The 111,117-nt window shown below is 69.8% G+C and carries 108 protein-coding genes and 3 pseudogenes (1 of these 111 only partly in view); 56 read left to right on the top strand and 55 right to left on the bottom strand.

The window, feature by feature from the left end; all coding sequences use genetic code 11:
• Nucleotides 1-137: 137 nt before the first annotated feature.
• The 19 genes and pseudogenes from PV796_RS05670 to PV796_RS42260 all read right to left on the bottom strand — a co-directional run bounded on the left by PV796_RS05670 (nt 138) and on the right by PV796_RS42260 (nt 16,884).
• Nucleotides 138-1,412, bottom strand: a complete 1,275-nt coding sequence (locus PV796_RS05670; protein ID WP_274911806.1) for a Gp37-like protein — start codon at nt 1,410-1,412, stop codon at nt 138-140.
• 301 nt (nt 1,413-1,713) lie between these two features.
• A pseudogene (locus tag PV796_RS42270) lies at nt 1,714-1,980 on the bottom strand (aggregation-promoting factor C-terminal-like domain-containing protein); the annotation flags it as partial.
• Between the two features lie 3,993 nt (nt 1,981-5,973).
• Nucleotides 5,974-6,645, bottom strand: a pseudogene (locus tag PV796_RS42265) (tape measure protein); the annotation flags it as partial.
• Between the two features lie 604 nt (nt 6,646-7,249).
• The gene (locus PV796_RS05655) at nt 7,250-7,549 is read right to left on the bottom strand and encodes a hypothetical protein (protein WP_274911805.1); all 300 of its coding nucleotides are present in this window, start codon (nt 7,547-7,549) and stop codon (nt 7,250-7,252) included.
• A 104-nt stretch (nt 7,550-7,653) separates the two neighbouring features.
• The gene (locus PV796_RS05650) at nt 7,654-7,932 is read right to left on the bottom strand and encodes a hypothetical protein (protein WP_274911804.1); all 279 of its coding nucleotides are present in this window, start codon (nt 7,930-7,932) and stop codon (nt 7,654-7,656) included.
• Nucleotides 7,933-8,029: 97 nt separating this feature from the next.
• Nucleotides 8,030-8,314 carry a hypothetical protein gene (locus tag PV796_RS05645; protein ID WP_274911803.1) on the bottom strand — a complete coding sequence of 95 codons (285 nt, stop codon included), beginning with the start codon at nt 8,312-8,314 and terminating at the stop codon, nt 8,030-8,032.
• A 24-nt stretch (nt 8,315-8,338) separates the two neighbouring features.
• The gene (locus tag PV796_RS05640) at nt 8,339-8,659 is read right to left on the bottom strand and encodes a hypothetical protein (protein WP_274911802.1); all 321 of its coding nucleotides are present in this window, start codon (nt 8,657-8,659) and stop codon (nt 8,339-8,341) included.
• An 11-nt stretch (nt 8,660-8,670) separates the two neighbouring features.
• Nucleotides 8,671-9,366: a phage tail tube protein gene (locus PV796_RS05635; RefSeq protein ID WP_274911801.1), complete on the bottom strand. Its 696-nt coding sequence runs from the start codon at nt 9,364-9,366 to the stop codon at nt 8,671-8,673.
• Nucleotides 9,359-9,754, bottom strand: coding sequence for a hypothetical protein (locus PV796_RS05630; RefSeq protein ID WP_274911800.1), 396 nt, complete (start codon nt 9,752-9,754; stop codon nt 9,359-9,361). The genes PV796_RS05635 and PV796_RS05630 overlap by 8 nt, the downstream gene beginning before the upstream one ends.
• Nucleotides 9,754-10,092, bottom strand: coding sequence for a hypothetical protein (locus PV796_RS05625; RefSeq protein WP_274911799.1), 339 nt, complete (start codon nt 10,090-10,092; stop codon nt 9,754-9,756). The genes PV796_RS05630 and PV796_RS05625 overlap by 1 nt, the downstream gene beginning before the upstream one ends.
• Entirely contained in the window at nt 10,092-10,424 is a 333-nt protein-coding gene (locus tag PV796_RS05620) for a hypothetical protein (RefSeq protein WP_274911798.1), read from the bottom strand. Before PV796_RS05620 ends, PV796_RS05625 begins: the two co-directional genes overlap by 1 nt.
• 7 nt (nt 10,425-10,431) lie before the next feature.
• Entirely contained in the window at nt 10,432-11,001 is a 570-nt protein-coding gene (locus PV796_RS05615) for a phage gp6-like head-tail connector protein (RefSeq protein WP_274911797.1), read from the bottom strand.
• A gap of 136 nt (nt 11,002-11,137) precedes the next feature.
• On the bottom strand, nt 11,138-12,181 hold the full coding sequence (locus PV796_RS05610; RefSeq protein WP_274911796.1) for a phage major capsid protein: 1,044 nt from the start codon (nt 12,179-12,181) through the stop codon (nt 11,138-11,140).
• Nucleotides 12,182-12,248: 67 nt separating this feature from the next.
• Nucleotides 12,249-12,809 (bottom strand): hypothetical protein, encoded by a 561-nt coding sequence (locus PV796_RS05605; RefSeq protein WP_274911795.1) that lies wholly within the window; start codon nt 12,807-12,809, stop codon nt 12,249-12,251.
• A 71-nt stretch (nt 12,810-12,880) separates the two neighbouring features.
• Nucleotides 12,881-14,311 carry a phage portal protein gene (locus tag PV796_RS05600; protein ID WP_274911794.1) on the bottom strand — a complete coding sequence of 477 codons (1,431 nt, stop codon included), beginning with the start codon at nt 14,309-14,311 and terminating at the stop codon, nt 12,881-12,883.
• 9 nt (nt 14,312-14,320) lie between these two features.
• Complete coding sequence (locus PV796_RS05595) at nt 14,321-15,574, bottom strand: terminase large subunit (RefSeq protein WP_274911793.1); 1,254 nt, start codon at nt 15,572-15,574, stop codon at nt 14,321-14,323.
• 316 nt (nt 15,575-15,890) lie between these two features.
• On the bottom strand, nt 15,891-16,331 hold the full coding sequence (locus PV796_RS05590) for a phage terminase small subunit (protein WP_274911792.1): 441 nt from the start codon (nt 16,329-16,331) through the stop codon (nt 15,891-15,893).
• Nucleotides 16,332-16,403: 72 nt separating this feature from the next.
• Nucleotides 16,404-16,589 (bottom strand): hypothetical protein, encoded by a 186-nt coding sequence (locus tag PV796_RS05585; RefSeq protein ID WP_274911791.1) that lies wholly within the window; start codon nt 16,587-16,589, stop codon nt 16,404-16,406.
• Nucleotides 16,579-16,884 (bottom strand): HNH endonuclease, encoded by a 306-nt coding sequence (locus tag PV796_RS42260; RefSeq protein WP_446750675.1) that lies wholly within the window; start codon nt 16,882-16,884, stop codon nt 16,579-16,581. Before PV796_RS42260 ends, PV796_RS05585 begins: the two co-directional genes overlap by 11 nt.
• A 433-nt stretch (nt 16,885-17,317) precedes the next feature.
• On the opposite strand from PV796_RS42260, the gene PV796_RS05580 reads away from it, so the two are divergent.
• The 22 genes from PV796_RS05580 to PV796_RS05485 all read left to right on the top strand — a co-directional run bounded on the left by PV796_RS05580 (nt 17,318) and on the right by PV796_RS05485 (nt 31,731).
• Nucleotides 17,318-17,917, top strand: coding sequence for a hypothetical protein (locus tag PV796_RS05580; protein ID WP_274911790.1), 600 nt, complete (start codon nt 17,318-17,320; stop codon nt 17,915-17,917).
• 105 nt (nt 17,918-18,022) lie between these two features.
• Nucleotides 18,023-18,430 (top strand): hypothetical protein, encoded by a 408-nt coding sequence (locus PV796_RS05575; protein ID WP_274911789.1) that lies wholly within the window; start codon nt 18,023-18,025, stop codon nt 18,428-18,430.
• Nucleotides 18,431-19,201 (top strand): RecB family exonuclease, encoded by a 771-nt coding sequence (locus tag PV796_RS05570; protein WP_274911788.1) that lies wholly within the window; start codon nt 18,431-18,433, stop codon nt 19,199-19,201.
• Nucleotides 19,202-19,264: 63 nt separating this feature from the next.
• Complete coding sequence (locus PV796_RS05565; protein ID WP_274911787.1) at nt 19,265-20,110, top strand: phage antirepressor KilAC domain-containing protein; 846 nt, start codon at nt 19,265-19,267, stop codon at nt 20,108-20,110.
• 66 nt (nt 20,111-20,176) lie between these two features.
• On the top strand, nt 20,177-20,980 hold the full coding sequence (locus tag PV796_RS05560) for an AAA family ATPase (RefSeq protein WP_274911786.1): 804 nt from the start codon (nt 20,177-20,179) through the stop codon (nt 20,978-20,980).
• 35 nt (nt 20,981-21,015) lie between these two features.
• Complete coding sequence (locus tag PV796_RS05555) at nt 21,016-21,456, top strand: endonuclease domain-containing protein (RefSeq protein ID WP_274911785.1); 441 nt, start codon at nt 21,016-21,018, stop codon at nt 21,454-21,456.
• A gap of 27 nt (nt 21,457-21,483) precedes the next feature.
• Nucleotides 21,484-21,735, top strand: coding sequence for a hypothetical protein (locus PV796_RS05550; protein WP_274911784.1), 252 nt, complete (start codon nt 21,484-21,486; stop codon nt 21,733-21,735).
• Between the two features lie 18 nt (nt 21,736-21,753).
• Nucleotides 21,754-22,116, top strand: coding sequence for a CHC2 zinc finger domain-containing protein (locus tag PV796_RS42255; protein WP_446750563.1), 363 nt, complete (start codon nt 21,754-21,756; stop codon nt 22,114-22,116).
• On the top strand, nt 21,998-22,618 hold the full coding sequence (locus PV796_RS05545) for a toprim domain-containing protein (RefSeq protein ID WP_274911783.1): 621 nt from the start codon (nt 21,998-22,000) through the stop codon (nt 22,616-22,618). Before PV796_RS42255 ends, PV796_RS05545 begins: the two co-directional genes overlap by 119 nt.
• A complete protein-coding gene (locus tag PV796_RS05540; RefSeq protein WP_274911782.1) occupies nt 22,618-23,019 on the top strand; it encodes a DUF3310 domain-containing protein in 402 nt (133 codons plus the stop codon). Before PV796_RS05545 ends, PV796_RS05540 begins: the two co-directional genes overlap by 1 nt.
• Nucleotides 23,016-23,774, top strand: a complete 759-nt coding sequence (locus PV796_RS05535) for a hypothetical protein (RefSeq protein WP_274911781.1) — start codon at nt 23,016-23,018, stop codon at nt 23,772-23,774. Before PV796_RS05540 ends, PV796_RS05535 begins: the two co-directional genes overlap by 4 nt.
• Nucleotides 23,774-24,322, top strand: a complete 549-nt coding sequence (locus tag PV796_RS05530) for a hypothetical protein (RefSeq protein ID WP_274911780.1) — start codon at nt 23,774-23,776, stop codon at nt 24,320-24,322. Before PV796_RS05535 ends, PV796_RS05530 begins: the two co-directional genes overlap by 1 nt.
• On the top strand, nt 24,315-24,575 hold the full coding sequence (locus PV796_RS05525; RefSeq protein ID WP_274911779.1) for a thioredoxin family protein: 261 nt from the start codon (nt 24,315-24,317) through the stop codon (nt 24,573-24,575). The genes PV796_RS05530 and PV796_RS05525 overlap by 8 nt, the downstream gene beginning before the upstream one ends.
• A complete protein-coding gene (gene nrdJ, locus PV796_RS05520; RefSeq protein ID WP_274911778.1) occupies nt 24,572-26,584 on the top strand; it encodes a ribonucleoside-triphosphate reductase, adenosylcobalamin-dependent in 2,013 nt (670 codons plus the stop codon). The genes PV796_RS05525 and nrdJ overlap by 4 nt, the downstream gene beginning before the upstream one ends.
• Before the next feature lie 58 nt (nt 26,585-26,642).
• Nucleotides 26,643-27,134, top strand: coding sequence for a hypothetical protein (locus PV796_RS05515; RefSeq protein ID WP_274911777.1), 492 nt, complete (start codon nt 26,643-26,645; stop codon nt 27,132-27,134).
• Nucleotides 27,135-27,243: 109 nt separating this feature from the next.
• Nucleotides 27,244-27,912, top strand: coding sequence for an FAD-dependent thymidylate synthase (gene thyX, locus PV796_RS05510; protein ID WP_274918879.1), 669 nt, complete (start codon nt 27,244-27,246; stop codon nt 27,910-27,912).
• Nucleotides 27,909-28,322: a deoxycytidylate deaminase gene (locus PV796_RS42250; protein WP_446750562.1), complete on the top strand. Its 414-nt coding sequence runs from the start codon at nt 27,909-27,911 to the stop codon at nt 28,320-28,322. Before thyX ends, PV796_RS42250 begins: the two co-directional genes overlap by 4 nt.
• Nucleotides 28,319-28,516 (top strand): hypothetical protein, encoded by a 198-nt coding sequence (locus PV796_RS05505; protein ID WP_274911776.1) that lies wholly within the window; start codon nt 28,319-28,321, stop codon nt 28,514-28,516. Before PV796_RS42250 ends, PV796_RS05505 begins: the two co-directional genes overlap by 4 nt.
• A complete protein-coding gene (locus PV796_RS05500) occupies nt 28,509-29,168 on the top strand; it encodes a transglycosylase SLT domain-containing protein (RefSeq protein WP_274911775.1) in 660 nt (219 codons plus the stop codon). The genes PV796_RS05505 and PV796_RS05500 overlap by 8 nt, the downstream gene beginning before the upstream one ends.
• Before the next feature lie 8 nt (nt 29,169-29,176).
• Nucleotides 29,177-29,437 carry a hypothetical protein gene (locus PV796_RS05495; RefSeq protein ID WP_274911774.1) on the top strand — a complete coding sequence of 87 codons (261 nt, stop codon included), beginning with the start codon at nt 29,177-29,179 and terminating at the stop codon, nt 29,435-29,437.
• Nucleotides 29,438-29,498: 61 nt separating this feature from the next.
• Nucleotides 29,499-31,385, top strand: a complete 1,887-nt coding sequence (locus PV796_RS05490; RefSeq protein WP_274911773.1) for a DNA polymerase — start codon at nt 29,499-29,501, stop codon at nt 31,383-31,385.
• Between the two features lie 211 nt (nt 31,386-31,596).
• Nucleotides 31,597-31,731, top strand: coding sequence for a hypothetical protein (locus tag PV796_RS05485; RefSeq protein WP_274911772.1), 135 nt, complete (start codon nt 31,597-31,599; stop codon nt 31,729-31,731).
• 66 nt (nt 31,732-31,797) lie between these two features.
• Here the strand turns inward: PV796_RS05485 and PV796_RS05480 are convergent, their stop codons facing one another.
• On the bottom strand, nt 31,798-32,955 hold the full coding sequence (locus PV796_RS05480; protein ID WP_274911771.1) for a tyrosine-type recombinase/integrase: 1,158 nt from the start codon (nt 32,953-32,955) through the stop codon (nt 31,798-31,800).
• 81 nt (nt 32,956-33,036) lie between these two features.
• On the opposite strand from PV796_RS05480, the pseudogene PV796_RS05475 reads away from it, so the two are divergent.
• Together PV796_RS05475 and PV796_RS05470 are read left to right on the top strand one after the other, a co-directional pair.
• Nucleotides 33,037-33,858 (top strand): annotated as a pseudogene (locus PV796_RS05475) (DNA polymerase domain-containing protein); the annotation flags it as partial.
• Between the two features lie 168 nt (nt 33,859-34,026).
• The gene (locus tag PV796_RS05470) at nt 34,027-34,332 is read left to right on the top strand and encodes a hypothetical protein (protein WP_274911770.1); all 306 of its coding nucleotides are present in this window, start codon (nt 34,027-34,029) and stop codon (nt 34,330-34,332) included.
• An 87-nt stretch (nt 34,333-34,419) separates the two neighbouring features.
• Here the strand turns inward: PV796_RS05470 and PV796_RS05465 are convergent, their stop codons facing one another.
• Entirely contained in the window at nt 34,420-35,964 is a 1,545-nt protein-coding gene (locus PV796_RS05465; RefSeq protein WP_274911769.1) for an AMP-binding protein, read from the bottom strand.
• 366 nt (nt 35,965-36,330) lie between these two features.
• Here PV796_RS05465 and PV796_RS05460 point away from each other — a divergent pair, with 366 nt between their 5' ends.
• Both PV796_RS05460 and PV796_RS05455 read left to right on the top strand, forming a co-directional pair.
• Nucleotides 36,331-38,421 carry a SpoIIE family protein phosphatase gene (locus PV796_RS05460; RefSeq protein ID WP_274911768.1) on the top strand — a complete coding sequence of 697 codons (2,091 nt, stop codon included), beginning with the start codon at nt 36,331-36,333 and terminating at the stop codon, nt 38,419-38,421.
• Between the two features lie 306 nt (nt 38,422-38,727).
• Nucleotides 38,728-40,173 (top strand): APC family permease, encoded by a 1,446-nt coding sequence (locus PV796_RS05455; RefSeq protein ID WP_446750561.1) that lies wholly within the window; start codon nt 38,728-38,730, stop codon nt 40,171-40,173.
• A gap of 10 nt (nt 40,174-40,183) precedes the next feature.
• On the opposite strand, the gene PV796_RS05450 is transcribed toward PV796_RS05455, so the two are convergent.
• Nucleotides 40,184-40,528 carry a hypothetical protein gene (locus PV796_RS05450; protein WP_274911767.1) on the bottom strand — a complete coding sequence of 115 codons (345 nt, stop codon included), beginning with the start codon at nt 40,526-40,528 and terminating at the stop codon, nt 40,184-40,186.
• A 327-nt stretch (nt 40,529-40,855) separates the two neighbouring features.
• Between PV796_RS05450 and PV796_RS05445 the strand changes: the two genes are divergently transcribed.
• The 6 genes from PV796_RS05445 to PV796_RS05420 all read left to right on the top strand — a co-directional run bounded on the left by PV796_RS05445 (nt 40,856) and on the right by PV796_RS05420 (nt 48,763).
• Entirely contained in the window at nt 40,856-43,591 is a 2,736-nt protein-coding gene (locus tag PV796_RS05445; RefSeq protein ID WP_274911766.1) for a SpoIIE family protein phosphatase, read from the top strand.
• A gap of 109 nt (nt 43,592-43,700) precedes the next feature.
• Nucleotides 43,701-44,561 carry a DeoR/GlpR family DNA-binding transcription regulator gene (locus PV796_RS05440; RefSeq protein ID WP_274911765.1) on the top strand — a complete coding sequence of 287 codons (861 nt, stop codon included), beginning with the start codon at nt 43,701-43,703 and terminating at the stop codon, nt 44,559-44,561.
• Between the two features lie 119 nt (nt 44,562-44,680).
• Nucleotides 44,681-45,985 (top strand): four-carbon acid sugar kinase family protein, encoded by a 1,305-nt coding sequence (locus PV796_RS05435; RefSeq protein ID WP_274911764.1) that lies wholly within the window; start codon nt 44,681-44,683, stop codon nt 45,983-45,985.
• Nucleotides 45,982-47,052: a 4-hydroxythreonine-4-phosphate dehydrogenase PdxA gene (gene pdxA / locus PV796_RS05430; RefSeq protein WP_274911763.1), complete on the top strand. Its 1,071-nt coding sequence runs from the start codon at nt 45,982-45,984 to the stop codon at nt 47,050-47,052. Before PV796_RS05435 ends, pdxA begins: the two co-directional genes overlap by 4 nt.
• The gene (locus PV796_RS05425; protein WP_274911762.1) at nt 47,049-48,395 is read left to right on the top strand and encodes an MFS transporter; all 1,347 of its coding nucleotides are present in this window, start codon (nt 47,049-47,051) and stop codon (nt 48,393-48,395) included. Before pdxA ends, PV796_RS05425 begins: the two co-directional genes overlap by 4 nt.
• A 149-nt stretch (nt 48,396-48,544) precedes the next feature.
• Nucleotides 48,545-48,763, top strand: coding sequence for a hypothetical protein (locus PV796_RS05420; protein WP_274911761.1), 219 nt, complete (start codon nt 48,545-48,547; stop codon nt 48,761-48,763).
• 119 nt (nt 48,764-48,882) lie between these two features.
• Here the strand turns inward: PV796_RS05420 and PV796_RS05415 are convergent, their stop codons facing one another.
• The gene (locus PV796_RS05415) at nt 48,883-49,377 is read right to left on the bottom strand and encodes a MarR family winged helix-turn-helix transcriptional regulator (protein WP_274911760.1); all 495 of its coding nucleotides are present in this window, start codon (nt 49,375-49,377) and stop codon (nt 48,883-48,885) included.
• A gap of 52 nt (nt 49,378-49,429) precedes the next feature.
• Between PV796_RS05415 and PV796_RS05410 the strand changes: the two genes are divergently transcribed.
• Nucleotides 49,430-50,110, top strand: coding sequence for a TIGR03086 family metal-binding protein (locus PV796_RS05410; RefSeq protein WP_274911759.1), 681 nt, complete (start codon nt 49,430-49,432; stop codon nt 50,108-50,110).
• Between the two features lie 198 nt (nt 50,111-50,308).
• A complete protein-coding gene (locus tag PV796_RS05405) occupies nt 50,309-51,370 on the top strand; it encodes an isopenicillin N synthase family dioxygenase (RefSeq protein ID WP_274911758.1) in 1,062 nt (353 codons plus the stop codon).
• Between the two features lie 46 nt (nt 51,371-51,416).
• Here PV796_RS05405 and PV796_RS05400 read toward each other — a convergent pair whose 3' ends face one another.
• From PV796_RS05400 to PV796_RS05375, 6 genes are all read right to left on the bottom strand, one after another.
• Nucleotides 51,417-52,820, bottom strand: coding sequence for an 8-oxoguanine deaminase (locus PV796_RS05400; protein ID WP_274911757.1), 1,404 nt, complete (start codon nt 52,818-52,820; stop codon nt 51,417-51,419).
• Nucleotides 52,821-52,958: 138 nt separating this feature from the next.
• Entirely contained in the window at nt 52,959-54,236 is a 1,278-nt protein-coding gene (locus PV796_RS05395; RefSeq protein ID WP_274911756.1) for an MFS transporter, read from the bottom strand.
• 88 nt (nt 54,237-54,324) lie between these two features.
• Nucleotides 54,325-56,100 (bottom strand): M4 family metallopeptidase, encoded by a 1,776-nt coding sequence (locus PV796_RS05390; RefSeq protein WP_274911755.1) that lies wholly within the window; start codon nt 56,098-56,100, stop codon nt 54,325-54,327.
• 380 nt (nt 56,101-56,480) lie between these two features.
• Nucleotides 56,481-56,774 (bottom strand): hypothetical protein, encoded by a 294-nt coding sequence (locus PV796_RS05385; protein ID WP_274911754.1) that lies wholly within the window; start codon nt 56,772-56,774, stop codon nt 56,481-56,483.
• Between the two features lie 141 nt (nt 56,775-56,915).
• The gene (locus PV796_RS05380; RefSeq protein WP_274911753.1) at nt 56,916-57,668 is read right to left on the bottom strand and encodes an alpha/beta hydrolase; all 753 of its coding nucleotides are present in this window, start codon (nt 57,666-57,668) and stop codon (nt 56,916-56,918) included.
• Entirely contained in the window at nt 57,665-58,792 is a 1,128-nt protein-coding gene (locus tag PV796_RS05375; protein ID WP_274911752.1) for an LLM class flavin-dependent oxidoreductase, read from the bottom strand. Before PV796_RS05375 ends, PV796_RS05380 begins: the two co-directional genes overlap by 4 nt.
• Before the next feature lie 140 nt (nt 58,793-58,932).
• Here PV796_RS05375 and PV796_RS05370 point away from each other — a divergent pair, with 140 nt between their 5' ends.
• The gene (locus tag PV796_RS05370; RefSeq protein WP_274911751.1) at nt 58,933-59,577 is read left to right on the top strand and encodes a PadR family transcriptional regulator; all 645 of its coding nucleotides are present in this window, start codon (nt 58,933-58,935) and stop codon (nt 59,575-59,577) included.
• Between the two features lie 139 nt (nt 59,578-59,716).
• On the opposite strand, the gene PV796_RS05365 is transcribed toward PV796_RS05370, so the two are convergent.
• The 3 genes from PV796_RS05365 to PV796_RS05355 are packed head-to-tail and all read right to left on the bottom strand — an operon-like array spanning nt 59,717 to nt 62,803.
• Nucleotides 59,717-60,721: an acyl-CoA dehydrogenase family protein gene (locus tag PV796_RS05365; RefSeq protein ID WP_274911750.1), complete on the bottom strand. Its 1,005-nt coding sequence runs from the start codon at nt 60,719-60,721 to the stop codon at nt 59,717-59,719.
• Nucleotides 60,722-60,779: 58 nt separating this feature from the next.
• Nucleotides 60,780-61,952: an acyl-CoA dehydrogenase family protein gene (locus PV796_RS05360; protein WP_274911749.1), complete on the bottom strand. Its 1,173-nt coding sequence runs from the start codon at nt 61,950-61,952 to the stop codon at nt 60,780-60,782.
• Nucleotides 61,952-62,803: an enoyl-CoA hydratase gene (locus PV796_RS05355; RefSeq protein ID WP_274911748.1), complete on the bottom strand. Its 852-nt coding sequence runs from the start codon at nt 62,801-62,803 to the stop codon at nt 61,952-61,954. The genes PV796_RS05360 and PV796_RS05355 overlap by 1 nt, the downstream gene beginning before the upstream one ends.
• A gap of 46 nt (nt 62,804-62,849) precedes the next feature.
• Here PV796_RS05355 and PV796_RS42245 point away from each other — a divergent pair, with 46 nt between their 5' ends.
• Genes PV796_RS42245 through PV796_RS05335 form a run of 4 tightly spaced genes read left to right on the top strand, consistent with a single transcriptional unit; the run spans nt 62,850 to nt 65,799 of the window.
• Nucleotides 62,850-63,242 (top strand): acyl-CoA dehydrogenase family protein, encoded by a 393-nt coding sequence (locus PV796_RS42245; RefSeq protein WP_274911747.1) that lies wholly within the window; start codon nt 62,850-62,852, stop codon nt 63,240-63,242.
• Nucleotides 63,239-64,021, top strand: coding sequence for an SDR family oxidoreductase (locus tag PV796_RS05345; RefSeq protein WP_274911746.1), 783 nt, complete (start codon nt 63,239-63,241; stop codon nt 64,019-64,021). Before PV796_RS42245 ends, PV796_RS05345 begins: the two co-directional genes overlap by 4 nt.
• Nucleotides 64,014-64,598, top strand: coding sequence for a TetR/AcrR family transcriptional regulator (locus tag PV796_RS05340; RefSeq protein ID WP_274911745.1), 585 nt, complete (start codon nt 64,014-64,016; stop codon nt 64,596-64,598). Before PV796_RS05345 ends, PV796_RS05340 begins: the two co-directional genes overlap by 8 nt.
• A gap of 43 nt (nt 64,599-64,641) precedes the next feature.
• Nucleotides 64,642-65,799, top strand: a complete 1,158-nt coding sequence (locus tag PV796_RS05335; protein WP_274911744.1) for an acetyl-CoA C-acetyltransferase — start codon at nt 64,642-64,644, stop codon at nt 65,797-65,799.
• A 129-nt stretch (nt 65,800-65,928) separates the two neighbouring features.
• On the opposite strand, the gene PV796_RS05330 is transcribed toward PV796_RS05335, so the two are convergent.
• Genes PV796_RS05330 through PV796_RS05315 form a run of 4 tightly spaced genes read right to left on the bottom strand, consistent with a single transcriptional unit; the run spans nt 65,929 to nt 69,351 of the window.
• Nucleotides 65,929-67,026 (bottom strand): NAD(P)H-dependent flavin oxidoreductase, encoded by a 1,098-nt coding sequence (locus tag PV796_RS05330; RefSeq protein WP_274911743.1) that lies wholly within the window; start codon nt 67,024-67,026, stop codon nt 65,929-65,931.
• Nucleotides 67,023-67,751: a CoA-transferase subunit beta gene (locus tag PV796_RS05325; RefSeq protein ID WP_274911742.1), complete on the bottom strand. Its 729-nt coding sequence runs from the start codon at nt 67,749-67,751 to the stop codon at nt 67,023-67,025. Before PV796_RS05325 ends, PV796_RS05330 begins: the two co-directional genes overlap by 4 nt.
• Nucleotides 67,748-68,587, bottom strand: a complete 840-nt coding sequence (locus PV796_RS05320) for a CoA transferase subunit A (RefSeq protein WP_274911741.1) — start codon at nt 68,585-68,587, stop codon at nt 67,748-67,750. The genes PV796_RS05325 and PV796_RS05320 overlap by 4 nt, the downstream gene beginning before the upstream one ends.
• Nucleotides 68,584-69,351: an enoyl-CoA hydratase family protein gene (locus PV796_RS05315; RefSeq protein ID WP_274911740.1), complete on the bottom strand. Its 768-nt coding sequence runs from the start codon at nt 69,349-69,351 to the stop codon at nt 68,584-68,586. The genes PV796_RS05320 and PV796_RS05315 overlap by 4 nt, the downstream gene beginning before the upstream one ends.
• Before the next feature lie 80 nt (nt 69,352-69,431).
• Here PV796_RS05315 and PV796_RS05310 point away from each other — a divergent pair, with 80 nt between their 5' ends.
• A complete protein-coding gene (locus PV796_RS05310; RefSeq protein WP_274911739.1) occupies nt 69,432-70,217 on the top strand; it encodes an SDR family oxidoreductase in 786 nt (261 codons plus the stop codon).
• A 1-nt stretch (nt 70,218) separates the two neighbouring features.
• Entirely contained in the window at nt 70,219-71,127 is a 909-nt protein-coding gene (locus PV796_RS05305; protein ID WP_274911738.1) for an SDR family oxidoreductase, read from the top strand.
• Nucleotides 71,128-71,736: 609 nt separating this feature from the next.
• Here PV796_RS05305 and PV796_RS05300 read toward each other — a convergent pair.
• Nucleotides 71,737-72,246, bottom strand: a complete 510-nt coding sequence (locus PV796_RS05300; RefSeq protein WP_274911737.1) for a cupin domain-containing protein — start codon at nt 72,244-72,246, stop codon at nt 71,737-71,739.
• A 25-nt stretch (nt 72,247-72,271) separates the two neighbouring features.
• Nucleotides 72,272-72,505, bottom strand: coding sequence for a hypothetical protein (locus PV796_RS05295; protein WP_274911736.1), 234 nt, complete (start codon nt 72,503-72,505; stop codon nt 72,272-72,274).
• A gap of 157 nt (nt 72,506-72,662) precedes the next feature.
• On the opposite strand from PV796_RS05295, the gene PV796_RS05290 reads away from it, so the two are divergent.
• Nucleotides 72,663-73,595, top strand: coding sequence for a DMT family transporter (locus PV796_RS05290; RefSeq protein ID WP_274911735.1), 933 nt, complete (start codon nt 72,663-72,665; stop codon nt 73,593-73,595).
• Nucleotides 73,596-73,599: 4 nt separating this feature from the next.
• Here the strand turns inward: PV796_RS05290 and PV796_RS05285 are convergent, their stop codons facing one another.
• The 5 genes from PV796_RS05285 to PV796_RS05265 all read right to left on the bottom strand — a co-directional run bounded on the left by PV796_RS05285 (nt 73,600) and on the right by PV796_RS05265 (nt 79,451).
• The gene (locus PV796_RS05285; RefSeq protein ID WP_274911734.1) at nt 73,600-74,622 is read right to left on the bottom strand and encodes a TolB family protein; all 1,023 of its coding nucleotides are present in this window, start codon (nt 74,620-74,622) and stop codon (nt 73,600-73,602) included.
• Nucleotides 74,619-75,929: an MFS transporter gene (locus tag PV796_RS05280; RefSeq protein WP_274911733.1), complete on the bottom strand. Its 1,311-nt coding sequence runs from the start codon at nt 75,927-75,929 to the stop codon at nt 74,619-74,621. The genes PV796_RS05285 and PV796_RS05280 overlap by 4 nt, the downstream gene beginning before the upstream one ends.
• Before the next feature lie 5 nt (nt 75,930-75,934).
• Nucleotides 75,935-76,828 (bottom strand): alkaline phosphatase family protein, encoded by an 894-nt coding sequence (locus PV796_RS05275; RefSeq protein ID WP_274911732.1) that lies wholly within the window; start codon nt 76,826-76,828, stop codon nt 75,935-75,937.
• 264 nt (nt 76,829-77,092) lie between these two features.
• Complete coding sequence (locus PV796_RS05270) at nt 77,093-78,040, bottom strand: trypsin-like serine peptidase (protein ID WP_274911731.1); 948 nt, start codon at nt 78,038-78,040, stop codon at nt 77,093-77,095.
• A gap of 229 nt (nt 78,041-78,269) precedes the next feature.
• On the bottom strand, nt 78,270-79,451 hold the full coding sequence (locus tag PV796_RS05265) for a CaiB/BaiF CoA transferase family protein (RefSeq protein ID WP_274911730.1): 1,182 nt from the start codon (nt 79,449-79,451) through the stop codon (nt 78,270-78,272).
• Between the two features lie 131 nt (nt 79,452-79,582).
• Here PV796_RS05265 and PV796_RS05260 point away from each other — a divergent pair, with 131 nt between their 5' ends.
• The gene (locus tag PV796_RS05260) at nt 79,583-81,001 is read left to right on the top strand and encodes a tetratricopeptide repeat protein (protein ID WP_274911729.1); all 1,419 of its coding nucleotides are present in this window, start codon (nt 79,583-79,585) and stop codon (nt 80,999-81,001) included.
• Nucleotides 81,002-81,017: 16 nt separating this feature from the next.
• Here the strand turns inward: PV796_RS05260 and PV796_RS05255 are convergent, their stop codons facing one another.
• The 4 genes from PV796_RS05255 to PV796_RS05240 all read right to left on the bottom strand — a co-directional run bounded on the left by PV796_RS05255 (nt 81,018) and on the right by PV796_RS05240 (nt 86,940).
• Nucleotides 81,018-83,453, bottom strand: a complete 2,436-nt coding sequence (locus tag PV796_RS05255; RefSeq protein ID WP_274911728.1) for a SpoIIE family protein phosphatase — start codon at nt 83,451-83,453, stop codon at nt 81,018-81,020.
• A gap of 97 nt (nt 83,454-83,550) precedes the next feature.
• The gene (locus PV796_RS05250) at nt 83,551-84,324 is read right to left on the bottom strand and encodes a uracil-DNA glycosylase (RefSeq protein WP_274911727.1); all 774 of its coding nucleotides are present in this window, start codon (nt 84,322-84,324) and stop codon (nt 83,551-83,553) included.
• A gap of 57 nt (nt 84,325-84,381) precedes the next feature.
• Nucleotides 84,382-86,430, bottom strand: a complete 2,049-nt coding sequence (locus PV796_RS05245; protein ID WP_274918876.1) for a SpoIIE family protein phosphatase — start codon at nt 86,428-86,430, stop codon at nt 84,382-84,384.
• Nucleotides 86,431-86,589: 159 nt separating this feature from the next.
• Nucleotides 86,590-86,940, bottom strand: a complete 351-nt coding sequence (locus tag PV796_RS05240; protein WP_342456885.1) for a CU044_2847 family protein — start codon at nt 86,938-86,940, stop codon at nt 86,590-86,592.
• A 270-nt stretch (nt 86,941-87,210) separates the two neighbouring features.
• Here PV796_RS05240 and PV796_RS05235 point away from each other — a divergent pair, with 270 nt between their 5' ends.
• Nucleotides 87,211-88,671, top strand: coding sequence for an SDR family oxidoreductase (locus tag PV796_RS05235; protein ID WP_274911725.1), 1,461 nt, complete (start codon nt 87,211-87,213; stop codon nt 88,669-88,671).
• A gap of 95 nt (nt 88,672-88,766) precedes the next feature.
• Nucleotides 88,767-89,141: an MmcQ/YjbR family DNA-binding protein gene (locus tag PV796_RS05230; RefSeq protein WP_274911724.1), complete on the top strand. Its 375-nt coding sequence runs from the start codon at nt 88,767-88,769 to the stop codon at nt 89,139-89,141.
• On the opposite strand, the gene PV796_RS05225 is transcribed toward PV796_RS05230, so the two are convergent.
• Nucleotides 89,128-90,174, bottom strand: coding sequence for a zinc-binding alcohol dehydrogenase family protein (locus tag PV796_RS05225; protein ID WP_274911723.1), 1,047 nt, complete (start codon nt 90,172-90,174; stop codon nt 89,128-89,130). The genes PV796_RS05230 and PV796_RS05225 overlap by 14 nt on opposite strands.
• 275 nt (nt 90,175-90,449) lie before the next feature.
• On the opposite strand from PV796_RS05225, the gene PV796_RS05220 reads away from it, so the two are divergent.
• Nucleotides 90,450-90,716, top strand: coding sequence for a GlsB/YeaQ/YmgE family stress response membrane protein (locus tag PV796_RS05220; protein ID WP_274911722.1), 267 nt, complete (start codon nt 90,450-90,452; stop codon nt 90,714-90,716).
• A gap of 146 nt (nt 90,717-90,862) precedes the next feature.
• Nucleotides 90,863-91,444 carry a TerD family protein gene (locus tag PV796_RS05215; RefSeq protein ID WP_274911721.1) on the top strand — a complete coding sequence of 194 codons (582 nt, stop codon included), beginning with the start codon at nt 90,863-90,865 and terminating at the stop codon, nt 91,442-91,444.
• 54 nt (nt 91,445-91,498) lie between these two features.
• On the opposite strand, the gene PV796_RS05210 is transcribed toward PV796_RS05215, so the two are convergent.
• Nucleotides 91,499-92,323 (bottom strand): hypothetical protein, encoded by an 825-nt coding sequence (locus tag PV796_RS05210; protein ID WP_274911720.1) that lies wholly within the window; start codon nt 92,321-92,323, stop codon nt 91,499-91,501.
• 155 nt (nt 92,324-92,478) lie between these two features.
• On the opposite strand from PV796_RS05210, the gene PV796_RS05205 reads away from it, so the two are divergent.
• Complete coding sequence (locus PV796_RS05205; RefSeq protein ID WP_274911719.1) at nt 92,479-92,733, top strand: hypothetical protein; 255 nt, start codon at nt 92,479-92,481, stop codon at nt 92,731-92,733.
• Between the two features lie 39 nt (nt 92,734-92,772).
• Here PV796_RS05205 and tatA read toward each other — a convergent pair whose 3' ends face one another.
• Entirely contained in the window at nt 92,773-93,126 is a 354-nt protein-coding gene (tatA, locus tag PV796_RS05200; protein WP_274911718.1) for a Sec-independent protein translocase subunit TatA, read from the bottom strand.
• A gap of 157 nt (nt 93,127-93,283) precedes the next feature.
• On the opposite strand from tatA, the gene PV796_RS05195 reads away from it, so the two are divergent.
• Both PV796_RS05195 and PV796_RS05190 read left to right on the top strand, forming a co-directional pair.
• Nucleotides 93,284-94,765 carry an LCP family protein gene (locus PV796_RS05195; RefSeq protein ID WP_446750560.1) on the top strand — a complete coding sequence of 494 codons (1,482 nt, stop codon included), beginning with the start codon at nt 93,284-93,286 and terminating at the stop codon, nt 94,763-94,765.
• Nucleotides 94,766-94,856: 91 nt separating this feature from the next.
• Nucleotides 94,857-96,251, top strand: a complete 1,395-nt coding sequence (locus PV796_RS05190; RefSeq protein WP_274911717.1) for a hypothetical protein — start codon at nt 94,857-94,859, stop codon at nt 96,249-96,251.
• 45 nt (nt 96,252-96,296) lie between these two features.
• Here PV796_RS05190 and mgtA read toward each other — a convergent pair whose 3' ends face one another.
• Both mgtA and PV796_RS05180 read right to left on the bottom strand, forming a co-directional pair.
• Nucleotides 96,297-99,020: a magnesium-translocating P-type ATPase gene (gene mgtA / locus PV796_RS05185; RefSeq protein ID WP_446750559.1), complete on the bottom strand. Its 2,724-nt coding sequence runs from the start codon at nt 99,018-99,020 to the stop codon at nt 96,297-96,299.
• On the bottom strand, nt 99,013-99,354 hold the full coding sequence (locus PV796_RS05180) for an ArsR/SmtB family transcription factor (RefSeq protein ID WP_274918871.1): 342 nt from the start codon (nt 99,352-99,354) through the stop codon (nt 99,013-99,015). Before PV796_RS05180 ends, mgtA begins: the two co-directional genes overlap by 8 nt.
• 205 nt (nt 99,355-99,559) lie before the next feature.
• On the opposite strand from PV796_RS05180, the gene PV796_RS05175 reads away from it, so the two are divergent.
• Both PV796_RS05175 and PV796_RS05170 read left to right on the top strand, forming a co-directional pair.
• The gene (locus PV796_RS05175) at nt 99,560-101,092 is read left to right on the top strand and encodes a hypothetical protein (RefSeq protein WP_274911716.1); all 1,533 of its coding nucleotides are present in this window, start codon (nt 99,560-99,562) and stop codon (nt 101,090-101,092) included.
• A 165-nt stretch (nt 101,093-101,257) separates the two neighbouring features.
• Nucleotides 101,258-102,427 (top strand): PP2C family protein-serine/threonine phosphatase, encoded by a 1,170-nt coding sequence (locus PV796_RS05170; RefSeq protein WP_274911715.1) that lies wholly within the window; start codon nt 101,258-101,260, stop codon nt 102,425-102,427.
• A 9-nt stretch (nt 102,428-102,436) separates the two neighbouring features.
• On the opposite strand, the gene PV796_RS05165 is transcribed toward PV796_RS05170, so the two are convergent.
• From PV796_RS05165 to PV796_RS05155, 3 genes are all read right to left on the bottom strand, one after another.
• Nucleotides 102,437-103,549, bottom strand: coding sequence for a PP2C family protein-serine/threonine phosphatase (locus PV796_RS05165; protein WP_274911714.1), 1,113 nt, complete (start codon nt 103,547-103,549; stop codon nt 102,437-102,439).
• A 163-nt stretch (nt 103,550-103,712) separates the two neighbouring features.
• Nucleotides 103,713-104,558: a hypothetical protein gene (locus PV796_RS05160; protein WP_446750558.1), complete on the bottom strand. Its 846-nt coding sequence runs from the start codon at nt 104,556-104,558 to the stop codon at nt 103,713-103,715.
• A gap of 17 nt (nt 104,559-104,575) precedes the next feature.
• Nucleotides 104,576-105,886: a VWA domain-containing protein gene (locus PV796_RS05155; protein ID WP_274911713.1), complete on the bottom strand. Its 1,311-nt coding sequence runs from the start codon at nt 105,884-105,886 to the stop codon at nt 104,576-104,578.
• Nucleotides 105,887-106,545: 659 nt separating this feature from the next.
• On the opposite strand from PV796_RS05155, the gene PV796_RS05150 reads away from it, so the two are divergent.
• From PV796_RS05150 to PV796_RS05135, 4 genes are all read left to right on the top strand, one after another.
• A complete protein-coding gene (locus PV796_RS05150; protein ID WP_274911712.1) occupies nt 106,546-107,706 on the top strand; it encodes an alpha-hydroxy-acid oxidizing protein in 1,161 nt (386 codons plus the stop codon).
• A gap of 176 nt (nt 107,707-107,882) precedes the next feature.
• On the top strand, nt 107,883-109,364 hold the full coding sequence (locus PV796_RS05145) for a Y4yA family PLP-dependent enzyme (protein WP_274911711.1): 1,482 nt from the start codon (nt 107,883-107,885) through the stop codon (nt 109,362-109,364).
• The gene (locus tag PV796_RS05140; RefSeq protein WP_274911710.1) at nt 109,361-110,707 is read left to right on the top strand and encodes a pyridoxal-phosphate dependent enzyme; all 1,347 of its coding nucleotides are present in this window, start codon (nt 109,361-109,363) and stop codon (nt 110,705-110,707) included. Before PV796_RS05145 ends, PV796_RS05140 begins: the two co-directional genes overlap by 4 nt.
• Before the next feature lie 4 nt (nt 110,708-110,711).
• On the top strand, nt 110,712-111,117 hold the 5' end (the start) of the coding sequence (locus tag PV796_RS05135) for an aminotransferase class V-fold PLP-dependent enzyme (protein WP_274911709.1). The gene runs 809 nt beyond the window's last position; only the first 406 of its 1,215 coding nucleotides appear in the window; it begins with the start codon at nt 110,712-110,714; the stop codon falls past the right edge of the window.

Below are 111,117 nucleotides of genomic sequence, written 5' to 3'. Positions count from 1 at the left end.
GTAAGGGGGATGATCCTGCCGTCACTGCCAGACCACGTGACGAACGTGTGCGGCCAGGTAACCGGATTGTACTTTTGCTTATCGCCGCCCCCGCCGTGGTCGGGGAAGTAGTCGTATGTTGCAGGAATAGGCATAGGTCATCGTCTCGACTTGAGTTCGTTCAATTGCCTCCACAAGGACTGAATCTCTGTGTACACATTCGCGGACGCGGTCGTACCCTGAGCACCAAGGGAAACAGTGAGGGAAGTGCCGCTAGCGGAATCGGAGATCGTCACCTTGGTGACCGGATCGGAATGCACGTCACCATCGATGATGCAAGAGACGATGTCGCCGATCCACCAGTCACGACCGAACATGCACTGCGGCGTATCGAGCGGGTAGAGCTGAAGATTGCTGCTAGGCCCGTTCTCCCTCAGGTGAGTATCGCCCTTCTGGTGAATCATGGACAGTGCCTTATCCAGATTCATGTCACCTTGACCCGTGTAGTTCGGATCAATGATGGGGTCGCTCCAGGGGGCCTTGGCATCCCGCATGATCGGCACATCGGTAGCGTCAAAGAACTGCTCGGCGACAATGCCCCAAAACTTCTCGGCCTCCTCGGCCTCCGCATTCGTGTACGACTCGACATAGCGAAGATGCGCCTCGCCGCGGGCGCCAATGACAGCCCTCGTACACTTCGGGGCGTTCATCGAGTACACGAACTCTTTAAGATTGCCGATCTCCGGGCTGAACCTCACCAGCTTGGAAAGGTCCTTAACCTCCCAACATTCAAGCCTGATCTTCCGATCCTGATGATCGTAGGCGTTACGCCAACCAATCCCACTCTTAGTGGCAATAGGCTTCACAGCATCTAGCAGGTTGTCATAGCGGACACTGTAAGGAACTGGATCGCCGAAAGTGTCGTACGGCCAATCTTGTCTCCCATCACCAGGAGTGTCATAGCCGGCAGGAACACGGAAAGGGGAAGACTTCGAGTCGTAGCCGGCGTTAGCGCTGATCAGACCCTCAAGAGCACGTGAAGAGGGAAAGTCGGTGTTGGCGTCAGTGTCCCAGTCCTGATGAGAGATAGGCTGCAACGGATCCGGATAACAGACGTGGTACTTGGCTATGTAGTTGTCGTCATAGCCGGTAACGATCAGAGCACCCGGTCCGGAATCCTCATCCACCGTCCAATACTTCTGGATGCCCGTAACAGTGCCGGAAAACAAGACTCGATCGACGCCCTTACGGTGCACCACAATGCCCGTATTGGGCTGGAACAACTTCGCGTGCTGCGATGCACACGAAATCTTGAGTTGCCACGTACCCACATCGCAGAACTGAAGAGTCGCAGTGAACTCTTTGTAGTCATCCACCATGCCGACAATGTTCATGTCCTTGTCGCGGACATAGATTGTGTATTCACCGTTCAAGGCGACTTCCTTCCATAAAGGAGGGGAGGCCAGTCCGAAGACCAGCCTCCCCAACCTTGATTTCTTAGCCCCAGAGCATGCCGTGCATCATCGCTGCACGATCCATAGCCCTCATCAGTGATTGCTCCGTAGGAACGTCCGGAGCCGCATTGATCGTGATGGTGGTGCCGCCGCGGCCACCGAGCATCTGCTCTGTCTCACTGTTGTTGTAGACCCGCTCGCCGCCCTTGAAGGACACCAACTCAGGGCCTCGCTCGCCCACCAGGGCGAGACCAGGACGAGCGGACTTGGTGCCCTTCTCGTACCAGTGGTTCGCCTGCCAGAACCGCCAAGCCTTAGCCGGATCCCCGTAACGCTCCTTGATGTAGCTAAGGCCCCACTGGATCTGAGTGGCCGCGTTGTCACGCCAGTCGGAGCCGGCCGAAGCCATCTTTGAACCAGGAAGCGACTGAGGGATGCCGTAGGCCCCGGAGCTGGGGTTGGTGGCATTCCAGCGCCAACCGGATTCGTTGGTCCACATCTGCTCAAGAGCAGAGAACTGCGAATCCCACCCGAGGGACTTCAGCATGGCCACAGCAATGCCCTTGGCCTTAGCCGGCGACGCATGGACGCCACCGCCACCCGTGTACGGCAGGACACCGTCGGGAGTGACCAGCGAGCCAGGCCACGGGTTGAAGTGACCCCCACCGGAGCCACCGCCCATGACGTTGATGGTGTGGGAGCCGATCCGCGGTGCCCAGTAGCCGACGCCGGCACCCCATCCCTGTTCGATGGCGGAGATCGGCACGCGGTCAATGCAGCCCCTACGGAGCACATCGTTCGACCACACGTAGCCCGGAGTCGTGTCCGCGAGGGCGATGTGCCCGAAGGCCCCACCGATGTTGGGCCAGTACACGGCAGCACCCGGAGGAATGTTCTTGTCCCCGCGGGTAGCACCGGAAGCCCGGTAAGCGGCAGCCGCAGAGGGGTACAGGCCGGAGAGACCCCAGGCCGTCTCAGCATTCATCTCGCAGAGGTTGTACCAACTCGCCGACCCAGACTCAGACCTCGACCGCTCAACAGCAATCGCGTTCTTGGCGGACTGGGTAGCCGCAAGAGCCGTGTGGGCATCGATGTACTGGGCCCACTTCGACGCCATCGGCTGAGTCTTGGCGAACATGCCCTTCTGGATGTGGCCCACCGTCCCGAAGGCAGCAGAGATCTTGTCCAGAGCGGGATTGATCACGGCCTTCCAGCCGGCAGTCAGAGCATCCGAATAGCCCTTGTACGGGTCGTTCTTGTGCTGATTGACCCAGCCACCGCCGTCCACGGTGAGGCTCAACGGAGCCTTCTCGCCGACGACACCGCCATTGGCGAACATGTTGCCCCCGCTCCTGGCGGCAGCGTTCCACGCGTGGATCGTCTCGGCGCCCAGGGCACGAACCACCTCCGGACGAAGGATCCCTTCCCCTGGACTGAGCACGGCCGGAACCGTGTCCACACCAGGGGCGTAACCGGGCACCACGCCACCCGTAGCGAAGTGCACGGGCTTGAGGGGATTGCCGGTGCCGGCGAGCTTCGCCATCTGCCCCAGCATGGCCACAGCACCGCCGTTGTACGGGCCGTTCACCGCGCTCCTGGTGGAGCTGGTCACGAAGCTCATGGCGTTGCCCCAGGCGCTCTTGATGGCCGAGGCCGACGACTGGAACTGCGACTGCACCCCACGAACACCACGCTCGATCGAGGAGAACGAGCCGTTCAGCTTGGACCAGGAGGCGGCCACCGTGGACGTGACGCCCGCCCATACGGTCGTGTTCGACGCCTGGAACCGCTTCTCACTGTTGGTCAGATCCACCGCGAGGTAGCGGCCGATAGCCTGAAGGCTCGGCTTGATCTTCGCTGCCCAAGACGTCTGGATATCCAGAGAGATCCGGTCCCAGTTCGACTTGTTCTGAGTGACGTACTCCTTCTCAGCGGCGACCATCGTCACCGTGAAATAGGTGTCGATCTTGTCGAACACGGGCTTCATCTGCTGAAGCCACACCTGGTTGGACTTCTCCGCTGCCTGCTTCAGGGACTCGGCAGTGTTCGGGATGCCTTGCTTGGAGGCGTCGCCAGTACTGCCGCCCTGAGCGGCCTTGTTGAGAGCCAGGATGTTTCCAGCACCGAGTAGCCTCACGGCCTCCGGCCTGAGAACGGCCTCACCAGGAGACAAGACAGCCGGAACGGTATCCCTGCCGGGGGAATAGCCCGGAACGATACCGCCAGAGGCATAGTGCTTGACCTTCGCCTTCTTGCCGGAAGAGCCAGAGCCGAAGAGGCCACCAATATGGAGCGGGTCGAAGATGTTTCCTAGACCACTGGTTGCCTTCTTGATCGCGCGAGAGATCGCGTCCGAGAACGCGTCGCCCGCAGCGGAACCAAGCTTTTCCATGGCGTTGACGATGGAATCATGGTTCTTGTCGATGGTCTTCGGGAGACTTCGCAGTGCTGAGTCCAGCTTGCTGTTAGCTTCCGACGGCTTGAACTGAGACTTCATGCCGGACCAGAGGTCAGCCATAGCCCGCATGTGCGGGTCCTTCGACTTCCTCAGAACCGAGAGGTTCTTACTCCACGTGCCTTGCCAGTTCTTGTTGACCTTGCCGCCGTTCTGAACGAACTCGTTATACAGGTCCTCAAGATTGGTCTCGGCAGTCGAGAGAGACTTAACCGTGCCCTTGCTCACCGAGTTCGGGAGCTGCTTCATGTACTTGTCGAAAGCACCAGCGATACCCGAAGCGGAGACCTTGCCCTTAAAGCCCATCTCGTCGAAAGCCGCACCGGCTTCCTTGGACGTGATGCGGGTCTTGTCGCCCATCAGGGCGAGATCACCGCGAAGGCTCAGAAGCGCCCCAGAGCCCTTCTTCATGGCTTCCACCACGAAGCCACCCATAGTGTCGCCCAGCTCGTGTGAGGCAACCTTCGCCGCCTGCGACTGGGAGGTCATGCCTCGAACCTGGGAAATGGTCTGCTCAAGACCCGGGTTCTCCCCGACCTCCTTGAGTCGGGACATCTGAGTGGCGAGGTTGCCGACGGCTTCCTTGGTGTTGAGGCCGTGCGACTCCAGGCTGATCAGGGTGCCGATGACCTGTTGAGTATTGAGGCCGGCCTTCGTGAGCTGATCCCCGTACTTGTTGATGTCGGTGGTCAGCTTGTCGAAGCTGACGCCCTTCATGTTGGCGGCCACGGCCTTGATGGCGTCTCCCATGCCGAAGGCAGCCAACTGGATCTTGCGCTGCGTCTCGGTCGTGGCCTGAGAGATGTTCTTCATCCACTGGTCGAGATGCGTGGCCATTGCCTTAGTGGCGGCATCGCCATGCTGGTTGACCTTGGCGAGAGTGTCCTTCCACTGCTTCGACTGCTCGGCGGTGATCTTCCCGCCATTCTTGAGGACCGCATGAAAGATGCCGTCGAGCTTCGAGCCCATATCCACGTTCATGTTCCACGCGGCATTAGACTCGGAGTCCTGCATCTTGCGCATGTTGGACTTCCACGTTTTCAGCACGGCGTCTCCGCCGGTCTGGACTACATGGAGGTACTTCTTCAGGTTGTCCTGTGCCTTGTTCTCGATACCGTCGAGCTTGGCGGCCTGGATCAAATCTCCAGTAGACCGAGCCATAGCATCAGTGCTGACCTTGAAAGAGTCCGCGATATTGCTCCACGCGGCAGAGAAAGACTTACCTGCCTTACCGAACTGGAACGTCAGTATGTAGTAGAGGCCCATGAAAACGTTGCCCAGGGCCTTCGTCCAGTCCCAGGAAACGCGAAGCGCAGCAACGATAATCCGGACCGTCGAAGCGACTGAAGCACCAATTACGTGATCGTGGCGCTCGATAAAGTTCGCCAGTCCCTGAATGGCGCCGGCCACCTCGTCGATGATCGGCTTCAGGTCCGTGTACAGCTCATCTGAGAACGCCGAGAAGGCGCCCTTGATGCCGCCGTTGCCCGTGCCGTCCGGGTTGCCGGATACCGCGGTACCGATAGACCCCAGAGCGTGCCCGAGGGCCGAGAAGGCGTCGCGGAGCGGCTTCGACTTGTCGTAGGCGAAGGCGAACCCGGCGGCCAGGGCGGCGACGCCGGCAGCGATGGCCAGCACCGGAGCAGAGATCGGCGCCATGGCAACGTCCAGGGCCGTGGCGCTGACAGCGGCCTCGTCCTCCGCAGCACTGAGGAGGGTCATCCCCGCTGCCGTGGCTCGCAGCCTCCCGACGAGCTGAGTGGAGCCGAGAGCCGTCGCCATGGCCTTCAGCTCGCCAACGCCCTTCGTGACCTTGCCGATCACCACCAGCCCCGGGCCCAGGAGTGCGACGGCCGTCATCACCTTGCCGATGCTGGTCTGAACAGACGGAGGCAGCCGACCGAACTCTTCGCCGAGCTTCGCCACCGCACGCAGAGCAGCAGCCGACTTGTCCACGACGAACCCAGAGAACTGGATGAGCACCGGGAACGCGTTCTCCAACGCGGAGTTCAGGTTGCCGACGGAGCCGGCCAGGCCCTTGACCTGCCCCTGGACCTCCGGGCCGACGAGGCCCGTCTTGAAGGTGTTCTTCAGAAGGATCCACTGGCCCTGAAGGGACTCGGAGGCCGCTGCCGCGGAGTCTGTGTATGTCTTGTCTGTCTGAAGGAACTTGATCAGCTTGGGCATGACGTCCTTGGACAGGAGTCCGCCGGTTGCCGCCATCTTCTTCAGCTCGTCCGTGTTCTTGCCCGTGGCCCTGGACAGCAGGTCCCATGCCGGGATGCCGTCCATCGTCAGCGTGTTGAGTTCCTTGCTGTTGATGGCCACACCCATGAGCATGTGCTCAAACTGGATCATGGCGCGGTTGGCCTGCGACTGAGTCAGATGGTGAGCTGCGATGGCATTCGACATCGCGTGAATCTCGTCAGTGACCGGAGCGACATTGGTCTTGATGGACGACAGGATCCGCGCAAGCCGGTACATGTCATCGACGGACACCGGGAGCTTCTTCGACAGCTGGTCGATGGTGTCCACCATCTCGTTCGCGGCCTTGGCACCCTTGAACGCCTCGATCGCCGCAATCGTCCGATTGCGGAGGTCACCGAACTTCACGGCAACGTCGAGCACGCCGGCCCCGATAGCCACCAGAGGACCTGACACGAAGTGCGTGATGCCGCGGCCGGCGCCGCCGATGGCGTTGCCCAGCCGGGTCGTCTCGTTGTGGAGGTGCGATGTAGCGGTGGAGGCCCGGCCCATGGATGACACAGACTGATCCGTGGCGCGGTTGCTCAAGAGCTGCTGTCGCTGAAGAGCAGCCTCAGCAGCGGCCCGACGCTCCTGGGCGGACTCGTTGGCGACGAGAGTGCGCTGAAGACGTGACTCCGCAAGGGTCTGTTCGTTCTCCGACCGCACCAGATTCATGCGGGCCGTGAACAGGTTCTTGGAGGCCGTGGCCGCTTCCTTCGTCGCAGCCGCAGAGCGCTCCTGGGCGGCAGCGAGACCGATCTCGGCCTGCTTCGTCCGCTCGACCTCGACCGCCAGGCGGCCCATCGTGGGACTCAGCCTCTCAATGGCCTCATTGAAGGAGCCCAGAGCCTCACGAGCCGCCGCGGTGCCCTCAACGATGCCCCGCGAGAGACTTCGACCAATCCTCGTCCCAAGGGCAGCCATGTCCGTCTTGCCAAGAGACTCCGCGAACGAAGCCGAGAAAGACTTACCGCCCTCCCTACCGATAGCCCCCAAGCTCTTAGTGACCCTGGAAGCAAAAGCATCCATAGCCTTCTGATTGAGGATGGGGGCTACTTCCACATAACCCTTGCCGACGTTGATGTCGCCAGAATTACCAGCCATAAGTCTTTCCTTACAACATAGCGTTGATATCGTTAAAGAACTTGGCCACCTCCGCCGAAGACGCCAATTCGGGCTGAGACTCCTCTGCCGAACCCATGCCGGGCCGAGACAAGGGCTCCGGGATGGGTGCATCGCTGTCTTCACTGTTGGCCTTGATGAACATCCAGTTGGACGCCTCAAGGCTGTCCGCAATGTTTGCCAGGATGTGAGTCTCATCCGGCCAAGTAAGACGCTCATCAATGGCAGGAGCCAAAGCGCACTGGCCGCGCATATTGATAAGACGGGATACGAGAACGTACAGGCGACGCAAGGAAAGCCGTCCACGCCACAAGTCGCACAAGTCGATGCGGAAGAACTGGAGAAGATCGGCTTCTAGTTCCTCGGAGTAGTCATTGAGGACGTGGACGACCCATGTCAGTTTCCCGGATTACCGAATCCCGCAGCGTCAGCGATCTTCTCGGCAAACTCACCAAATTCACGGATCGTGCACCGGAGACCCTTATAGGCGGCCCACTGCTCTTCGCCAATGATCGCCTTCATAATCTTCGTCTCACCCGCGCCATCCTCGATCACCTCAAGAACCTCAGCAGACAGATCCATCGGAGCCGGGATCGTGAACTCGACACCCTTGAACTCGAATGTGGTCGGCTCGTCGTTAGCCTCAGCCTGAACGGCCTTCTTCGCAGCAGCCATGATGAAAACCTCTAAAAATCTATGCTTGTTTGAGAAAAGAAAAGGGGGACGCTTCGGGTGCGTCCCCAGAACCCATGAAGTTATGATCTGGAGTCTATTAGCTCTTGATCTCGGCCGTAGCGGTGTAGGAACCCTGAGCGAAGTTCGAACCGGTAGCCTTTCCATCGACGCCCGCGGTAACGTCCGCGATCTGGTCGAGCTGCGGCTGCGGCTTCGGAGCGTTCAGCTTGAACTCGCCGGTCGCAATCGGATCAGCATTCTCACTGTCCTTGGCGAAAACCTTCAGGGTGTAGGTACCCGGAGTGTCGGCAGCGTCAGACTTGATGGTGCCGGACAGCTTGCCGTCTGCCTTGACATCGTCAATAGTGACGGAAACAGCCATGTTGGCCTCCTTAGTGAATTGGGATTACTGCTTTTCCGCAGTACCCGTGTAGGAACCGGCCCCGAAGCTAGAGCCGGAAATCTTCGCATCGACACCGGCCGTGACATCGCCGATCGCGTCGATAGTGGGCGTCGCATCAGACACGACGATCAGAGAAGTGGAGGCAGAAACCTTAGCCTTCTCCGGGTCATCACCTTCATACACAGTGATGGTGTACTCACCAGGCTGGCAATCCGACTCCACGTCGAGCTGAGCCGAGAAAGTACCCTTATCCGTGGTCTTCACGTCATCATCAAAGTGAATCTTGTCGGGAGTCGGCCCCTGGACATCAATGAAACGAGGCATGGTCGTACTCCTTACTTCTGCTTCGTCGCCTGGGCGTGAAGCTCAGCGTTCTTATCGAACTCACGGCCGTTGATGGCGGTAGCGCCGCCAGCTTTAACCTGAGGAGTCTCAACCGCAACAGTCGGCAGGAGCATGTTCGCGTCGGTGTAGTACTGACCAAGCGAACCGTTCTCGTCCAGTGCATCAATGGTGATACCGAACGACTCATTGTCAGTACGGTTCAGCTTGATGGCGTCACGGTCGGAAACAATGGCGTGCGGGATGACCAGGCGGTTATGCACGTCCTTGTCGGCCCAGTCAACAATGACGACGATCTGGGAAAGGTCCGGGCTCGACGCCAGATCGAGAACGTACTCGTCGGCATTGCCTTCAACCGGCTGCCACTCCGCACCGAAGTACAGAGACGTGACAGTCGGGTTGACCTCCATGAGCGTGCTCTTGAGCTGAAGCGAAGCGGACTTGACCGAGTACATAACCGGGGTAGCGGACTGCCACGCCTCAAGAGACTGGGTCTCGATCTTCGGCGTAAGGTCAACGCCCTCGGTCGTGGCATAGCCAAGCGCGTGGAAGCCATCCGGGATCTTCGGCAGACCGGTCTCAGGGTCGATCTCACCGATGCCCTTCGGGGCCGTCGCGGAACCGTAGGTGCCGACAGCGATGCGGCCATGCGGCGCAAAGCGAATGTTCTTGGAGTTATTCTCAGCCATTGTCTACCTCAAAAATAAAGAACTGGATCTGATGGACGAATCGAGACTCATCAGAGCCATAGTCGGGAAGCGTGACGGGGGAATCGACTTCCCGAACATCCGCCACGTAGTAATTGGAAACAACCTGATCAGGGAAGCGCTCTAGCAGATACTCGCGGGCCACATAGGCAAGGCCGGCGGCCTCGGACTTGGACTTACCGAAGAAGTTCAGGGTGAAGTCAAACCGGTCCATGCGGTGCCTGACGACACGTTCACCGCCTGCGTGGTCAACGATGATGGCCGGTTGACCAATCTTGCGACCTACCATGTCGCCACCGATGAACACATGCTTCAGCTCTTCCAGAGACCGCAGGTAGCGAACCAGGATCTCGGCGGGATCTATACGCATCAGTACCTCGAAGCCTTCAAACCGCGCGACAACAGATGAAGACCTGCATGCCACCTGCCGGCGCGGTCCTTGAAACCGAACTCCAGGAAGCCCCAGTTCACAGAGTCCGAGTACGCCACGGCCTTCCAACCGTCAGCCGTCAGCCGAGACTCGGTCTTGAGGTTCGCCGCGTACGAATCCGGATGCGGGGCCTTCCCCGTCTCCTTGTCGTGCCGCTTCGGGGCATGCGCGTACGCATACTTGGCGGCCTGCAGAGCCTTCTCATGGCACAACTGGCCAACCTCGTCGGTGCGAGCCACACGCTTCGAAAACTCAGGATCGAACTCAAAGGTGGCCATCAGCAGACCACCTTCTTCAGATCAACCCGCACGTGCTTCAAGGCGCCAAAGCGCCAGTCCTCGGCGAGACCGTAGACCTCCCACATGTCGCCTTCGTGCCCGACAAGGTCAGTGGTCTGGATCTCAACGCCCGAAGGGAAGTAGCCCGTCGCGTACTGAACGGCCGTATCCCGGTCGCCCTTGAGGTCACTCGTCTTGTTCTTCCACGGCGACACACAAGCCAGCCCAGACCACCTTGGAGACGACTCACGCTCCCTATGCGCCTCGTACACGTCCCGGACCAGGACCGTGCCGTACACGGCCACGGGATCCACGAAATAGCGATCGAACATGGCCGGCCTACCTCCGAAGCGAGGTAGACACGACGCGGAGCCGGTACTTCTTCAGGGCCTGCCTGGACGCCGACGAGAGAGTCTGCGTACCAGACGAGTACTGCACCTGAAGCTCCCCGACACGTTCCATGGAGACCCCGGGAGACTGGGCCAGCCACCGGATGACCTCCTGGGCGCACACGGCCCGGATGTCCTCGGGCACCTCGGCGTAGCCGTACGTGAGCCGCACGAACACCACAGGGAACGTGGTCTCGGCCTGCGTGGGCCACCAGCCGCGGCGGCGGACGAGGAACCCGTCCTCGTAGAACCAGTCCCTCAACGGCGCAGGATCCGTACTGAACTTGACGTCGAAGATGTCCGTGATGGGGAAGAGCTTCCAGGGGAGCCGAAGACGGGGACCACGGCAAGACGTAATCCCGATGACTTCGTCTGTGTGGCTCTGAAAGTCCTTGCCGGTCTCCGCCGTGATGAGAGCTGAGACGTCCTCGATCAGGGCCTGGATCTTTGCCTTTTCATCCTCGGAGATGGGCCGCCCGAGACGAGCGGCCACATCATCCAACGTAATGAGGGCAGTCATCAGCCCTCCGAAGCATCCTTAGTAACAGCACGCTTCTTGGCCGGCGAAGCCTTCGCCTTCACTTCTTCTCCCTTGCCCCAGCCAAAGCCAGCCGCCCGAGTATTGGCGCCCGCCTTGACACTGTTCGGCGCAAGGGCTAGCGAGGGTCCGCGGGGCAGATAACAAGCTGCTCGGGGCGAATGACCTTCGCGTCGAACGCCACACGGGACTTGATGCGGTCCGTGAACGAGGCTTCCGGCTTGTACGCCTGCATCTCTGCGAACGGGGTCACAACGCTAAGGGCGTTGGTCGAACCGAGGAGCATGTCAATGCCCTGGGCGTCAGTGCTGTAGGTCTTCACCAGGCCCGGGTTCGAAGTCGGAACCAGGTTGCCAAGAGCGTTCGAGACGCGGACGTCAACACCCAGGATGGTGCCGATGGTGCCGGTCGGAATGACCGAGCGACCGAGCTTGCTGGCCTCAATGAAGCGCTGGTCACGAAGCAGAGCCGCACGAACGGCCGGCGAGACCACCAGGAACCGGTCCGCCGGAGCGTTCTTCAGGTCCAGGTTCTGCATCATGCTGATGAGGGTTTCGTAGACAAGGGCATGATCGCCGTTGTCCTTCTCCATGGCAACGTTGTCGATGATGCCGTGAAGAATGTCCTCGTCGGTCGGAGCGGCGCCGTCCTTAACGGCGTTGTAGTCCAGGCCCGATCCCTTGTGCGCCTTGGACTCCGTCGCCGCGAACTTGACCGTGGTGGCCACGAGCTGGTCCATCTTGATGGCGGCCTGGCGGCCACGCTGACGGACCAATTCGGTCATCTTGTCGATGCCCGGCTGAGTGAAAAGCTGGTCGAGCTTATCAATCTCCAGATGGAAAGAGCAGCCCTTCTGAACCGTCATGGATATGTACTCAAGCGCCGCACGGTCAACCTTATCCGTGATGTTGTCGTAGGCGCCCACCGCGTCATAGACGTTCACGGTGTCAAGGAAATGCGGGATATGAATGGTGTCGCCACCGCGCCGGAACTCGCCCTCGTAGGATCGGTTCACGATCTCCGGAGCAGCCAGAACAGTGGACTGCTCCAGGTCACGGAGGAGCTGAGAAGTCCAGATCTCGGGGCGGAAGGTGGCCTCAACGTTCGAGGTGAGACCATGCCCAGGCTGGACGTTGAAGCCAGCATCCGGGGTAATAGCCATAACTCATGTCCTTAAAAAGAGGAAACAAAAAGGGCCCCGAAGGGCCCTGAAGAGAGAAACGAAATGGTTAGATCTGCCCGCGCATCAGCGCGTCGAGCTTTCCAGCATCACGAGCCTCATTGATCTCACGCGGGCTCATGTGCTTGAGGTCATCGGCAGTGAGCTGACGGACCTTTGTCGGGCCACCACGAGGGCCCGTGTCCCTAAGCGGCGGAGGAGTCTTCTTAGCCTTCGCCGGCAGGGAAGAGATGAACGAGTCGATAGCCTCGCTGTTGGGCGAGCCATCCTCACCAAGGAACTTGTTCAGATCCAGGAAGTCAGACGAAGGAAGCTCCGTGCCGGCCTTGCTGGCAGCGGCCTTCAGCTCCGCACCCACTAGCCGCGTACCGAACTCGCCAGCAGCCGCATTGCGGCCTTCCTGACGTGCAGCCTCAAGGGCCTTCTCCTGATCAGACATCTGAGCCTTGCGCAGCTCCTCAAGCTCCTCAAAGTTACTCTTGGCGCGGGCCTCATTCTTTCGAGCCAGGGCCTTCCACTTCTCGGCCTCTGCCTGCCAATCAGGACTAGTCGATTCCTCGGGAACCTCATCAACCTTTGCGGTCTCTTCGTGAGTCTCATGCTCGCTCATGTTTGTTGCTCCTTTTCGGGCATGAAAAAAGACCCTCGCCGTTACGGCAGGGCCACGGATCAAAGTGCGTGTTAGACGCCGGCCTTTTCACGGGCTGCGTTCTCAGAGTTACCCCGAGGAGCCTTGTCGGCTTCTTCCTCGGCGGTGGGGGCAGCCTTAGCCGGCTGCGGATTGATCGACGGGAACTGTTCCTGCATCTTTTCCTGTTGTTCCAGCATCGACGTGAACCGGGAAATCTGGCTGGGGGAGTACCCGGCATCTTCCCAAAGCTGCTGCCTCGGAACACCGAGAGACAGCTTCTTCACCAGGGAATCAATGTGCTGTGCCTCAGTGCGATGCTCAGGGTCACGCCACAGAACCTCGATAGCTCCCGGCTCCAGGTCCTGGCCCATCACACGGAATGCCAGAAGCATGATGCGTTCCCATGCCTCACCGAAGTGCAGCATCCTCTCGCGGGTCTTAGAGATCAGGCCGGCCTCGGCCGACGTGATCGCATCACCGGAGGGGATAACAGCACCCTGGAGGAAGTAGTGGAACGGGATCCGGGAAGCAGACGCGAGATGCTGAACGAGCATCGTGACCAGTGTCGAGTAGTTGCCGAGATCCGCGGCTTCAAACTGACCGAAGCTCGCTCCGGGATCCTCGGCCTGGAGCAACTTGTCTACCGCGACCCGGAAGGGCTCGATGGGGTTGCCGTCGGCATCCTCCTGGATCTCTAGGCCGGTGACGTAGCGCTGCGGCCATGCCGCGTACTCCGACGCCACCAGGGCGTCAGCCACCGTCTTATTGATGGCGTCCTGAAGCGGAATAATCGAATCGAGATCAGACAGGGGATCACCGGTGAGCCGGGATCGGTTGTTGATCGGCACTACCGGGATAGCCCCGAGAGGATTCGGTATGCCCTCGGAGCTACCAACCCAGTCACCGTCATAGGTCTCGAACTCGTAGACCGCGTCAGCCATCCACAAAGTGGCGTACTGCCGACCCCAGTCATCCGTAAGGAACTTCGCTGCGGCCACCAGCTCACGACGAGACCCAGGCATGTACTGGACAGCCATGTTCTCAGCCGACTCGATAGTGATAGCCGGCCCGCCATCCTCGCCCCACCACACAACTCCATAGGAAGCGCCTTGGATCATCGCATCGAGGTGGGCCGCGTTGGAGTCGGCGTCGAGGAAGTTGCGTTCCCAGATCTTCTGTGCGGCGTTGTCAGCCTCAGGGGTATCCGCCATGCGAAAGCCCTCGATCTTCATGCGCTCATTGACAGAGTCAACAATGAGTCCACAGAAGTTGTCCGACCAGCTAGAGAATGCCTCGCCGAAGGCATTGCTGAACTTAGCCTGGGCGAACATCATCCGCTGGTGGTCGCCCTCGTAGTACTCCGCGAAGCGCTTGATGCGGTCCAAGTTCCCCTCGTACTTAGCGAGGAGATACTGAAGCCACTGAATAGGCGTATCAGGCACACCAAAGGCGGCGCCAGGAGTCTCTATCTCGTATCCCATATAGCTTCCCTAGAATCCGACCACTCTCCCTCTCCGTCGGTTGAGTCGTCCATCAGCAATAGCGTCAGCCCGAGCCTCATAGGCCAGAATCGAGCAGACAGCGAGGTCAATCTTTCGCTTAGAGCGAGGAGTGTTCTTGCACACCAGAAGCCCTTGCGGAACTTCTCGGGTAACACAGTTCAAAACATGCTGGGTAATCTTCGGATCGCCATCATGCTTCAGGTCTCCGACCATGACAGCGGAGTGCATGCGCTCTGTAGCGTTCACCATGCGAGTGGGCTTGTTTGTCCAGTATTCGAAAACGATGTCGTCGCCGTACTCGATCGCCCACCGACCGATAGCGTCCTGCCAGTAAGGCGGGTCGCAATACATCCACTCGACCTTGTACGTCTCGAAGGCCCGCTTCACCGCGGCCTCGACGCTCAGGACATCGACTTCCCAGTCATCGTCTGACTTGACATGCTCAGGACGTTCCCACAGGCCCAGCAGGAACAGCTTCCCGTCGCGCAGGCGGGCGCCCACCAAACCTGTGCTGTCTCCTCGGATCGACCCATCGAAGCCGACGGCTATCTGCTCGCCCGGCCTCACCGGATCGCTCTCGTCCAGACACGCTTCCCAGGCTGCCTTCGACATCCAGCCATCAGCGTTCTCCTGGATGTTGTTCAGGTAGAACCGGTACGCGACACCAGGCGGCGTCAGCGGAGACTGAACCGTCTCCACCAGGCCCTCGATGTCGGCCCACCAAGAGTCGCCGTACGTATCCCGAAGGCCCTGGGCGACCGCCTCGGCGTCGCTCAGGTCGATGTCGGCCTGAGCCTCGATGCAGTCGTACAGGTACCGCTGAGAGCCGGCCAGGAGCGCTTCGTGGATGCGCTGGGCCACCGAGTTCTCAAGGGGGTTGTAGGCGTTCGTCGTCTGCACCCAGCGGCTACCGGGGTTGCCCGGCTTGTGCGCGTTGCGATCCAGTGTCTCGAAGACGTAGACGCCCTGGTTCGAGTCAATCCAGTGGTGGGTCTCGTCCATGATGACGAACGTCGGGCGGCCACCCTCAAGACCACGGCTCGACGCCGTGACGGGAACGATCTTCCCTGGCCGGCCATCGTTGAATTGGATCAGGTGCTTACCGATGTCGAGCCCGTACTCAGCTTCAGCAGGGGACTCGGCGAGCATGCCTCGAAGCATGTCGAGCGTCTGGCCACACTGGTCAATCGACGTGGCAGCAATCTGCACCAGGGGAAGCGGCACGGTCTTAGCGACCGGCATGCCCTTCTCGTCGAAGTGGCTGAACCGGCAAGGACCAATGAACTCAACGATTGCCAGAGCAGCGAGGATTGGTGTCTTGCCCTTAAGCCCCACCCCTTAGCGCGCCGCAGGCACGCATCGGAGTAGAGCCAGCCTCCCTTCTCGTCGATGGCGTACAGCCAGAGGATGAAGCGGATCTGCTCCGGAGTGAACTTCCATGGCTTGCCGGCGTGCTCGCCGTCAGGCTGGACGATGTAGCGCTGAGCCCAGCGGATGATGCCGTAGCCGAGAGACCTGTTAGGAGCCGGGACGCCTTCGGGGAGGTTCCCGGACTGGCTCATGCCCCACCGCCGCCGTTCAGCATGCGGTACAGCTCCTCGTCGGAGATTTCGGGCTCGGCCTGCGTGGGGTTGTTGGTGCCCTGCACCGTCTTCCCGCCCTGGTCCTTCATGCGGAGCCGCTGACGGTCCGCCACGGTGGCGCCGAGCATCGACTCGTTCTGACGGATCTCGGCGAGCGTGCTGGCCTTCGGATCGTTCCAGTAGGCATTGACAAGGGCAGCGAGCTGCTGAAGGCGCTCCCAGTCGGTTGGAAGGAAGGCTTCGACCTGAGGGGAGTTGATCCAGGTGAGCCACCAGTTCAAAGTCTCGGGGTGGTATGCCTCTCCGTTGCGGAGCACCGGCACCGGGACCTTCCGACCCTCAAGGATCTCCTCGGGGTTCTTGTTGCGTCGCATCGGGTTGTCCTTGGGGAGACGACCCTTACCATGTGTTGCCATTTCGGCCTCCTTGTCTATGCCTCCTTTTTCAGGCAGCACTAAAACCGAGGCCCCCGCAGGGGCCTCGCATCATCACTTCTTGCGCTTCGGCGCAGCCTTCTTAGCGACCGGCTTGGGCTTGCCACCCTTGGCCGGTACCGGAGCCGGCGCCTTCTTTGCCGCAGGCTTGGCGCCAGGCTTCACCGGAGCAGCCGGAGCAACCGGCTTGCCCTTGGACTTCGCCTTGCTCTTGTTCACGTTGAGGTTGCTAGCCGCCATGACTCTCCTTCTGGGTCTTGGTTCGATGACATTCCTTGTGGAGGCTTCTCAGGTTCGACATGTCGTGTGAGCCACCGCGGGCCAGCGGGACCAGGTGGTCTACCTCGGTAGCTCCTGTGCCTCCGCAGAGGTCACACACGCCTCTGTCCCGGATCAGGACCTTGCGCCTGGTGCTCGTCCACCCTGCGGGCCTCTGCGTCCTCCAGGCCGAGCCCCTGAAGGGCTCCCGCTGATGCCCAGGGCACCGGCCTTCGCGGGTAGCTGGTTTGGTGCAGCCTTCACGGATGCAGACCATTTTTGCCCTGGGCATGGGTAAGTCCTTCCTTGGCCGATAGATTCTCTCGTCCAGCCATAGCCGCATAGGGCGGCTATCTTGGTGATTCTTTATCTGCGGTTATCTCCGACCAAGGAGAATGAGGAGAGGCCCAGGGATTCATGTCTGGCCTGGGCCTCTCGGTTGCCTAGGATCTCTACCAGGAGGAACTAAATGAATTATCTAACTCAACTAGGAGATCAACTAGGATTCTATGTAACTTACACCCCTGTAGAATCTAGCTCCTTAGAGTGTAAGTAGAGATCTTATATAGAGTAACTACTCTCTCTTTTCTTTCTTACATAAGATACGTACTTGTCACAAACGCCGATTGGTTACCCTGATGTGGCGAAGGTCACCTGGTGGGGGTGCTCTGACGCTTGAACGCGGCACGCTCCGCCTTGGATGGTGTACCGTGGTTGACCATACGCAGAAAGGTAAAGCGTATGATCAACAACTGAAGATCGAGGAAGGCAGGCGCATGAGCAACGAACACGTGGATCTCTCCACGTTCCCGCAGCCCGAGGAAGGCGAAAAGCTGCCCTCAGGGCACGTGCTGAAGCGCCTCCACCAGGCTGGATACAACTGGAGTCAGCTCGCGCGGATCTACACCCAGATCAACGGGGCGAAGGTCACCCAACAGGGCGTGCAGTGGAAGGCCGCCAGCATCGGCTACAAGCCCCACGTCGGGTCGAAGGAACGGGTCAGGATGATCCCGTACACGATCCGCCGTGAGCCCGGCCACGACCACGGCAACTCGGCCCTTCACCAGCGGCTTCGAGACCACCTGACGGAACGTGCCGGCGAAGACCTCCCCGTACGCCGCGGCGCGCTCCTCATGAACTGGCGGGGACGGCTCCAGGGCCAGGTCATGGTCTACGACTGGGAAGAGGGCTGGAAGCTGACTCCTCGAACCGAACAAGATGAGGATCTTGTGATTCGCTGGCCAGAGAGCGTTGCGAAGCCGGATCCCGCTGACCTTGATCTCTTCAGACTCCCGCCTAAGTTGTCCTAAGCAACTTTTTATTCGATCTTCAGAATCATTAAGGTTCCATCACGACCCCTGCCGAGGGTGATCAACTTCCCGGCAGGGGCTTTTTCATGGTGTAATCTGACTTGGATGCTGTACGGTGGTGCGTACGGCTCGTTAACACCAGAGAGAGAGTCCAAAGGGATGCTTGTCCTAGCCGAAACCCTCGATTATGTCGATCTTGAGGAAGCAGGCCGGATAGCCATGTGGGCCTTTGGGCTGATGGGATTGGCGCTCGGGAAGATAGTTGACTGCTCGACTATCTATCGCAGAGCAGCGACCGTGATCGTAGACGCCGAGGTGAGAGAACTGGGGACGGTCTACACCGTCACTGCTTCTCCAACCGTCTCCCAGCAAGACCTAAAGATCATCGAGGACCGCATAGGACTCCTCAGCGACATGGACAAGATCACAGAATTCCGGCACCGGAACACAGCGCAGTGCCTTCCCGGGGCACCTGAATGCACCGTCACCTACTACGCGAAGAGGGACCCCTAATTGTCTGAGCACTACTCGGTATCGCAGTACACCACCTACGCGCAGTGCGCCCATCAGTGGCGCCTACAGCGGCGAGAGCGGGCCCCACAGCGGCAAGCAGCCTGGTTCGAGCACGGCAAGGCATTCCATGCCGCCATCGAGCAGTACGAGCGCCACGGGCGCACGCTGAGCCCTGAGACCGTGATCGGCTTCTTCGAGCACGAATACGACATGGGCATCGAGGCCGCCCTCGACAAGGAGCCCGAGCCCTACATGTGGATGGCCGGCGGTCGCACCAAGCCCGAGACCGACATCAAGCGCAGGCTCGACGTAGGCGCCCAGCAGACTCGGGACTACATCGCCTGGGCCCAGCAGAGCCCTGACCGCATCTGGACCACACCGGACGGCCAGGCAGCCATCGAGCTTGAGTTCCGCCTCGACCTGGACGGCGTTGCTGTCGTCGGCTTCATTGACCAGATCATCGAGCACCCCGAGCGGGGCCTCGTAGTGCGAGACCTCAAGACCGGCACCACGCGGAGCCTCTTCCAGCTCGCCACATACAAGATCGCCATTGAAGAGCTGTACGGCGTTGAGGTCAACTACGGAGACTGGTACATGGCAAAGACTGGCGGTCTCAGTGAGCCGGTAGACCTCCGCTACGTGACGCGTGACTGGCTCGCCGAGCTGTACGCCATGCTCGACCGCGGCATTAAGAACGAAGTCTTCATCCCCAACCCCGGCTCCCACTGCTTTGCTTGCACCGTGAAGCCGTCCTGTAATTATGCCTCCTGACTTGTAGGCTGTACCGTAAATCTCGGTCGGTGGCCCGCCGACCGCATACCCAAGGAGACTGTTTTGATCGAGAAGTTCACCCAGGCCGATGCCAGCCCGTTCGACGCCATCCGCAAGGTTGACGGCCAGGGCGAGCACTGGTCGGCCCGAGAGCTGCTGATGGGGTCCACCTTCAACTACTCCCGCTGGGAAGATGCGAAGAAGGCCATCGACCGAGCCCGGCTCGCCATCGCCAACGTCCAGGGAGAAACCGCAGGTCACGCCAATATTCGGGAGGTCCCGCAGCTGGTGAAGGTTGGTTTCGGTGAACGCCTGGTGCCGGATCACGACTTCCACCTCAGCCGATATGCCTGCTACATGATCGCCATGAACGGTGACCCCCGTAAGCCCGAGATCGCCGCGGCGCAGACGTACTTCGCCGTGAAGACCCGAGAAGCCGAGCTGGTTCAGCAGCAGATTCCCCAGACCTACGCCGAGGCCCTGCGCGCAGCCGCCGAGGAGCACGAGGGCCGGCTCAAGGCCGAGGCCCTGGCCCAGGCCGCCGCGAAGGAGCTTGAGGCGGCGGCTCCCAAGCTGGAGACGTACCAGGCCGTCATGGACTCCGATGGCTGGATGGACTTCGTGGAGGTCACCCGGCTCCTCCGAGACGTGACCGATGGTCTGGGCCGAAACAGCCTCTACAAGCTCCTCCAGGACATGTCGATCCTGACCAAGGACGGTAAGCGTCACAAGGGATACAAGCCGCTCCAGTGGTGCATGCGGGACGACCTCTTCAAGGTCATCTTCGAAGAGCCGTACATCGACCGCTGGGGCAAGAAGCACACGCGCTCCACGACCCTCGTAAGCGCCAAGGGCGTCGAATGGCTTCGCACCCGAATCCGTGACTTCCTCGCCGAAGCCGCTGCCTAATTTTTACTGGCGAACTTGTAAGCTGTATCGCGGAAGTGGAAGGTTGAGTTGTTCAGTCTTAGTCAGATGACCACGATCAAGGGTGCGGCCGGCGAGCCACTGCCCAGCCCCTTCCCTGGGCTGGAGAAGCGCGAGACGCAGTTCCGGCGGGGAGAGTTCTCCATCATCGCCGCCGGCCCCGGCACGTTTAAGAGCATGTTCTCGCTCCTCCTGGCCATCCACGCCAACCGGCCGACCCTGTACCTCTCGGCGGACTCCAACGCCGCCACGCAGCTTGCCAGGGCCGGGACGATGCTCACCGGAGTTCCCTCCAAGGTCATGAAGCGCAAGGTCCGGGAAGACGACCTGGGTGACGTGAAGAAGGCCCTGGCAGACCGCTGGTGGCTCCGGTTCAACGTCTCGGCGCAACCCAGCCTCGACGAGCTAGAGCGGGACGTGGCTTGCTATGAAGAGGTCTACGGCCGCGGATTGTTCCCGCACCTGATCGTGGTGGACAACATCACCAACCTGGAGAACAACTCAGCCGACGCAGAGTCGTTCACCTTCAGCCTGGAGAACATGTGCGACTACCTCAACAGCATGGCGCGGGAGACGAACGCTCATGTTCTCGCCCTGCATCACGTCACAGGGGAGTGGTCGGACGGCCTGAAGCCGATTCCCCTGTCTGGCGTGAAGGGCAAGATTGGTCGAGTACCCTCCATGATCCTCACCATCCATAAGGAAGTGGACGACATGGACAACAGCACCATCCATGTCAGCACGGTCAAGAATCGAGAAGGCTTCGTAGACCCTTCCGGGAACTCGTTCGTCTCGTACAGGTTCGACACCAACAGCCTCACCGTGGCCGAGGTCAACGACGAATTTTTTTAGAGCCAAACTTGTAAGCTGTACGGAAGTGTGAGAGAATGGAAGTACAAGCAAGGGGGAAACCCCGGAAGGGGTATCGCTTCTGCGGAAGCTGTGAGAAGAACCGATCCGAAAGGTTCTTCACCCCAAGAGGCAAGACATGTTCTTCTTGCCGAAAGAAAACCCGCTCTAAGTCCATACACGAATCTCGGGTCACGGAGACCTATGGTCTCCTCCCCGGTGAATATGACAAGCTCCTAAAGGAGCAGGGCGGGTCTTGCTCCATCTGCAAGCAGACCAGAAGTCAGCGTCTCGACGTAGACCACTGCCACAAGACAGGGCAAGTGCGGGGCCTTCTATGTGCCCGGTGTAACCGTCAGCTCTTGGCTAGAGGGCTTAGAGACAATCCCGAGATAGCGCTTAGCGCCTATCAGTATCTCAATGACCCGCCGGCGCCGAGAGTCATCGGTGTACGGCTTCACAAAGACCACTCTAAGTAACGAGTAAGTTAGGTAGCTTCCGCGGTTATGGCTCATCTCGACTCTGTGTACGGCTTCACCTCGGCGCATCACCTCAAGGCCGTCTCTGGTCGCCGGATGACGTCCCGCCTTGAGAAGGATGTCGTGAAGTACTCCTACACCGACGGTGAAGAGCAGAAGCAGCCTTACCGCCACTACAAGATGCCCATGACGGTCCGCAAGCAGACCGCGGAGGACAAGGCTCGACTCGACCGCCTTCGTGCCCGTCGCGCCATCAAGTCGCCTTTTGCTCCCTTCTAACTTGGAGGCTGTACCGGCATGAGTAAGCCGGACATTACGAGGGTCATCGCTCACTACTACGGGACCGACATCTCTCCTCGGCACCGGTGGACGAAGATCCTGTGCCTTGAGCACGACGAAACAAACCCCAGCGCAAGCGTCAATACCGAAGATCAAAGGTGGACATGTTTTGCCTGCGGGATCTCGGAAGACTCATTCGACATGATCATGAGAATGGAAGGCGTCGGCTTCACAGATGCCCGCAACATTGCAGAAGAACGCTTTGGCTGCCGAAGCGCAGATGTACGCGCAGGCGTACAGGGCAAGTCCCGCCGGGGCGTACATGGCAAAGCGCGGACTGGGCCAAGTCGCAGAACGTTTCGGAATCGGCTATGTGAGTGAGCCAGCCCCGGGGCACGAACGAATAAAGGGCTGGCTATCCATCCCCTACCTCCGACCGGCCGGACCGGACTACACCACCACCATCCGATTCAGGTGTATCGAAGACCACGACTGTAAGGACTTCGGACACGGCAAATACTTCGGGCTCCCCGGAGTCAAGCCCCACCTTTTCAATACGCAGGCGCTCATAGGGGAGTCTTCCTACGTTGCGATCTGCGAAGGAGAAATGGACGTTCTTGCTGCCGAGGCTTGCGGAATCCCGGCTGTCGGAGTCGCAGGAGTCTCCGGCTGGAGAGAGCACTTTCGCCCGGCTTTCTTCGGATACGAAACCGTCTATCTCTTCGCAGACGGAGACGACGCCGGCCAAGGACTCGAATTCGCAGACAAGGTAGCCGCACAGCTCAGTAACGCGAAAGTCATCCCCTTCAGCGGGCACGACGTTAACTCTCTCCTCCTGGCCGAAGGCCCGGAATCCGTACGAGCAAAGATTGGCCTTAGCTAATGAAGTACACAGTTGGCGACCACGTCAGGGCCGTCAAGACCGACTATGCGGGCCTTGAAGGAATGATTGTTGCCGTCTGGTCCACCTATCACCTCCGTTACGAAGTCGAGTTCTACAACGCCGTAGGTGGGAACACCATCTGCTTCACCGAAGGTGAGCTTGAACTCAACTACCCGGAACTCCCCGAAGAGCCGGAAGCGGTAGAGCACCCCAGTCACTACACCAGCCACCCGAGCGGCATTGAGTGCAAGGAAATCGTCGGACACTTCCCCTTCTTCATAGGGTCCGCAATCAAGTACCTGTGGCGAGCTGGACTCAAGACCGCCGACCCCACGCAAGACCTTGAGAAGGCCATGAAGAACGTCGAGTTCGAGCTTGGGCGCCTGGAGGCAAGTAAGTGAAGCGCATCGTAGTTATCTCGGACTTGCAGATGCCCTTGGAGCACAACAAGGCGAATAAGAATCTGATTCGCTTCCTGGGCGACTACCAGCCGGACGAGGTCATCAACATTGGCGACATCACCGACTACACCGCGCCGGCCCGCTGGTCCGCCGGCAAGCGAGCTGAGTACGGCATGACCGTCAAGCAAGAAGCCGCCTACACGATCAAGAACCACCTTGAGCCCGTGCGGGCCGTCTATGACGGCAAGTACACGCTTCTCGGATCCAACCATGGCGAGCGTCCGCACAAGTACCTCGTTGACCGCTGTCCCGCTATTTACGACGAAGACGCCTTCCAGGAACAGAACCTCTTGTGCCTGGATGACCTCGGGATGGACTTCGAGCCCCTGAAGTACGACTTCGCTCCTGGATGGATAGCCACCCATGGGCATGCACGAGGGATCAACCTTGCCCGCTATGCAGGTGGTACAGCCATCAACGCGGCCAAGAAGTTCGGTAAGTCCGTCGTCATGGGGCACACCCATCGAGCCGCGGTCACCAATGAATCATCGGGGGAGTTCGCTTCCAAGAAGCTGACCGGCGTCGAAGTCGGTCACCTCATGGACGTGAAGAAGGCCGGCTACCTCGGCGGTGCCGGACTCAGTAACTGGCAGATGGCCTTCGGACTCCTCTACGTCGATGGCTCGAACGTCACCCCGCACATTATCCCCGTCAACGGAAACGGATCTTTTGTGGTCGAAGGGCAGCGCTACTAATGACTGACATCAACTGGACTGAAGCCCAGGAGATTGCCCGAGTGCAGGCAACGCAGATCGCTAAGCGGTGGCCTGTCGTTGAAGTGGAGGACGTTGAGCAGGAAATCGTCCTCTGGGCCGCCGAGAACATCAACGCCTGGCAGGGCAAGACTGACGCCGTAAAGCACGGAATCTTCAAGAAGGTCGCTACCCGATACGCATCCGGTGAACGCACCTACCAGGACATGTTCACCTGTCAGTACTGGTACACGCCCGAAGAAGTGAGAGCTGCACTTCGCTCCCTCACCGAACCCCCGGAGTCCTTCTCCCACATCAACAGCGACAGCTCCCCGCTGCTCGCAAAGATGGATGTAGAGCGAGCACTAAAGAAGATCCCGGACAGGTACAAGAAGCTCATGTTCGAGCACATCGTCCTAGGGCGCCCGTTCCCGAGCCCTGGCGACAAGAAGGCCACGTATCGAGGAGTAGACATCCTCACTTCCTGGATCAACCGGCATTCCGCTATCGAAACGAAGACGTCCCGAAAGGGGGAAGATCTCCTTGCCTAAGATCACCATGTTCAAGAGTCCAACTTGTGGCCCCTGCCGCAAGGCAGGCCCCATCGTGGCCGACATTGCCGGGGATCTGGGGCTAATCCTTAGTGTCCTTGATGTGTCTGTTGATCCCGAGGCGGCGCGAGATCGGAATGTGACCGCAGTGCCGACCATCATCCTCGAAAAGGATGCTGAAGAGGTTTACCGGATGGTCGGTGTCCCTAACCGAGTCGAGTTCGAGAACGTTGTCAAGGAGTTCGCTAAGTGAGTCAGTTCGTTAACGAGACCGCCGAGACCGTCTACTACCGCACCTACAGTCGTGAGCTTCCCGACGGTTCCAAGGAGACTTGGCCGCAGACGGTTCAGCGTGTCGTAGATGGGAACCTCTCCCTCGTTGCGGATCGGTTCATCGAGGACGGTGAGCGAGAGCGCCTGATCGACCTGATCCAGAACTTCAAGATCATGCCCGCGGGGCGTCACCTGAAGTCCAGTGGCGTCAACGACTACGCAAACAACAACTGTTGGTCAGCAGGCTGGATCCCCGGAGACCCCGCGGAGCACTTCCGCTTCACTCTTCTCCGTCTCGCCGAAGGCGGGGGAGTGGGAGCGAACTACTCCAGCCGCTACTTCCAGAACTACCCGTACATCGTCACGCCGGTGACGGTGCACATCGTGTGCGACCCTGAGCACCCTGACTACCTGGATCTCGCTGCGGCCGGCCTCATCAGCACCGATTACTCCCATACCTGGGCCGGCGCCTACGAGGTAGCCGACAGCCGAGAAGGATGGGCCGCTGCCCTGGGTGACCTCATCGAGACCGCACACCGGGCAGCCAAGAACACCAACCGCGTGTACGACGTGAGCCGAGTCCGACACAAGGGGGCAGCCCTCAAGAAGTTCGGCGGCACCGCCAGCGGCCCCGAGCCGTTCGCGCAGATGCTCGTCCACGTAGGCAAGATCCTCAGTCGAGACGTCAAGCTGTCTGGCAAGCCGATGACTGGTCTTCAGGCCATGGAGATCGACCACGAGATAGCCCAGTGCATCGTCTCTGGTGGTGTCCGCCGCTCGGCCCGCATGTCCATCATGCATTGGAACGACTACGACATCTTTGAGTTCATCAACTCGAAGAAGGACATGTCTAAGCACTGGACCACGAACATCAGCGTTGAGATTGACGACGAGTTCGTAAACATCATCCGGAACGGAGAGGAGAAGACCCTTCGACAGGCGAAGGCCCAGGCCGTCTACCTAGCCATGTGTAAGGGCATGCTGGAGAACGGTGAACCCGGCTTCTGGGACTCTTCCCTCAGTGCCGCGGGTGAGCCTGACGGTACCTACACCACCAACCCGTGTGCAGAGATCACGCTGAACCCGTGGGAACCGTGCTGCCTGGGCCACGTGAACCTCTCGGCCTACGTGGAGGACTGGGACGGGATGCTGGAGGCCCACCGGCTCATGACGCGCTACCTGATCCGGGCAACACACTCCGGAGTGAAGGACGGTAAGTCTCAGGACATCATCAACAAGAACAGGCGTATCGGTGTCGGGCACTTCGGTGTGGCGGACTTCCTGGCGATGTCAGGGATCGACTATCGGCATGCTGACTCGCTCGGATTCGACGTTACCCTCATGGACCTGAAGGAAGAGGTGGAGAAGTCCGCTAAGGCGTACTGCCACGAGCTTCGTATCCCGATGCCGGTGAAGATGACCACCATTGCCCCTACCGGCTCTATCAGTAAGCTCTGTGGAGTCTCGGGAGAAGGCATCCATGCACCCTTCTCCAAGCACTTCATCCGGCGTATCCGCTTCTCGGACGTTGATCCCCACGAGAGCCGGCAGGTAGAGGAGTACAAGGCCAAGGGGCACCAGGTCGAGCCCTGCATGTACGCCGCCAACACGTCTGTCGTGGAGATCCCGACAAAGGACCCCCTCATGGACAAGGCGCCTTACCCTCAACTCGTAGTGTCCCAGCAGGACTTGGCCGTCGAAGAGATGCTGGCCTTCCAGGAGATGTATCAGGAGCACTGGGCCGACAACGCCGTCTCATATACCGTGAACATCGACCCTGAGCGGTACGGCCTGGACGACTTCATGAATGTGCTGTCCGGCCACCTGGGGCATCTGAAGGGGTCAACCATCTTCCCCGCCCTGTCCCGAGACCAGGCCCCGTACGAGCCGATCACAGGCGACGAGTACAACCAGCTCGTGTCTGAACTCGGTGAGTCCGTGGAGTCTGGATTCGATGAGGAGTGCGCGTCGGGCGCATGCCCCATCTGAATTTGCGACATCCAACTTGTAAGCTGTACTCTTGAAGAAGAAGTAAGGGAGTCCCCGCATGACCGCGCCTGACCCGTTCGCCGTCACCTCTTCCCCCTGGGAAGACGCCCCCATCGCTACCCCCGAAGCCTCCACCGAGGAGAAGTCGCCTGTGAACTCCATTTCGCGAGACTGCATGGATATCAATCGAGTCCGAGTCACCCTCAAGGGGGGTGTCGGCTACGAGGCTCCGTGGATCACCATCGACGGCGCCGACATCCCCGACGCCCTCAAGGCCATGCGGGACTTCAAGGTTGAGCTTGCCGAACTGATCGAGATCACAGGTAAGTCCGCCTCGTTCTTCCATGCCAAGTACCAGGCTCCCGCCAAGCAGGCGTTCGGTGGCGGTGGTGGTATGAAGCAGCCCGCCTCGTCTGCTCAGCCGGATCGACCCGCCAACGTTCCCCCGCACTTCGTCTACCGAGAGGGAGTTGGTAAGGCTTCCGGGAAGCCGTACAAGATGTGGTGCTCGACTGACCGGAACTCCAACGAGAAGCCGATCTTCGTCTAACTTTTCATTTGCTCGCCAACTTGTAAGCTGTATTAAAGGTGGGGGCCCTCAAAGCCCCCGCCCCCTTGGAAAGAGATATTCCTTGACGGCGATCACCTTCCGCCATGACATGACAGTCGAACTCATCGACTCCATGGGCGGAGACCACTCCATCATCCGAGCCGCACGAGTCTCTTCCGGAACCTCCGGCGACGACAAGAAGGACCGCGGCCTTCTCAACATGCTCATGCGGGACCGGCACGGCAGCCCCTTCGAGGCCGTCACGCTCCAGTTCAAGATTGAGTGCCCTATCTTCGTGGCCCGAGAGTTCTTCCGGCATCGCATCGCCTCCTACAACGAAGTCTCGGGTCGGTACAAGGTTCTTGAGCCTGTCTTCTACGTCCCCTCCGTTGAGCGTCCACTCAGGCAGGTAGGAAAGCCCGGCGCCTACACCTTTAGGCAAGGCGACTACAAGCAGATGCAGGCCACTCGCGCCGAGCACATGCGCATGGCTACCGAAGCCTGGGGATCCTACGAGCACCTTCTCAAGCATGAAGTTGCCCGAGAAGTCGCCCGGAACGTCCTCCCTCTCGGCCTCTACACCTCGTTCTACGTGACCATGAACGCCCGAAGCCTCATGAACTTCCTGAGTCTCCGAGCCACCAACGAGAACACCACCGTTCCCACCTTCCCTCTCCATGAGATCGAGATGGTTGCTCACCAGATGGAAGACGACTTCAAGAAGGTCTGCCCCATCACACAGGAACTCTTCAACCATCACGGCCGGATAGCTCCGTGAGTCAACGTCTCGACTGGCAAAGCTACTTTCTCGGCATAGCTAAGGCAGTCTCAGCGCGAGGTGACTGTCACCGCTCGCAGGTCGGCGCAGTACTCGTCGGTGCCGACAAGAGGATTCGATCAACTGGATACAACGGCACCCCGCCGGGCGGGCCCTCTTGCATGGCAGGAGAGTGCTCACGCTGCAACTCCGACCAACCCTCAGGCTCCGGATACGAGGCATGCGAAGAGACGCACGCGGAAGCTAACTGCCTCCTGTACGCAAACTGGGCTGATTGCCAGGGGGCCACGATCTACATAACGCGCGCACCGTGCCGCGACTGCACAAAGCTCATCCGCTCCGCAGGAATAGCACGGGTCATATGGCCAGGGGGGTCAATGAATATCAACAACCGAGAGGGAACCTCATGATGAACATCGATGTCCAGAAGCACTTCACCATCACCAGCAAGCTGAGCCCCGAGGCCGTTAAGCTCCTCCACGATCTTCTCGCCAAGGAGATCCACACCACTGACATGACGACCGTCATCGACCCCAACCACCTGAACAAGCTCGGCGAGATCCACCACCAGCTCGCCTCTGTGCTTGGGGCTATCAGTGAGTAAGCGCCGAGTACAGGTCAGTGCTCAGCGGACCGCCTTCCGTAAGACGGTCATCTCCACCACTGCAACAACCGCTCTGCTGGGCACTGCTGCCGTAGCTGCTGCGCTGCCGGCGCACAAGCCGAAGCCCGAGGTTGAGGGCTCGCCGCACCTTGCGGCCTTTACCGCCCCCGGTCACGACCTGGAGCACTCGATCAGCCACCAGGCGGACAAGCAGCAGGCCGAAGGTCATAAGCGGAAGAGCAAGCCCAAGCCGAAGCCGCCGCATCGTCTGTACCAGCGGCACAGGGTCCAGCTCAAGACGCAGCACGCGCCGATAGTCCAGAGCTACCCGAACAACCTCGACGGGTGGATACGTCAGGCTCAAGCCACTCTCAAGGCGCATGGGATCCCGGCGCCGACGTACAACGGCTTCTATCGGAACATCATGCGTGAGTCCAGTGGAAACCCGCGGGCTATCAACCTGACGGATAGCAATGCGGCAGCCGGCCACCCGTCCAAGGGACTGCTCCAGGCGATCGACTCGACCTTTCAGGCATACCACGTTGCAGGAACCTCCTGGGACGTCTATGACCCGGTGGCGAACCTGTGCGCCTGCGCCAACTACGCCTATCACGTGTATGGCGGCCTCGATAACGTCAATGGCCCGTACTAAGGAGACACATGTTCAAGAAGAATGATGACGGCTTCAGCGAGGACGACATCAAGGAGTTCGCCGAGTACCTGAACAGCGTCGTTGACGCCGAAGAGGTCACCGAACAGGTTGCTGCCGACGCCCTTGCCAAGGCGGCCCGAGTCGCCATCCTCACCATCAAGCAGGCCGGCGAAGTCAAGAAGGCCGCCCTGGAGGCCGGTCTGAGTCACGACTTGGCCGAGGGGCTTGCCTCAGACTTCTGGACCCACGCCATGGGCGGCGACGCCTAACACATTTACCCGGCAACTTGGAAGCTGTACCGCTGAAGGGAGACGAACCAAAGTGATAAGCATGTGTCTGGCTCGAAAGATCGCTGGAGACGTAGCCGTCATCAACGTCCTGGAGTCCGATGCTGATATCCCTGAGTTCGTCTCCTGGGTCAAAGCAAACAAGAAGGGCCTCGGTTGCGATACCGAGACCACCGGGCTCGACTGGTGGGCCGACGACTTCCGTCTGCGGCTCGTCCAGTTCGGCAATGCCACCGAAGCCTACGTAGTACCGGTAGAGCTGTCTGAGGCCCTTCTTGCCGCCGCCGTGGGTGCTATCCGCTACGTGCACAAGCTCGTCTTCCAGAACGGCACCTATGACCTTCTGGTGCTCGATGCCAGCACCGATCTTGCCATGGAAGAGGTCTGGCCCAAGGTCACCGACACGAAGATCCTCGCCCACCTGGTGGACTCCCGCGGCGTCAAGGACGGCTGCCCTGGTCACTCCCTGGAAGCCCTCACGGGCCAGTACATCGACTCGGACATAGCCCTCCGGGTTAAGGGATCCATGGCGGAAATCGCCAAGAGCCTCAAGACCACGAAGGCCCAGGTCTGGAAGGAAGTCGATACCTTCCACCCCGGATACCTGACCTACGCCGGCCTGGATCCGATCCTGGCGTACCGCCTCGCTGCCAAGCTCAAGCGTCTCGTGCCGGCCTCGGCCCGCAAGCTCACCTCGTTCGAGCACAAGGTGGCTGAGGTCTGCTCGTACATGAGCCGCCGCGGCTTCCTCCTGGACGTGGAGTACACGGAGGGCCTTGCTCGGGAGCTGGAGGCCCAAGAGGCCGAGTGGACCCAGGTAGCACGTGACCTTGGCTGCGAGAACCCATGGAGCACCGACCAGTGCGCCGAGGCGCTGCGTGATCTCGGTGTTAATTTGTCCGCATTTGCCCTGACCAAGACAGGGAAGCTCAAGGTGGACGGGGCACTCCTCGACAAGGTTCGAGCACCCGAGTACCCCGACATGGTTCGCCTCCTGGCCGGCGCCATCGACAAGGCCAAGAGCGCCCGCAAGAAGCGTCAGACATGGCTGCGGAGCTTCCTGGACCTGCGGGACGCTGAAGGTCGGGTTCACCCCGCAATCAACTCCATCCAGGCACGTACGGCCCGGCAAAGCATCACGGGAGTCCCAGCACAGACCCTCCCGTCTGGTGACTGGGAGATTCGGCGCTGCTTCGTCGCCGATGAAGGCCACATAGCCCTCAGCACGGACTACTCGAACATGGAGCTGCGGTTCCTGGCCGCCCACAGCGGCGACAAGACCATGCTCCGGGCCTTCAAGAACGGCGATGACCTCCACCAGATCACCGCCGACGCTGCCGGCGTCCCCAGGAAGGCCGGGAAGACCACCAATTTTTGCGTCTGCTTCGGCGGGGGCTGGAAGGCAGTCCACGAACAGGCCGGCGTCACGGAAGAACTCGCCAGGAAGGCCGTCGAAGGCTTCTGGGAGACCTATCCGGGGGTCAAAAGGCTCGCTGAACGGCTCACAGAGCAGGCCAGGCGCTTCGGACACATCGAAACGGCCTCCGGTCGGCGCCTCTATGTGGATCGAAACCGCGCATACAGCGCCCTCAACTACTTCATCCAGTCCGGATCCCGTGACATCACATGCCGGGCCCTGGTTCGGATGCATGAATCCGGCCTTACTCCCTACATGCGACTCCCAATCCATGACGAAGTCGTGTTCTCGGTGCCTGAAGAGCATGGGGACAAGGCTATGAAGCTAACCGCGGACCTCATGGCCGAGACCATCAAGGGACTAGAGATACCCACAGACCCAGATAGAGGCGGAAGGTCCTGGGGATCTCTCTACTTCAAAGACCTGAAGACGGCTACCGCCAATGATCCCTACTACCAGGCGCATCCAGAACAAGCAGAAATCGATCTCAAGCGAAGGGGGATCATCAAGTGAGTCGAGACCATGACATGGGACTCATTGAAGAGCTGGAAGTTGATGCATGTGACGGCTGTCGCCGAGAAGAGTCCTTGGATGAGCTGTATCGGATTGACTGGGATGGCATCGAATCCTACGTCTGTGGCCTGTGCCGGTCGGCGATCCTGAGTGGGTGGATGTAATGGAATCCATCATGATGGACGCGAAGCAGACCGCAGCCTTCCTTAACATGTCCCTGGTATGGGTGTACCGAGAAGCCCCGAAGTGCGGCCTTCGCGGATACAAGTTCGGCGCCGGGAAGAACTCCAAGATCCAGTACAAGAAGACCGACGTGCTGAAGTGGCTCGAACAACAGAAGATCTAGCAGGCAGTGCAAAGCCCCCTTGACGGAATGATTGAATCATTCTATCGAGGGGGCTTTTTGTGTTTCCTAGGCGGCCAAGTCGATTCCCTCATCAAGGATCTTCGCGGCGCGGCCGATGGAGCCCGGCATCAGATGGCTGTAGGTCTGGAACGTGACGTTGATGTTTCGGTGACCCATCCAGGTGGCAACATCAGTGATCGGAATGCCTCTAGTGAGGCAGCGAGATGCAAACCAATGCCGCAGTGCGTAGAGAGTGAAGCCTTCCGGAAGTTCCTGCTTAAGTTCGTGCTTGTGGCGAGACCACTGGTTTTGGATTGCAGTGATCGTTAGTAGCTTGTCGCTGCCCTCACGGACCCGCATAAGGTAACCGTCTTCGGTCGTCCCATGCTTTTCCGCGTACGCCAAGATAGCCTTCTTCACGTACAGGGGGAGTGGCGTTTCTCGAAACTCTCCAGGCTTACGGTGTTTAAGTGGAGATAGCTTGTTTGTCTTTCTGTGTAGCTGCTCAGTCACCCGGTAAACATCATCTGCAACAATGTTGTTTATGTTTACGGCGAGTGCTTCAGCGTTTCGCAGACCACAGCCGCCCATCATATCGACGAAGAGCGAGAAGGCGTCCCCATTGAGGCTATGTATCTCACTGACCAGTTCCGGAGAAGGGATGACTATGCGCTTGGGTCGGTAGTCGGGGGAGACGACGCCCTCACAGGGGTTCTCCTCCAAGATCCCCATCTTGTGTGCGTCGAGTAGCGCGGCCTTCAGTCGTATGTAAGCGTTGCGCTGAGTGGCCACACCGACACCGGCGCGTTCCATAGCCCGAATGAATCCCTCGACCACCGTCGAGTCGAAGGAGTTCATCCTTCGGGAACCTAGCTCCGGGTACAGATGTGTATCGAGAAGATGCTGTACCTGTCCGGATGTGTAGTCGCTGAGGTCGCGCTGACGCTGGAGGTGATCATTTGCGAAGTCTTCAAAGCGCATCTGGCCGTACCGTTGGATGCGTTCCAGCTTGGTGGCCGGTGTGGACTTCTTTTGCTTGTAGATCTCCGTCAGCCGCTCGATGGCAAGCGTCTGGGTGGCGAACCCAGACTCCTCCGTCTGCTTCCCGGCAGCGTTGCGGTACCGGATCTTGTAGGCATGGGGACACTTGGACCACCGGGACTCAGGGTGCTCGCAGTCCTTGAAGAAGGTGCCCATGCCCCGGGCGAGGGTCTTGCTGGCCATGGTGCTGGTGACTCCGGGATTGCTGATGCTGACGGGATGCTGGCCCCCAAGTGTCCGTTAGGTCCCTGACCTGCGGAAAGGGTAAAAAGTCCTCACTTCTACCAGAAGCGGGCGCCCAAGGGGCTGCCGGACTGGCTGCCCACCGCCCGCATCACCTTCCCGAGCGGGCGGTTCGCGGACGAGATCTGCCCCGGCGAGCCCGCCGCCGTGATCTGGGCCGCCAACCTGGGGTGCCTGACGTTCCACCCCTGGCCGGTCCGCCGCACGGACACCGAGCACCCCGACGAGCTGCGGATCGACCTCGACCCGCAGCCCGGCACCGGCTTCGCCGACGCCGTCGCGGTCGCCCACGAGCTGCGCGCGCTGCTGACCGAGCACGGGCTGCGCGGCTGGCCCAAGACCTCCGGCGGCCGTGGGGTGCACGTCTATGTGCCGATCCGCCCCCACTGGACGTTCACCGAGGTCAGGCGGGCCGCGATCGCCGTGGCCCGGACGCTGGAACGGCGGCTTCCGCAGCGGGTGACCGCCGCCTGGTGGAAGGAGGAGCGCGGCAGCAAGGTGTTCGTGGACTACAACCAGATGGCCCGCGACCGCACCATCGCCTCGCCCTACTCGCTGCGCGCCCGCCCGCGGGCGACGGTCTCCACGCCGCTGCGCTGGGAGGAGCTGTCCGCCGCCGAGCCCGAGGACTTCGACCTGCGGACCGTCCCGCCCCGGTACGCCGAACTCGGCGACGTGCACGCGGACATGGCCGAGCACGCCTTCGGTCTGGAGCCGCTACTGGAGCTGGCCGACCGGTACGCAGCCGACGAGGGCCTGGGCGACCTGCCGTATCCGCCGGACCACCCGAAGATGCCGGGCGAACCGGCCAGGGTGCAGCCGAGCCGAGCCCGCAAGCACTAGAAGGCCCGTCGCCCGCGGTCCCGTCCGGCCGCCCTTCGGTGCCCGGGAGTGTGGCGTTCGGAGCAATTGCGGGGGCCGTTGGAGTGGACGCGCGCCGTGTCTGCGCGGAAACGGACGGTGCGAGGTACCCATCACGTGTCCGATTTCCTGCCAACCAGGAGAAACGCAATGCGTAAGTTCATAGGCCGTTCCCTGGCCGCCGCGGCCCTCACCGCCGCAACCGTTGTTCCGGCCGCTGGTATGGCCTCGGCCGCCCCCCAGAGCCAGAGCGTCGTGGCGAGCGGCGACCACGGGCGTGGCGGCAATCACGGCCGCAACCACCGTCACCACGAGTGCCGGCACCACCACTTCCGCTTCGGTCACGAGGGGCGCGAGGGCCATAAGGGCCGTGAGGGCAGGCGGGGCGAGGAGCGCCGTTTCCTGCTGTTCCGCCTGGGACACATCCTCCGCCACATCTTCGGCTTCTGGTTCTGACCGGAAGTAGCCCGGCGGGCCGCCGCAGTTGAGCAACTGCGGCGGCCCGCCGCTGCCGGTCCGGCGCCGCGGACCGGCGGGCCGGGGTCAGACCGCGGCGCCCGACTCCTCGGCGCGGCGCCGGAGTTCCTTCTTGTCCGGCTTGCCCACGTCGGTGAGCGGCAGCGCGTCGACGAAGGTGATCCGCGCCGGCTCGTACATCGCGCCGCGGGCCTCGCGCACCATGGCGCACAGCCGCTCGGCGTCGAGGTCGCTGCCGGGGGTGCGGACCACCGTCGCGTGCACCCGCTCCATCCGGTCGGCGTCGCGGACGCCGTAGACGGCGCTCTGGAGCACCTCCGGGTGGGAGTTGAGGAGGTCCTCCAGCTCGGTGGTGTAGACGTGGCCGCCGACCACGACGATCATGTCCTTGATCCGGTCGACGAGGGTCAAGTAGCCCTCGTCGTCCAGGAATCCGACGTCGCCGGTGTGCAGCCAGCCGTCCCGGAGGACCTCGGCGGTCAGCTCGGGCTGCTTCCAGTAACCCTGCATGATCATGGTGGAGCGGACGCAGACCTCGCCGTGCTCGCCGGGCGGCAGATCGCGGCCGGACTCGTCCCGGATCACCACCTCGACGTCGTCGAGCACCTTGCCGGCCGAGCGCAGCCGGTCGGGGCGCTCGGGGTCGTGGTCCTCCGCGCTGAGCACGCTGACGCCGCCGGCCTCGTTCTGGCCGTAGCCCTGCACCAGCACCGGGCCGAACGTCCGTACCGCGTCGGCCAGTCGGGCCGGGGACGCCTGGCAGCCGCCGTAGGTGACCGTGCGGAGGCTGGAGGTGTCGGTCGCCGGGCGGTCGGGGTGGTCCATCAACTGGTAGAGCAGCGGCGGCAGCAGGAACATCGAGGTGATCCGCTCGCGCTCGATGGTGGCCAGCGCCTCCCCGGCGTCGAAGTCGTCGAGGAGGACGACGGTGCCGCCGGAGTGCAGGACGGTGTCAGCCATGTAGCCGGCTCCGTGGGCGAGGGTGGTGCACACCAACTGACGGTGCTTGACGCCCTCGAAGTCCGGGAGGGCGCCGCTGAACCAGCGCGCCTGCTCGAAGGTGGTGCAGATGCCCTTGGGGTGGCCGGTGGTGCCGCCGGTGTGGCGGATGGTGCAGATGTCGTCGGGGCGCGACGCGGCGGCGAGCGGCTCGTCGCTCTGACCGGCGGCCAGCTCCAGCAGGTCCGTGCCCAACTTGGCCGGGCCGAGCACCAGCACGTCCGGGACGGGCGCCAACTCGACCAGTTCCGCGGCCCGTTCGGCGAGGCGCGGGTCGACGATCAGCGCGCGGGTCTCGACGTCGCGGACGATCGCGGCCTGGGAGTCGGCGGAGAGCTTGTTGTAGAGGTGGTTGATCCGGGCGCCGGCGAGGTTGGCGGCGTAGCGGGCGGCGATCGTCTCGGGGAGGTTGCCGCTCAGCAGGGTGACGGTGGTGTCGCGGCCGACGCCGCGGTCGCGCAGGGCGCGGGCCATGCGCAGGACCAGGGAGCGGAACTCGCCGGCGGTGACCCGGCGGCCCTGGTGGACCAGGACCTCGCTGTCCGGGTCGCGGTTAAGGGCATCGAGGTTCTCCTCCACGTATATGCGGAACGAGCGGTCGGATATGGGCATCGGGGGCTTCCTCCTGACCCCGGCGGCGCGTGCGGTGCGCCGGGGCGCGACTAGCGAATATTGGTTGCCTCCAGCAACTAATCTCAGGGTAGACCCAAGAGATCGACATCTCCAACTCGGGAGCCCCTCAGGGGGCGTTGTCCGGCCAACCGGCAGTGGATCAATATCGCCAACCCGGTCGCCCCGCCGGGGGAGCGCGGCGCATAATGCTCCATCCGGTTCGGTCCCCGCCCTGGTGGGCCGCGCTCTGCCTGCGGGTTCGTCCGGTGTGGAGGGATGATGGAGGGCAGCGGCAGCACGGCAGGGCCGGCCGTGCACGGAGCGCCACGGCTGTCGGCCTGGCAGGCCGGCGGAAGGAGTGCCTGGATGGGTGCGACCGACGCGTCCCCTGACGCTGTCGCCCAGGCCGGGGCCGGGCCGAGCCAGCCCGGTGGGCTGCTGGACCTCCTGGGTGTGGCCGCCGTCATGCTCGACGCAAAAGGCCGGATCGCGCTGTGGAGCCCGCAGGCCGAGAAGCTCTTCGGATGGAGCGCGCAGGAGGCCCTCGGCCGGTCCGCCGTCCGGCTGCTGGTCAACCCCGAGCACGTCGATCTGGTGATGCGCCTGTTCGCCGGGGTGATGGCCAGCGGCGAGAGCTGGGCCGGGGTCTTCCCCGTCCGGCACAGGGACGGCAGCACCCGGCTCGTCGAGTTCCGCAACATGCGCCTCCAGGACGAGCACGGTGCCTCCTACGCCCTGGGCATCGCCACCGACCAGTCGGTGCTGCGCGAGGTCGAGCGGGACCTGGCGCTGTCGGTGCGGCTGGTGGCCCAGTCGCCGATCGGGCTGGCGGTGCTCGACACCGATCTCCGCTTCGTCATGGTCAACCCGGCGCTGGAGCGGATCAACGAGCTGCCCGCCGAGCAGCACATCGGGCGGCACGTGAGGGAGGTGCTGTCGTTCCTGGAGACCGACGCGATCGAGGAGCGGATGCGCGAGGTGCTGGCCACCGGCCGGCCGCTGCTGGACGACTTCTCCGTCGGCCCCACCGCCGACCACCCCGAAGCGGACCTGGCCTGGTCGGTCTCGTACTACCGGCTGGAGGACGCCAACGGGCGGGTCCTGGGCGTGGCGACCTCGGTCGTGGACGTCACCGAGCAGCACCGGGCGGCCACCGAGGCGGCCCGCGCGCGACGGCGGCTGGCGCTCATCGCGGACGCCTCGGCGTCCGTCGGCACCACCCTCGATGTGGGCCAGACCGCCCAGGAGTTGGCCGATGTCATCGTGCCGGAGCTCGCCGATCTGGCCGCCGTCGACGTCCTCGACGCCGTCCTGGACGGCGGCCGGCCCGCCGCGCTCACCCGCGGCGCCCCGGCCCGTTTCCGGGCGCTGGCGGTCGCGGCGGCCGGCGAGACGCCCGCCGTCCGGGCCGCCGACCCCACCGGGGCGCTCGCCGCGTACGAGACCGAGCGGTTGATCACCCGCTGCGTCACCGAGGCCCGCCCGGTGCTGGTCGCCGAGGTGGGCCCGGAGGAGCGGCGGCACATCGCCGCCGACGGGCAGGGCGCCGAACTGCTGCGGGAGGCCGGGCTGCACTCCTACCTGGCGGTGCCGCTGATCGCCCGCGGCGAGGTGTTGGGCGCGCTGTCGCTCTACCGGACGGACAACCCGGTGCCGTTCGACGAGGACGATGCGGTGCTCGCCGTCGAGCTGGCCGCCCGGGCGGCGGTCTGCATCGACAACGCCCGTTCCTACCAGAGCGAACGGCGCACCGCGCTCACCCTCCAGCGGCACCTGATGAACCACCGGCCGCCGCAGCCCACCACGATGGACATCGCCTACCGCTACCAGCCCGCCCAGGCGGCCAGCGAGGTCGGCGGCGACTGGTACGACGTCATCCCGCTCGCCGGCGACAAGACCGCGCTGGTCGTCGGCGACGTCATGGGCAGCGGCATCAACGCGGCCGCCACCATGGGGCAGTTGCGCACCACGACCCGCGCGCTGGCCGACCTCGACCTGGCGCCCGCCGAGCTGCTCAACCACCTCGACCACATCGCCGGCGGGCTCGACCCGGCCTTCGCGACCTGTCTCTACGCCGTCCACGACCCGCACCGCGAGGAGTGCGTGATCGCCATCGCCGGCCACCTCCCGCCGGTCGTGGTGCGCCCGGGCCGGGCGCCGGAGCTCCTGGACCTGCCCACGGGCGCCCCGCTCGGCGTGGGTGGCGTCGGCGAGGTGACGTTCGAGCAGACCACCGTGCCGTTGCGCGCCGGCGATCAACTGGTGCTCTACACCGACGGTTTGATCGAGACCCGCGACCAGGCCATCGACGCCCGACTGGACCGGCTGCTCGACCTGCTCGCCGAGCCCGAGCGGCCCCTGGAGGCGCTCTGCGACCGGCTCCTGGGCGAACTGCGGCACGGCAACGACCATGACGACGTGGCGCTGTTGATCGCCCGGATCCAGGGCGGCGGCTGATTTTCCCGCCCGGGAGGGTGGCGGCGGCGAAAGTAGTGGGGCCGTCCGCCGAAGAATCCGCAGTGCGTCAATCGTCCACGGAATCCGCGTGGATGGCGACTTTGTGGCGTGGATAAGCGAGTTTGTGGTGCTGTTGGCTGCGGATTTCGTTGCCATCAAGCCTTAATGAACTCTTGACGGGAGGGTCCTGCGGGGGTTGTATTCCGGTCACCGAAGCGGCCCCCGCAGTGCATCTGGTGCGACCGCTCACCGGCACCTTCCCCGCGTGCCGCCCGCTCCCTGCCCGCCAGCACCGATGGGACCCGGATGACCGATATGCCCACCAGGCCAGTTGCCACCGCCGCCCCGGCACCGAAGGCCCGGACCGCGACATCTACGGACGGCCCCAAACTCACCCGGTCGATCGGTGTGGTCGGCGGCACCCTGCTCACCCTGTCCTGTCTGACCCCCGCGTCCTCGCTCTTCGTCATCGTCCCGGACTCGTTCGCCACCCTGGGCACCGGCACGGCACTGACCATTGCCATCGCGGCGGTGCTGTGCGTGGGCGTCGCCTTCGCCTACTCCGAACTCGGCACCCTCATACCGAGTTCCGGCGGCGAGTACGCCATGGTCGGCACCCTGATGGGGCGGCTCGCGGGCTGGCTGGTCTTCGTGCTCTCGCTGATCGTCGTCATGATCGTGCCGCCGATCATCGCGCTGGGGACCGCCGACTACCTCGCCCCCGTCGTCCACCTGGACAAGCAGACGACCGCCTCCGCGGTGATGCTGCTGGCGACCGCCATGGGCCTGCTCGACCTGCGCGCCAACGCCTGGATCACCGGCATCTTCCTGGTACTTGAGGTGATCGCCGCGGCCGTCGTGGCGTTCCTCGGCTTCAGCCACAGCCAGCGGTCCGCGGCCACCCTCGTCCACCCCGTCATGGACGCCGGACACGGCACCAGCACCGCGGTCACCGGTGGGCTGATCGTGGCCGGGCTCGCCACCGCGCTCTTCATCCTCCAGGGCTTCTCCACCGCGGTGTACCTGGCCGAGGAGATGGAGAACCCGCGGCGCAACGTCTCCCGCACCGTGCTGTGGACGCTCGCCATCGGCGCCGCCGTCGTCCTCGTCCCGGTCGTCGCCATCACCCTCGGCGCCCCCGACCTCAAGACGCTCGCCGCCGGTGACGTCGCCGGCATGGTGCAGGGCTGGAGCAACTCCGCCGTCGGCACCTTCGTCAGCCTCTGCATCGCCCTGGCCATCATCAACGCGGCCATCGTGATGGTGATCCAGAACTCCCGGGTGGTCTTCTCCTCGGCCCGCGACGGCGCCTGGCCGAACCCGGTCAACCGGATCTTCTCGCACGTCGGCAAGCGCTTCGGCTCCCCCTGGGCGGCCACCCTCGCGGTCGGCGTCCCCGGCGCCGCGCTGTGCTTCGCCACCCTCGACACCCTCAACGAGGTGACCGGCGTCGCCGTCGCCGGCATGTACGTCTTCGTCGCGCTGGGCGCCCTGGTCTCCCGCCGCGGCGACCACAAACACCGGCTCGCCTGGCGGATGCCGCTGTGGCCGGTGGTCCCCGCGCTGCTCGTCCTCGTCCTGGTCTGGGTGCTGTGCCAGCAGAGCGTCAGCAGCCTGCTGATCACCGGCGGGCTGATCGCGGTGGCCGCCCTCTACTGGGCGCTCTACCTCCGCCCACGGCAAGAAAGCCACTGGGTCATCTCGGTCCCCGAGGACGAACTGGCCGCGGCCGCCGAGCCGGCCCGGACCTGACCGCCCGCCCTCAGCGGCCGGCGCCCGGTCGCGCCAGCGCGAGCGCGTCCAACAGCAGGCACACGTGGTCGACGGCGTCCCGCCCGGCGGGGCCGTCGGCCACGCCCGTGTCGTCCAGCAGACCGGCGGTGTCCCGCAGCAGCGCCAGCAGTTCCGCGCTCACCGGCGCCGCGGGCTCCGGGGGCGCGAGGGCGGAGCGGATCTGCTCGCCGCTGAGCGGCAGCCCCGTCTCCAGATGGCGGAACAGCGCGACGGCGGTCCGCTGGTCGGCGTCGTTCGGCCGCCACGCTCCGCGCGCATGGTGGTCGATGAGCTCGGCCGCCCGGGCACGGATCTCCTCTGCTGCAACATGCATGCCCACGAACGTCTCATACGCGCCCCGCGGCCCTTGGAGCGGCCCCCGGCGCCCGCCGGACGTCCCCGCGCCCGGCCCGACTCCCGAGTAATCCCCGCTGACCTGGCGCATTGTCCGCGGCGCCGGGACTGCCCCGCAGATCGTCGGCCGGTGCGCAACCGTCCGGGCCTGTGGGAAGAGTTACACATACCCGACAGGGGAGCGCACGCCCGTAGAGGGAAAACCTACCGAGAGGTTTTACTGACGCTGGTGTGCGCAGGTTCTCCGGGTCGCTGCGCTGCGCGGCAGCGGCTCGCCCACCGTAGGGGGGAGGTGTAGAAAGAGGACATGGCCGGACGCTACGGCCGCCCGCGTTCGGTTCTGAGGATGCGAACTGTCGCTGGCCAGGTCTTTCTCCTGCAGGTGGCGATCGTGGTCCTGCTCGTCGCCGCTGCCATCGCGGCCCTGGTGCTGCAGTCCGGGACCGACTCCGAACGGGAGGCCCGGAACCGCTCGGTCGCGGTGGCCCAGGGCTTCGCGAACGCCCCCGGCATGGAAGCGGCCCTCAAGAGCCCCGACCCCACCGCCGTCCTCCAGCCCCGCGCCGAGACCGTCCGCAAGGGCTCCGACGTGGACTTCCTGGTAGTGATGAACACCCACGGCATCCGCTACACCCACCCGATGACCAACCGCATCGGCAAGAAGTTCGTCGGCACGCTCGGGCCCGCGCTGGCCGGCCATGTGGTCACCGAGGAGACCACCGGCACCATCGGGCCGCTCGTGCAGGCCGTGGTGCCCGTCGTCGGACACGACGGCAAGGTCGTCGGCCTGGTCTCCGCGGGCGTCACCCTCAGCAAGGTGAGCGGCGTCGCCGACGACCAGTTCCCGCTGCTGTTCGGCTCCGCGGCCGGCGTGCTGCTGCTCACCACCGGCGGCACCGCCCTGGTCAGCCGGCGGCTGCGGCGCCAGACCCACGGGTTGGGGCCGCAGGAGATGACCCGCATGTACGAGCACCACGACGCGGTGCTGCACGCGGTCCGCGAGGGCGTGCTCATCGTCCGCGGCGACGGGCGGCTGGTGCTCGCCAACGACGAGGCCCGGCGGCTGCTCGACCTCCCGCCCGACGTGGAGGGCCGCCAGGTCGCCGAGCTGGGCCTGGACCCGGCCACCGCGGCGCTGTTGGAGTCCGGCCGGGTCGTCACCGACGAGGTGCACCCGGTCGGCGACCGGCTGCTCGCGGTCAACCAGCGCTCCACCGGCGACGCCGGCGGCCTGCCCAGCAGCGTCACCACCCTGCGCGACACCACCGAACTGCGGGCCCTGACCGGCCGCGCCGACCTCGCCCGCGGCCGGCTGCGGCTGCTCTACGACGCCGGCACCGAGATCGGTACCACCCTCGACGTGGTGCGCACCTGCGAGGAGTTGGCCCGGTTCGGCGCCGCGCGGTTCGGCGACATCGTCACCGTCGACCTGGCCGAGTCCGTCCTCAAGGGCGAGGAGCCGGGGGCCGCCGGGCCGGCCGTGGCGATGCGCCGCACGGCCGTCGGCGGCGAGGTGCCCGACGGGTCGCTCTACCCGGTCGGCGAGCCCGTCCGGTTCGCGCCGACCACCGCGCTCGGGGTCCGGCTGCCGGTCGGCGAGCCGGTCCTGGAGCCCGACCTGGCCGCCTTCTCGGAGGTCTCCGGCTGGCAGCGGCAGGACCCCGAGCGGGCCCGGCGGATCGTCGCGCACGGCATCCACTCGCTGATCGCGGTCCCGCTGCGGGCCCGCGGCGTCATCCTGGGCGCGGCGCTGTTCTGGCGCTCACGCACCCCCGAGCCGTTCGACGAGGAGGACCTCTCGCTGGCCGAGGAGCTGGTCGCCCGCGCCGCGGTGAGCATCGACAACGCCCGCCGCTACACCCGCGAGCACACCATGGCGGTCACCCTCCAGCGCAGCCTGTTGCCCCGCGCGCTGCCCGAACAGAGCGCCGTGGACGCCGCGTTCCGCTATCTGCCGGCGCAGGCCGGGCTCGGCGGGCTGGGTGGCGTCGGCGGCGACTGGTTCGACATCATCCCGCTGCCCGGCGCCCGGGTCGCCCTGGTCGTCGGCGACGTCGTCGGCCACGGCCTGCACGCCGCCGCCACCATGGGTCGGCTGCGCACCGCCGTCCACAACTTCGCCAACCTCGACGTCCCGCCCGACGAACTCCTGTGGCACCTCAACGAGTTGGTGACCCGCATCGACCAGGACGAGGGCACGGACGGGACCGGCGAGGGCCCCAAGTCCCCGATCACCGGTGCCACCTGCCTCTACGCCATCTACGACCCGACCGCCGGCGTCTGCACGATGGCCCGTGCCGGGCACGTCCAACCGCTGCTGGTGCGGCCGGACGGCGGCGCGGAGTTCCTGGAGGTGCCCGGCGGCCCGCCGCTCGGGCTCGGCGGAATGCCCTTCGACACCTGCCGGTTGGACCTTCCGGAGGGCAGCGGCCTGGTGCTCTACACCGACGGGCTGGTCGAGGACCGCGGCCGCGACATCGACGCGGGCATGGCACTGCTGCGCCGCACCCTCGGCTCCGGCCCCGGCCGCACCCCGCAGGCGATGTGCGAGGCGGCGCTCGGCGCGCTGCTGCCGGATCGCCCGGCCGACGACATCGCCCTGCTGATCGCCCGCACCCGGCGGCTGGACGCGGCCCGGATCGCCGACTGGGACGTCCCCGCCGACCCGTCCGCGGTCGCCCAGGTCCGCGCCGCCGCGGTCCGCAAACTGGCCGAATGGGGGCTGGACGACGAGGCGTTCACCACCGAGCTGATCCTCAGCGAGCTGGTCACCAACGCCATCCGGTACGCCAGCGGCCCGATCCGCGTCCGGCTGATCCACGACCGTTCGCTGGTCTGCGAGGTGGCCGACCGCAGCAGCACCTCGCCGCACCTGCGGTACGCCGCCACCACCGACGAGGGCGGCCGGGGGCTGTTCCTGATCGCGCAGCTCGCCGAGCGGTGGGGCACCCGTTACACCGGCGACGGCAAGGTGATCTGGACCGAGCAGGCGCTGCCGGACCCGGCCCGGGTCCCGGTGGCGACCGGCGACCCCGGGCACTGACCGGCGGGCGGGGCGGCTGCTAACCTCCAGTTGCGCGGTGCGCGCAACTCGGCGCGTAGGGAGGCCAGTTGGGGAGCGTCGGCCTTCGGGCGGGGAGGGGCGCAGTCACATGACCGGTGGGGAGCGTCCGGCCACCCGGCGCCGGCGGGAGCGGATGGTGGAGTTGCTCGGCGCGGGCGACGGCAGCGTGCACGACCTCGCCGCCGCCTTCGGGGTCTCGCTGTCCACCGTCCGCCGCGACCTGGCGGCGCTCGCCGAGGGCGGCCGGATCACCCGGACGTACGGCGGCGCGCTCGACCACCGGGCCGTCGAGCGGTCCTGGCACGACAAGGCCCGGGAGCACCGCACCGAGAAGGCCGCCATCGCCCGGGCGGCCGCCGGCCTGGTCCGCAGCGGCGACGTGGTCCTGTTGGACGCGGGCACCACGGCGGCCCGGCTGGCGCACGAGCTGCGCGCCCGCGGCGACCTCACCGTCGTCACCAACGGGCTGTCCACACTGGTGGAGTTGGCCGACGCGGAGGTGGAGGTGGTGGTGCTCGGCGGCCGGCTGCGGCGGCCCAACGAGTCGCTGCTGGGCATCCGCACCGACCAGGCGCTCCGCCGGCTCACCCCGGACCTCGCCTTCCTCGGCGTGGACGGCCTGGACCCGCGGCGCGGGGTCAACTGCCCGGACGCCGAACAGGCGGCGCTGAAGGAGACCATGGCGCAGTGCGCGCGGGCCGCCTGGGTGCTCGCCGACGGCTCCAAGCTGGGCGGGGGAGGAGGGTTCCCGTACTGGGCGGAGATGCCGCAGGGGACGGGACTGATCTCGGGGGCGGGGGGAGATCGGGACGGCGGCGACGGTGCGGGGGGCGAGCGGCGGCTGGCGGCGTACGAGGCCGCGGGCTGGCGGGTGCTGTCGTGCGCGGAGCGGCCGGACGCCGCGGGGCGCCCGGATGCGGCGCAGCGGCCCGACCACCGGGAGCCGTAGCCCTCGGCGGCGCACGCCCCTTGACAGGTCCTCCTGGCCGCCGCCACCCTCGGTGCGTGTATCGCGCAACTCGTCCGCGCGGTCCGGTCATTGTGGTGCTGGCGGCGGGAGGGGAGCCCATGGCCCAGGTACTCGTGATCGGCGACGACCTGACCGGCAGCAACGCCACCGGCGCCCGCTACGCCCGGCGCGGACTGCGGGCCGTCACCGTCGGCGACCCCGCCCGGGCGGCCCACTACGCCCCGCTGGTGGACGTCCTCGTCGTCAACACCGCCTCCCGGCACTGGCCCGCCGCCCGCGCCTACGCCGCCGTCCGGGCCGCCGTCGAGCGCGCCTGCGCCGCCGAGGAGCCGGCCCTGGTCGTCAAGCGGGTGGACACCACGCTGCGCGGTAACCCCGGCAGTGAACTCGACGCGGTCGCCGACGCGTTGGCGACCCGCACCCCCACCGCGACGCTGCGCACCCTGGCCGTCCCCGCCTTCCCGGACGCCGGCCGCACCACGGTCGGCGGGCTGCACCTCGTCGACGGGGTGCCGCTGACCCGCACGGCGGTGGCCCGCGACCCCTTCGACCCGGTACGGCACTCCCGGGTCACCGCCATCCTCGGCGGGCAGAGCCGACGCACCCTGGACGAGCTGCCGTTGGATGTCGTGGAGCGCGGTACCGACGCGGTGGCCGCGGCGCTCCGGGCGAGCCGGGCCGAGGTGGTGGTCTGCGACGCCACCGAGAACGCCCACCTGGGGACGGTCGCCCGGGCCGCCGCGTCCCTCGCCACCGCGGACGGCATCCGCTGGCTCGCCCTGGACTCCGGGCCGTTCGGCGCCGCCCTCGCCGACGCGCTCGGCATCCGCCCCGCGGCGGCCCCGGTGCGGGTGCTCGCCGTCGTCGGCAGCGTCACCGACCGCACCCGCGACCAACTCGCCCGTGCCGAGGCGACTCTTGACGTGCGATGGGTCGGACTCGATCCGGAACACCCCGACGCCGGGCGGGCGTTGGTCGGGTTGCGCGCAGCGGCCGCGGAGGGCGCGACCGTTCTCGGTGTCAACGTGCTGTCCACTGACCGCAGTTCGGCAAAGGCGGCACCCGATCCGGAGAGCGCCGCGGGCCTGCTGCGCTGCCTGGCCGAGGTCGCCCGGCGCGCGGTGGCCGAGCTGCGCCCCGGCGGACTCTACGCCTCGGGCGGCGATGTCGCCGCCGCGGTCACCGCCGCGCTGGGCGCCGACGGCTTCGCCATCGACCGCGAGGTGCTGCCGCTGGCCGTCGCCGGACACCTGGTCGGCGGCGCCCACGACGGACTGCCCTTCGCCACGAAGGGCGGGCTGATCGGCGGGCCGGACGCGGCCCGCGACTGCCTGGAACACCTCCGCGCGGCCGGCACCCGCACCGCGCCCCCCGCGCGCCCACCCCGGAAAGGCGACAGATGACCACAGCAGACACGGCGGACCGTCAGGAGCCGAAGGACCGTCAACGTCCCCTACTCGCCGTCACGTTGGGCGATCCGGTCGGCATCGGTCCGGAGATCACCGCGCGCACCCTCGCCGATCCGGCGAGCGCCGGGCTCGGGCGCGGGCTGGCGGTCGGCGACGCCGCCGTGCTGCGCCGCGCCGTCGAGGTCTGTGGGCTCGACGTCCGGGTCAACCCGGTCGGCGCGCCCGGCGAGGCGCGGTTCGAGCCCGGCACCATCGACGTGCTGGACCTGGGCATCGCCCCCGCGGACCTGCCCTGGGGGCGGGTCGACGCGGTCGCCGGCCGCTCCGCCGTGGCCGCGATCGAGGCGGCGACCCGGGCCGCGCTGGCCGGCGAGGTGGACGCCGTCGTCACCGCCCCGATCAACAAGGAGGCCATCTGGGCGGCCGGTTCGCGGCACCTGGGACACACCGAGATGCTCGGCGAACTGACCGGCGCCGCCCGGGTGGACACCATGTTCGTGGTCCGCGGCCTGAAGATCTTCTTCACCACCCGCCACCTCGCGCTCCGCAAGGCCCTGGACCAGCTCACCGAGGAACGGGTCGGCGCGAGCATCCGGCACGCGGTCACCGCGCTGCGGGTCTTCGGCCACGACCGGCCCCGGCTCGCGGTCGCCGCCGTCAATCCGCACGGCGGCGAGGGCGGGCACTTCGGCGACGAGGAGGTCACCGTGCTCGGCCCGGCGGTGGCCCGGGCGGCGGCCGAGGGCCTGGACGTGACCGGGCCGGTCCCCGCCGACTCGGTCTTCCACCAGGGCCTCGAAGGCCGCTTCGACGGGGTGCTGTCGCACTTCCACGACCAGGGCCACATCCCCGCCAAGACCGTGGACTTCGCCGGCACGGTGTCCGTCACCGTCGGCCTGCCGATCCTGCGGACGTCCGTGGACCACGGCACCGCCTTCGACCTCGCCGGCAGTGGGCGGGCCTCGCACGCGACCATGACGGCCGCCTTCCGCGCCGCCGCCGACCTCAGCCGCCACACGGACCGGATCCGCGCCGCCTACGGGACGGCAGCCGCCCGATGACCGACGCTCCCCGGGCCGGCGACGCCACGGGCGGCGCCGCGCCCCCGGCCAAGCGCTGGGTCTATGTCATCCCGGTCGCCGCCCTCATGTACATGCTGGCGTACCTGGACCGGAACAACGTCTCCGTCGTCCTCCCGTACCTGCACGGCGACCTGGACCTCTCCAACGCCGACAAGGGTCTGGCCGGCGGCATCTTCTTCGTCGGCTACGTCTTCCTGCAGATCCCGGCGGCGGTGCTCGCCCAGCGGTGGAGCGCCCGGAAGACCGTCCTGATCCTCATGGTCGCCTGGGGCCTGTCCGCGATGCTCTCCGGACTGGTGCAGACCCGGGCCCAGTTCTACGCCGCGCGGTTCGTGCTGGGCTTCTTCGAGGGCGGCGTCTGGCCGGCCGTGCTGATCCTCCTCGCCTCGTGGTTCCCGCTGCGCGAGCGGGCCCGCGCCAACGCCCTGTGGATGGCCTGCCTGCCGCTGTCGTCGGTGCTGATGGCGCCGCTGTCCGGCTGGATGCTGGACCACGCGAGTTGGCGCTGGGTGCTCGTCCTGCAAGGGGTGCCGCCGCTGCTGTGGGCGGTGGTCTGGTGGTTCGCGGTCGCCGACCGTCCCGCGCGGGCCCGTTGGATCTCCCGCGCGGAGGCCACCCACCTGGAGCGCGCGCTCGCCGCCGACGAGGCCGCCAAACCCCCTGCGGGCGGCGGCTCTTACCTCGGCGCGGTCCGCCAGCGCTCCGTGCTGGTCCTGATCGGCGTCTACTTCTTCTGGATCACCGGCTTCTACGGCTTCAGCCTGTGGCTGCCGGCCGTCATCAAGGAGCTCACCCACGACGGCTCGGCCACCGAGGTCGGGCTGCTGACCGCGATCCCCTTCGCCGTCGCCCTGGCCGTGATGATCGCCAACGCGGCCTGGTCCGACCGCACCGGCCGCCGGCGGCAGGCGGTCGCCCTGCCCCTGGTCGTGGGCATCGTCACCCTCCTCCTGGGGCAGGCGGTGCACGGTGCGCTGCCGCGCATGGTGCTGCTCTGCCTCACCGCCGCCGCGGTCTACGCGCCCTACGGCCCCTTCTGGGCGATCCCCGGCCAACTCCTCCGCTTCGAGGTGGTGGCGGTGGCGATGGGCCTGATCAACGCGCTCGGCAACCTCGGCGGCTTCGCCGGCCCGTACCTGGTGGGCTGGCTCACCGACCTCACCGGGAGCAGCCTGACCGGCTTCGCGGTGCTCGCCGCATTCCTGGCCGTTGCGGTCATTCTGGTGACGCTCGGGTTGCGACCGGCGTCGTCCTTGCCTCCGGGGCGCGCCCCGGAGACCCCCGCGCCGACCCTCAACTCCGCGCCATCCGAGGAGAGGTGACGGAGCGAAGGTTCGGTGCGGACGGGGGTGGGGTGCGGTGGTCTCGGGGGCGGCTCACGCGATTGGTGGCAATGCAGGTTTTAACGGCTTTCGCCAGGGTGATTCCTGAAAAGGTCGATATCCCCCCTCGTTACTCCTGAGGAGCAGACATGCGCATCCGCGCCGCGATCGCAGCCAGCGCCCTGGCCGCCACCATCGTCCTGGGTGGGGCGAGTGCCGCCCTCGCCGGTGGGAAGCACCACCATCACAAGGGCTGGTTCGCCGGATACTCGTTTGACGCGGCCGTCATCGATGGCAACCCGGTCTTCCACGAGGGTGCCCACAAGGGCGGCTTCGAGCACGGCAAGGGGCACCACGGCCTGAAGTGAGCGGCATAGCTCCTGCGCGACGTCATCGGACACAGCAACAGCGGATGCCGGTCGGGAACCACCTGCGGGTGGCCCGGCCGGCATCCGTCGTCTGGGGCGCCGGATCGCCGGCCGCGCGCTCAGGCGTCGGACGACGGCTGGTGCGGGGGGATTTCGGGGAGCGCGTGCAGCGCCAACAGGCCGCGGACGAAGCCCTTCCGGTCGGCCGCCGGGAGGCCGGCGAGCAGGCGTTCCTCGCCGCGTTGGATGTCGGCCTGGACGGCGTCTCGTAGGCGGCGCCCCTCGGGGGTGAGGGAGACGAGTCGGACCCGACGGTCGGCGGGGTCGGGGCGGCGGCGGATCAGGCCGCGGGATTCCAGGTCGTCCAGGACCGGGATGATCCGGGTCTTGTCGGCCCGGATGGCCTCGGCGAGGGCGGCCTGGGTGCGGATCGGGGTCGCGTCGAGGCGCAGCAACACCGAGTAGGCCCACATGGTCAGGCCGTGCGCGTCCAGCACCGGACGCTCGGCGTCCACCAGGGCGCGGCTCAACGGGACGAGCATCGCGGCCAGATCGGGGCGGGCGCCGGCCCGTCCGGTGGTCGGGGTGTCCGCGGGGTCGGTGTGCTCGGGCATGCACAGGAAAATACCCCTTGACAGATGATGTGCTCGCGCGCATCGTAAGCGCATGCATATGAATAGCGAACGGGACGCGGAACTGGACCGCCTGCGGGGGCTCAGCGCCCGGGCGGTGCGCGACAGTGTGGCGCTGGTGGATCGGTTGGCCCCGGGGGACCTGTCCCGGCCGACGCCGTGCGCGGGGTGGGACCTGGCGGCGTTGCTCGGTCATCTGACGGCCCAGCACCGGGGGTTCGCCGCCGCGGCGCGGGGGAGCGGGCGGGAGCTGAAGCACTGGGCGGTCCGGCTGCCCGGTGAGGACGTCGCGGTGGCGGCGGGCGAGTACCGGCGCGCGGCGGAGGACGTCATCGCGGCGTTCGCGGCGCTGGACGACCCCGAACGCCCCTGCACACTCCCGGAGTTCACCGGTGAGCAGACCTTTCCGGCCGTGCGGGCGATCGGCTTCCATTTGATCGACCACGTCGTCCACGGGTGGGATCTGGCGCGCACCCTGGAGCTGCCCTACGACCCTGACCCCGAACTCCTCGGCGCGGCCCTGCCGCTCGCCCGCGCCGTGCCGGACGCCGAGAACCGGCTCGCCGACGGGGCCGCCTTCCGGCCCGGCCTGCCGGTGAGCGGGGAAGCCGGGGCGCTGGACCGGATCCTCGCGATGTTGGGGCGGGCGCCGGACTGGCGGGCGCCGGTGGGGAACGCGTCACGCGGGGAGGGTAGGACGTCCGACGTCCGGTAGTCGGCGCACTGTTGCCGCATACGGGGGAGTCGGGCTGCGGGCCTCGGTCAACGGGCGGCTGATTTCGGCTCGTTCCTCTCTGGAACGTTAACAGGGCGTTCATCAAACTGTTGAAGCGGATAGGGGTGGGTGGGCGCCGCGCGGGACCGGGTCGGGCGCCGCGCAGCCGGCAGCGGCGCGACGGAAGGAAGGCACGCGATGGGCAGGGCCACGGCCGTCAACGGCGTACTCGACGTACCCGTCATCGACATCTCCGCCTGGGCCGACGGGTCCGCCGCCGGCCGGGCCGGCATCGCCGCGGAGGCCGATCGGGCGGCGCGCACCGTCGGATTCATGCAGATCAGGGGGCACGGCATCCCCGACGACGCGGCGCAGACGTTCGCGGCGGCGCTGGACGCGTTCTTCGGTCTCCCGATGGCGGCGAAGAAGGCGCTGCGCGCCCCGTCGCCGGACGTCAACCGCGGCTACACCCCGCCGCGCACCGAGCAGCTCAGCCTGAGCCTGGGCGTCCCCGCGGCGGCCCAGGACCTCTTCGAGGCGTTCAACGTCGGGGCGGAGGCCGCCGCGTTCCCCGGGCTCGACCTGCCCGAGGCGCACTATCCGGCCAACATCTGGCCCCAACTTCCGGGATTCCGGGCCGCGGTGGAGGAGTGGTGCACCCAGGCCGGCGGGCTCGCCAGGCGGCTGACCGGGATCTTCGCGCACGCCCTGGGGCTGGCGACGGACCACTTCGCGCCGTTCACCGACCACTCCCTCGACGTGCTCCGGATGAACAACTACCAGCTCCCCGAGCGCGCACTCGTCGTCGACCGTGACCAGATGGGAATGGGTGCCCACACCGACTACGGCATCGTCACCGTGCTGTGGGCCGACCGGGTCCCCGGACTCCAGATCCTGGACACCGCTGGGCGCTGGCACGACGTGCTGCCCGAGCCGGGGTGCCTGCTGGTCAACCTCGGTGATCTGCTGGCCCGTTGGACCAACGACCGGTGGTTGTCCACCCTGCACCGGGTGCTGCCGCCGAACGATGCCGGAGGGCGGGTGGTGCGCCGGCGCTCCGCCGCGTTCTTCCACGACGGCAACTGGGACGCCGAGATCAGTTGCCTGCCCCATTGCGTCCCCGCCGGCGCCGCGCCGCTCCACCCGCCCACGACGGTCGGCCGGCACCTCGCCGAGAAACTGGCCGGCTCGCGCGCCGGAAGGCCCAACGCCAACTCCCCCCGCGAGGCCGCCCGACTGCGTGCGGCCCGGGGTGAGTGAGCGTCAATTCGGGTCGAGGGAGCGTCGGTGAAGGTGTGACGGGTGCTCAGTCGAGGCCCTGGATCCGCCGGGCGACCCGGGCGTGCTCCCTCAACTTCTCCACCAGGCCGGGTAGTTGAAGCTCACCGCTGTCGACGAGGACCCGGCCGCCGACGACGGTGGACCAGGCGCGGGACGGGGCGCAGCGCAGCCACGCCTCGACCGGGTCGGTGAGCGCCCCGGCCAGCGCCACCTGCGGGGTGTCCCAGACGACGAGGTCGCCGCAGGCGCCCGGGCGCAGGTGGCCCAGCTCGTCGGCCCGGCCCAGGCAGCGGGCCGAGCCGCGGGTGGCGATGTCCAGCGCGTCCCGGGCGGTCATCGCCGCCGGGCCGCCGCGGTACCGGCCGAGCAGCAGGGCGCCGCGGGCCTCCAGCCACAGCGAGGCGTGGTCGGTGGAGGCGGAGCCGTCGCAGCCGAGCCCGACCGGCATGCCGAGGGCGCGCATCTCCTGGACCGCCGCGGTGCCGCCCGCGATCAGCATGTTGGAGCTGGGGCAGTGCGCCACCCCGACGCCCGCCGCGGCCAGCCGGGCGCGTTCGGCCCCGTTGGGGTGGATGCAGTGCGCGACCCAGGTGCGGTCGGTCATCCAGCCGACGGACTCGAAGTACTCGACCGGCCGGCAGTCGTAGGTCTCCAGGCAGTACGCGTCCTCGTCCGGGTCCTCGGCGAGGTGGGTGTGCAGCCGGACGTCCAGGCGCTCGGCCAACTCGGCGGTGGCGGCCATCAGTTCGCGGGTCACCGAGAACGGCGAGCAGGGCGCCAGCGCGACCCGGGTCAGTGCGCCCGGGCCCGGGTCGTGGTGGGTGCGGACCAGGCGTTCGCTGTCCGCCAGCACCTCGTCGGCGGTCTGGGTGACGGAGCGGGGCGGCAGGCCGCCGTCCTCCGTCGAGCGGGTCATCGAGCCCCGGGTGGCGTGGAAGCGGAAGCCGAGGTCGGCGGCGGTGCGGATCTGGGCGTCGATCAGGCGGGGCCGCGGGTGGACGTAGTGGTGGTCCATCGAGGTGGTGCAGCCGCCCATGAGCAGCTCGGCGATGCCGACGTAGGCGGAGAGGTGGACAGCCTCCTCGTCGAGCGCCGCCCACAGGGGGTAGAGGGTGGTGAGCCAGGTGAAGAGGGTGCCGTTGACGGCGGGGGCGTAGGCGCGGGTGAGGTTCTGGTAGAGGTGGTGATGGGTGTTGATCAGGCCGGGGGTGACCAGGCGGCCGGTGGCACGGAGCGTGCGGGCGGCCCGCTCCGGCTCGGTGCCGGCGTGGCCGTACGCGGCGACGCGGCCGTTCCGCAGGGCGATCCAGCCGCCGGGGATCTCGGTGTCGCCGTCGACGACCAGCAGGCGGGCGTCCCGGACGAGCAGGTCGCAGCCGGAGAGTGGGGTGAAATCGGTTTTCTGGACGGTGAGTTGGTGGTCGGGCATGGGGGCTCCTGGGAGGCGGTGTGCCGAGGTACCGGCACGGGGCTCGGTGCGCGCGGGCCCTGTACCGGTGTGCTGCGCGGACACCGGATCGGCACCGCCGGGCCGGCCGGCGGACGGGCGGTCCTCCTTCCGGACGGGTCAACTCGACGGCGGCGGGCCGTCGTTGGAGCCCTGCCCGGATCTCCGTGAGCCAGTCGCGGCGCGGGCGGGCGGCGCGGGCCGGGGTGCGGCGGGCAGCGGGCGCCGCAGGACGTAGCCGCCGACCGCGACCACCACCGCGATGACGCAGCCCGCGAAGGTCAACCCGGCGCCGCGCAGCCCCAGTTGGAGGGAGAGCGCGCCGATGCCCACCACCGGCAGGGAGATGCCGAGGTAGGCGACGAGGAAGAAGGCGGAGAGGGTACCGCCGCGGTGTTCCGGAGGGGCGGCGGCGCTCACCGCGGTGAGCCCGGCGCGGAAGGCCAGGCCCTGCCCGGTGCCGCCGCACAGCGCGCCGACGACCAGTACGGGCAGCGAGGCCAGCGCGAGCGAGGTGCCGACCAGGATCAGTCCCAGCACCAGCACCAGGCAGCCGGCCGGGAGTGCGGCGCGGGTGCCGATCCGGCCGGTCAGCGACTGGCCGAGGGTGGAGCCGACGAAGACCGTGCAGACGACCGTCCCGGAGACCGCGAGGTTGTGCTCGTCGAGGGTCTGCGCGACGAAGCTGGGGGCGATCGCGGTGAACAGCCCCAGCAGGGCGAAGCCGGCGAACGCGGCGACCGCGGCCGGCGCGAACACCCCGCGGACCTCCGGCGGCACCACCAGCCCCTGGGGGCGCAGCGAGCGGGGCCGGTGCGGGTGCGCGACGGTCTCCGGAAGCAGCCGGGTCACCACGGTGGCGACGGCCAGCAGGAGCAGGTGGGCGAGGAAGGGCAGGGCCAGTGGCCGGGGCGCGTACTGGGCGAGCAGCCCGGACAGCAGCGGGCCGCAGCCCAGGCCGCCCATGTTGGCGGCGGTGGCGGCGAAGCCGGCCGCGGACTCCCGGCCGGGGCGGGCCAGTTCGAGGACGGCGGCGGTGGCGGCGCCGCTGAACAGCCCGGCGGCGAAGCCGGACAGCACCCGGCCGAGCAGCAGCAGCGGCAGCCCGCCCTCGAAGAGGAAGCACAGGGCGCTCGCCGCCGACAGGCCCAGCGCGGCGTATAGCACCGGGCGCCGGCCGGTGGTGTCGGAGAGGTTGCCGGCGCCGAAGAGCACGGCGATCACGCCGAGGGCGTAGGTGGCGAAGACCACGGTCACCATCAGCTCGGAGAAGCCGAGCTGTTGGCGGTAGAGCCCGTAGAGCGGGGTGGGCAGGGTCGTCCCCGCCATGCCGATCGCGAAGACGGCCGCCGCGGCGGAGCTGCCGGGCCGGCGGCCCCGGCCGGTGCGCAGGGTCATGACGTCAACGTACCCGCGCCCCGGCCGGGTCGGACCGGGGCGGCCCCGCGCGTGGCGGGGACACCGGTCCGGTCGGCTCAGCGTCGGGTCACCGCTTGGGGGTGTTGGCGGCGGTGACGTTGACGGCGGCCCAGGCACGGTCGACCGTCTTGTACGCGGTGCTGCCCGCGCCGTAGAGGTCCTTGGCGGCCTGGAGGGTGGCGGTCCGGGCGCCGTGGAAGTCGGTCGTGGAGACCATGTAGCGGGTGAGCGCCCGGTAGAAGATCGCCGTCGCCTTGTCCCGGCCGATGCCGGTGACCTTGGCGCCGTCGTAGGTGGGGGAGTCGTAGGCGACCTTGCCGATGGTCTTCTTGCCGCTGCCCTCGGCCAGCAGGTAGAAGGCGTGCGAGGAGACGCCGGAGCCGGCGTGCACCTCGGTGTCGTAGGTGTCCTTCGACCAGTAGTCGACGGTGCCTTCGAGCTTGTCCAGCGACGGCTTGTCCAGGCGGCGCAGGAACTTCTGGGCCAGGCCCAGCTTCTCGCCCATCAGGTAGTTCGGCGGGTTGTTGGGGTTGTTCGTGGCGAACTCGACCGCGGTGCCGAAGATGTCGGCGAGCGACTCGTTGAGCGCGCCCGGCTCGCCGAACTGGTGGCCCTCGGCATCGACGCGGGTGGGCTGGAGGTTCGCGGTGGCGTTGACCACGCCGTGGGTCAACTCGTGGCCGGTGACGTCCAGGACGACCAGCGGCTTGCTGAACAACTCGCCGTCGCCGTCGCCGTAGAGCATGCAGCCGCAGTCCGGGGACCAGAAGGCGTTGCCGACCTTCTCGCCGTAGTGGACCAGGGCGTGCGCGCCGGCGCCGTCGTTCTTGATGCCCTTGCGGCCGAAGGTCTTCTTGTAGAAGTCCAGGGTGCTGGTGATGCCGTACTGGGCGTCGACCGCGGCCGTGGTCCGGTCGGCGGTGGTGCCGTTGCCCCACCGGTTGGTGCCGTTGGTGACGGGCTTGCCCGCGCTGAACTCGTCGAGCGCCTTGCCGCCGGCGTCGCGGGTCTCGGTGTTGCCGCGGGTGGTGTCCTTGAGCACGAAGGCGTTCTTGGCGGTCTGGGTGGTGGACAGCGGGACCGTGCCGACGAAGAGCGCGGCGCCGCTGCCGGTGGCCGGGGCCGGGTAGCGGCCGGCCGCGGGCTTGCCGGGGGCGGCCGGGGTGGTGGTCGCCGCGGCGCCGGGGTTCGGGCGCTCGCCGCGCTTGCGGAGCTCGTGCAGGACGGAGGGCGACAGGAACGGCTCGTTGACCGGGACGTTGCTGAGGACCTTGCCGCTGTCGGCGTCGAGGACGACGGTGCGGGCGCCGCCGCCGTCCGCGGTGCGGCTGTCATCGACCTGCACCTGGTAGGCGAGCGCGGTGCGGCCGCCGCGGGCGTCGACGACGAGTTGGGGCGCGCCGGCGGTGCCCTGGGCCACCGAGGCGGCCTTGGCGGCGGCCTGACGGCCGGACAACTTCGGTTCGGCGGAGGGGAGTTCGACCTGATGGCGGGCGGCCCGGGTCACGCCCTGGTAGGCGGAGTCGGCGCCGAGGTGGATGACCAGGTCGCCGCCGAGCACCGGCATGCCGCGGTGGACGCGGACGAACCGCACGTGTTGGCGGCCGTCGGGGTCGACCAGGGTGTCGGTGGCCTTGAGGGTGTCCTGCTTGTCGACGCCGGTGGTCGCGGAGTGGGCGTAGGCGGCGGTGCGGGCCGCGTCCACGAGTGAGGGGGTGCCGGTGGCCGAGGGGGCGGCGGGAGTGGCGGGGGCCGCGACGGCGGCGCCCGCGGTGAGGGTGGCGGCCGTGGTGACGGCCAGGGCTATCGCCAGGTGGCGGCTGCGTATGTGGGGTCTACGCACAGATTCGTTCCCTTTGCGCTGTGGGCGGCGGAATGCGCCAACCGCCCGTACACGCGGTGGTGTTGCGCACCGCGGGGACCGTCCGGCCCCGCACAGACCCTGATATGTCTGCCATGGGCATGTAAAGGGAAATGATCAATTTTCCGTGCTGAGCAATCAAAAATTGACAATTGATCAGCTATGGGTAGTCAGAAGATGACCAATCGTGTTCTGGGGGAGGGGACGCAGGAGGTCGCGCCACGGTTGCCCGGCGCGGGGCGGGGGTTGTCGGGCGCCACGGAACGGCGCACGGCGGAACGGCGCACGACACGAGGCCGGGACGGCGGTTGCCGTCCCGGCCTCAAGGCGATCGGGGGTGCGCGGCGGCGCCGCGCGGGCCGCTAGCCGGTGCGGAAGAGCTCCTCCAGCGACGCCTGGGCCTTCTCGCCGCCGCGGACCGCCTCGACGACGGCCTGGTGGAAGGCCCGGCTGTCCTCCTCGGAGTGGCAGGGCACGGGGCTGCCGACCATGGTGTACCAGTCCGAGGACCCGGTGTACTGGACGGCGACGTGCGCCTCGTCCTCCGACCACGTGGTGTGGATGGTCAGATCGCCCTGCATCGGGCCGACCTCCTCGGTCTGCACCGCGCCGGGGCGGGCGTGGATACCCACCGTGGTCCAAGATGCCCAGGTCATGTCGTTCCCCTCGGTCACATGGGCTCCGGCCGGCAGCCGGGCGCGGTGCTTCAAGTCTGGCACTCGACGTGCGGTGGCGCACCGCATCAACGGGCCGCCACGGCTCCCCCGCATACTGTCACCATCCTCGCCACCCGGCCCTCACCGGCTCGTCACGTCGCCGTCACTCACGGTGCCGAAGAGCCACTTCGCGACGGCGTCCAGCGCGGCGTCCGCGGCCGGCAGCGCGCCGGCCGCGCCGAGGAAACCGTGGAAGGCGCCCGGGTATTCGTCCACCCGCGCCGGGACGCCGGCACGGCGCAGCGCCCGCCCGTAGGCGCGCCCCTCGTCCCGCAGCGGATCGCACTCGGGCAGCACCAGCAGCGCGGGTGGCAGCCCGGTCAGGTCCGCGGCCCGGCCGGGCGCGGCGTAGGGGTGCGCCCGGTCGCCCTCCGGGCCCAGGTACCGCTCCCAGTACCAGCGCATATGGGCCGTGGTGTGGAAGAAGCCGGTGGCGTAGTCGGCTGCCGAGCGGCCGGTCAGCCGGTGGTCGAGCGCCGGGTAGAGCAGCACCTGGGCGGCGAGCGGCGGGCCGGTGCGGTCCCGGGTCATCAGGGCGACCGCGGCGGCCAGGTTGCCGCCGCTGGAGTCGCCGGCGACCGCCACCCGGGCCGCGTCGCAGCCCAGTTCGGCGGCGTGCCCGACCGCCCACCGGGTCGCCGCGTAGGCGTCCTCGGCGGCGGCCGGGAAGCGGTGCTCCGGGGCCCGGCGGTAGTCCACCGAGACCACCACCGCGCCGAGCACCACCCGGCCGCCCGACGCCACGAACAACCGGGCCTCGGCCGCGCCCTGCCCGCGCCCGGCTCCGGTGATGACCGCGACCCTGCCGTCCAGCCGCACCCCGTCGGCGGTCATGCCCGCGCCTGAAGGGCCCGGAAGTGCGGGATGACGCGCTCGCCCCAGTGCCGGATGGTCTCCAGGCACACCTCCTGCGGCACGGCGCCCATCTGGATCAGGCACATCACCTCGTCCACCCCGATCTCCCGCAACTGCTCGACGTAGGCGACGGCGTCCTCGGCGGTGCCGTAGGCGTGCCGGGCGTGGTAAGTGCCGGTGTCGACGGGGCGGGCCGGGATGCTGGCCTCGTGCAGCTTGGCGACCAACTCCTCGCGGCCCTGCGCCAGCGCGGCCACGTGGTCGTCGTGCTCGTCGTGGACGGTGGGCGCCGGGCCGTTGCCGTACCAGTGGGCGATCGCCTCGGCGAAGAACCGCTGGCCGCGGGTGCCGATGCGGTGCGCGGCGGCGCCGTCGTCGAGCACCACGGTCGGGCAGAGCACGGAGAAGTGGTCGTTGGCCGCGTCGGAGACGAAGCGCTCGCCGGTGCGGACGGCGATCGCCTCGTCGTAGACCTCGCGCATGGTGCGCACGTCGTCGGCGCCGGCGAACCCCAACACCAGGGCTCCGACGCCCAGTTCGGCGGCCAGCCTGAGGGTGTCGTGCTTGCTGCACGCCATGAACAGCGGTGGGTGCGGGGCCTGTACGGGCCGCGGGAGGACCGCGCCGGGGCCGATGTCGAGGGAGCCGTGCCACTCGAAGGTCTCGTTCCGCCAGGCATTGCTGACGATCCGCAGCGCCTCCTCCATCTGCGGATAGGTGTCCTCGGGGCGGACCCCGAACATCGCCATCTCCTGCGTGGTGGCGCCCCGTCCGGCGCCGAGGTTCACCCGGCCGCCGGAGAGCACGTCGAGCATCGCGGCCCGTTCGGCGACCCGGACCGGGTGCTGGTAGCCGAACGGCAGGGTGACCACGCCGTGGCCGATCCGGATCCGGGACGTCCGGGCGGCGACCCAGGTCAGGAAGATCTCCGAGGCGCTCATGTGCGCGTACTGGGTGAGCGAGTGGTGCTCCACCGCCCAGATGCGGTCGAAGCCCATCTCCTCGGCGTGGACGGCCTGTTCGACGCAGTCGTGGATGACCCGGCGCTCCCGTTCGGGCGTGGGATCGGCGAGCTGCGCCTCGAAGATCATCGAGAACTTCACGGAACTGCCTCCTCGTTCGGGGGGTGAGGGAGAGCAGAAGATTTCTAATCGGAATATGTCTAGCAGGAGCAGAAGGGGAGGAGGAAGGGGCCCGATGGCGTCCCGTCAGGCCCGGCCCGCGAGGCCGTAGACTGCGGAGCGTGACGGAGAAGAAGGCGCACGGGGCAGGGGACGACGTGGAGCGCCCGGCGCTGCCGGCGACCAGTTGGGCGGTGCTCGGACTCCTCTCGTTCGGCGAGGAGTTGTCCGGTTACGACCTCAAGAAGTGGTCGGACTGGTCGCTGCGCTCCTTCTACTGGAGCCCGTCGTTCAGCCAGATCTACGGCGAGCTCAAGCGCCTGGAGAAGGTGGGCTACGTCAGCTCCCGGATGGTCGCCCAGGAGACCGGCAACCGCGACAAGCGGGTGTACGTCATCACCGACGACGGCATGGCGGCGGTCCGGCGGTGGGCGCGCGAGGCGCCGGTGGAGCCGCCGGTCCTCAAGCACGGGGTGATGCTGCGGCTGTGGCTGGGGCACCTGTTGGAGGCCGACCAGATGCGCGACGTGCTGGGCCGGCACCGCGAGTACGCCGAGACGATGCGCCGGCGCGCCGAGGTCGACGCCGAGGGCGCCCGCTCCGACGCGGCATGGGCCTACCCCGCGCTCGTCCTGAAGTGGTCCGAGCGCTTCTACGCCTCCGAACGCGACCTGGCCGACGCGATGTTGGCCGACCTCGACGAGCTGGCGGCCGCGGACGACGCCGACGACGAGGGGCCCCGGCGCTCGCAGGCGCGCCGGAAGTAGAGCAACGGGCCGGCCGCGCACCGCCGTTCGGGGAGCGTCAGGGCGGCGGCATATCGCCGGCGGCCCGTCACCGCGCCCAACACCCCTACGCCGGAGGCGTCATCAGCAACCCCACGGTGGGAAAGCCGACATCGTGCGGCTAACCGGTGAGCACCCGCGCCCGACACGCACCGGGACCACCCCACGCATCCCGCAACGGCCGCGCCTTCCGAATCCACAGCGAAAGATCCGGCTCATCGGTATAGCCGACCGCGCCGTGCAACTGGAGGGCGGCGCGCGCCGCGGCATAGCCCGCTTCGCCGGCCGCCACCTTCGCCGCGGCCACTTCCGCCCCGGCCGACAGGCCGCCCGCCCCGGCCGATGCCGCCTCATTGGCCAACGCCAACGCCCCCGCGTGCACCAACGGCTCGGCGAACTCCACCCCCATCAACGCATCCGCCAGCCGGTGCTTGACCGCCTGGAAGGACCCGATCGGCCGCCCGAACTGGGTGCGCTGGCACACGTATTCAACGGTTCGGGCCAGCAGCGCCCGCCCCACCCCGACCGCCTGGGCTGCGGTGAGCAGCCGCGCGAGGTCGGTCGCGTGCCGGGCGGCCTCGGTGACCGCGGGGCCCCGGGCGAGCACGGTGCCGCCCAGCGGCCGCGCGAGCCGCCGGGTCGGATCGAGTCCGGGCTGCACCGGCCCGCGGGCCTGGGTCCGACAGACCGTATCGCCCCGGACGACCAGCACGGTATCGGCGGCATCCGCGTCCAGCGCAAACGGCTCGCCGTCCGCGCACAGCCCGACCACCGCGTCCCCGGCGGCGATCCGCGGCAGCCAGTCACCGGCCGCGGCGCCGTCGCCCAACCGGTGCAGAAAGGCCGCCGCCGCAACGGTCTCCACCAGCGGGCCGGGAACCACGTGCCGGCCCAACTCGACGAAGGCGACGACGAGTTCGAGGGGCAGCGGGCCCATGCCGCCGCGCTCCTCCGGAACCGCGAGGGCGAACACCCCGGTCTCGGCGAGCCTGGCCCACAGACCGCGGCCGGGCTTGTGCTCGCCGGCGGCCCAGGCGCGGGCGGCGGCCGGGGTGTCGGCCGCCCCCAACAGGGAGTCCAGGGTGCGGCCGAACTCCCGCTGCTCGTCGGTCAGCAGGAAGCGCATCGGCGGCGCCCTCCCGCAAGGCCGGCCCGGGGCGCCCCGTCCCGGCGCGTGCGCATGCTCATGCCCTGGCCTCCTTCGGCAGGCCGAGCAGCCGCTCGGCGATGATGTTGCGCTGGATCTCGTTGGTGCCGGCGTAGAGGGGGCCGGCGAGGGAGAAGGTGTAGCCCTCGGCCCAACTGCCGTGCGCGGGCGCGTCGTCGGCGTCGTCGGCGAGGGCGCCGTACGGGCCGAGCAGGTCCAGAGCGGTCTCGTGGAGGGCGAGGTCCAGCTCCGACCAGAAGACCTTGTTGAGGCTGGATTCCGCGCCCAACGTGCCCCCGGCGGCGATGCGGGAGGCGTTGACGTAGGTGAAGAGCTGATAGGCGCGGGCGCCGATCACCGCGTCGGCGACCCGGTCGCGGAGCGCGGTGTCGGTGGGGTCGGCGCTCTCCCGCCACAGCGCGGTGAGCCGGTCGGCGGCCGCGGTGAAGCGGCCGGGGCTGCGCAGGGTCAGCCCGCGCTCGTTGCCGGCGGTGCTCATCGCCACCCGCCAGCCCTGGCCCGGCTCGCCGATGACGTCCTCGTCCGGGACGAAGACGTCGTCGAGGAAGAGCTCGGCGAAGGCCGGTTTGCCGTCCAGCCGGCCGATCGGACGCACCGTCGCCTCCGGTGCGTCCAGCGGGAACATCAGATACGTCAGGCCCTGGTGCGGGCGCGGGGCGCCCGGTTCGCTGCGGAACAGGCCGAACGCGCGGTCGGCGAAGGCGGCCCGGGACGACCAGGTCTTCTGGCCGCGCAGCAGCCAGCCGCCGTCGGTGCGGACGGCGGTGGACCGCAGGGCGGCCAGGTCCGAGCCGGCCTCGGGCTCGGACCATGCCTGGGCCCAGATGGCCTCGCCGGTCGCCATCGGTCCGAGGACGCGGGCGCGTTGGTCCGGGGTGCCGTGCTCGAAGAGGGTGGGGGCGAGCAGGTTGATGCCGTTCTGGCTGACCCGGCCGGGGGCGCCCGCGGCGTAGTACTCCTCCTCGAAGGCCAGCCACTGGAAGAGGGTGGCGTCCCGGCCGCCGTACCGGGCCGGCCAGGAGACCACCGACCAGCGGTCGGCGGCGAGTTGGGCCTCCCAGGCACGGTGCGCGGCGAAGCCCTCGCGGGTCTCCAGGGACGGCAGCGGCGTCGCGGGGACGTGCGCGGCGAGCCAGGCACGGGCCTCGGCCCGGAACGCGGCGTCGGCGTCGCTTGCGTCCAGGTCCATCAGGAACCGGCCTCCTTCATCTTCGCGATGTCCATCCCGCCGAGCGGGTCCCGGGCGGTCTCGGCGTTGTGCGCGTGCGCGAGGTGGTGCAGCCCGAAGACCGAGTCCAGTCCGGGGTGCAGGCCCTGGAGGTCCTCGGCCTGGTTGACCGCGCGCTTGGTCAGCGCCAGTCCCATCCGCGGCATCTCGGCGATCCGCTCCGCCAACTCCCGGGTGCGGGCGGCCAGTTCGGCGCGCGGGACGACGCGGTTGACCATGCCCAGTTCGTACGCCCGTTGCGCCGACATCCGGTCGCCGGTGTAGAGGAACTCCTTGGCGATCCGCGGGGGCATCACCCACGGGTGGGCGAAGTACTCCACGCCGGGGATGCCCATCCGGACGACCGGGTCGGCGAAGAAGGCGTCGTCGGCGGCGACGATCAGATCGCAGATCCAGGCGAGCATCAACCCGCCCGCCACGCACGCCCCTTGGACCGCGGCGATCACCGGCTTGGGCAACTCCCGCCAGCGGCGGCACATTCCGAGGTAGACCTCGGACTCGCGCGCGTAGCGGCTCTCCGCGCCGGCCTTGTCCGAGTGGTCCCACCACAGCCCGGCCGTGCGGTCGAAGGGGAGGTGGGCGTCCCGGCCGGGGCTGCCGATGTCGTGGCCGGCGGAGAAGTGCCGGCCCTCGCCGGCCAGCACCACGACCTTGACCGCGTCGTCGTCCGCGGCGCGGTAGAAGGCGCGGTCGAGGGCGTAAGTCAGCGCGGAATTCTGGGCGTTGCGGTAGTCCGGGCGGTTCATCGTGACGGTGGCGACCGGGCCTTGCCGGGCGTAGCGCACCACGGGCGTCTCTTCGCCGGCGGTCATCGGCGACTCCTTCCCTAACAAGTGTTTGGTAGGTTAACGTACGGCCATGAGCAGCGTCGAGGCCCCCGCCGCCGAGAGCTTCCGCACCGGGATCCGCGACTGGCTGCGCGCCGACCTCGCTGGGGAGTTCGCCGCGCCACGCGGCGAACTCGGCCGGGAACATGAGGAGTTCGCCGCACGCCCTCCTGGGAACGCAGTCCCGTGCGGCCGGCCCGGTGTCGGGATCCGGCCGCTCATCCGGCTCACCGGCGCCGCCGGGTTCAATGAGGTGGTCCTCGGTGGCGCCCGCGCACCGCACGTCGTCGGGGCCCCGGGCGACGGCCGGCAGCGGCTCGTCCGCTTCCTCCGCGCCGACACCCGCTACGCGGGCTCCGACGAGATCCAGCGGAACACCATCGCCGAGCGGGTGCTCGGCCTGCCCAGGGAGGCGAAGCCATGACAACGCCGTCGTATGTGTCCGGCCACGAGCTGCTCACGGGGCGGACGGCCGTGATCACCGCCGCCGCCGGGGCCGGGATCGGCGGGGCCACCGCCCGCCGGTTCCTGGAAGAGGGCGCCCGGATCGTCATCGGGGACGCGCACGCCCGGCGGCTGGCCGCGAGCACGGCCGCGCTGGCCGAGGAGTTCGGGCCCGACCGCGTCGCCGGGATGCCGTGCGACGTGACGGACGAGGAGCAGGTGGCGGCGCTCTTCACGCTCGCCGAGGCGCGGCACGGCCGGCTCGACATCGTGATCAACAACGCCGGATTGGGCGGCACCGCCGATCTCGTGGAGATGACCGACGACCAGTGGACGAGGGTCCTCGACGTCACCCTCAACGGCACCTTCCGCTGCACCCGGGCCGCGCTGCGCCGGATGAAGGCGACCGGCGCGGGCGGCGTGGTCGTCAACAACGCCTCCGTGGTGGGCTGGCGCGCCCAGCGCGGCCAGGCCCACTACGCCGCCGCCAAGGCCGGTGTGATGGCGCTGACCCGCTGCGCCGCCATGGAGGCCGCCGAGTACGGCGTGCGGATCAACGCGGTCGCGCCCAGCCTGGCCATGCACCCGCACCTGGTGAAGGTCACCACCCCCGAGCTGCTGGCCGAGTTGACCGAGCGGGAGGCGTTCGGCCGCTACGCCGAGCCCTGGGAGGTGGCCAACGTGATCGTCTTCCTGGCCGGCGACTACGCCTCGTACCTGACCGGGGAGACCGTCTCGGTCAGCTCCCAGCATGCCTGAGGAGCGCCGCGGCCAACTCCTCGCCACCGCCGCGGAGGTGTTCGCGGCGCAGGGCTACAGCGCGACTACCGTCCGACAGATCGCCGACGCCGCCGGCATGCTCGCCGGCAGCCTCTACTACCACTTCGATTCCAAGGAATCGATGGTCGACGAGATCCTCGCCACCTTCCTGGACGAGCTGCGGGCCGGCTACGACGCCGTCCTGGCGGCCGAACTCGGCCCGCGGGAGACCATCGAGGCCCTGGTCACCGAGTCGTTCCGGGAGATCGACCGGCACCGTGCCGCGGTCGCGATCTACCAGAAGGAGGCCCAACACCTCGCCGACCGGAACCCGCGCTTCGGCTACCTCGCCGACGCCCGCCGCCGCTTCGCCCGGGCCTGGCTCGGCACCCTGGAGCGCGGGGTGGCCGACGGAGTCTTCCGCGTCGACCTCGACCCCCGGCTGACGTACCGGTTCGTCCGCGACACCGTCTGGGTTGCCGCGAGCTGGTACCGACCGCAGGGCCGACACGGCCCCGAGGAGATCGCCCGTCAGTACCTGTCCATCGTGCTGGACGGCATCGCCTTGCGGGACTGACCGGCACATCCGCAGAATCTGACCAAGGACCAAGGAGTTCACCATGTCCGAGGCGTACATCGTCGACGCGGTCCGCACCCCGGTGGGGAAGAAGGGCGGCGGACTGTCCGCCGTCCACCCGGCCGACCTCGGGGCGCACGTGCTGACCGCGCTGGTCGCGCGGACCGGGATCGATCCGGCCGCGGTGGAGGACGTCGTCTTCGGCTGCCTGGACGCCGTCGGGCCGCAGGCCGGGGACATCGCCCGGACCAGTTGGCTGGCCGCCGGGCTGCCGGAGGAGGTACCCGGCGTCACCGTCGACCGGCAGTGCGGCTCCTCGCAGCAGGCGCTGCACTTCGCCGCCCAGGGGGTGCTCTCCGGCACCCAGGACCTGGTCGTCGCCGGCGGGGTGCAGAACATGTCGCAGATCCCGATCGCCTTCGCCAGCCGGCAGGCCGCCGAGCCGCTCGGCCTCACCGGGGGCCCGTTCGCCGGCTCCGAGGGCTGGCGGGCCCGCTACGGCGACCAGCCCGTCAACCAGTTCCACGGCGCCGAGCTGATCGCCACCAAGTGGGGCATCTCCCGCCGGGACATGGAGGAGTTCGCGCTCCGCTCCCACCAACGGGCGGTCCGCGCCCAGGACGAGGGCCGCTTCGACCGCGAGATCGTCGCCTACGGGGACGTCGCCGCCGACGAGGGGCCCCGGCGCGACACCTCACTGGCGAAGATGGCCTCGCTGCCCCCCGTCGTCGAGGGCGGCCGGCTGACCGCCGCGGTCTCCTCGCAGGTCTCCGACGGCGCCGCCGTCATGCTGCTCGCCTCCGAGCGGGCGGTGGCCGAACACGGCCTGACCCCGCGGGCCCGCATCCACCACCTCTCGGTCCGCGGCGAGGACCCGATCCGGATGCTGTCCGCGCCGATCCCCGCCACCGCGCACGCGCTGAAGAAGACCGGGCTGACCCTCGGCGACATCGATCTGGTCGAGATCAACGAGGCGTTCGCACCGGTGGTGTTGGCCTGGCTGAAGGAGACCGGAGCCGACCCGGAGCGGGTCAACGTCAACGGCGGCGCCATCGCCCTCGGCCACCCGTTGGGCGCGACCGGCGTCCGGCTGATGACCACGCTGCTCAACGAACTGGAGCGTACCGGGGGGCGGTTCGGCCTCCAGACCATGTGCGAGGGCGGCGGCCAGGCCAATGTGACGCTCATCGAGCGGATGTGATGATGCGTCAAAATCGTTGAGGCATAGGGCAATTCGTTGACCGGCAGCCCGGAACGGTGCGGCGGTGGTGCGTCGGTCCGGGCCGTCGTCGTGACATGCGTCCAGGCGCCCTGATGCCTGGACGGGCGGTCAGTGGGGAAGAGCCGCCACCGTCCGGTGCGCCTCGGCCATGATCCGGTCGACCAGTTCGGCGCACGACGGGAGGTCCTCGATCAGCCCGGCGACCTGGCCGGAGGCCATCACGCCGAGGTCCGTGCGGCCGTCCACCATCGACGCCTTGAGCAGCATCGGAGCATTGGCCGCCAACAGCACCTGACTCCAGGTCAGTTCCCGGCCGTGCTTCATCGCCAGCCCGTCGCGCACCAGTTGGGCCCAGCTCAGCCCGGACAGCTTCCGGAACGACGCGGCGTGCCGCACCGCCGTCAGCAGCGTGGCGGCCCGTCCGGACCGCTCCAGGGACGCGACCAGTTCGCTGCGCAGCATCCGGTGAGGCAGTCCGTCGACCTTGGTGGTGACGGTGACGTCCTTGACCGCCGCCTTCAGATAGCGGGCCTGTACGGCCGGTGGCACGGTGCTGTCCGAGGTCAGCAGGAAGCGGGTGCCCATGGCGATCCCGGCCGCCCCGTAGGCGAGCGCGGCGACCAGGCCCCGGCCGTCGAAGAACCCGCCCGCGGCGATCACCGGGATGTCGACCGCGTCCACGACCTGGGGGAGCAGCACGGTGGTGGCCACGCTCCCGGTGTGCCCGCCGCCCTCGCCGCCCTGGACGACCACCGCGTCGGCGCCCCAGGCCGCGACCTTCTCGGCGTGCCGCCGGGCGCCGATGGACGGGATGACCACCACCCCCGCGTCCTTGAGGCGGGCGATCAGCTCCCGGGACGGCGCGAGCGCGAAGGAGGCGACGCGCACGCCCCCGTCGATGATGATCCGCACCCGCTCGGCCGCATCGCCCGCGTCCGCCCGGAGGTTGACCCCGAACGGCCGGTCCGTACGGGAGGCCACCTCGCCGATCGCCGACCGCAGTTGCTCGGGGGTCATGGTCGCCGAGGCGAGGATGCCCAGCGCGCCCGCGTTGGCGGCGGCGGAGACCAGCCGGGGGCCGGCCACCCAGCCCATCCCGGTCTGCACGAGGGGATGCCGCACTCCGACCAGCTTCGTCAGCGCGGTGGCGAGGACGGGGGTCTCGTTGGCGGCGGCCCCAGTGGTCGCGGTGCCCTCGGCGGTCATGCCGGCACCTCGCGGTCGCGGAGCCCCTGCGGATCGATCACCTCGCGGATCAACCGCAGCTCCTCGGCGGTCGGTTCGCGGGTGTACGGCACCGCGTCCGGGCGGGCCAGCTCGAAGCCGGTGGCGTCCAGCACCTCCTCGACGGTGACGCCGGGGTGCACCGACGCCAGGCGCATCGAGTGGTCCGGGGTGGCGAAGTCGAAGACGCCGAGGTTGCTGACCACCCGCGGGATGCGGTGGTAGCGGGTGGCGGACGGTCCGGCGGCGGCCGCACTGTCGTAGCCGACCCCGCAGACCATGTCCACCCGCTCGACGAAGACCCGCCGGGAGTGCCGGGGAACCCAGTAACTCGTCGGGTTGTTGAGGGAGTTGGCGGGCGCGCCGCGGACGCCGAGCAGTTGCCGGGTGGGTCGTTCCCAGTCACCGATGCAGGAGATGTTCTGGTTGCCGAACCGGTCGAGCTGACTGGCGCCCATCATCACATGCCGTTTGCCGCCGGTGACCATGGCCAGGTGCTGACGGTAGGGCAGCCAGCCCTCGGCCCGCCCGTCCAAGCCGACCAACAGCGCCTCGCCGTCGGTGAGCAGCAGGTCGGGGGAGAAGGTGCGCTTGGCGAGCCGGGCGCCGATGGACGGGACGGCGCCCATCGGGCTGGCGAGCACCTCGCCGTCGTCGCGCCAGGCATCGGCGCAGGCGAGCACGGCGTATTCGGCGCGGCTGGTCATCGCTGCTCCTCGTGCCAGGTCTGGACGGCCGACTGGTAGCCCTTCTCGTCCCCGTGCAGGAACCGCGCGGCGAACTCCGGCCAGGGCGTGGCCGCATAGAACTTCACGAACGCCTCGTCGCGGTCGTAGTCCGGCGCGCAGGAGGTGAAGTGCGCGCCGTGCGGGGTCTCCACGACGCCGGTGACGGCATGGCGTTTGATCAGCAGGGTCTGCGGGGCGGCGGCGCCGAAGTCCTCCACCAGTCGCTCGCAGGAGACGTAGGCGCTGTCCGCCGCCTCGCAGAACAGGTCGTCGAAGTACGGGTCGTGGCCCAGGTATTGGCCGTTGCCGAGCCGGTCGGCGCGGTTGACGTGGACCAGCGCCGCGTCCATCCGCAGCGCTGGCGCGGCGACGAAGGTCTCGCCGTCCTCGTACGGCGAAGTGACCGTCCGCAGCTCGGGGTTGACCCGCATCACGTCCGAGCCCAGGCCGGCCCGGACGGGGAGGAACGGCAGCCGGTTGGCGGCGGCGTGCAGTCCCCACATGAACATCGCCTCGTCGAGCTCCCGCAGCGCGAACGCGCCCCGCTGGCGGGCCGCGCGGAAGTGCGGCTCCAGGGGTATCGAGTCGAGGGTGACGAACGCGGTGACCAGCTTGCGGATCCTCCCCGCGGCCGCCAACAGCCCGACGTCCGGCCCGCCGTAGGAGATCACGGTCAGATCGGTGACGTCGGACCGTAGTAACGCCCGCACCAGCGCCATCGGCTTGCGGCGGGCGCCCCAGCCGCCGATGCCCAGGGTCATGCCGCTGCGCAGGCGCGCCACCACGTCCTCGGGGGCCATGGTCTTGTCGGTCATGAGCGTGCCTCCTTGCCGGATGCGCCGAAGGCGTCGCGGACCCGGTCCGCGACCCCGCTGAGGTTGGCCTCGAAGGTGAAGCCCTGCTCGAAGCGGTAGCTGCGACGGACGTCGACCGGGTCGATGCCGTTGAGGGCGGCCTTCGCGAGCCGCAGCAGATAGCCGTCCTTGCGCGCGATCTCCCTGGCCAACTCCATCGCGGCGTCGGGCAGTTCGCCCCTCGGTACCACCCTCCACACCGAACCGTGCGCGTGCAGTTCGTGCGCGGTGGCCGTCCGCGAGGTGAAGTACAGCGCCCGCATGAGGTGTTGGGGCACCAGTCGGGCGAGGTGGGTGGCGGCGCCCAGTGCGCCGCGGTCCAACTCCGGTAGCCCGAAGGTCGCGTCCTCGCTCGCCACGATCGCATCGGCGTTGCCGACCAGGCCGATGCCGCCGCCCAGGCAGAAGCCCTGCACGGCGGCGACCACCGGCACCGCGCAGTCGTAGACCGCGGCGAACGCCTCGGCGCAGCCGCCGTTGGCGCCGAGCAGCGCCCCGCGACCGCCGGTCGCGGTGTCCCGCTGTAGCTCCTTGATGTCGACGCCGGCGTTGAACCCGCGCCCCGCGGCGGTGAGCAGCACACAGCGGACGGCGGGGTCGCGACCGGCGGTCCGGACCGCGTCGGCGAGGTCGTACCAGCCGTGTACGGGCAGGGCGTTGACCGGCGGGAAGTCGACGGTGACGACCGCGACGCCGTGGTCGGGCGCGGAGGTGGAGACACCCATGGGCAGATCAGCTACCTTTCCACCAAGCGTTTGTTAGGTAGCGAAGTTAGCAGCGGATCGCCCGCCGCGGGAGGTACCAGTTGTCCCTCACCCTCGATCTGACCGGACGCGTCGCCGTCGTCACCGGCGGCACCAGGGGCGTCGGCGCCGGCATCGCCCGCGCGTTCCTCCGGGCCGGCGCGGAGGTCGTCGTCTGCGCCCGCCGCCCCCCGGAGACCCCCATCGCCGCCGACGGCCGCACCGCCCGCTTCCACCCCCTCGACCTGCGCCAACCCGACGCGGTCCGGGCCTTCTTCGGTACCGTCGCCGCCCACGGACGCCTGGACTGCCTGGTCAACAACGCCGGCGGCACCCCCTACCGACTCCTCGGCGAGTCCACCGCGGAACGCCACGCCAGGGTCGTCGAGCTCAACCTGACCGCCCCCCTGACCGCCTCGCTCGCCGCGTACGAGGTGATGCGCGCACAGCCGGACGGCGGCTCGGTGATCATGATCGGCAGCGTCAGCGGCACCCGCCCCTCGCCCGGCACCGCCGCCTACGGCGCCGCCAAGGCCGGCCTGGACAACCTGGCCCGCTCGATGGCCGTCGAATGGGCCCCGCACGTCCGCGTCAACACCGTCGTCCTCGGCATGGTCCGCACCGAACTGGCCGCCCGCCACTACGGGGACGCCGCCGGCGTCGCCGCGGTCGAGGCCACCGTGCCGCTCGGCCGGCTCGCCGAACCCGCCGAGATCGGCGACGCCTGCGTCTTCCTCGCCTCCGGCCGCGCCGGCTACGTCAGCGGCGCCAGCCTGCTCGTCCACGGCGGCGGGGAACGCCCCGCCTTCCTCGACGCCGCCACCGTCAACCACCCCAAGGAGCCTTGAGATGACCGGAATCTGCACCGGACGCGTCGCCGCCGTCACCGGGGCCGGCCGCGGCCTGGGTCGCGCCCACGCCCGCGCGCTCGCCGCCGAGGGCGCCGCCGTCGTCGTCAACGACCTGGGCGTGGCGGCCGACGGCGCCGGCGGCTCCGCCGGCCCCGCCCAACAAGTCGTCGAGGAGATCCGGGCGCACGGCGGCCGGGCCGTCGCGCACACCCGCGACATCACCACCGACGAGGGCGCCGCGTCCCTCGTCGCCACCGCCCTGGACGCCTTCGGCCGCCTGGACGCCCTGGTGAACAACGCCGGCTTCCTGCGCGACCGGATGCTGGTCAATCTCGCCGAGGACGACTGGGACGCGGTGCTGCGGGTCCATCTCAAGGGCCACTTCCTCCCGTTGAAGCACGCCGCCGCGCATTGGCGCGCCGAGTCCAAGGCGGGGCGCACGCCCGATGCCCGGGTCGTCAACACCAGCTCCGGCGCCGGGCTGTTGGGCAGCGTCGGCCAGGCCAACTACTCCGCGGCCAAGGCCGGCATCCTCGGCCTGACCCTGGTCGCCGCCGCCGAACTCGCCCGCTACGGCGTCCACGTCAACGCCCTCGCGCCGGCGGCCCGCACCCGCATGACGGAGCGGACGTTCGCGTCGGCGATGGCGCCCGTCGAGGGCGCGTTTGACGCGATGGCCCCGGAGAACGTCTCCCCGCTCGTCGTCTGGCTCGCGTCGGCCGACAGCGCCGGCGTCACCGGACGCGTCTTCGAGGCCGAGGGGGGCCGCATCACCGTGATGGAAGGCTGGCGCCCCGGGCCGACGGCGGACAAGGGGGCACGGTGGACCCCGGAGGAGGCGGGGCTCGCGACCCGCGACCTGCTCTCGGCGGCGGAGCCGGTGCGGGTGGCGTACGGAGTGGTGTGACCTCCCACGTTGTCGGCTGCCCCGCCGTGGGGGTTGCTGTTCTTTGCGCCTGCGGCGCGGGCCGATCCGCTGCGCTTGGCTTGCTGCCCACGTGGGTGGCTGTCCCGCCGTGGCGCCTGCGGCGGGCCGGTCCGCTGCCGTTCCGCTGCGCGGGGCGGGTGGGTTGTTGTCCGCTGCGCGGGGCTGTTGGGTGCGGTGACGGGCCTCCGGGGTGGGTGTGCAGGACTGCTTCGCTTTACGTCCTGCACACCCACCCCTCCGGCCCGTCCCCTCCCGTTGGGGGTGGGTGAAAACGGTGGGTGCCGCATCCTGCCGGTGGGTCAACTCGGGCCGTTGGGTTGAGTGGTGACCGTCAGAGGAACGGGTGGCCCAAGCACCCGGGCGGTGACCGTCAGCGGACCACAGTGATCAGCCCCCGACTAGAGAAATCCACCCCTCAACGGGAGGGGACGGGCCGGAGGGGGCGGTGTGCCAGACGTAGAGCGAAGCAGTCTGGCATGCCGCCCCCGGAGGCCCGTCACCGCAGCCAACAGCCCCGCGCAGCGGAGTCGCAAGTGCCACGGCGGGAGAGCCAACAACGTGCGGCGCCAATACAAACGTGCGGCGCCGTTACAGCGTCGGCAGGTTGACGACGATCGCCTCCTGCGTGCTGCGCGCGATGACCACCACCGCCTCCTCCTCGGGGTGAGGGTTCTCCTCGCGGTGCGGGACGTACGGCGGGACGAAGACGTAGTCGCCGGGCGAGGTTTGGAGGCGGACCTCCTCGCCCGACTCGTCGGCGAAGACGAACTCCGGGTGGCCCCGGACGACGTGGATGGCCGTTTCCGAGTGGCCGTGGTGGTGGTTCGCGGAGGAGGTCGCGGGAGCGACATGCGTCTGGCCCATCCAGATGCGTTCCGAGCCGACCCGTTGCCCGCTGATCGCGGCGAAGCGCCGCATGCCGCCGGTCTGTGCGGTGTCTCCGTCGAGCGCGTCGGCACGGACGTGGTGCAGCCGCGCCCGCAGCGGGGCGGGGCCGTCCTGGTCGGCGTGGCCGGTCAGGTCCGGGTGGAAGGCGTCACCCGGCGTCGCGCCGTCAGGTGACGGGTCGGGCGGAAGGGCGTGGTCGGGCGCCGTCATGGCGTTCCTCCTCGGGACGACGGGCTTAGCCGATCGCCACATGCTCCCATCGGCTCGCGGAGCTCCGCGGCCCTTCGGCCGCGTTGACGCGGAACGGCCACGGCATCAGGACCGGCGAGGGGCGGCCGGGCGCGACCGTGCGCCGGGACGAACCGCCGGGGCCGGGGGTCGACGGGGAGTCCGGGGCGGCGGTGCAACCGGCGGCGGCGAAGGAGGCGGCGGCCAGTGCGGTGGTGAGGAGGGGCGGGATGCGGCGCACGGTCTCACGGTGGGGGACGGGCCGCGGGGGGCCAAGCGACGCGCCGGGCGGTCACGCGGACGAACGACAGCGGCGGGCCCCGGCAGGTCCGTGCCGGGCGGCCGGGCCCGGCTCCGGTTAGCGTCGAGTCGACGTCGGGCGAGGGAGAGGTGGGCGCGTGGCCATCTGGGCGGCCGTCGTGTTCGCGGTGCTCGCGGCGGGGTGCAACGCGTTGTCCACCGTGCTCCAGCGGCGCGCGGCGCGCACCGTGCCGGTCTCCCCGCGGCTCCGGTTCGGGCTGATCGCCGACCTGTTGCACCGCGCGGTGTGGCTCGCGGGGATGCTGATGGTGTTGCCGGCCGCCGCCTTCCAGGCCCTGGCGCTGCTGCTGGGCCCGCTGTCGGTGGTCCAGCCGATCTTCGTGTTGGAGCTCCCGTTGGCGCTGCTCATCGCCCGGGTGTTGCTGCGCGGGCCGACGCCGGCGCGGATCTCCCCGGCGGGCTGGATCGGGGTGGGGCTGATGGTGCTGGGGCTGGCGACGGCGCTGGGCGCCGCCGCGCCTACGGGCGGCCGTGACTACGCGCCGCTGAGCCGTTGGGTGCTCGCGCTGATCGCCTGCGTCTCGGTGATCTGCCTGACGGTCGGCGCGGGGCTGCGCCGCGGGGCCGGCAGCGTCCGCGCCGCCTGCTTCGGGGCGGCCGCCGCGGTCGGCTACGCGCTCACCGCCGCACTGCTCAAGGACGCCTCGCACAGCTGGCAGCACGGCGGGCCGGCCGAGTTCTTCACGTCCTGGCAGAGCTACGGCTTCGCGGTCAGCGGTGTCGTGGCCCTCTTCATGATGGAGAACGCCATGCAGTCCGGGCCGTTGACCGCCTCCCAGCCGGTGCTCACCCTGGGGGACGCGTTGATCAGCCTGTCCCTGGGGGTCACGCTCTTCAACGAGCGGGTCCGGGCCGGTTGGTGGCTGATCCCGGAGGCGGTGGGCGTCGGTCTCGTCCTGTGGGGCGCGGTGCTGCTCTCCCAGGTGTCGCTCGCCCGCGATCTGGCGACCGGTCAGAGCGGGGAACCGCTGTCCCGGCCGCCGCGCACCCGGTCCCGGCGCCGGGGTTGACCGGTCAGCCCGCGTACGCGGGGGCGAGGGCCGACGTCATCAGCCGCCGGGTGGTGCCGGTGCCGTCGGCCGGGACGGTCCACAGGTCAGAGCCGTAGTCGCCGGGCAGCGCGTAGACGAGGGTGTGGTCGTCGGACCAGAGGGCCTGGTCGTCGATGTTGCGGCGCTCGGCGGTGGCGGTCTCCCGCAGGGTGGCGAGGTCGAGGACGTACAGCCGCCAGGGGGCGTCCGGGGAGGCGCCGGGGACGCGCTTCTTGTACGCGACGCGGGTGCCGTCGGGGGAGAGCGAGGGGCATTCGACGTTGGGGTGGAGGGTGGTGAGGGTGCGGGCGGTGCGGTCGCCGCGGACGAGGTAGGTGTGGCCGGCGGTGGCGAGGGTGGCGTAGAAGCGGGTGTCGTCGGCGAAGGTGACGCCCCAGATGTTGATGTCCGAGGCGTGGTACGGGTGGCCGTCCTTGATGACGGCGTACTCCTCCAGGTTGTCGTCCAGCGCCCAGGTGCGGGTGTCGGCGAGCGCGGTGCGGGTGGAGAAGGCGGTGCCCGCGTACGAGTCGCCGCTGACGAAGACGGTCCAGGCGACCGTGTGGCCGGAGGGGGAGACCCGGGCCCGGGTGGGGATGCCGGGCGCGGGGAAGCGGTGCCGTTCGCGGAGGTGGGCGTCGAGCACCACCGCCCGGTAGCTGTCGGCCAGCGCGCCGCGCTCGGCCTGGAGGCAGATGCCGGTGCCGGCGGCGGCGTGGAAGCGCAGGCACCGCACGCCGGAGGCGGTGCGCGGGCCGTCGGGGCGGCCGGCCGGCACCGTGGCGAGCTCGTCGCGGTGCGGGCCCCAGGCCAGGTTGCGCACCAGCAACTGCCGCCCGCCGGACGGGCGGAGGGTGACCGCGCCGGCGCGGACCGGCGGGCCGCCCGCCTGCTGCCGGTCGCGCGCGGCGGACCGGTCGGCGGCCCGCAGCACCGCCGCGGTGCCGACCGTCCCCAGCAGCGCCACCGCGAGCAGCAGCACGGTCAGGCGGGTCGTGCGGTTCATCGGGGTGCTCCTTCGGGGGTGTGGTGGTCGTCGTCGGTGCCGGTGCTCCGGAGCAGGCGCGCGGCGAACAGGGCGGCGATGGTCAGCGCCGCCGCGGCGACCGCCAGCGCGGCCCGCCCGTCCCACCGGCTCCAGGCCGCGCCGAACGCCAGCGAGCAGACGAACCGCGCCAGGGCCTGGCCGGTGCCCACCAGGGCCTGTCCGGCGCCCAGGTGCTCCGTCGGGACCGCGCCGGCGGTCGCGGCCGCCAACACCCCGTCGGTGGCGGCGTAGAAGGCGCCGTGCAGCACCAGCACCGCGACCACCGTGGCCGGGCCGCGCAACGGGCCGAGCACCAGCCCGTACGCCAGGAGCAGCGCGGCGTGGCCGGCCAGGAAGAGCCGGCGGCGGCCCACCCGGTCGGCCAGGGCGCCCAACGGGACGGCGAGCAGCAGGAAGACCGCGGCGGTGCCGAGCGGCAGCAGCGGGAACAGGCCGGCGGGCACGCCGAGTTCGCGCTGGAGAAGGAGGTACAGGAAGGCGTCGCTGACGGTGGTGAGGCCGAGCAGTGTGGCGCACAGCGTCAGCCGGCGGAGCCCGGGGCGGCGCAGCAGGGCCAGCGAGTCGCGCAGCGCGGGCCGCGGGGGAGCGGGGGTGGGGGTGCCGGCGGCGCCCGCGCGGGCGGGGACGAAGAGCACCAGTACCAGCACGCCCAGCGCCGCCACACAGGCGCTGACGGTGAACACCGCGTCGTACCCGTCCACCGCGACCCGCAGCACCGCGAACGCGACCAGCGGGCCGAGCAGCGCGCCTCCGGTGTCCATGGCGCGGTGCACCCCGAACGCCCGGCCGCGCTGCTCCGGCGCGCTGGCCAGCGAGATCATCGCGTCCCGGGGCGCGGTGCGCAGCCCCTTGCCGGCCCGGTCCACGGCCAACACGGCGCCGATCGCCGGCAGTCCACGGGCGATCAGCAGCAGTGGCTTGCACACCGCCGACAGGCCGTAGCCGATCCCGGCGACCACCTTGTGCCGGCGCCCGCCGCCGTCCGCGAGGTGGCCCCCGGCGAGCCGGACCAGCGCCCCCACCCCGTTGTTGAGGCCGTCCAACAGGCCGAAGCCGAGCGGTGACAGGCCGAGCGCGGTGATGACGTACAGCGGGAGGACCGCGGTGACCATCTCCGCGGAGACGTCGGTGATCAGGCTGACCGCGCCGAGCGCCAGCACCGTGCCGGGCACCGCGGGCCGCCGCCCCGGACGGGTGCGGTCCGGGGCGGCGGTGGTACGCGGGTCGGGCGCCGGGTCGGCGGTGCGGGAGTCCGCGAGGTACACCGGCGTCAGTTCCAGATGCCGGTGATGTCGGCCGCCGCGGCGGCGTTGCCGGCGTGCGCGGTCAGCCCGGCCAGGTCCTCCAACGTGCGCAGGACGTTGTAGTGGTTGTAGGTGGTGTCGGTGGTGCTGCCGGGCGCCACGTGTGCGCCGTAGAAGAGCGTCGGGATGCGGTTGCCGGACAGCCGGTCGTCCTCGTCGAAGGTGACGGCGAGGATGCTGTTGTGGGTCTTGGCCCACTCCGCGTAGCCGGCGAGGTTCTCCTTGAGCCAGCCGTCGCCGGTGGCCACCGAGCAGTCGTGCATGTCGTTGCACAGGTCCGGGATGACGAACGAGACCTTCGGCAGGGTGGTGTAGTCCGACGGGAACTGGTCGAAGGACTGCGCGGTGTCGGTCGGCACGTTGTCGAAGCCGAACCACGGGTTGTGCTTCTGCGCGTACTGCCCGCTGCTGCACACCGTCGAACCCTGCTCCGGTAGGCCCTCGTTGTAGCTGCCCCAGCTCTTGCCGGCGGCGATCAGCTCGGAGGCCAGGTTGGGCGCGGTCAGCGAGCCGACCGGCACGCAACCGTCGTCGGTGCGCCCCTGGTTGGAGCCGGAGAAGAGCATGTAGTAGTTGGGTTCGCTGGGGTGGGTCAGGGCGTGCGACTGGGTCAGGTCGGCGCCGCCGGCCTTGAGGGAGTTCAGGTAGGGCGCGTGGGAACTGCCGATGACCTGGCCGTAGGCGTGGTTCTCCAGCACCACCACGACCACGTGGTCGGGGGCCGGGAGCCCGGTGGGCTGTGCGCTCGCGGTGGCGCCGGTGGTGGCCCACAACCCGAGCGAGGCGGCGGCCAGCGCCGCCGCGCCGGCCAGCGCGGCGAGGGAACGCCGGGTGCGCTTGCGCGCGTTGACTGCGGTCATGACTGTCCTCCGGACGGAAGCGACGGGTGTGCGACGACGGGCGTGCGGGGGAGGGGCGCGGTAACCCTAGAAGCCGCCGCGCGGATTCGGCCGCGACCGGAGGATGAAGAACAGGCGAACGAATGGCCTTGGGGGGGTGGGGTGCGATGTTCCGTCAAGTGACGGTCGGAGCGCGGGAGTTGTTGTGCCGCCAGGCGGTCGCGCGGGCCGCCCGGGCGCTGGAGCCCTCCGGGGCCCGGGCGGTGCACCGCGGGTGCCGGGGTGTCAGGCCCCGGTGCGCGGCGCCGCGGGGGTGTCGCCGCGCACCGCGTGCAGGTACAGCAGCAGGGTGTCGACGGTGAAGTACGAGCTGTACGAGATGTCCGGGGTGTCCCCACCGGTGTGGTAGCCGCCGATCACGCCGATCACGGCGTAGCCGCGGGAGTCCCGCACCAGGAACGGCCCTCCGGAGGTGCCGCCGACGTAGCCGGTGCAGGGGATCTCCAGGAAGTCGCCGGGGGCGGCCGGGTCGGTGCTGGTGTAGCGGTGGGTGGACGAGGAGCAGTCCAGCGGCTCGGGGTAGTGGGCGTCATCGCTGCCGGGGTAGCCGACGAGCCGGACCCGGGGGTGGTCGTAGCCGGGGTAGGCGAACAGGTCGTAGCCGCCGGTCACTTGCTGGACGCGGGCGCCGTCCTCGCGGGGGCCGACCTTGACGACCGCGTAGTCCCAGCGGGCGCCGCCGTCCGTGCCGAGGTCGTAGTAGTGCTGGTCGAGGTAGATCCGCTCGACCGGGTAGATGCCGTGCGGCTTGCGGCCGTCGTGGTACTGCGGCACGAAGGACAGGTACTTCTTCGGGTCGGGGGAGCGCAGACAGTGTCCGGCGGTGAGCACGAGGTCGCGGTGCGGGCTGCGGAGCACCGTTCCGCCGCAGAACCGGCCGGTGTTGGTGCCGTCCGTCCAGAAGAACGTGCCCACTTGGGGCAGCCCCTGGAAGGGATGGCTGGGCGGCGCCGGCGGGGTGGTCGCCGCCCGCCGGGCCAACGCGCCCTTGTCCACCACGGGTTCGGCGGCCTCCATGCGGTGCGCGGTCCAGTACGCGTCGACGTCGGAGGCCGGGTCGCCGACGGCGCGCGCGGGCGGCGCCGGCACCGCGAGCAGCGCCAGCACCAGCACGAACAGGGCGGCGAGCGGCACGGGGGCGGGGCGCCGGCGGGCGGCCAGGGGTCTGCCCATGGTCGGGTTCCTTTCGGGGGGAGACGACGTGCACGACGGGATGCGGTCGGGGCCGTGCGGTCCGGGTGCGGTGCCGGGGTGGGGGACACCGGCTCACCGTCCGGCGGTCGCGGTGCAGGGGCCCGCCCGCTCAACCTGGCGGGCCCCAGGGCCTGTTCGACGGGTCAGGGTCGGACCGGCCCCAGGCCGACATGGTCGTACGCCGGGGGGCGGCTGACCAGAGGGGGCGTCATCCGTTCTCCGTGGCGTCCCCGCCCGTTTCCCCGGCCGTGCCGTCGAGTTCCGCCAGAATGCGCTCCCGGTCCTCGTCCAGGGCCGGGATGCGGTCCATCCGGGGCTCCCGGCCGGCGACCGTGACCGGCGGCAGCAGCGCCCGCAGCGGGCCGACGGGCGAGTCCACGGTGCGCCAGCGGTCCCGGGCGGCGAGCTGCGGGTGGTCGGTGAACTCCGCGACGTCGCGCAGCCGTCCGTGGGCGATCCGGGCGCCGGCCAGCCGCCGTTCGATCTCCTCGGCCGGCAACGCGCCGAACCGCGCCTCGATCCGCTCCCGCAGTGCCGCCCGGTTGGCCACTCGCACGGAGTTCCGGGCGAACCGCGGGTCGGCCGCCAACTCCGGCCGCCGCAGCACCTCCCCGCAGAACGCCCGCCACTCCCGCTCGTTCTGGACGCCGAGGAAGATCCGGGTGCCGTCCGCCGCCGGGTACGGCCCGTAGGGGGCGATCGCGGCGTGCTCGGCGCCGGAGCGGGGCGGGGTGGTGCCCCCGTAGCCGGTGAAGTAGGCCGGGTAGCCCATCCATTCGCCCAGCGCCTCCAGCATCGACACCTCGAAGGCGCCGCCCCGGCCGGTCCGTTCGCGCTCGTAGAGGGCGGTCAGGATGCCGCTGTAGGCGTACGTCCCGGCGGCGATGTCGGCCACCGGGATGCCGATCTTGGCCGGTTCCCGCTCGGTGCCGGTCAGCGACATCGCCCCGGCCTCGCACTGCACCAGCAGGTCGTACGCCTTCTCCCGCTCGTACGGGCCGCCGCTCCCGTAGCCGGAGATGCCGCACACCACCAGCCGGGGGTGCGCCGCCAGCAACTCCCCGGCGGACAGGCCCAGTCGGTCGGCGGCGCCCGGCGCGAGGTTCTGCACGAAGACGTCGGCGCGGGCGATCAGCCGGCGCAGCACCGCCGCGTCCCCGGGGCTCTTGACGTCCAGCGCGATCGACTCCTTGTTGCGGTTGAGCCAGACGAAGTGGCTGGACATGCCGCGCACCGTCTCGTCGTAGCCGCGGGCGAAGTCGCCGGTCCCGGGGCGCTCCACCTTGATGACCCGGGCGCCGAGGTCGGCGAGTTGACGGGTGGCGAAGGGCGCGGCGACGGCCTGTTCGAGGGCGACCACGGTGATGTCGTCCAGGGGGAGCGGGGGCATGAGCGGACCTTTCCTGAAAAGACGGGGCCGGGGCGGCCGGTGGGGGTACCTATGAGCGCGTGGATCCGACCGACGGATCCCCGGATCCGGCAGGGATCCGGTGGCACCCCCACGCATCCGCAGGAGTCACCATGACAGCCGACCGGCACGGGCACGCCATGACCGACACCGGCGCCGAGGCCCTCGGCCACTACGAACAGGCCCTGGACGACCTGCTGTTCTTCCGCCCCAGGATCGAGGAGACCAGCGGGGCGCTGCTGGCCGCCGCGCCCTGCTCGCCCATCGGGCACGCCCTCGCCGCCTACCTGGGCGTGTTGGGCACCGAGGAGCAGGGTGCCGCGGCCGCCCGGAAGACCTTCACCGCCTTCCGCGCCGGTCTCGACACCGCCCGCCTCACCCCGCGCGAGCGGATGCATCTGGCCGCCGCCGGCGCCTGGTTGGACGGTGACTGGCGCACCGCCGGCCGGGTCCTCGGCGAGATCGCCGTCGCCCACCCCCGCGACCTGCTCGCCCTCTTCGCCGGTCACCACCACGACTTCCTCACCGGCGACGGGCTGCGGCTGCGCGACCGGGTCGGCGGCGCGCTCGACGCCTGGGACGAGGACGATCCGCACTACGGCCCGCTGCTCGGCATGTACACCTTCGGCCTGGAGGAGAACGGCCACTACGAACACGCCGAACAGACCGGCCTGGCCGCCCTGGAGCGGCACCCGCACGACGTCTGGGGCATCCACGGCGTCGCGCACACCTACGAGATGCGCGGCCGGTTCCTCGACGGCGCGCGCTTCCTGGACGCCCGCACCGACGCCTGGTCCGAGGGCACCCTGCTCACCGTCCACAACTGGTGGCACTACGCCCTCTACACCCTGGAGACCGGCGACACCACCCGCGTCCTGGACATCTACGACGCCGCGGTGCACCACGAGGACTCCGGCGACGTGGCCATGGAACTCATCGACGCCGCGGCCCTGTTGTGGCGGCTGTACCTCGCCGACGACGACCAGGGCGCCCGCTGGGCGGCCGTCGCCGACGCCTGGGAGCGCCGGGACGACGGCCCGCACTACGCCTTCAACGACGCCCATGCGGTGATGGCGTACGTCGGCGCGGGTCGCCCGGCGCGGGCCGAGCACCTCATCGCGGACCGCGAGCGCTGGCTGGCGGCCACCCCGGCCGGCCCCGCGCCCGCCAACCGCGCGATGACCGCCGACGTCGGCCTGCCCGTCTGCCGGGCCCTGGTCGCCTACGGCCGGCGGGACTTCGCCGCCGTCACCGACCTGCTGCTGCCGATCCGGCACCGGCTGCACGACTTCGGCGGCAGCCACGCCCAGCGGGACGCGGTCCAGCGCACCCTGGTCGAGGCCGCGCTGCGGGCCGGCCGGCACGACCTGGCCGGCACCCTGCTCAGCGAGCGCAGTCGGCTCCGCCCGATCTCCCCCTACAACTGGTCGGCCAAGGCCCGGTTGGCGGAGCGGACGGGCGACCCGGAGCGCGCGGCGGCGGCCCGGGAGCGGGCGCGCGTCCAGGCGGCCGGCCGGGTGGGGACCGTCTGAAGCGGGCCGGGGCGGCTCAGGCCAGCAGTTGCTCCGCCCAGATCACCTTGCCGTCGGTGGTGTAGCGGGTGCCCCAGCGGTGGGTGAACTGGGAGATCAGGAACAGGCCCCGGCCGCCCTCGTCGGTGGTCCGCGGATGCCGCAGGTACGGGGAGGTGCTGGAGCCGTCGCACACCTCGCAGATCAGGGTGTGCTCCAGGATCAACCGCAGCCGGATCGGCCCCGACCCGTACCGGATCGCGTTGGTGACCAGCTCGCTGACCACCAACTCGGTGGTGAACGTGAGGTCCGGCAGCTCCCATTCGGCCAGTTGTCGGGCGGCCATCTCGCGGGCGCGGCCCACCACGGCCGGGTCTGCGTCCAGCTCCCAGGCGGCGAACCGGTCCGGGGCCAGGCCGCGGGTCCGGGCCAGCAGCAGCGTGATGTCGTCGTGCTGCCGGCGCGGCGTCAGGGCGCCGATGACCGACTCGCACAGCGCGTCCAGGGCCTCGTCCGGCGCGGCGAGCGCGCGCAGCAGCCGCTCCTTGGCCGGTTCGCCGGTCCCGGGGACCGCGCCGGCCAGCAGCCCGTCGGTGTAGAGCGCCAGCACGCTGTCCTCCTTGACGGCCACCTCGACGGCCTCGAACGGCAGCCCGCTGACGCCCAGTTGGGGGCCGACCGGCAACTCGGCGAAGGTGGCGGTGCCGTCGGGGTCGACGATGACCGGCGGCGGGTGTCCGGCGCTGGCCGCGGTGAAGGAGCGGCCCACCGGGTCGTAGACCGCGTACAGGCAACTGGTGCCCACCGCACCGGCGTCGGCGCCCTGGCCGCCCTCCTCCGACACCCGGCTGACCAGGTCGTCGAGGCGGGCCAACAGCTCCTCAGGGCGCAGGTCCAGGGCGGCCAGCGTCTGCACGGCGGTGCGCAGTCGCCCCATCGTGGCGATCGCGCCGATGCCGTGCCCGCGCACCTCGCCCACCACCAGCGCCAGCCGCGCCCCGGACAGCGGGATCACGTCGAACCAGTCGCCGCCCACGCCGGCCAGTTCGTCGGCCGGCCGGTAGCGGGTGGCCAGCGACAGGGCGCTGTGGTCCAGCACGCCCTGCGGCAGCAGGCTGCGCTGGAGGGTGAGCGCCGCCTCCCGTTCCCTGGTGTAGCGGCGGGCGTTGTCCAGGCAGACCGCGGCCCGCGCCACGAACTCCTCGGCCAGCCGCAGGTCGTCGGCGGTGAACGGCTCGCCGCGCGCGCCGCGGAAGAAGCTGGTGACGCCCATCGTCGTGCCGCGGGCCCGGATCGGGACCACCATCGCGGTGTGCAGGCCCTGTTCGCGCAGTGCCCGGCGCCGGCCGCCGGGCACGTCCGCGGCCCACTCCTGACCGTGCGGGTCCAGCCACTCCATCCGCCATGGCTTGCCCTCGACCAGCGCCCGGATGGGCGGGGACCAGGAGTGGTACGACGCCAGGTCCCCGACGTCGACGACCGCCTCGGGGATGCCGGCCCGGGCGGACTGCTGGCCGCCGCGGCGCAGCGCGACCCGGTCCGCGTCGCCGGGCGGCCCGGTCAGCGGGTCGCCGCCCCGGATCACCGAGTCCAGCAGGTCGACGGTGACGAAGTCGGCGAGGTCGGGCACCGCGACGTCGGCGAGTTCCTGGGCGGTGCGCAGCACGTCCAGGCTCTGGCCGATGGCGGTGCCGGCCCGGTCCAGCAGGATCAGCCGCTGGCGGTTGCGGTACCGCTCGGTGATGTCGATGACGGTGTAGCAGACGCCGATGGGGCGGCCGTCGCCGTTGTCGAGCCGGACGAAGGACATCGCGTGGGCGCGTTCGTGGTGCGGCTCCGACTGGGGGCGGCCGATGTGTTCGTAGCCCAGGACCGGTTCGCCGCTCTCCAGGACCCGCCGCATCTGGGCCTCCAACGCCTCCGCGTCCAGGCCCGGTTGGACCTCGGCCAGCCGCCGCCCGATCCGCTCCCGGGCCGGGCCGCCACCGAACCGCTCCAGCGCCACGTTCGACCAGACGAACCGCAGGTCGGTGTCGACCACGGCCATCCCGACCGGCGTCTGGAGCAGCAGTTGCTCCAGCACCGCCCGGCTCATCTCCCGCCCGGGGAACACCGACGCCCGGGTGGCCACCGCCAGCCAGTGCGCCGCCCCCGTGCCGTCGACCGCGCGGGCCAACTGCACCGTGACGTCGACCGGTCCGCCGTCCTTGTGCCGGGCGGTGACGGTGCCGCTCCAGCCGCCCCGCGTCCGGCACTCCGCGGCGATCGCGGGCAGCCGCGCCGCGTCGTCGGGTGCCAGCAGGGCCGCGGCGGTCCGCCCCACGACGTCCGCGGCCGGGTGGCCCAGGAGCCGTTCGGCGCCCTCCGGCCAGCTCTCCACGCGGCCGCGGGCGTCGCACAGCACCAGGGCGGCACCGGCGATGTCCAGCGGTGCCTGCCGTCGTGCGGGGCCGTGCTCCTCGAAGTCCACCATCTGAGCCGTTCCGTCTCTGCCGGACGAGCCGGGTGCATGTGTTATATGCGCTATTTACCCCATATGAGGCTACTGGCCCCGGGCCTTTCGCCCCGTCTCACAGCCCGGCGAGTTCCCTGGCCCGGGTGAGCAGGTCGACCAGCATGCCCGGGGTGAGCTTGCCGGTGAAGGTGTTCCGCTGACTCGGGTGGTAGCACCCCAGCACCCGCAGCTCCCCGAGCCCCCCGACGGCCGGCAGGACCACCTCCGCGCCGTGGCCGAACGCCGGCCGGGGCCGCGGCACCGACCAGCCCGTCGCGCCCAACACCGGCCACAGGGCCTGCCACCCGAACCCGCCCAGCGCCACCACCGCCCGCAACCCCGGCGCCAGCAGCCCCAGCTCCGCCGCCAGCCAGGGCCGGCAGGCGTCCCGCTCGCCCGAGGTCGGCCGGTTCTGCGGCGGCGCGCAGTGCACCGGCGCGGTGACCCGCACCCCGTACAGCTCCAGCCCGTCGCCCCGGTGCGTGGCGGTCGGCTGCGAGGCCAGGCCCACCGCGTGCAGCGCCGCGAACAGGAAGTCCCCGGAGGCGTCGCCGGTGAACATCCGGCCGGTGCGGTTGCCGCCGTGCGCGGCCGGCGCCAGGCCCACCACCGCCAACGCCGCGGTGGCAGGACCGAAACCCGGCACCGGCCGGGCCCAGTAGTCCCAGTCCCGGAACGCCGCCCGCCGCTCCGCGCCCACCCGCTCCCGCCAGGCCACCAGCCGGGGACAGGCCCGGCACTCCACCACCGCGGCGTCCAGCTCCGGCAGTCCGCCGCAGCGCGGCGCCCGCTCGGCCGGATACCCGGGCGCCTCCGTGCCGACCGGCGCCCCGCCTCGGTCCCGATGCATCCGCGCCGCTCCTCTCCGGGCGCCGCCCACCGGCGCGCCGCACCCCGGTATACCGGGTCATCCGCCCTCACCCCGCCCGTCGTCCGTCGGCGAGAGCAGCAGCAGCGCCACGTCGTCCAGCCGCTCGGCATGGATGCCGCGCCGGGTCAGGACGGCGTTGGCGAGGCAGTCGAGGTCCACCGGCCCCGCCGCGGCGAGGTCCGCGGCCAGTGCCGCCACCCCGTCGTCCAGGTCCGCGCCCGGCCGCTCGACCAGCCCGTCGGTGTAGAGCGCCAGCACCGCACCGGGCGGCAGGGCGACCGTGGTGGCCGAGTAACGGGTCCCGTGCGCCACGCCCAGCAGCATGCCGGGCGGCACCCGCAGCACGTCCGCGGGCCCGTCGGGATGGCGCAGCACCGGCGGCGGATGGCCGGCGCTGGCCAGCCAGGCCAGGTGGGTGCGCAGATCGAGGTGGACGTAGAGGCAGCTGGTGAACAGGTCCGGGTCCAGGTCGGCCAGCAGCCGGTTGGTGCGCGCCAGCACCTCGTCCGGCGCCGCGCCGGCCGTCGCGTAGGCGTGCACCGCGGTGCGGGCCTGGCCCATCAGCGCGGCGGCCGCCGCATTGTGCCCCTGGACGTCACCGATGACCGCGGCCACCTGGTGCGCGCCGAGCCGGATCAGGTCGTAGAAGTCGCCGCCGATGTCCATCCCGCGGGTCGACGGCAGATAGCGCGCGGCGACCGACAGCCCCTTCACCGGCGGCAGCCCGCGCGGCAGCAGCCCCGCCTGCAACTCGTGCGCCAACTGCTGCTTGGCGTCGTAGAGGAACGCCCGGTCCAGGGCCTGCGCCATCAGCCCGGCCAGCGAGGTCAGCACCTGGCGCTCCTCCGGGGTGAAGGTCCGCGGATGTCGGTAGGCCAGGATGCAGCAGCCGACCGGGCGGCCGGAGACGATCAGCGGCAGCACCGCCCGGGCCGCCATCCCGGTCAGCTTCCCCAGCCCGGGGAACTGCCGCTCGGTCTCCTCCAGGGAGCTGAAGAAGCTCGGCTCGCCGGTGGCCAGGGCGCGCACCGCGGGACTCTGCGCGGTGCTCAACGGGATGCCCTCGAACGCCTCCACGGCCTCCTCCGGGTAGCCGCGCTGACCGACGGTCCGCAGCCGGCCCGCCTCCGCCGCGTACATCAACATCCCCTGGGCGCCGAACGCCGGCACGATCTGCTCCGCGAACAGGTCCGTGACGTCCTGGACGCCCACCGTCTCGGTGAGCGCCGCCGCCAGGTGCAGCACGTGGTACATCTGCGTGGCCCGCACCGGCAGCACCTCCGCCGGCCAGCGCGCGGCCGGGTCCTGCTCCTCGTCCGCGGCGCCGAACCACACGCTCACCCCCCGGCCGTCCGGGAACAGCCGGAACGTCAACCACTGCTCCGGCGGCCGGCAGGCGGTGAACGAGGCGGGCCGGCGGCTGAGCACCGCGGCCCGACACCGGTCCTCGAAGACCGGGCCGCCGAGCCACGGCAGTGCCTCCCACGGCCGCGCGCCCAACAACTGCCCCGGCCCCGCGCCCAGCAGCTCCGTCGCTCCGGTGCTGAGCATCGTGATCCGCCCCTCCAGATCGAGCGCACAGCCGCCGCCCGGCAGTCGCTCCACGAAGTCCACCGCGGCCCGCGCCTCGTCCGGACCGGCGATACGGGCCGGGGGCTTCGGTACCACCAGCGGCCCGTCCGGGCTCCGCCCCACGGGCAACAGCGCGGCCAGCCGCCGACAGGCGGCCGCGAACGCGGCGCGCTCGGCGGGCGACAGCTCCGGCGGGTGCCCCGCCGGCCACAGCAGCACCGCCGCGCCCCGGCACCCGGACCCGTCGTCCAGCGGCGCCGCACCCAGCGCGAAGTCGTACGGCAGCGCCACCGCCGTCCGGGGAAAGTCCCGGGCCAACTGCTGGTGGCCGGCCGCCCACACCAGGCACTGCCGGCGCGCGGCCACCGCGACCGGGATCGGTGCCGCCAGCGCGATCCGACGCCAGGGGGCCAGCACCGGCGGCGGGAGCCCGCTCAGCGCCGTCAGCCGCAGCACCGGGGTGTCCGGGGCCAGCTCGTAGACCATGACGGCCGAGGCCCCGGTGTCCGCCATCGCCCGCAGCAACTCCTGCCCCAGCGAGACCTCCCCGGCCCCACGGGTCGTCGTCACGGTGCACCTGCCCACAGCCACGGCACAGTGTTGACGTTACGCCGCCGGGCGTCGACCAGCAGGCCCGCCGGACACCGGCCCGGAAGGCCCGCGACGGCGGCCTCACTCCGTCTGCTGCGGCCGCCAGGTGGCGGTGACCGTCAGGGACGCCCGCCCGTTGGCCCCGACGATGCCCAGCTTGAGGTCCTGGCCGATCTGCACCCCGAACTGCACCGACATCTCGGGCGGGAGCCGCTCGGCGGTGGTGACCGCGTCATGGATCTCCTGGAGCAACTGGCCCAGGGGGTGGAGCGTGGTGCGCAGCGCGGCCGTGACGGGCGCCTTTCCCAGCCCGAGGAAGGCGTCTTCCGCGGTCTCGGGCGGACCGGGCGCACCCTGCGCCGGCGCGAGCTCCAAGCGGATGGATGTCCCATCGGCGAGCGTGAGTTCAGCGTGATTCGGCACGGTCCCCATTGTGCCGATCGCCCGCGATCAGGCGGGGGGAACGGGCCGAACACCGGGGCCACGCGGACAACTTCCGTACGTAGCAAGGCGGCTACGTTCCGCGAGGGCGGGTGGCCGCCCGGCCCGCGCTCCCGCCCCGCGCGTCCGCCCCCTCCTCGCCCTCGGTTTGGCGGAGGCGCCCGCCGCTACGTAAAGTTCCGCCGAAGCTCGAACAGGGTTTGAGGGCCGGAGGCGGCCGGCCTGGCGAGACCGTACGAACCCAGGAAAGCGGCAGCGGCGATGACGGTGACCGAAGAAGGCCGGGCCGAGGGCGTAGGCATCGACGCGGAGCGGATGGCGATCTGCCTCGGCGTGTTGGAGGAGCTCGACACCCTGCCGCTGGACCACCCCGACGCGATCGCCATACGACGCGCCACCGCCGGCGTCTTCCGCGAGGTCAAGCGGCGCCGCCGGCAGGAGCGCCGGGCCGCCAAGACCGCCCACGACAAGGCCGTCACCGAGGCCACCGCCACCGGCGCCGCGGACCGGATCGACGACGAGACGATGGGCCGCGCGCTGGCCAGTTCGGTGAGCACGGAGCTCGCCGGCATCCTGGAGCGGCCCCGCTCCTGCTACGTCTGCAAGGACCGGTACGTCGAGGTCGACGCGTTCTACCACCAGCTCTGCCCGTCCTGCGCGGAGGAGAACCGGGCCCGCCGGGAGGCCAGGACGGACCTCACGGGGCGGCGCGCGCTGCTCACCGGGGGCCGCGCCAAGATCGGCATGTACATCGCGCTCCGCCTGCTGCGGGACGGCGCACACACCACCATCACCACCCGCTTCCCCAACGACGCGGTCCGGCGCTTCGCGGCGATGCCGGACAGCGCGGAGTGGCTGCACCGGCTGAAGATCGTCGGGATCGATCTGCGCGACCCGGCGCAGGTCCTCTCGCTCGCCGAGTCGGTGCGCGCCGAGGGCCCGTTGGACATCCTGATCAACAACGCCGCGCAGACCGTGCGCCGTTCGCCCGAGGCGTACCGCAAGCTGGTGGAGGCCGAGTCCGCGCCGCTGCCCGCGGGGGAGTTGCCCACCCCGGTCATCCTGGGCCGCTTCGGCAGCGGGGCCCCCGAACTGCCGGCCATAACGGCCGGCGAGGCCGACCCGATGACCGCCGAGCACCTCACCGCCCTCGCCCTGACCAGCGGTTCGGCCTCGCCGGCCCGGATCGAGGCGGGCACCGCGATCGACGCCGGCGGGCTGGTGCCCGATCTGCACGCGCGCAACAGCTGGATACACAAGGTGGACGAGGTCGACCCGGTGGAGCTGCTGGAGGTCCAGCTCTGCAACATGACCGCGCCGTTCCTCCTGGTCAGCAAGTTGCGTCCGGCGCTGGCCGGCTCCCCGGCCCGGCGCAAGTACGTGGTCAACGTCTCCGCGATGGAGGGCCAGTTCAGCCGCGGCTACAAGGGGGCCGGCCACCCGCACACCAACATGGCCAAGGCCGCGCTCAACATGCTCACCCGCACCAGCGCCCGCGAGATGCTGGAGACCGACGGCATCCTGATGACCGCGGTCGACACCGGCTGGATCACCGACGAGCGCCCGCACCCGGAGAAGATGCGGCTGGCCGACGAGGGCTTCCACGCCCCGCTGGACCTGGTGGACGGCGCGGCCCGGGTCTACGACCCGATCGTCCGCGGTGAACAGGGCGAGGACCTGCACGGCTGCTTCCTCAAGGACTACGCCCCGTCCCCGTGGTGAACCCCCGCGGCCGCCGCACCGGGGTCGCGCTCCGCGGCTCCGGGCGGCGCTCCGCCGCCCCTCCGGCGGAGATCATCGGGTCGTACCCTGGTGAGGTGACCACGACCGCCTCCGGCGCCGGCTCCGGGCTCGACTCCCGCGACGTCCGCCGCATCGCGCTCTCCCTCCCGCAGACCGTGGAGAAGGAGGCGTGGAGCATGCCCACCTTCCGGGTCGCCGGGAAGATGTTCCTGACCGTGCCCGACGACGAGACCTCGTTCGCGGTGCGGTGCCCCCTCCACGAGCGCGGTGAACTGATCGCGGCGGAGCCGGCGAAGTTCTGGGTGCCGCCGCACGAGGCGGGTTCGCACTGGGTCCGGGTGCGGCTGGCCGCCCTCGACGACCGGGACGAGCTCCGCGACATCCTCGTCGACTCCTGGAAGCAGGCGGCCCCCGCCGACCTCGTCGCGGCCTATCTCACGACGGGCTGAACTCCCCGTCCGGCACCAGCACCGCCGCCCCCTGCACCCGGTCGCCCGCGAGGTCGGCGAGCGCCTCGGGGGCGCGGCCCAGCGGATACCGCATGGTGCTGACCCGGATGCCGATGCGCGCGGCGGTCCGGAGGAACTCCCGCCCGTCGAGCCGGGTGTTGGCGGTCACGCTGCGCAAGTTCCGCTCGTAGAAGAGGTGTTCCTGGTAGTCGAGCGGGGGGACGTCGGTGAGGTGGATGCCGGCCACCGCGAGCGTCCCGGAGCGGTCCAGCGCCGCCAGTGCCACCGGTACCAACTCACCCACCGGCGCGAAGAGGATCGCCGAGTCCAGCGGTTCGGGCGGCCGGTCGTAGGCGTCGCCGACCGACATCGCGCCCAGGGCGCGGGCCAGTTCGCGCGCCTGCGGGGACCGGGTGAGCACGTGCACCCGGGCCCCCTCGGCCACCGCCACCTGGGCCGCCAGGTGGGCCGAGCCGCCGAAGCCGTAGATGCCCAGCCGCCCGCCCGGTGGCAGCGCGGACCGTCGCAGCGCCCGGTAGCCGATGATCCCGGCGCACAGCAACGGGGCCAGCGTCTTGGCGTCTTGGGACTCCGGCAGCGGGTAGGAGTAGTCGGCCGGCAGCAGGGTCAGGTCGGCGAATCCGCCGTCCGCGTCCCACCCGGTGTACCGCGAGGCGGGGCAGAGGTTCTCGGCGCCGGACCGGCAGTAGCGGCACTCGCCGCAGGTGGCGCGGAGCCAGGCGCCGCCCGCCCGGTCGCCGACCCGGAAACGCGTCACCGCCGGACCCGCGGCCACCACCCGCCCCACGATCTCGTGTCCCGGTATGGTGCCCGGCCGGTGCGGCGGAAGATCACCCTCAGCGAGATGCAGATCCGTACGACAGACACCGCAAGCCTCCACCCTCACCAGCAGTTCTCCGGGACCGGGCACCGGAACGGGGCGGCGCACCGCCGTCAGCGGTCCCGAGGCCATCGGCCCCGGCCGCTCAACGGCCCACCCGGACAACGTCTCCGGGAGCCCGGCGCCCGCCATACCCCCAGCCTCCCGCCGGCCCGACGCCCCGGCAAACGCGGTGCCGCAGGTCCTGGCCGGATCGCGCGCGGCCAACTTCTACAGTGATGTAGATTTTCGCGAGCGTGCGACGGCGGCGGCCGTTCACCGGGCGTCCCCGAGGCAACGGTGCCGGTACCCGGCGGCGTCCTTGTCCACGGCGTCCGTGGCCGACGACCGCTCACCCAACGACCGCCGCACACAACGATCTGGGTACACAACGACCTGCGTACCCACCACCGAGGGGAGGATGTCCCGTGGGCATCATCAGTTGGATCGTGCTCGGGCTCCTGGCCGGGGCGATAGCCAAGTTCCTGCTTCCTGGGCGGGACCCCGGCGGGCTGGTGGGCACCACGCTCATCGGCATCGCCGGTTCGTTCATCGGCGGTTGGCTGTCGGCGAAGTTCCTGCACCGGCCGATCGCGCACAACTTCTTCGACGTCGCCACCTGGGTCGCGGCCATCGCCGGTGCCCTGGTCCTGCTCATCATCTACCGGTTGCTGTTCGGTAATTCCCGCGACTGAGCGCGCGCCGGCCCGGCCGTCAATGGCCAACTCCGTCCCAGTATGTCCGTTTCGCGCGTGACAGGGATCGCGGATTCGTCGACGGAATCCGGAACTGCCGTGCCGGCGCGTCCGTTTCCTGGGGAGACCGACATATGGGGAATCAGATGAGTGTGAACTTGAGCAAGGGCCAGAAGGTCAGCCTGAGCAAGGCCGACGGCGGCTCGTTGAGTGTGGTCCGGATGGGCCTGGGCTGGCAGGCCGCCCGCCGCAAGGGCTTCCTCGCCCGACTCACCGCCCGCGAGATCGACCTCGACGCCTCGGCCGTGCTCTTCGCCGGCCAGCAGCCCGTCGACGTCGTCTTCTTCAACCACCTGGTGAGCGACGACGGTTCGGTGCGGCACACCGGCGACAACCTCGTCGGCGGCGCCGGTCAGGGCGGCGACGACGAGTCGATCCTGGTCGACCTCCAGCGGGTGCCGGCCCACGTCGACCAGATCGTCTTCACCGTCAACTCCTTCACCGGGCAGACCTTCCAGGAGGTGGAGAACGCCTTCTGCCGCCTGCTCGACGAGGCCAGTGGCCAGGAGCTGGCCCGCTACACCCTCTCCGCCGGCGGCTCGCACACCGCCCAGATCATGGCCAAGGTCTTCCGGTCGGGCGGCGGTTGGGAGATGGCCGCGATCGGCGCGCCCGCCCAGGGGCGGACGTTCGAGGACCTGATACCCGCCGTCGTCGCGCATCTGTGAGGTGCCCGGCCCGGACGGTGCGGCGCCGCCGGGGGGCTTCCCCGGCGGCGCGCATCACGGGGAGTCGGACGCCGACGGCCCGGTGAAGCCCGGCCGGCCGTAATCCGGGCCGGCGAAGTCGGGGCTGGCGAAATCCGGGCTGGCGAAGTCGGGCGAGCTGAAGCCCGGACCGTCGGCCGGCGCCGGACGCCCCTCGCCCGCGCCGCCGACCACGCCGGCCGCGGCCGGGCGGGGGAGCGCCGGGCGCTCGGCGGCCGGCACACCGCGCACCGCGGCGTCGATCCGACCGAGCAGGAACGGCATGATCCCCCGCTCCAACAGGGCCAGTTGCCAGACCTCGTGCGCCCGGGCGGCCGCCGGGTCGGACTCGGCGGAGGCGTCGCCGGCGCGGTTGCGGGCGGCCGTCGTCAGCAGCCAGACCAGCCCGACCAGGGTCGCGACGACGGCGACCCCGGCGGACGTCCAGCCCGCCGTGATCAGGTTGTCGGCGAGGGAGGACGGGGCCACGGCGCGCAGCCCGAAGCCGAACAACAGGAAGACGGCCGCGGCGGTGGTGGCCAGCCCTGGTATCAACACCCCCAGCGCGGGCAGCAGTCCACCGCTCCGGGAGGTCGTGCCGACGCCGGACGGCGAGGGGACGACGCTGGCGGGCGCGTCGGCCGAGGCGGTGCGCAGCCGGAGCAGCTCGCGGTGTTCCGAGGCCGCCGTGGCGGCCAGGGTGTCACGGGACTGCAGCGCCGCGCTGCGCAGCTGCTCGGCGTTGACCGAACCGGCGGTGCGGGACAACGCGGCTCTGAGGTCCGGGGAGTTGAGGGCCTGGTCCAGGGTGCGCTCGAAGGCGAGAGCGTCCTGGGCCGTTAAGCGGTCGTTGTGGTGCACGTGTCATCCCCGATGGGTTGAGGGTCAATTGCCCGGGGGCCCGGCCCGCTTGCCGGCCGCGTCGCCCGGGCGGTGAACGGGGGGCGGCCACCGCTCAGACAACGCGGCGCGCTCCTTGATGGTTCCCTGGTTGCGCAATCCCTAAAGTGTTGCTCATGGACGAAACGAAGTTGGTGCAGGGCGCGATGACGGACGCGGCGCACTGGGAGACGGCAGTGCTGACCGGAGGGCCCGCCGACGGGGTGCGGCTGCAACTGACCGGTCGGCCGAGCGTGCTCCAGGTGAGCCATCCCTGTCGGGTGGAGAGTGCCCCCGAGGGCATGCAGATCGCGGCGCTGCACATCTACCGCCGCGACCTCAAGGTGAAGAGCGAGCCCCTGCGGTACGGCTTCGACGGGGTGAGCCCGTGAGGCCGGTGTAGGTGGAGGCGTGCCGGTGGCGGCCCGGCTTCAGTGCGCGGGGTTCGGGCCGGCTTCCTGGTTCGCGGGGGCGGCGGCCGGTCGCTCGGCGGTGCCGGGGGTGGCGCTGGCGGCCGGGGTGCCGGAGGTGGTGCCGGTCGCGGCGGCGCCGGGTGCCGCGTGGATCGTCCGCGGTGCCTCCGCCGACTCCTGCGGGCCGGGAGCGTAGGCCGCGGTGGGCGGCGTCCCGTCGTCCTCCCGCATCGCCTTGGTCTCGCTCTTGAGGATGCGCAGCGACTTGCCCAGCGCGCGGGCGGTGTCCGGCAGCTTCTTGGAGCCGAAGAGGAGGATCACCACGAGCGCCACGATCAGTAGATGCCAAGGTTCCAGTCCGTTGCGCAGCATCGCTGCCACCCTTCTCTCGTTTGTCACCACAGTCGGTGTGCGCGGCCGGTCTCGCGGGGCCGGGCTCACATTTCACTTGCTACATTGCGCAACTGTATAACCCTGGGCAGGGGGGATCCGTCTGCCGTCGGGAAATCGCACGGACGAGGGTGCACACGTGACACGCAGCCACAGGGCAGGAGGCGCACGGGGGGACGGGGCGGAGGCCGGGCGCGGGCCGGGCGCGGTCCGTACGGCGGCCGCGACGACCCTCTCGCTCCTGGTGCTGCTGGTCGCCGGCGCCGGCTGGCTCTACCTCCAGCTCAACGGGGACATCTCCACCTTCGGCGCGGACGGCCTCAGTCGGGACCGGCCCGCCGCCGGCGCCGGCGGCAACAACGTCCTGGTCATCGGCTCCGACTCGCGGTCCGGCGAGAACCGCAAGCTGGGCGGCGGCACCGGCGACGTGGGGCGCTCCGACACCGCGTTCCTGCTGCACGTCTACGGCGACGGCCGGCACGCGCTCGCGGTCTCCTTCCCCCGGGACGCGCTCGTCGGGATCCCGCCCTGCCGGATGCCCGACGGGACGTGGACGCCGGCCAGGTCGGCCGCGATGTTCAACTCCGCGTTCACGGTGGGCGGCACGGCCAAGGGGAACCCGGCCTGCACCCAGAACACCGTGGAGCAACTGACCGGAGTGCGGGTGGACCACACCGTCGTCGTCGACTTCGCCGGCTTCGCCGCGCTGACCACGGCCGTCGGCGGGGTGGCGGTCTGCGTGCCGCAGGACGTCTACGAGGGCGACCTCAACCCGCACCGGGGGGCCCGCGGCAAACGGCTCTTCTCCCGGGGGCCGCAATCCGTCTCCGGGCAGCGGGCGTTGGACTACGTCCGCCTGCGGCACGGCCTCGGGGACGGCTCCGACATCGGCCGGATCAAGCGCCAACAGGCGTTCACCGCCGCGCTGATCAAGAAGGTCAAGTCCCGCGGCATGAACCCCTCCACGCTGCTCCCGCTGGCCCGGGCGGCCACCGCGGCCCTCACCGTCGACCCCGGGCTGGGCTCCGCGGACCGGCTCCTCGCCTTCGCGCTGTCGATGAAGGACGTCGACCTGCGCGACACCAAGTTCCTGACCGTGCCCTGGCGTTACCAGGGCGCCCGGGTCGCGGTGGTCCACCCGGACGCCGACCACCTCTGGGCCGACCTGCGCGCCGACCGCACCATCGACGGCCAGGACGCCGGGGGCGGCCCGCACCGCGGCGCGCAGGAGGACCCCAAGGCCGCCGTCCCGACGCCCGTCGCCGCGCCGCCCGCGCCCGGCGCCGCCGTCGCGGTCTACAACGGCACCTCCGTCGCCGGGCTCGCCGCGCACGCCGCCGCCCAACTCCGGACGGCCGGCTTCACCGTGACCCGCACCGCCACCGCCGCGGCCCACCAGTACACCGCCACCGTCGTCGCCTACGGTCCCGGCCAGCAGGACCAGGCGCGGGCCGTCGCCCAGCAGTTCGCCGGCGCGGTGCTCCGGCAGGCCGCCGCGCCCGGCGTCAGCGTCACCCTCGGCCGGGACTACGCCGACGGCCCCGCCACCCCGCCGGCACACCGCGGCGGCGCGGCGCGCTCCGCAGCGGACGACCCGTGCGCCGATCTCTCGTACGGTTAGCGCCGGTACCTTGCGACGGTCGCCGGCACCGGTACGTCACTTGTCGCCCATGTCCCCCATGTCGCCACGATGTTGAGGAGAAGATCAGCCCATGTCAACCCTTAGCCGGCCCTCCCCCGGCGCGATGCCCAGAGCCGTTCCCGGCGCCCTGTCCAGAGTCCTGGCCGGACTCCTGCTGGCGGCCCTGGCGCTGCTCGGCGCGGCGGTGGCCGCGCCGCAGCTGGCGCACGCCGCGGGCGGCGGCCTGGACGCCGTCGCCGAGGCCCTCAAGAAGAGCCCGGTGTACGTCGATCCACGGGTCCGCGACCAGCTCCCGGACGCCGACCGGAAGGCCCTCGCGCAGAAGATACTCGACGCCGACAAGCCGGTCTTCGTCGCCGTCCTGCCCGACGCCCCCGAGTTCCCCCAGAAGACCCTGCTGCAGGACCTGCGCACCAAGGTCGGGATCACCGGCGTCTACGCCGTCCACCTCGGCGCCAACGGATTCAACGCCGGCGCCGACGGCCAGGTCCTGCCCCGCAACGCGGTGCACAACCTCAAGGACGCGGCGCGTGACTCCCACAAGGGCGACACCAAGGCCATGGTCACCGAGTTCGCCCAGCAGGCCGCCGCCCAGGCCCGCGGCGGGGCGCCCGCCTCGTGGAACGAGGGCGCGGGCGCCGGCGGTTCGGGTACCGGGCTGCTGATCGGCGGCGCCGTGGTGGTCGCCGGCGGGGTCGGCGGCTACGCCCTCTTCCGCCGGGCCAAGAAGCAGCGGGAGGAGCGCGAGCGCGCCGAACTGGAGACGCTGCGGGTGGTCGTCGACGAGGACATCACCGCCTTCGGCGAGGAGTTGGAGCGGCTGGACTTCACCCCGTCCGAGCCCGGCGCCACCGACGCGATGCGCGCGGACTACAGCGGCGCCCTGGACGCCTACGACCTCGCCAAGACGAAGATGGCAAAGGCCCACCGCCCCGACGACGTCCGCCCGGTGACCGAGGCGCTGGAGGACGGCCGGTTCGCGCTGGCCACCCTGGCCGCCCGCCGCACCGGCGCCCCGTTGCCCGAGCGCCGGCTGCCCTGCTTCTTCGACCCGCGGCACGGCCCCTCCACCGTCGACGTCGCGTGGGCCCCGCCCGGCGGCGCCCCGCGCCCGGTCCCGGCCTGCGCCGCCGACGCGGCCCGCCTGGCCGACGGCCTGGAGCCGATGTCCCGCACCGTCCAGACCCCGGGCGGCCGGCAGCCCTACTGGGACGCCGGACCGGCCTACTCCCCGTGGGCCGGCGGCTACTTCGGCGGCGGCAGCGTGCTCACCGCGATGGTCGCCGGCACCGTGCTCGGCTCGGTGCTCAGCGCCCCGAGCGCGTACGCCGACTCCCCGTCGTTCCTCAGCGGTCCCGAGGGCGGCACCGAGTCCGGCGCCGACTTCAACCCCGGGGACTTCGCGGGCGGTTTCGGCGACGGCGGCGGCTTCGACGGCGGAGGGTTCGGCGGCGGCGACTGGTGAGCCGACCGACCTGTTAGCCGTTCCCCCCGAGGGCGGGCCCGCGGATCAGAGCTGCGATCCGTCGGGCACGCCCTCGGGCGCTTCCGCGCCGCGTTCCCGGCGCGCGTACCGGGTGCGCGCGAACGCCAGCGCCGCCCCGTAGAGCGTCAACACGACCGAGAGCAGCAGGTAGTACAGCGGCGGCGGGGCCGACATGGCCAGCACCGGGGCCAACGGGGAGACCGGCAGCAGCAGCCCGACCACCGCCAGCGCGGTCACCGCCAGGTGGACCGGACCGACCGTCCGCCCCTCCGCGGCCCGTCGCCCGGTGCGCAACAGCAGCATCACCATCCCCTGGGTGAGCAGGTTCTCGGTGAACCACCCGGCGTGGAACATCGTCGGGCTGTCCACCCCCGCGGTGGCCCGCGCGGCGAGCGCCAGCGCCCCGAACGTCGCCAGGTCGGCGGTGGCGTTGATCACGCCGAACGCGGTGATGAAGCGCAGGAACACCCGCGGCCGCAGCACCGCGGGCCGGCGCGCCGCGCCCGCCGCCGGCCGGTCGAAGGCGAGCGAGAGCTGCGCCGCGTCGAAGCAGAGGTTCTGCACCAGCACCTGGGCCGGCAGCATCGGCAGGAACGGCAGCAGCAGCCCCGCCGCCAGCATCGCGATCACGTTGCCGAGGTTGGACGACAGCGTGATCCGCAGGTAGGCCGAGATGTTGCCGCTGGCCAGCCGGCCGGTGGTGATCGCCCGCTCGATCGCGGTCAGGTCCTTCTCGGCCAGCACCACATCGGCGCCCTCCCGCGCCACCGGCACCGCATCGCGCGGGCAGATCCCGACGTCGGCCGCGTGCAGCGCCGGCAGGTCGTTGACCCCGTCGCCGAGGAACCCGGTGGTGTGCCCGGCCGCGCGCAGCGCCGTGACGATCCGGGCCTTGTCCTGGGCCGTGCAGCGCGCGACGACCGTGGCCCGCCCGACCGCCTCGGCCAGCGCCGGCCCGTCCAGCCCGGCCAACCGGCCGGCGGTGAGCACCTCGCCCGGCTCCAGTCCCAGATCCCGGCAGGCCCGGGCCGCGGTGCCGGGATGGTCGCCGGTGAGCACCTTCACCGCCACCCCGCGCTCGGCCAACACCCGCAGCGCGTCCGCTGCCGACGGCGCCAGCGCATCGCTCAGCGCCACGAAGCCGAGGAAGGTCAGCCCCCGCACGTCCGCGTCGGTGTACGCGCCGAGCCGGGGGCGGCGGTCGCCGCGGGCCACGGCCAGCAGCCGCAGGCCGCCGTCCGCCTCCGCGGCGGCGCTCCGCAACAGCCGCTCCCGGGCCGCCCCGTCCAGCGCCACCTCCCGCCCGCCGGTCCGCAGCCGCCCGCACCGGGCCAGGACGTCCTCCACCGCGCCCTTGACGACCAGGGTGTGCGAGCCGTGCTGCCCCGGGCGGCGGACCACCGCCGTGGACGTCCGCACCGCCGGGTCGAACGGCAGCGCCGCGATCCCGTCGAACTCCAGCGGATCCGCGCCCATGTCGTCGGCGGCCGTCAGCACCGCCTCGTCCAGCGCGTCCGGGACCGGCAGTTCGGCCAGCTCGATGGTCCAGAAGCTGTTGACCGCCGCCAGGCGCAGCACTTCCGGATCGGGCGCACCGTCCGGGTCCACCGACCGCACCACGACCGGCCGGTCCTGCGTGAGGGTGCCGGTCTTGTCCAGGCACAGCACGTCGATCGCGCCCAGGTCGTGCAGCGCCGGCAGCCGCTTGACGATCACCCCGCTGGTCCGGGCCAGCAGCGCGGCGCCGCGGGCCAGCGCGGTGGTCACGATCACCGGCAGCATCTCCGGCGTCAGCCCGACCGCGACCGCCACCGCGAACGGCAGCGTCTCCAACCCCCGCCCGCGCAGCGCCGCGTTGGCCATCAGCACCAGCGGCGGGGTCAGCAGCATGAAGCGGATCAGGGTCCAGGCGATGCCGTGCACCGACCGGTCGAAGGCGGTCTCGCCGCGCCGCCGGGCCCGCTCGCGGTAGGCCGCGGCGAACCGGGTGTCCCGACCGGTCGCCACCACCAGGCCGGTGCCGCTCCCGGTCGCCACGCTGCTGCCCTGGAAGCACAGATGCGGCGGCTCCTCCCCGTCCTGCTCCGCGGTGGGCGGGGCGTCCAGGGCCCGCTTCGGCACCGGCGCTGACTCCCCGGTCAACGCCGCCTGATGCACCGTCAGTCCGTTGGCGCGCAGCAACCGCACGTCCGCCGGGATCAGATCGCCCGGCCCCAGCCGCACCACGTCCCCGACCACCAACTGGTCGACCGGGACCTCCCGCACCTGCGGCGGCGCCTGCGCATCGGCCCGGCGCTGCACCGACGAGGTGGTGGCGACCAACTCCCGCAGCGCCGCCATCGCCCGACCCGCCTGGTGCTCACCGCCGGACCGCAACGCGCAACTGACCACCACCAGCGTCATGATCACGCAGGCGGTGCCCCACGAGGCGACGGCCGCCGAGACCAGCGCCAGACACAGCAGCACCGTGGTGAACGGATCGCGCAGCGCCCCCAGGAACCGCCGCGGCCAGGACACCGGCCGCCACGACGGCACGGTGTTCTCCCCGTGGCGCGCCAGCCGCTCCTCGGCCTCGGCCTCGGTCAGCCCGCGCGGCCCGCTGTCCAGCCGCCGCATGAGCTGCAACGACGTCAGCGCCGCCGACTCCTCCGTCCCGGCACCGCCCGGTGGCTCCACCGGGCCCGCGCACACCGCCTCCGCATCCGGGGGCACCGGGCTCGCCCCCGACACGGCGGTGGTCTCAGGCACCGAGCCGGCGCAGGCGGGCCGGTGCCGGTGTCGGGGGTGCGTTGCGGGCGGCGAGTTGGGTGACGAGGGTGCGCATCACGGTGACGGTTTCGGGGTCGTCGACGAAGTAGACGACGCGGCGGCCTTCGCGGCGGGAGCGGACCAGGCCGGCCAGTTTGAGTTTGGAGAGGTGTTGGCTGATGGCGGGTAGGGCTCCGCCGACCCGTTCGGCCAGGCCGCTGACGTCGCTCTCTCCTTGGGCCAGTGCCCAGACGATGTGCAGTCTGGGGGGCGAGGCCAGCAGGCCGAACACCCCGGCCGCCTCGGCCAGCACCTCGGCGGACGGGTCGGCCATCGCCTCCCCCTCGATGCTCCTCACCACTGCCGCACTCCGTCCTCCCGCGCCGCTTGCACCGGAGCGCCCAGTGTAGGCGGCGCGCCGGATCCGCCGGCAGGCCGAAGCCGGCTGTTGATCGGCGCGCGCGCAGTGCCCGGCCGGCCGGCTGCCCGCATGATGGCGGAGCCCCACCGGCGCCCCTCCCACCCCGCGAGGTCTGATCATGGACGAGAGCCGGCCCCTGCCGGACGCCCGGGCGGTACGGACGGCCCCGGCGCCCGCCCGCGCCGAACGCCGGCCCACCCCGGAGTCCCGGTCAGCGTCCCGCCCGCGCCCCTGGCTCGCCCTCACCGGCGCCGCGTTCGCCCTCCTCCAACTCGCCCTGGTGGTCCCCGGGACCGGCCTGGGCTGGGACGAGACGGTCTACGCCAGCCAGGTCGCCCGGGACCTGCCGGCCGCCTTCTTCAGCGCGCCCCGGGCCCGCGGCATCACCTACCTCATCGCCCCCGTCGCCGCGCTGACCCCCGACGCCACCGCCCTGCGGATCGCCCTCGCGGTCCTGTCCGGCGCCGGGCTGTGGGCGGCGCTGCGGGTCTGGCGGCCGCTGCTGCCCACCCGGGTACTGGCCCTCGGCGGCGCCCTCTTCGCCACCCTCTGGATCACCCTCTACTACGGCCCGCAGGTCATGCCGAACCTGTGGTCCGCCTACGGGGCGCTCGCCGCCACCGGCTGCTTCCTGCGCGCCGTCCAGGACCGCGGGGACCGCCGGGCGCTCGTCGGGCTCCCGTTGGCCGTCGCGGTCGTCGCGCTGATGCGCCCGCCGGACGCCGCCTGGCTGGTGCTGGTACCGGCCACCGCGGCGCTGGTGGTGCCCCGTTGGCGGCGCCCCGCGCTGGTCCCGTTGATGGCCGGCGGGCTGCTGCTGGGCGCCGCGGACTGGCTCGTCGAGGCGTACGCCCACTACGGGGGCCTGCTCGCCCGGCTGCACCGCGCCGCCGAGATCCAGGGCGGCATCGGCTGGCACCTCGCCGTCGGCGCCCAGCTCCGCAGCCTGGACGGGCGTGGGCTGTGCCGGCCCTGCGACGTGCCCTGGACGCACCCGGTCACCGCGGTGTGGTGGTTCGCGCTGCCGCCGCTGACCGCCGCCGGCGTGCTGGCCGCCCGTCGGGCCCGGCGCACCGCCACCGCCGTGCTGCCGGTCGCCGTCGCGGCCGCGACGGCGGTGCCCTACCTCTTCCTCCTCGACTACGCCGCACCGCGCTTCCTGCTGCCCGCCTACGCCCTGTTGGCGCTCCCGGTGGCCGACGGCCTGTGCCGACTGGTCGCCCCCGAGGGGCAACTCCGGCCGCGCCCCGCGGCCCTCCTCGCCGTCGCGCTCGCCGTCCACCTGGTCGTCCAACTCGCCGTGCTCACCGGCAACACCGCCCGCAACCGCCACATGCGTCGGGACTTCACGGCCGCGGCCGACGCCCTGCACGCGCTCGGGGTCCGCCCGCCCTGCGTGCTCTCCGGCGATCACGCCGTCCAACTCGCCTACTACGCCGGCTGCGCCTCCCGACAGACCGCCGGACCCGACGCCGGCACCACCCCGGAACAACTGGTGGCCGAGGCCGCCCGCCGGCCGGTGGCGCTGCTCGTCCCGCCGGCCGCCGCCCCGCCCGCACTCGCCCGCGGCTGGCGGCCCGCGCCCCTGCCCGACGTCGCCAGCTTCCGCGGCTACCGCGTCTACCTTCCGCCGGCCACGACCGCCCGGTGACGCGCCGGCCCATGCCCGGCGAACTCCCGTGAACCCAGAATTCATCCGCTCTCCGCCCACTCGTACGGACCCGAGGCTTCCGCACCGTGTTTGATCGAGAGACCGTGGAGCACCCCCACCACGCCCCGTCACCTCGTCGCACCCAGCAGTTCCGGAAGTGGGTCCATGACCGCGATCAGCACCGGCCACGCCGAACGGGCCCGCCGGCTGCGCGCCGCCGAGGATGCCGCCGAACTCATCGGCACCACGCTGGACGCCCGCACCACCTGCCGCGAACTGGCCCGCTTCGCCTGCCGCTCGCTGTGCGACGCCGCCGCGGTGGAACTGCTCCCCGACGAGGTCGGGCCGGTCGCACACGAGCGGGACGCGGGCGGCGCACCCGAGGCGGCCGTCGCGTCCCCGGCGGCGCTCCACCGCGTCGCGATCGAGGGCCGCACGCCCCTGCTGGAACTGCACGGCCCCGCCGCGACCGCCCCGGTGTCGGTCCCGCTGCTCGCCCACGGGCAGTTGCACGGCGTCCTGCTCGCCGCCCGCGCCGGCGGCGGCTTCACCGCGCACGAGACCGCCACCCTCCACCACGCGGCCCGCCTGGCCGCCGTCCACCTCGCGCACGCCCGCCGGCACGCCGCCGCCCGGCGCACCGCCCTGGACCTCCAGCGCGCCCTCCTGGCCGAGCCCGGCCGGCCGCACCCCAACCTGGAGCTCGCCACCCGCTACCTGCCGGCCGACAGCGGCACCCTGGTCGGCGGCGACTGGTGCGAGACGGTCCGACTCCACTTCGGGCGGACCCTGTTGGTGATGGGCGACGTGATGGGGCACGGCCTGGAGGCCGCCGTGGAGATGAGCGGCTACCGCGCCGCGCTCCGCTACGTCGCCTCCGCCGAACTGCCGCCCCACCGGGTGCTGCGCCAACTCGACGCCGCCGCGGCCCGGGACGACCGCCGCCCGGCGACCTGCCTGCTGGCCCAGATCGACCCGGCCCGCGGCATCGCGGCCTTCGCCAGCGCCGGCCACCTCCCGCCGGCCGTCTTCGGCGCCGACGGCACCGCCCGACTGCTGCCGGTGCCCGCCGGCCCGCCGCTGGGTACCGGCGCCGGCGGCTACGAACCCGTCAGGTGCCCGCTCACCGCCGACGACACCCTGCTGATGTTCACCGACGGCCTGGTCGAGCGGCGCGGCGAGGACATCGACGTCTCGCTCGCCCGGCTCGCCGGGACGCGGCTGCCGGCCCGGACCGGCGTGGCCGCCGCCCTCGACGAGGTGCTGCTCCGCCTCGGCGGCCGGCACGCCGAGGACGACGTCGCGGTGCTGGCCGCGCGGATCCGCCGCCGCTGACCGGGCCCGTCAACCCGGGCCGTACCCCGGGGGCCGGGTGATCGCGACCATGGCCACGTCGTCGCCCAGATTGCCGTCCGCGTACCGCAGCAGATCGTCGTGCAGCCGCCCGATCAGCGCCGCCGGATCGGGCTCGTTCCACTCGGCCAGCCGCTCGGTCAACGGGTAGAACGCCCCCGAGCGGTCCCGGGTCTCGATCACCCCGTCCGTGTAGAGCAGCAGCACCTCGCCCGGCCCGAACGCGAAGCTCTCCACCTTGTAGTCGCCCTCCGCCGGGGCCGTCAGCCCCAGCGGCACCGCCGGCGCGGCGACCTCCAGCGACCGGATTCCGCCGCTCCCCAGGACCAGCGGTGGGGGGTGTCCGCAGTTGACCAGTTCGACGCACGGGCCGTCGTCGTAGACGTCCAGGACCAGGGCGGTCACGAAGGACTCCGGGTCCTCCTCCGGGGCGTGCGCCATGTTCCAGTGCACCGCGTTGCCCAGGTGCGCGACGGCCGCCGGCAGCGCGAGGTGCTGGTAGGCCGTGCCGCGGAACGCCCCGACCAGCGCCGCGGCCTCCCCGATCGCGGTCAGGCCCTTGCCGCGGACGTCCCCGATGACCAGCCGCGTCCCGCCCGGCACCGGCACCGCCGCGTAGAGGTCGCCGCCGATCTCGGCCTCGGCCTCCGCGGAGATGTACGCCGACTCGATCCGCAGCGCCCCGCTCCGGCGCGGCAACGGCCACAGCAGCACCTGCTGGGCGGCGACCGCCACCGTGCGGACCTGGCTCAACTGCCGCTGGTGCCGGTCGCGGGCGTAGCGGAAGAGGGTGACCAGCACCGAGATGATGACCAGCGCGGCGATCTGCGCCTCGTGGTTCGAGGTGGTGATCCCGCCGTGCAGGAAGCCGATGAGGATCTGCGCGGCCACCGCCAGGGCCCCGATGGCGCCGGTGAGGACGGGGCCGGCGAACGAGGCGGTCAGCGCCGGCGCCGCCACCAGGAACGGGCCCAGGTGGACGGTGGTGGGCGTGGTGAGGTCCAGCACCGTGACCGCCGCGATCAGGGCGAGCGGCAGGGCGATCAACCCGTGGCTGGGCCGCCAGGGCCGGCCGCTTCGATGACGACGGTGCCGGACGCGCATACCTCTTCTCTACACCTGGGCCGGCCCCCGCGCCCGTAGGGCGTACCCCGCCGCCGGCCGCCGACGGGGCCGGACGGCGGGGTTCCGGGGCCGGGCGTCCCCGGTGGGCCGCCGCGACCCCGCCGCGCCCCACCGCGACCGTCCGGCCCGGTCCGCCGGTCGGTCAGACGCCCGGCGGCAGGTGCGTCGGCCGGCCCGAACCGCGGGTCAGGCGGTAGCCGCCGATGCCGGCCAGCGCCGCCAGTACGCCGCCGATCGCGGTCCACACCCAGCGGTCCGACCACCAGCCCGAGGACCAGCCGCCGTCCGGCGCGCCGTCCGCGGCGGGCGCCTGCGTCGCGCCGCTCTGCTGCGGCTTCGGCGACGCGGCCCCGGCGCCCGGCACCAGGGGAGCGGACAGCTTCCCGTCCACCGCCTGGGCGCCGCCCGCGTCGGCCGCGGACGCCTCGACCTCCGTCTGCACCGGTTGCCCCAGCTCCTCCTGTGGCAGGTCGACGGCGGTCAGCCGGACGTAGTAGTTGCCGGGCAACGGGTCGTTGGACCACTGCTCGGCCCAGCCGCGCACCGTGCGCAGCGCGCAGGACAGCTCGACCGCGTCGGCGTTCTCGGCCGCCGCCCTGGTCTGCACGCCGTAGCGGCACGCCTGCCGGCGCCGCAGCCCGTCGTACACGTCCAACTGCCAGGCGGCCGCGCCGTGTCGGGCCGTCTTCGGCAGCGTGACCTTCGCCTTGACGGTGACCCGCTGCCCGACGTCGGCCGGCAGCACCCAGTACAGGTAGTCGCCGGTGGAGGCGCTGGCGGTGGCCCGCTGGTCCAGGGCGAGCGGCGTCGCGGTACGGAAGGAGGTGCCGGCCTCCGTGGGCCCCTTGGCGGCGTCCCCCGCACTGCTGGCGCTGGCGCTCGGGCCGGGACTGTCGGCGACCGCCGCGCCGGCCCCGACGAACGCCACCGCGGCGGCGCTCACCACCACCCCGGCACCCCGCATCGCACGGGCAGTACGCCCCGTCATCTTGCCTACACTACGCATCAGTTGGTCCTCCAGACGGTGACGCGCCAACGGGAGATCCAGCCCCACGCCAGGCCGCCCACCAGGCCGGTGAGGACCAGGGCGCCGAGCAGCCACCAGCCCCGGCCGAGGCCGAAGGAGGCGACGTCGGAGGCGTCGTGCGGCCCGTCGACGAGGTCCACGGCCAGCTCCACCGGCAGACCCGGGTCGGTCTTGACCGAGGGGCCCGCCGAGAAGGAGTTGCTGACCTGGAGGCAGACCGTCTCGGGGGCGTCCCCGGCGGCGGCGTCATCGGCCTTGGCGTAGCGCAGCCCGGTGGAGATCACGTCGGTCCGGCCGTCGCCGGCCTCCGCACCGCGGACGATCTCCCGACCGTGCACGGTCGAGGCGCGCAGCAGCACCCCGTAGTCGTTGTTGACCGCGCGGTCCGCGCCGACGCTCACCGAAGCGCGCAGCTCCTGGCCCGGCTTGACGTTCACCCGGTACCAGCGGTGCTCGGCGAACTTCTCCCGGTCGGTGAACAGACCCGGCTTGAGCTCCGGGGCGGTGGCGCACTGCGCGGCGCCCTTGGTCGCCACCGGAGTGACCACGGGCCGCGCCGTCCGGTCCACCAACTGGTGCACGCGGTCCCGGAGTTGGTCGGTGTGCTGCACCGAGGTGTAGGTACCGCCGGTCGCCTCGGCGATGCAGCTCAACTGGCTGCGGGTCTTGGCGTCCGGCAGCAGCCCGAGGGTGTCGACGGTGAGGTGGATGCCCTCGGCGGCGATGTCCCGGGCCACCTGGCAGGGGTCGAGCGGCTGGCAGGTGTCCTCGCCGTCGGTGATCAGCACGATCCGGCGCTGTCCGTCACCGCCCTTGAGGTCCTTGGCCGCGGCCTGTAGGGCCGGGCCGATCGGCGTCCATCCGGTGGGCACGAGCGTGGCCACCGCGGTCTTGGCCTCGGTCCGGTCGAGCGGCCCGACCGGGTAGAGCAGCTTGGTGTCCTTGCAACCGACCTGACGGTCGTTGCCCGGGTAGTTGGCGCCGAGCGTCCGTATGCCGAGCTGGACGTCCTTGGGGACGGCGTCCAGCACCTCGTTGAACGCCTGCTTCGCGGCGGCCATCCGGCTCTGCCCGTCGATGTCCCGGGCCCGCATCGAGCCGCTGACGTCGAGCGTCAGCTCCACCTTGGGAGCCGATGTCTGGGGAGCCGATGCGGCGGGCTCCCCGGTGGGCTCGCCGGCGACGGCCGACGTGGGCAACAGCCCCACCGCCATCGCGGCAAGCAGTCCGCACACCCCGGATGCCAGCCTTCTCCTGGTGATCCGTTTGGTGATCGTTGTGATGATCATCGCCGGATCGTACGGAGACAATGGCTCACCGCCAAAATCGCCCCACGTTTTCGGCTGTCCCGCCGTGGGGGTTGCTGTTCTTCGCGCCTGTGGTGCGGGCTTCGTGTCCGCTGCGCGGGGCTGTCGAGTGCGGTGCCGGGCCTGCGGGGCAGGGTGTTCGGACTGCTTCGCTTTACGTCCGAACACCCTGCCCCGCAGGCCCGTCCCCTCCCGCGGAGGGTGGGTAAAAGACGGTGGGTGCCACGTTCTGCCGGTGGGTCAACTCGGGCCCCTGGAGCGAGCAGTGACCGTCAGGGGGATGAGTGACGACGATCGCCGGAGTGACGGGTCCCGACGGTCAGGGGACCACGATGGCCAGTCCCCACCCACCAGTCTTCCCACCCCCAGCGGGAGGTGACGGGTATCGGGGGTTGGTATGCCAGACGTAAAGCGAAGCAGTCTGGCATACCAACCCCCGATACCCGTCACCGCACCCCGACAGCCCCGCGCAGCGGCAACAAAGCTCGCGCCGCAGGCGCAAAGAACAGCAACCCCCACGGCGGGACGGCCGACAACGTGGGAAGCCAGCCAAGCGCAGCGAACTGGCGTGATCGCCCATGTCGCCCGTCCCCGAACGTGGGTAACTTCGCGCGTATTCGCGACGGAACGGAGACCTGCGCATGCCGCACTTCGGCGACTACCAGCACGAGATCTACGCGGCCGGACTGGAAGGCGAACTGCCCACGCTGCCCATGACGTTCGAGGAGTTGGCGGCGCGTACGGAGGCCGCGTTGCCGCCGGCCGTCTGGTCGTATGTGGACGGCGGGGCCGGGGACGGGCGGACGCAGCGGGCCAACGTCGCGGCCTTCGCGCGGTGGGGGCTGATGCCGCGGATGCTGGTCGGTGCCGCCCAACGGGACCTGACCGTCGAGCTGTTCGGTCGGACGTTGCCGTCGCCGCTGCTGATGGCGCCGGTCGGGGTGCTGAGCCTCTGTGCGCAGGACGGGCACGGGGAGCTGGCCGCCGCGCGGGCCGCGGCCCGCACCGGTGTGCCGATGATCGCCTCGACCTTCGCCGAGGACCCGATGGAGGCGGTCGCGGCCGAGTGCGGGGACACCCCCGGCTACTTCCAGCTCTACACCCCGACCGACCGGGAGTTCGCGGAGAGCCTGGTGCGCCGCGCGGAGGCGGCCGGCTTCCAGGGCATCGTGGTGACCCTGGACACCTGGACCCTCGGCTGGCGTCCGCGCGATCTGGCCCTCGCCAACTTACCCCAGGCGCACGGCCGTTGCCTGGCCAACTTCACCTCCGACCCGGTCTTCCGGTCCCGGCTGCGCAAGCCGCCGGAGGAGGACCCGGCCGCCGCCATCGACCTCTACGCCAGCGTCTTCCGCAACCCGTTGACCTGGGATGACCTGCCCTGGCTGCGCTCGCTGACCGAACTGCCGCTGATCCTCAAGGGTTTGAGCCACCCGGAGGACGTCCGCCGGGCCCGGGACGGTGGCGCGGACGGCATCTACTGCTCCAACCACGGCGGCCGGCAGGCCGACGGCGGCCTCCCCGCGCTCGATGCGCTGCCGGGCGTGGTGGCCGCCGCCGACGGTCTGCCGGTGCTCTTCGACTCCGGGGTGCGCTCCGGCACCGACGTGGTCAAGGCGCTCGCCCTCGGTGCCACCGCGGTCGCGGTCGGCCGGCCGTACGCCTACGGGTTGGCGCTCGCCGGCACCGACGGCGTGGTGCACGTCCTGCGGTCGCTGCTCGCGGAGGCCGATCTGCTGATGGCGGTGGACGGCTATCCGACCCTCGCCGACCTCGGCCCGAACTCCCTGGTGCGCCTCTGAGCGGTGTCCGGGGAGCCCCGCGGCGCGCGCCGCCGCCGGTCGGGCGCTGGGTGGCGGGCCGACTCCGGCCGGGGGCGACGGGCGGGCGTAAAGGCCACCGGGAGCGGGAAGTGGTTAACGGCGAACCGAGCGGGTCGAGTTCGTGCCACTGCGAGGGGGGTCCCTTGGCGGCCGCTGTGCCATCGTCTCCGGAGCCACTGACTCTGGAACCGCGCCTGGAGCGGCGCCTCGCGGCGCTGCTCGGCGCGGGCGGCTTCCTCCCCTCGCTCGTCGACGCGTTGGGCTCGCCGTTGAGCGTGGTGCTGCCCGAGCAGATCGCGGAGAACGCCGAGCGGTTCCGCGCCGCGTACGGCACCCACCGGCTGGGCGGCCGGGTCTACTTCGCGCACAAGGCGAACCGTTCCAGCGCGCTGCTGCGGCGGCTCGCGGCGACCGACGCGGCGGTGGACGTGGCGTCGTTGGGCGAGCTGCAGCACGCCCTCGGCGCGGGGTTCACCCCGGACCGCATCATGGCGACCGGGCCGAAGAACCGCGAGTTCCTGTGGCTGGCCGCCCGCACCGGCGTCACCGTCAACGCCGACTCCGGCGGCGAGTTGGACGAGCTGGCCGCGCTGGTGCGCGCCCACCACCTGGCCCGAATACCGGTGGTGCTGCGGCTGTCCGCCTTCGACGGGCCCGGTGTGCGGGTGCTGTCCCGGCCCAGCCGCTTCGGCACCCCGGCTGGGGAGTTGGACGCCCTGCTCGACACCGTCGAGCGGCACGCCGACGCGTTGGAGCCGCTCGGCGTCGGCTACCACCTCGACACCACCAGCCCGGAGGAGAAGGCCCGCGCCCTGGAGGGTTGCGTCCGGGCCATGGACGCCTGCCGGGCCCGGGGGCTGCGGCCGCGGGCGGTGGACATCGGCGGCGGCTTCGGCGTCAACTACCTCGCGCACGCGGCCGAATGGGAGCGTTACACCTCCGAGCTGACCGCCGCCGTGCTCGGCCAGCGACCCCCGCTCACCTGGCGCGGCCACGGCTACGGGCTCCGCAACGACGGCGGCACCCTGCGCGGCGCGCTCGGCCTCTACCCGGCCCACCGCCCGGTCGCCGGCGCCCGCTACCTCGACGAGCTACTGGCCATGCCGGCCCCCTCGTTCGGCGGCCGCTCGCTGGCCACCCTGCTGCTGGAGAACCTCTACGACCTCTACACCGAGCCGGGCCGGGCGCTGGTGGACCAGTGCGGGCTGGTGCTCGCCCGGGTGTTGGAGGTGCGCCGCACGGACAGTGGGGAGCCGCTGGTGCGGCTGGCGATGAAGGCCGACGACGCCGCGCTGGAGGAGCACGGGGTGCTGCTGGACCCGGTGCTGCTCGGGCGGGACGGCGCCCGCGTCACCCGGGGCGGCGACGGCCCCGCGGCGGGGGTCTATCTGGCCGGCAGCCTGTGCCTGGAGGCCGACCTGATCACCCGCCGGATGGTGTTCCTGCCCCGACTGCCCCGCCCCGGCGAGCTGTTGGCGTTCGCCAACACCGCCGGCTACTGCATGGACTTCCAGACCAGCCGCGCGCAGCACCAGCCCGTCGCGCGCAAGGTCGCCGCGTGGGAGGAGGACGGGTCCTGGCGCTGGTGCCTCGACGAGCAGTTCTGGCCGATCACACGTCCAGGGGGAGAGCGATGAGGTACGAGAGCATCACCGAGGCCATCGGGAACACCCCGCTGGTACGGATCGATCCGGCCGTGCACGGTCTGCGCCACATCGACCTGTACGCCAAGCTGGAACTGCTCAACCCCTTCGGATCGGTGAAGGACCGCGCGGCCTGGAACATGGCCCGGCCGGGTCTGGCCGAGGCGGTGGAGCACGGCAGCCAGGTCGTGGAACTGTCCAGCGGCAACACCGCCAAGGCGCTGGCGGTGATCGCGGGGATGCACGGGCTCCCGTTCAAGAGCGTGACCAACCGCATGCGGATACCGGAGATCAAGGACCTGCTCCTGCTGCTGGGCGCGGAGATCGAGGAGCTGCCCGGGCAGAGCGAGTGCCTGGACCCCACCAACACCGAGGACCCGCTCACCCTCTTCCACCGGGAGCTGTCCGGACCCGGCACCAGCTACCTCCACACCGACCAGTACTTCAACCCCCGCAACACCGAGGCGCACGCCACTGGCACCGGCCCGGAGATCGTCAAGGACCTGGACGGCCGGGCCCCCGACTACTTCGTCGCCTGCGTGGGCACCGCCGGCTCGTCCACCGGGGTGGCCCGGGTGCTGCGCGAGCACGACCCCCGGGTGCGGGTGGTGGGGCTGGTCGCCGCCAAGTCCGACTTCATCCCCGGCATCCGGACCCTCGACGAGGTCCACGAGGTGGGCCTGTTCGACCCGGCGACGTACGACACCGTGGAGTCGGTCGGCTCCGACGAGGCCATCGAGGGGATGCTGGCGCTGGCCCGGCGCTGCGGCATCCTGGCCGGCCCCACCGGCGGTGCCGCGTATTACGGGACGGTGCGTCATCTTCGGGAGATCGATGAGCAATTGACGGAGGATCAGGCCGCTGGTGAGGAAGTGGCGCGCAGATCAGCCGTGTTCATCGTCTGTGACCGGATCGAGAGTTACCTCAGCTACACCAAGCGGCGCCGGCCCGATCTGTTCCGGCAGCCGGTGCGCCGCAACGACCCGGCCGACCTGACGGACGCCGAGATCGCCGCGGCTCCCGCGATCGACACCCAGGAGGCGCAGAAGTGGCTGGAGCGGGACCGGCCGCTCGTCGTCGATCTGCGCAGCCCGTTCGCCTATGCCGCGCTGCACATCGAGGGGGCGATCAACATCGTGGACCAGCTCTTCGACGAACTGGTGCGGGGCGGGCTGCCGTTCAGCACCCGGCAGCCCGTGCTGCTGGTCTGCCCGGTCGGCGAGCAGTCCGCCCGTTACGCGGCGCTGCTGACCCGCATGGGCCATCCCGACGTGCGCAGCCTCACCGGGGGCGTCATCGCCTGGCGGGACGCCGGCGCGCCGCTGGTCAGGGATTAGCGCGATGGCCCCGATCGCCGCGCACGGACCGGACGCCGCCCTGGTGGAGTTGGGCCCGTGGCAGCGCGGGCTGCGTGCCCAGTTCCCCATCGTCACCGGCAACCCGGAGCTGACGTACCTGGACAGCGCCGCCACCACGCAGAAGCCGCAGGCCGTACTGGACGCCGTACAGGCCCAGTTGACCACGGCCAACGCCAACGCCGGCCGCGGTTCCTACCCGTGGGCCAATGCCTCCACCGCCCTGGTGGCCGGCGTCCGCGACCGGATCAAGACCTTCCTCGGCGACCCGGACCCGGAGCGCTCGGCGGTCCACTTCACCAGCGGGACCACCGAGGGGCTGCGGATGATCGCCCGGGACTGGCTGCCCGAACTCCTCGCCGACGGGGACGAGATCGTCGTCCCGTTCGCCG

Source organism: Streptomyces sp. WZ-12 (assembly GCF_028898845.1).
Lineage (GTDB): Bacteria > Actinomycetota > Actinomycetes > Streptomycetales > Streptomycetaceae > Streptomyces.
This window is presented reverse-complemented; position numbering and strand designations above follow the sequence as displayed.

Excerpts from the sequence above, each read along its gene's own strand:
- PV796_RS05650 (WP_274911804.1), bottom strand. The coding sequence starts at position 7,932 with ATGGCTGCTGCGAAGAAGGCCGTTCAGGCTGAGGCTAACGACGAGCCG.
- PV796_RS05645 (WP_274911803.1), bottom strand. The coding sequence starts at position 8,314 with ATGGCTGTTTCCGTCACTATTGACGATGTCAAGGCAGACGGCAAGCTG.
- PV796_RS05640 (WP_274911802.1), bottom strand. The coding sequence starts at position 8,659 with ATGCCTCGTTTCATTGATGTCCAGGGGCCGACTCCCGACAAGATTCAC.
- PV796_RS05635 (WP_274911801.1), bottom strand. The coding sequence starts at position 9,366 with ATGGCTGAGAATAACTCCAAGAACATTCGCTTTGCGCCGCATGGCCGC.
- PV796_RS05630 (WP_274911800.1), bottom strand. The coding sequence starts at position 9,754 with ATGCGTATAGATCCCGCCGAGATCCTGGTTCGCTACCTGCGGTCTCTG.
- PV796_RS05625 (WP_274911799.1), bottom strand. The coding sequence starts at position 10,092 with ATGGCCACCTTTGAGTTCGATCCTGAGTTTTCGAAGCGTGTGGCTCGC.
- PV796_RS05620 (WP_274911798.1), bottom strand. The coding sequence starts at position 10,424 with ATGTTCGATCGCTATTTCGTGGATCCCGTGGCCGTGTACGGCACGGTC.
- PV796_RS05615 (WP_274911797.1), bottom strand. The coding sequence starts at position 11,001 with ATGACTGCCCTCATTACGTTGGATGATGTGGCCGCTCGTCTCGGGCGG.
- PV796_RS05610 (WP_274911796.1), bottom strand. The coding sequence starts at position 12,181 with ATGGCTATTACCCCGGATGCTGGCTTCAACGTCCAGCCTGGGCATGGT.
- PV796_RS05605 (WP_274911795.1), bottom strand. The coding sequence starts at position 12,809 with ATGAGCGAGCATGAGACTCACGAAGAGACCGCAAAGGTTGATGAGGTT.
- PV796_RS05600 (WP_274911794.1), bottom strand. The coding sequence starts at position 14,311 with ATGGGATACGAGATAGAGACTCCTGGCGCCGCCTTTGGTGTGCCTGAT.
- PV796_RS05595 (WP_274911793.1), bottom strand. The coding sequence starts at position 15,574 with ATGCCGGTCGCTAAGACCGTGCCGCTTCCCCTGGTGCAGATTGCTGCC.
- PV796_RS05590 (WP_274911792.1), bottom strand. The coding sequence starts at position 16,331 with ATGGCAACACATGGTAAGGGTCGTCTCCCCAAGGACAACCCGATGCGA.
- PV796_RS05585 (WP_274911791.1), bottom strand. The coding sequence starts at position 16,589 with ATGGCGGCTAGCAACCTCAACGTGAACAAGAGCAAGGCGAAGTCCAAG.
- PV796_RS42260 (WP_446750675.1), bottom strand. The coding sequence starts at position 16,884 with ATGGTCTGCATCCGTGAAGGCTGCACCAAACCAGCTACCCGCGAAGGC.
- PV796_RS05575 (WP_274911789.1), top strand. The coding sequence starts at position 18,023 with ATGCTGTACGGTGGTGCGTACGGCTCGTTAACACCAGAGAGAGAGTCC.
- PV796_RS05560 (WP_274911786.1), top strand. The coding sequence starts at position 20,177 with ATGACCACGATCAAGGGTGCGGCCGGCGAGCCACTGCCCAGCCCCTTC.
- PV796_RS05555 (WP_274911785.1), top strand. The coding sequence starts at position 21,016 with ATGGAAGTACAAGCAAGGGGGAAACCCCGGAAGGGGTATCGCTTCTGC.
- PV796_RS05550 (WP_274911784.1), top strand. The coding sequence starts at position 21,484 with ATGGCTCATCTCGACTCTGTGTACGGCTTCACCTCGGCGCATCACCTC.
- PV796_RS42255 (WP_446750563.1), top strand. The coding sequence starts at position 21,754 with ATGAGTAAGCCGGACATTACGAGGGTCATCGCTCACTACTACGGGACC.
- PV796_RS05540 (WP_274911782.1), top strand. The coding sequence starts at position 22,618 with ATGAAGTACACAGTTGGCGACCACGTCAGGGCCGTCAAGACCGACTAT.
- PV796_RS05530 (WP_274911780.1), top strand. The coding sequence starts at position 23,774 with ATGACTGACATCAACTGGACTGAAGCCCAGGAGATTGCCCGAGTGCAG.
- PV796_RS05515 (WP_274911777.1), top strand. The coding sequence starts at position 26,643 with ATGACCGCGCCTGACCCGTTCGCCGTCACCTCTTCCCCCTGGGAAGAC.
- thyX (WP_274918879.1), top strand. The coding sequence starts at position 27,244 with ATGACAGTCGAACTCATCGACTCCATGGGCGGAGACCACTCCATCATC.
- PV796_RS05505 (WP_274911776.1), top strand. The coding sequence starts at position 28,319 with ATGATGAACATCGATGTCCAGAAGCACTTCACCATCACCAGCAAGCTG.
- PV796_RS05495 (WP_274911774.1), top strand. The coding sequence starts at position 29,177 with ATGTTCAAGAAGAATGATGACGGCTTCAGCGAGGACGACATCAAGGAG.
- PV796_RS05490 (WP_274911773.1), top strand. The coding sequence starts at position 29,499 with ATGTGTCTGGCTCGAAAGATCGCTGGAGACGTAGCCGTCATCAACGTC.
- PV796_RS05485 (WP_274911772.1), top strand. The coding sequence starts at position 31,597 with ATGTCCCTGGTATGGGTGTACCGAGAAGCCCCGAAGTGCGGCCTTCGC.
- PV796_RS05480 (WP_274911771.1), bottom strand. The coding sequence starts at position 32,955 with ATGGCCAGCAAGACCCTCGCCCGGGGCATGGGCACCTTCTTCAAGGAC.
- PV796_RS05470 (WP_274911770.1), top strand. The coding sequence starts at position 34,027 with ATGCGTAAGTTCATAGGCCGTTCCCTGGCCGCCGCGGCCCTCACCGCC.
- PV796_RS05465 (WP_274911769.1), bottom strand. The coding sequence starts at position 35,964 with ATGCCCATATCCGACCGCTCGTTCCGCATATACGTGGAGGAGAACCTC.
- PV796_RS05460 (WP_274911768.1), top strand. The coding sequence starts at position 36,331 with ATGGGTGCGACCGACGCGTCCCCTGACGCTGTCGCCCAGGCCGGGGCC.
- PV796_RS05455 (WP_446750561.1), top strand. The coding sequence starts at position 38,728 with ATGACCGATATGCCCACCAGGCCAGTTGCCACCGCCGCCCCGGCACCG.
- PV796_RS05450 (WP_274911767.1), bottom strand. The coding sequence starts at position 40,528 with ATGCATGTTGCAGCAGAGGAGATCCGTGCCCGGGCGGCCGAGCTCATC.
- PV796_RS05445 (WP_274911766.1), top strand. The coding sequence starts at position 40,856 with ATGGCCGGACGCTACGGCCGCCCGCGTTCGGTTCTGAGGATGCGAACT.
- PV796_RS05440 (WP_274911765.1), top strand. The coding sequence starts at position 43,701 with ATGACCGGTGGGGAGCGTCCGGCCACCCGGCGCCGGCGGGAGCGGATG.
- PV796_RS05435 (WP_274911764.1), top strand. The coding sequence starts at position 44,681 with ATGGCCCAGGTACTCGTGATCGGCGACGACCTGACCGGCAGCAACGCC.
- pdxA (WP_274911763.1), top strand. The coding sequence starts at position 45,982 with ATGACCACAGCAGACACGGCGGACCGTCAGGAGCCGAAGGACCGTCAA.
- PV796_RS05425 (WP_274911762.1), top strand. The coding sequence starts at position 47,049 with ATGACCGACGCTCCCCGGGCCGGCGACGCCACGGGCGGCGCCGCGCCC.
- PV796_RS05420 (WP_274911761.1), top strand. The coding sequence starts at position 48,545 with ATGCGCATCCGCGCCGCGATCGCAGCCAGCGCCCTGGCCGCCACCATC.
- PV796_RS05415 (WP_274911760.1), bottom strand. The coding sequence starts at position 49,377 with ATGCCCGAGCACACCGACCCCGCGGACACCCCGACCACCGGACGGGCC.
- PV796_RS05410 (WP_274911759.1), top strand. The coding sequence starts at position 49,430 with ATGCATATGAATAGCGAACGGGACGCGGAACTGGACCGCCTGCGGGGG.
- PV796_RS05405 (WP_274911758.1), top strand. The coding sequence starts at position 50,309 with ATGGGCAGGGCCACGGCCGTCAACGGCGTACTCGACGTACCCGTCATC.
- PV796_RS05400 (WP_274911757.1), bottom strand. The coding sequence starts at position 52,820 with ATGCCCGACCACCAACTCACCGTCCAGAAAACCGATTTCACCCCACTC.
- PV796_RS05395 (WP_274911756.1), bottom strand. The coding sequence starts at position 54,236 with ATGACCCTGCGCACCGGCCGGGGCCGCCGGCCCGGCAGCTCCGCCGCG.
- PV796_RS05385 (WP_274911754.1), bottom strand. The coding sequence starts at position 56,774 with ATGACCTGGGCATCTTGGACCACGGTGGGTATCCACGCCCGCCCCGGC.
- PV796_RS05380 (WP_274911753.1), bottom strand. The coding sequence starts at position 57,668 with ATGACCGCCGACGGGGTGCGGCTGGACGGCAGGGTCGCGGTCATCACC.
- PV796_RS05365 (WP_274911750.1), bottom strand. The coding sequence starts at position 60,721 with ATGCGCTTCCTGCTGACCGACGAGCAGCGGGAGTTCGGCCGCACCCTG.
- PV796_RS05360 (WP_274911749.1), bottom strand. The coding sequence starts at position 61,952 with ATGGACCTGGACGCAAGCGACGCCGACGCCGCGTTCCGGGCCGAGGCC.
- PV796_RS05355 (WP_274911748.1), bottom strand. The coding sequence starts at position 62,803 with ATGACCGCCGGCGAAGAGACGCCCGTGGTGCGCTACGCCCGGCAAGGC.
- PV796_RS42245 (WP_274911747.1), top strand. The coding sequence starts at position 62,850 with ATGAGCAGCGTCGAGGCCCCCGCCGCCGAGAGCTTCCGCACCGGGATC.
- PV796_RS05345 (WP_274911746.1), top strand. The coding sequence starts at position 63,239 with ATGACAACGCCGTCGTATGTGTCCGGCCACGAGCTGCTCACGGGGCGG.
- PV796_RS05340 (WP_274911745.1), top strand. The coding sequence starts at position 64,014 with ATGCCTGAGGAGCGCCGCGGCCAACTCCTCGCCACCGCCGCGGAGGTG.
- PV796_RS05335 (WP_274911744.1), top strand. The coding sequence starts at position 64,642 with ATGTCCGAGGCGTACATCGTCGACGCGGTCCGCACCCCGGTGGGGAAG.
- PV796_RS05330 (WP_274911743.1), bottom strand. The coding sequence starts at position 67,026 with ATGACCGCCGAGGGCACCGCGACCACTGGGGCCGCCGCCAACGAGACC.
- PV796_RS05325 (WP_274911742.1), bottom strand. The coding sequence starts at position 67,751 with ATGACCAGCCGCGCCGAATACGCCGTGCTCGCCTGCGCCGATGCCTGG.
- PV796_RS05320 (WP_274911741.1), bottom strand. The coding sequence starts at position 68,587 with ATGACCGACAAGACCATGGCCCCCGAGGACGTGGTGGCGCGCCTGCGC.
- PV796_RS05315 (WP_274911740.1), bottom strand. The coding sequence starts at position 69,351 with ATGGGTGTCTCCACCTCCGCGCCCGACCACGGCGTCGCGGTCGTCACC.
- PV796_RS05305 (WP_274911738.1), top strand. The coding sequence starts at position 70,219 with ATGACCGGAATCTGCACCGGACGCGTCGCCGCCGTCACCGGGGCCGGC.
- PV796_RS05300 (WP_274911737.1), bottom strand. The coding sequence starts at position 72,246 with ATGACGGCGCCCGACCACGCCCTTCCGCCCGACCCGTCACCTGACGGC.
- PV796_RS05285 (WP_274911734.1), bottom strand. The coding sequence starts at position 74,622 with ATGAACCGCACGACCCGCCTGACCGTGCTGCTGCTCGCGGTGGCGCTG.
- PV796_RS05275 (WP_274911732.1), bottom strand. The coding sequence starts at position 76,828 with ATGACCGCAGTCAACGCGCGCAAGCGCACCCGGCGTTCCCTCGCCGCG.
- PV796_RS05270 (WP_274911731.1), bottom strand. The coding sequence starts at position 78,040 with ATGGGCAGACCCCTGGCCGCCCGCCGGCGCCCCGCCCCCGTGCCGCTC.
- PV796_RS05265 (WP_274911730.1), bottom strand. The coding sequence starts at position 79,451 with ATGCCCCCGCTCCCCCTGGACGACATCACCGTGGTCGCCCTCGAACAG.
- PV796_RS05260 (WP_274911729.1), top strand. The coding sequence starts at position 79,583 with ATGACAGCCGACCGGCACGGGCACGCCATGACCGACACCGGCGCCGAG.
- PV796_RS05255 (WP_274911728.1), bottom strand. The coding sequence starts at position 83,453 with ATGGTGGACTTCGAGGAGCACGGCCCCGCACGACGGCAGGCACCGCTG.
- PV796_RS05250 (WP_274911727.1), bottom strand. The coding sequence starts at position 84,324 with ATGCATCGGGACCGAGGCGGGGCGCCGGTCGGCACGGAGGCGCCCGGG.
- PV796_RS05245 (WP_274918876.1), bottom strand. The coding sequence starts at position 86,430 with ATGGCGGACACCGGGGCCTCGGCCGTCATGGTCTACGAGCTGGCCCCG.
- PV796_RS05240 (WP_342456885.1), bottom strand. The coding sequence starts at position 86,940 with ATGGGGACCGTGCCGAATCACGCTGAACTCACGCTCGCCGATGGGACA.
- PV796_RS05235 (WP_274911725.1), top strand. The coding sequence starts at position 87,211 with ATGACGGTGACCGAAGAAGGCCGGGCCGAGGGCGTAGGCATCGACGCG.
- PV796_RS05225 (WP_274911723.1), bottom strand. The coding sequence starts at position 90,174 with ATGGCGGGCGCCGGGCTCCCGGAGACGTTGTCCGGGTGGGCCGTTGAG.
- PV796_RS05215 (WP_274911721.1), top strand. The coding sequence starts at position 90,863 with ATGAGTGTGAACTTGAGCAAGGGCCAGAAGGTCAGCCTGAGCAAGGCC.
- PV796_RS05205 (WP_274911719.1), top strand. The coding sequence starts at position 92,479 with ATGGACGAAACGAAGTTGGTGCAGGGCGCGATGACGGACGCGGCGCAC.
- tatA (WP_274911718.1), bottom strand. The coding sequence starts at position 93,126 with ATGCTGCGCAACGGACTGGAACCTTGGCATCTACTGATCGTGGCGCTC.
- PV796_RS05190 (WP_274911717.1), top strand. The coding sequence starts at position 94,857 with ATGTCAACCCTTAGCCGGCCCTCCCCCGGCGCGATGCCCAGAGCCGTT.
- PV796_RS05180 (WP_274918871.1), bottom strand. The coding sequence starts at position 99,354 with ATGGCCGACCCGTCCGCCGAGGTGCTGGCCGAGGCGGCCGGGGTGTTC.
- PV796_RS05175 (WP_274911716.1), top strand. The coding sequence starts at position 99,560 with ATGGACGAGAGCCGGCCCCTGCCGGACGCCCGGGCGGTACGGACGGCC.
- PV796_RS05170 (WP_274911715.1), top strand. The coding sequence starts at position 101,258 with ATGACCGCGATCAGCACCGGCCACGCCGAACGGGCCCGCCGGCTGCGC.
- PV796_RS05165 (WP_274911714.1), bottom strand. The coding sequence starts at position 103,549 with ATGCGCGTCCGGCACCGTCGTCATCGAAGCGGCCGGCCCTGGCGGCCC.
- PV796_RS05160 (WP_446750558.1), bottom strand. The coding sequence starts at position 104,558 with ATGACGGGGCGTACTGCCCGTGCGATGCGGGGTGCCGGGGTGGTGGTG.
- PV796_RS05155 (WP_274911713.1), bottom strand. The coding sequence starts at position 105,886 with ATGATCATCACAACGATCACCAAACGGATCACCAGGAGAAGGCTGGCA.
- PV796_RS05150 (WP_274911712.1), top strand. The coding sequence starts at position 106,546 with ATGCCGCACTTCGGCGACTACCAGCACGAGATCTACGCGGCCGGACTG.
- PV796_RS05140 (WP_274911710.1), top strand. The coding sequence starts at position 109,361 with ATGAGGTACGAGAGCATCACCGAGGCCATCGGGAACACCCCGCTGGTA.